114 protein-coding genes and 2 tRNA genes (1 of these 116 running past the window's edge) are annotated in these 108157 nt (G+C 54.5%); 84 read left to right on the top strand and 32 right to left on the bottom strand.

From position 1 onward, the window contains the following. A partial coding sequence (locus tag OEZ10_04025) for a transposase (GenBank protein ID MDH5632142.1) occupies positions 1-179 on the bottom strand: 179 nt, incomplete at its 3' end. Positions 180-266: 87 nt separating this feature from the next. Here OEZ10_04025 and OEZ10_04020 point away from each other — a divergent pair. Further along, positions 267-761: a hypothetical protein gene (locus OEZ10_04020; GenBank protein MDH5632141.1), complete on the top strand. Its 495-nt coding sequence runs from the start codon at positions 267-269 to the stop codon at positions 759-761. 502 nt (positions 762-1263) lie between these two features. After that, positions 1264-1920 carry a M23 family metallopeptidase gene (locus tag OEZ10_04015; protein ID MDH5632140.1) on the top strand — a complete coding sequence of 219 codons (657 nt, stop codon included), beginning with the start codon at positions 1264-1266 and terminating at the stop codon, positions 1918-1920. A 987-nt stretch (positions 1921-2907) separates the two neighbouring features. Here the strand turns inward: OEZ10_04015 and OEZ10_04010 are convergent. Next, positions 2908-3705 carry a sulfite exporter TauE/SafE family protein gene (locus tag OEZ10_04010; protein ID MDH5632139.1) on the bottom strand — a complete coding sequence of 266 codons (798 nt, stop codon included), beginning with the start codon at positions 3703-3705 and terminating at the stop codon, positions 2908-2910. Positions 3706-3793: 88 nt separating this feature from the next. Between OEZ10_04010 and OEZ10_04005 the strand changes: the two genes are divergently transcribed. Continuing rightward, complete coding sequence (locus OEZ10_04005; protein MDH5632138.1) at positions 3794-4081, top strand: GIY-YIG nuclease family protein; 288 nt, start codon at positions 3794-3796, stop codon at positions 4079-4081. Continuing rightward, positions 4078-4818 (top strand): DUF2285 domain-containing protein, encoded by a 741-nt coding sequence (locus OEZ10_04000; GenBank protein ID MDH5632137.1) that lies wholly within the window; start codon positions 4078-4080, stop codon positions 4816-4818. Before OEZ10_04005 ends, OEZ10_04000 begins: the two co-directional genes overlap by 4 nt. Positions 4819-4935: 117 nt before the next feature. Here the strand turns inward: OEZ10_04000 and OEZ10_03995 are convergent, their stop codons facing one another. Next, the gene (locus OEZ10_03995; GenBank protein ID MDH5632136.1) at positions 4936-5088 is read right to left on the bottom strand and encodes a hypothetical protein; all 153 of its coding nucleotides are present in this window, start codon (positions 5086-5088) and stop codon (positions 4936-4938) included. Between the two features lie 195 nt (positions 5089-5283). Between OEZ10_03995 and OEZ10_03990 the strand changes: the two genes are divergently transcribed. The 3 genes from OEZ10_03990 to OEZ10_03980 are packed head-to-tail and all read left to right on the top strand — an operon-like array spanning position 5284 to position 7182. Further along, the gene (locus OEZ10_03990; protein MDH5632135.1) at positions 5284-5766 is read left to right on the top strand and encodes a YajQ family cyclic di-GMP-binding protein; all 483 of its coding nucleotides are present in this window, start codon (positions 5284-5286) and stop codon (positions 5764-5766) included. Positions 5767-5794: 28 nt separating this feature from the next. After that, the gene (locus OEZ10_03985; protein MDH5632134.1) at positions 5795-6685 is read left to right on the top strand and encodes a DMT family transporter; all 891 of its coding nucleotides are present in this window, start codon (positions 5795-5797) and stop codon (positions 6683-6685) included. Positions 6686-6705: 20 nt separating this feature from the next. Beyond that, positions 6706-7182 carry a GNAT family N-acetyltransferase gene (locus OEZ10_03980; GenBank protein ID MDH5632133.1) on the top strand — a complete coding sequence of 159 codons (477 nt, stop codon included), beginning with the start codon at positions 6706-6708 and terminating at the stop codon, positions 7180-7182. 106 nt (positions 7183-7288) lie between these two features. Here the strand turns inward: OEZ10_03980 and OEZ10_03975 are convergent, their stop codons facing one another. Beyond that, the gene (locus OEZ10_03975; protein ID MDH5632132.1) at positions 7289-7939 is read right to left on the bottom strand and encodes an arylesterase; all 651 of its coding nucleotides are present in this window, start codon (positions 7937-7939) and stop codon (positions 7289-7291) included. Positions 7940-7942: 3 nt separating this feature from the next. Between OEZ10_03975 and OEZ10_03970 the strand changes: the two genes are divergently transcribed. Both OEZ10_03970 and OEZ10_03965 read left to right on the top strand, forming a co-directional pair. Then, positions 7943-8644 (top strand): ABC transporter ATP-binding protein, encoded by a 702-nt coding sequence (locus OEZ10_03970; protein ID MDH5632131.1) that lies wholly within the window; start codon positions 7943-7945, stop codon positions 8642-8644. Beyond that, on the top strand, positions 8641-11121 hold the full coding sequence (locus tag OEZ10_03965; GenBank protein ID MDH5632130.1) for an FtsX-like permease family protein: 2481 nt from the start codon (positions 8641-8643) through the stop codon (positions 11119-11121). The genes OEZ10_03970 and OEZ10_03965 overlap by 4 nt, the downstream gene beginning before the upstream one ends. Before the next feature lie 45 nt (positions 11122-11166). On the opposite strand, the gene OEZ10_03960 is transcribed toward OEZ10_03965, so the two are convergent. Continuing rightward, the gene (locus OEZ10_03960) at positions 11167-11466 is read right to left on the bottom strand and encodes a hypothetical protein (protein ID MDH5632129.1); all 300 of its coding nucleotides are present in this window, start codon (positions 11464-11466) and stop codon (positions 11167-11169) included. A 507-nt stretch (positions 11467-11973) separates the two neighbouring features. On the opposite strand from OEZ10_03960, the gene OEZ10_03955 reads away from it, so the two are divergent. The 3 genes from OEZ10_03955 to OEZ10_03945 all read left to right on the top strand — a co-directional run bounded on the left by OEZ10_03955 (position 11974) and on the right by OEZ10_03945 (position 14653). After that, the gene (locus OEZ10_03955) at positions 11974-12765 is read left to right on the top strand and encodes a DUF2797 domain-containing protein (protein MDH5632128.1); all 792 of its coding nucleotides are present in this window, start codon (positions 11974-11976) and stop codon (positions 12763-12765) included. Positions 12766-12971: 206 nt separating this feature from the next. Beyond that, positions 12972-14279, top strand: coding sequence for a GGDEF domain-containing protein (locus tag OEZ10_03950; GenBank protein ID MDH5632127.1), 1308 nt, complete (start codon positions 12972-12974; stop codon positions 14277-14279). 38 nt (positions 14280-14317) lie between these two features. After that, on the top strand, positions 14318-14653 hold the full coding sequence (locus OEZ10_03945) for a PilZ domain-containing protein (GenBank protein MDH5632126.1): 336 nt from the start codon (positions 14318-14320) through the stop codon (positions 14651-14653). A 66-nt stretch (positions 14654-14719) separates the two neighbouring features. On the opposite strand, the gene aroG is transcribed toward OEZ10_03945, so the two are convergent. After that, complete coding sequence (gene aroG, locus OEZ10_03940) at positions 14720-15784, bottom strand: 3-deoxy-7-phosphoheptulonate synthase AroG (GenBank protein MDH5632125.1); 1065 nt, start codon at positions 15782-15784, stop codon at positions 14720-14722. 129 nt (positions 15785-15913) lie between these two features. On the opposite strand from aroG, the gene OEZ10_03935 reads away from it, so the two are divergent. After that, positions 15914-16654: a M48 family metallopeptidase gene (locus OEZ10_03935; protein ID MDH5632124.1), complete on the top strand. Its 741-nt coding sequence runs from the start codon at positions 15914-15916 to the stop codon at positions 16652-16654. A 49-nt stretch (positions 16655-16703) separates the two neighbouring features. On the opposite strand, the gene OEZ10_03930 is transcribed toward OEZ10_03935, so the two are convergent. Both OEZ10_03930 and OEZ10_03925 read right to left on the bottom strand, forming a co-directional pair. Next, a complete protein-coding gene (locus OEZ10_03930; GenBank protein MDH5632123.1) occupies positions 16704-17186 on the bottom strand; it encodes an Hsp20/alpha crystallin family protein in 483 nt (160 codons plus the stop codon). A 175-nt stretch (positions 17187-17361) separates the two neighbouring features. Then, positions 17362-17766, bottom strand: coding sequence for a hypothetical protein (locus OEZ10_03925; protein MDH5632122.1), 405 nt, complete (start codon positions 17764-17766; stop codon positions 17362-17364). Positions 17767-17905: 139 nt separating this feature from the next. Between OEZ10_03925 and OEZ10_03920 the strand changes: the two genes are divergently transcribed. The 3 genes from OEZ10_03920 to OEZ10_03910 all read left to right on the top strand — a co-directional run bounded on the left by OEZ10_03920 (position 17906) and on the right by OEZ10_03910 (position 20883). Continuing rightward, entirely contained in the window at positions 17906-18655 is a 750-nt protein-coding gene (locus OEZ10_03920) for a sulfite exporter TauE/SafE family protein (protein ID MDH5632121.1), read from the top strand. A gap of 272 nt (positions 18656-18927) precedes the next feature. Further along, positions 18928-19143, top strand: coding sequence for a cold-shock protein (locus OEZ10_03915; protein ID MDH5632120.1), 216 nt, complete (start codon positions 18928-18930; stop codon positions 19141-19143). 150 nt (positions 19144-19293) lie between these two features. Further along, the gene (locus OEZ10_03910) at positions 19294-20883 is read left to right on the top strand and encodes a peptide chain release factor 3 (GenBank protein MDH5632119.1); all 1590 of its coding nucleotides are present in this window, start codon (positions 19294-19296) and stop codon (positions 20881-20883) included. Between the two features lie 59 nt (positions 20884-20942). Here OEZ10_03910 and OEZ10_03905 read toward each other — a convergent pair whose 3' ends face one another. From OEZ10_03905 to OEZ10_03890, 4 genes are all read right to left on the bottom strand, one after another. Continuing rightward, positions 20943-21626, bottom strand: a complete 684-nt coding sequence (locus OEZ10_03905) for an FKBP-type peptidyl-prolyl cis-trans isomerase (protein MDH5632118.1) — start codon at positions 21624-21626, stop codon at positions 20943-20945. Between the two features lie 98 nt (positions 21627-21724). After that, positions 21725-23860, bottom strand: a complete 2136-nt coding sequence (locus OEZ10_03900) for an EAL domain-containing protein (GenBank protein ID MDH5632117.1) — start codon at positions 23858-23860, stop codon at positions 21725-21727. An 11-nt stretch (positions 23861-23871) separates the two neighbouring features. Further along, complete coding sequence (locus OEZ10_03895) at positions 23872-24219, bottom strand: Hpt domain-containing protein (protein ID MDH5632116.1); 348 nt, start codon at positions 24217-24219, stop codon at positions 23872-23874. 16 nt (positions 24220-24235) lie between these two features. Beyond that, on the bottom strand, positions 24236-27385 hold the full coding sequence (locus tag OEZ10_03890) for a response regulator (protein ID MDH5632115.1): 3150 nt from the start codon (positions 27383-27385) through the stop codon (positions 24236-24238). A 217-nt stretch (positions 27386-27602) separates the two neighbouring features. On the opposite strand from OEZ10_03890, the gene OEZ10_03885 reads away from it, so the two are divergent. From OEZ10_03885 to OEZ10_03865, 5 genes are read left to right on the top strand one after another with little or no spacing between them, the layout of a single operon-like run. Continuing rightward, a complete protein-coding gene (locus tag OEZ10_03885; GenBank protein MDH5632114.1) occupies positions 27603-28052 on the top strand; it encodes a DUF5658 family protein in 450 nt (149 codons plus the stop codon). 35 nt (positions 28053-28087) lie between these two features. Then, complete coding sequence (locus tag OEZ10_03880; protein MDH5632113.1) at positions 28088-28666, top strand: thioredoxin family protein; 579 nt, start codon at positions 28088-28090, stop codon at positions 28664-28666. Next, entirely contained in the window at positions 28666-29235 is a 570-nt protein-coding gene (locus OEZ10_03875) for an NUDIX hydrolase (GenBank protein MDH5632112.1), read from the top strand. Before OEZ10_03880 ends, OEZ10_03875 begins: the two co-directional genes overlap by 1 nt. 49 nt (positions 29236-29284) lie before the next feature. Next, positions 29285-29509, top strand: a complete 225-nt coding sequence (locus OEZ10_03870) for a hypothetical protein (GenBank protein MDH5632111.1) — start codon at positions 29285-29287, stop codon at positions 29507-29509. A 41-nt stretch (positions 29510-29550) separates the two neighbouring features. Further along, positions 29551-29961, top strand: coding sequence for an SCP-2 sterol transfer family protein (locus tag OEZ10_03865; protein MDH5632110.1), 411 nt, complete (start codon positions 29551-29553; stop codon positions 29959-29961). A 35-nt stretch (positions 29962-29996) separates the two neighbouring features. Here OEZ10_03865 and OEZ10_03860 read toward each other — a convergent pair whose 3' ends face one another. After that, on the bottom strand, positions 29997-30188 hold the full coding sequence (locus OEZ10_03860; protein MDH5632109.1) for a hypothetical protein: 192 nt from the start codon (positions 30186-30188) through the stop codon (positions 29997-29999). A gap of 122 nt (positions 30189-30310) precedes the next feature. Then, positions 30311-30721 carry a PilZ domain-containing protein gene (locus OEZ10_03855; protein ID MDH5632108.1) on the bottom strand — a complete coding sequence of 137 codons (411 nt, stop codon included), beginning with the start codon at positions 30719-30721 and terminating at the stop codon, positions 30311-30313. Between the two features lie 282 nt (positions 30722-31003). Here OEZ10_03855 and OEZ10_03850 point away from each other — a divergent pair, with 282 nt between their 5' ends. Next, entirely contained in the window at positions 31004-32056 is a 1053-nt protein-coding gene (locus tag OEZ10_03850) for a DUF2333 family protein (GenBank protein MDH5632107.1), read from the top strand. Here OEZ10_03850 and OEZ10_03845 read toward each other — a convergent pair. Then, a complete protein-coding gene (locus tag OEZ10_03845; protein ID MDH5632106.1) occupies positions 32053-32337 on the bottom strand; it encodes a hypothetical protein in 285 nt (94 codons plus the stop codon). The genes OEZ10_03850 and OEZ10_03845 overlap by 4 nt on opposite strands. A 128-nt stretch (positions 32338-32465) precedes the next feature. Between OEZ10_03845 and OEZ10_03840 the strand changes: the two genes are divergently transcribed. From OEZ10_03840 to OEZ10_03825, 4 genes are all read left to right on the top strand, one after another. Continuing rightward, the gene (locus OEZ10_03840) at positions 32466-34004 is read left to right on the top strand and encodes an AMP-binding protein (protein MDH5632105.1); all 1539 of its coding nucleotides are present in this window, start codon (positions 32466-32468) and stop codon (positions 34002-34004) included. 624 nt (positions 34005-34628) lie between these two features. Beyond that, complete coding sequence (locus OEZ10_03835; GenBank protein ID MDH5632104.1) at positions 34629-35108, top strand: hypothetical protein; 480 nt, start codon at positions 34629-34631, stop codon at positions 35106-35108. Positions 35109-35255: 147 nt separating this feature from the next. Continuing rightward, positions 35256-35948 (top strand): DCL family protein, encoded by a 693-nt coding sequence (locus tag OEZ10_03830; GenBank protein ID MDH5632103.1) that lies wholly within the window; start codon positions 35256-35258, stop codon positions 35946-35948. Between the two features lie 120 nt (positions 35949-36068). After that, on the top strand, positions 36069-36335 hold the full coding sequence (locus OEZ10_03825; GenBank protein MDH5632102.1) for a hypothetical protein: 267 nt from the start codon (positions 36069-36071) through the stop codon (positions 36333-36335). Between the two features lie 54 nt (positions 36336-36389). Here the strand turns inward: OEZ10_03825 and djlA are convergent, their stop codons facing one another. Beyond that, positions 36390-37178 carry a co-chaperone DjlA gene (djlA, locus tag OEZ10_03820; GenBank protein ID MDH5632101.1) on the bottom strand — a complete coding sequence of 263 codons (789 nt, stop codon included), beginning with the start codon at positions 37176-37178 and terminating at the stop codon, positions 36390-36392. Between the two features lie 142 nt (positions 37179-37320). On the opposite strand from djlA, the gene OEZ10_03815 reads away from it, so the two are divergent. Beyond that, positions 37321-37704 carry a DUF4389 domain-containing protein gene (locus OEZ10_03815; protein MDH5632100.1) on the top strand — a complete coding sequence of 128 codons (384 nt, stop codon included), beginning with the start codon at positions 37321-37323 and terminating at the stop codon, positions 37702-37704. Positions 37705-37729: 25 nt separating this feature from the next. Here the strand turns inward: OEZ10_03815 and OEZ10_03810 are convergent, their stop codons facing one another. Together OEZ10_03810 and OEZ10_03805 are read right to left on the bottom strand one after the other, a co-directional pair. Beyond that, positions 37730-38104 carry a VOC family protein gene (locus OEZ10_03810; GenBank protein MDH5632099.1) on the bottom strand — a complete coding sequence of 125 codons (375 nt, stop codon included), beginning with the start codon at positions 38102-38104 and terminating at the stop codon, positions 37730-37732. Between the two features lie 13 nt (positions 38105-38117). After that, the gene (locus tag OEZ10_03805; GenBank protein ID MDH5632098.1) at positions 38118-38453 is read right to left on the bottom strand and encodes a thioredoxin domain-containing protein; all 336 of its coding nucleotides are present in this window, start codon (positions 38451-38453) and stop codon (positions 38118-38120) included. Between the two features lie 180 nt (positions 38454-38633). Between OEZ10_03805 and OEZ10_03800 the strand changes: the two genes are divergently transcribed. The 9 genes from OEZ10_03800 to OEZ10_03760 all read left to right on the top strand — a co-directional run bounded on the left by OEZ10_03800 (position 38634) and on the right by OEZ10_03760 (position 48588). Continuing rightward, positions 38634-39932, top strand: a complete 1299-nt coding sequence (locus OEZ10_03800; protein MDH5632097.1) for a GGDEF domain-containing protein — start codon at positions 38634-38636, stop codon at positions 39930-39932. 162 nt (positions 39933-40094) lie between these two features. After that, positions 40095-41543, top strand: a complete 1449-nt coding sequence (locus OEZ10_03795; protein MDH5632096.1) for an FAD-binding protein — start codon at positions 40095-40097, stop codon at positions 41541-41543. Next, positions 41544-42641 (top strand): glycolate oxidase subunit GlcE, encoded by a 1098-nt coding sequence (gene glcE / locus OEZ10_03790; protein ID MDH5632095.1) that lies wholly within the window; start codon positions 41544-41546, stop codon positions 42639-42641. Then, positions 42622-43845: a glycolate oxidase subunit GlcF gene (gene glcF / locus OEZ10_03785; GenBank protein ID MDH5632094.1), complete on the top strand. Its 1224-nt coding sequence runs from the start codon at positions 42622-42624 to the stop codon at positions 43843-43845. The genes glcE and glcF overlap by 20 nt, the downstream gene beginning before the upstream one ends. A 114-nt stretch (positions 43846-43959) precedes the next feature. After that, positions 43960-45135, top strand: coding sequence for an alanine--glyoxylate aminotransferase family protein (locus OEZ10_03780; protein ID MDH5632093.1), 1176 nt, complete (start codon positions 43960-43962; stop codon positions 45133-45135). Positions 45136-45145: 10 nt separating this feature from the next. After that, entirely contained in the window at positions 45146-45499 is a 354-nt protein-coding gene (locus tag OEZ10_03775; GenBank protein MDH5632092.1) for a hypothetical protein, read from the top strand. A gap of 164 nt (positions 45500-45663) precedes the next feature. Beyond that, complete coding sequence (locus tag OEZ10_03770; GenBank protein ID MDH5632091.1) at positions 45664-46071, top strand: secondary thiamine-phosphate synthase enzyme YjbQ; 408 nt, start codon at positions 45664-45666, stop codon at positions 46069-46071. Positions 46072-46073: 2 nt separating this feature from the next. Next, positions 46074-46619 (top strand): HD domain-containing protein, encoded by a 546-nt coding sequence (locus OEZ10_03765; protein ID MDH5632090.1) that lies wholly within the window; start codon positions 46074-46076, stop codon positions 46617-46619. 13 nt (positions 46620-46632) lie between these two features. Then, a complete protein-coding gene (locus tag OEZ10_03760; protein ID MDH5632089.1) occupies positions 46633-48588 on the top strand; it encodes a S9 family peptidase in 1956 nt (651 codons plus the stop codon). An 18-nt stretch (positions 48589-48606) separates the two neighbouring features. On the opposite strand, the gene OEZ10_03755 is transcribed toward OEZ10_03760, so the two are convergent. From OEZ10_03755 to OEZ10_03740, 4 genes are all read right to left on the bottom strand, one after another. Next, positions 48607-48972, bottom strand: coding sequence for an HPF/RaiA family ribosome-associated protein (locus OEZ10_03755; protein MDH5632088.1), 366 nt, complete (start codon positions 48970-48972; stop codon positions 48607-48609). A 303-nt stretch (positions 48973-49275) separates the two neighbouring features. Further along, entirely contained in the window at positions 49276-49806 is a 531-nt protein-coding gene (locus tag OEZ10_03750; GenBank protein ID MDH5632087.1) for a hypothetical protein, read from the bottom strand. A 558-nt stretch (positions 49807-50364) separates the two neighbouring features. Next, positions 50365-50793 carry a sel1 repeat family protein gene (locus tag OEZ10_03745; GenBank protein MDH5632086.1) on the bottom strand — a complete coding sequence of 143 codons (429 nt, stop codon included), beginning with the start codon at positions 50791-50793 and terminating at the stop codon, positions 50365-50367. 109 nt (positions 50794-50902) lie between these two features. Beyond that, on the bottom strand, positions 50903-52234 hold the full coding sequence (locus OEZ10_03740) for an HD-GYP domain-containing protein (GenBank protein ID MDH5632085.1): 1332 nt from the start codon (positions 52232-52234) through the stop codon (positions 50903-50905). A 291-nt stretch (positions 52235-52525) separates the two neighbouring features. Between OEZ10_03740 and amrS the strand changes: the two genes are divergently transcribed. After that, positions 52526-53599 carry an AmmeMemoRadiSam system radical SAM enzyme gene (amrS, locus tag OEZ10_03735; protein MDH5632084.1) on the top strand — a complete coding sequence of 358 codons (1074 nt, stop codon included), beginning with the start codon at positions 52526-52528 and terminating at the stop codon, positions 53597-53599. A 142-nt stretch (positions 53600-53741) separates the two neighbouring features. On the opposite strand, the gene OEZ10_03730 is transcribed toward amrS, so the two are convergent. Then, entirely contained in the window at positions 53742-54473 is a 732-nt protein-coding gene (locus OEZ10_03730) for a CPBP family intramembrane metalloprotease (GenBank protein MDH5632083.1), read from the bottom strand. 67 nt (positions 54474-54540) lie between these two features. Next, a complete protein-coding gene (gene sthA, locus OEZ10_03725; GenBank protein MDH5632082.1) occupies positions 54541-55932 on the bottom strand; it encodes a Si-specific NAD(P)(+) transhydrogenase in 1392 nt (463 codons plus the stop codon). A 186-nt stretch (positions 55933-56118) separates the two neighbouring features. Between sthA and htpX the strand changes: the two genes are divergently transcribed. The 11 genes from htpX to OEZ10_03670 all read left to right on the top strand — a co-directional run bounded on the left by htpX (position 56119) and on the right by OEZ10_03670 (position 65748). Next, the gene (gene htpX / locus OEZ10_03720; GenBank protein ID MDH5632081.1) at positions 56119-57009 is read left to right on the top strand and encodes a protease HtpX; all 891 of its coding nucleotides are present in this window, start codon (positions 56119-56121) and stop codon (positions 57007-57009) included. A gap of 197 nt (positions 57010-57206) precedes the next feature. Next, positions 57207-57608, top strand: a complete 402-nt coding sequence (locus tag OEZ10_03715) for a hypothetical protein (GenBank protein MDH5632080.1) — start codon at positions 57207-57209, stop codon at positions 57606-57608. A gap of 76 nt (positions 57609-57684) precedes the next feature. Next, positions 57685-57894: a hypothetical protein gene (locus tag OEZ10_03710; GenBank protein ID MDH5632079.1), complete on the top strand. Its 210-nt coding sequence runs from the start codon at positions 57685-57687 to the stop codon at positions 57892-57894. Positions 57895-58029: 135 nt separating this feature from the next. Beyond that, on the top strand, positions 58030-58995 hold the full coding sequence (msrP, locus tag OEZ10_03705; protein MDH5632078.1) for a protein-methionine-sulfoxide reductase catalytic subunit MsrP: 966 nt from the start codon (positions 58030-58032) through the stop codon (positions 58993-58995). 11 nt (positions 58996-59006) lie between these two features. Beyond that, positions 59007-59597, top strand: a complete 591-nt coding sequence (locus tag OEZ10_03700) for a sulfoxide reductase heme-binding subunit YedZ (protein MDH5632077.1) — start codon at positions 59007-59009, stop codon at positions 59595-59597. Between the two features lie 47 nt (positions 59598-59644). Next, on the top strand, positions 59645-60913 hold the full coding sequence (locus OEZ10_03695; protein MDH5632076.1) for a dicarboxylate/amino acid:cation symporter: 1269 nt from the start codon (positions 59645-59647) through the stop codon (positions 60911-60913). Between the two features lie 131 nt (positions 60914-61044). Further along, complete coding sequence (gene hslV / locus OEZ10_03690) at positions 61045-61584, top strand: ATP-dependent protease subunit HslV (protein MDH5632075.1); 540 nt, start codon at positions 61045-61047, stop codon at positions 61582-61584. 5 nt (positions 61585-61589) lie between these two features. Continuing rightward, positions 61590-62933: an ATP-dependent protease ATPase subunit HslU gene (gene hslU / locus OEZ10_03685; protein MDH5632074.1), complete on the top strand. Its 1344-nt coding sequence runs from the start codon at positions 61590-61592 to the stop codon at positions 62931-62933. A 16-nt stretch (positions 62934-62949) separates the two neighbouring features. Then, entirely contained in the window at positions 62950-63297 is a 348-nt protein-coding gene (locus OEZ10_03680; GenBank protein ID MDH5632073.1) for a nuclear transport factor 2 family protein, read from the top strand. 62 nt (positions 63298-63359) lie between these two features. Continuing rightward, entirely contained in the window at positions 63360-63953 is a 594-nt protein-coding gene (locus tag OEZ10_03675) for a MarC family protein (GenBank protein ID MDH5632072.1), read from the top strand. A gap of 76 nt (positions 63954-64029) precedes the next feature. Further along, positions 64030-65748 (top strand): cation:proton antiporter, encoded by a 1719-nt coding sequence (locus OEZ10_03670; protein ID MDH5632071.1) that lies wholly within the window; start codon positions 64030-64032, stop codon positions 65746-65748. A 26-nt stretch (positions 65749-65774) separates the two neighbouring features. Here OEZ10_03670 and OEZ10_03665 read toward each other — a convergent pair whose 3' ends face one another. After that, complete coding sequence (locus OEZ10_03665; protein MDH5632070.1) at positions 65775-66890, bottom strand: DNA alkylation repair protein; 1116 nt, start codon at positions 66888-66890, stop codon at positions 65775-65777. Positions 66891-67158: 268 nt separating this feature from the next. On the opposite strand from OEZ10_03665, the gene OEZ10_03660 reads away from it, so the two are divergent. The 4 genes from OEZ10_03660 (at position 67159) to OEZ10_03645 (ending at position 70756) form a co-directional block, all read left to right on the top strand. After that, positions 67159-67623 carry an Hsp20/alpha crystallin family protein gene (locus OEZ10_03660; protein ID MDH5632069.1) on the top strand — a complete coding sequence of 155 codons (465 nt, stop codon included), beginning with the start codon at positions 67159-67161 and terminating at the stop codon, positions 67621-67623. A gap of 134 nt (positions 67624-67757) precedes the next feature. Next, positions 67758-68654, top strand: coding sequence for an acetylglutamate kinase (gene argB, locus OEZ10_03655; protein ID MDH5632068.1), 897 nt, complete (start codon positions 67758-67760; stop codon positions 68652-68654). 39 nt (positions 68655-68693) lie between these two features. Further along, positions 68694-69284 (top strand): nucleoid occlusion factor SlmA, encoded by a 591-nt coding sequence (gene slmA, locus OEZ10_03650; protein ID MDH5632067.1) that lies wholly within the window; start codon positions 68694-68696, stop codon positions 69282-69284. A 95-nt stretch (positions 69285-69379) separates the two neighbouring features. Next, on the top strand, positions 69380-70756 hold the full coding sequence (locus tag OEZ10_03645; protein ID MDH5632066.1) for an L-serine ammonia-lyase: 1377 nt from the start codon (positions 69380-69382) through the stop codon (positions 70754-70756). 29 nt (positions 70757-70785) lie between these two features. Here the strand turns inward: OEZ10_03645 and OEZ10_03640 are convergent, their stop codons facing one another. The 5 genes from OEZ10_03640 to OEZ10_03620 form a co-directional block, all read right to left on the bottom strand. Next, positions 70786-71532 carry a molybdopterin-synthase adenylyltransferase MoeB gene (locus tag OEZ10_03640; protein MDH5632065.1) on the bottom strand — a complete coding sequence of 249 codons (747 nt, stop codon included), beginning with the start codon at positions 71530-71532 and terminating at the stop codon, positions 70786-70788. Positions 71533-71625: 93 nt separating this feature from the next. Then, positions 71626-72474, bottom strand: a complete 849-nt coding sequence (prmC, locus tag OEZ10_03635) for a peptide chain release factor N(5)-glutamine methyltransferase (protein ID MDH5632064.1) — start codon at positions 72472-72474, stop codon at positions 71626-71628. Between the two features lie 10 nt (positions 72475-72484). Further along, entirely contained in the window at positions 72485-73576 is a 1092-nt protein-coding gene (prfA, locus tag OEZ10_03630; GenBank protein MDH5632063.1) for a peptide chain release factor 1, read from the bottom strand. Position 73577: 1 nt separating this feature from the next. Beyond that, entirely contained in the window at positions 73578-74834 is a 1257-nt protein-coding gene (hemA, locus tag OEZ10_03625; protein MDH5632062.1) for a glutamyl-tRNA reductase, read from the bottom strand. A 177-nt stretch (positions 74835-75011) separates the two neighbouring features. Continuing rightward, the gene (locus OEZ10_03620; GenBank protein MDH5632061.1) at positions 75012-76730 is read right to left on the bottom strand and encodes a hypothetical protein; all 1719 of its coding nucleotides are present in this window, start codon (positions 76728-76730) and stop codon (positions 75012-75014) included. Positions 76731-76908: 178 nt separating this feature from the next. Here OEZ10_03620 and OEZ10_03615 point away from each other — a divergent pair, with 178 nt between their 5' ends. The 10 genes from OEZ10_03615 (at position 76909) to OEZ10_03570 (ending at position 84892) form a co-directional block, all read left to right on the top strand. Next, positions 76909-78669 (top strand): tetratricopeptide repeat protein, encoded by a 1761-nt coding sequence (locus tag OEZ10_03615; protein ID MDH5632060.1) that lies wholly within the window; start codon positions 76909-76911, stop codon positions 78667-78669. A gap of 53 nt (positions 78670-78722) precedes the next feature. Beyond that, complete coding sequence (gene lolB / locus OEZ10_03610) at positions 78723-79334, top strand: lipoprotein insertase outer membrane protein LolB (protein MDH5632059.1); 612 nt, start codon at positions 78723-78725, stop codon at positions 79332-79334. A gap of 1 nt (position 79335) precedes the next feature. Beyond that, positions 79336-80184 (top strand): 4-(cytidine 5'-diphospho)-2-C-methyl-D-erythritol kinase, encoded by an 849-nt coding sequence (gene ispE, locus OEZ10_03605; protein MDH5632058.1) that lies wholly within the window; start codon positions 79336-79338, stop codon positions 80182-80184. A gap of 83 nt (positions 80185-80267) precedes the next feature. Beyond that, a tRNA-Gln gene (locus OEZ10_03600) sits at positions 80268-80343 on the top strand. A 611-nt stretch (positions 80344-80954) separates the two neighbouring features. After that, positions 80955-81887 carry a ribose-phosphate diphosphokinase gene (locus tag OEZ10_03595; GenBank protein ID MDH5632057.1) on the top strand — a complete coding sequence of 311 codons (933 nt, stop codon included), beginning with the start codon at positions 80955-80957 and terminating at the stop codon, positions 81885-81887. Between the two features lie 147 nt (positions 81888-82034). Beyond that, positions 82035-82670 (top strand): 50S ribosomal protein L25/general stress protein Ctc, encoded by a 636-nt coding sequence (locus OEZ10_03590; protein ID MDH5632056.1) that lies wholly within the window; start codon positions 82035-82037, stop codon positions 82668-82670. Positions 82671-82673: 3 nt separating this feature from the next. Beyond that, positions 82674-83264, top strand: coding sequence for an aminoacyl-tRNA hydrolase (pth, locus tag OEZ10_03585; GenBank protein ID MDH5632055.1), 591 nt, complete (start codon positions 82674-82676; stop codon positions 83262-83264). A 98-nt stretch (positions 83265-83362) separates the two neighbouring features. After that, a complete protein-coding gene (gene ychF / locus OEZ10_03580; GenBank protein ID MDH5632054.1) occupies positions 83363-84457 on the top strand; it encodes a redox-regulated ATPase YchF in 1095 nt (364 codons plus the stop codon). Positions 84458-84549: 92 nt separating this feature from the next. Further along, positions 84550-84626 (top strand) — tRNA-Met (locus tag OEZ10_03575). Between the two features lie 56 nt (positions 84627-84682). Then, positions 84683-84892, top strand: coding sequence for an RNA-binding S4 domain-containing protein (locus OEZ10_03570; GenBank protein MDH5632053.1), 210 nt, complete (start codon positions 84683-84685; stop codon positions 84890-84892). Positions 84893-84931: 39 nt separating this feature from the next. Here OEZ10_03570 and OEZ10_03565 read toward each other — a convergent pair whose 3' ends face one another. Both OEZ10_03565 and OEZ10_03560 read right to left on the bottom strand, forming a co-directional pair. After that, positions 84932-85102 carry a hypothetical protein gene (locus OEZ10_03565; protein MDH5632052.1) on the bottom strand — a complete coding sequence of 57 codons (171 nt, stop codon included), beginning with the start codon at positions 85100-85102 and terminating at the stop codon, positions 84932-84934. Between the two features lie 144 nt (positions 85103-85246). Continuing rightward, positions 85247-85633 carry a hypothetical protein gene (locus tag OEZ10_03560; GenBank protein MDH5632051.1) on the bottom strand — a complete coding sequence of 129 codons (387 nt, stop codon included), beginning with the start codon at positions 85631-85633 and terminating at the stop codon, positions 85247-85249. 176 nt (positions 85634-85809) lie between these two features. On the opposite strand from OEZ10_03560, the gene OEZ10_03555 reads away from it, so the two are divergent. From OEZ10_03555 to OEZ10_03450, 22 genes are all read left to right on the top strand, one after another. After that, positions 85810-86532 carry a DUF1538 domain-containing protein gene (locus OEZ10_03555; protein MDH5632050.1) on the top strand — a complete coding sequence of 241 codons (723 nt, stop codon included), beginning with the start codon at positions 85810-85812 and terminating at the stop codon, positions 86530-86532. Continuing rightward, on the top strand, positions 86532-87332 hold the full coding sequence (locus tag OEZ10_03550; protein MDH5632049.1) for a DUF1538 domain-containing protein: 801 nt from the start codon (positions 86532-86534) through the stop codon (positions 87330-87332). The genes OEZ10_03555 and OEZ10_03550 overlap by 1 nt, the downstream gene beginning before the upstream one ends. Before the next feature lie 22 nt (positions 87333-87354). After that, positions 87355-87705 carry a P-II family nitrogen regulator gene (locus OEZ10_03545; protein ID MDH5632048.1) on the top strand — a complete coding sequence of 117 codons (351 nt, stop codon included), beginning with the start codon at positions 87355-87357 and terminating at the stop codon, positions 87703-87705. Next, a complete protein-coding gene (locus OEZ10_03540; protein ID MDH5632047.1) occupies positions 87702-88121 on the top strand; it encodes a CBS domain-containing protein in 420 nt (139 codons plus the stop codon). Before OEZ10_03545 ends, OEZ10_03540 begins: the two co-directional genes overlap by 4 nt. Next, a complete protein-coding gene (locus OEZ10_03535) occupies positions 88118-88357 on the top strand; it encodes a hypothetical protein (GenBank protein MDH5632046.1) in 240 nt (79 codons plus the stop codon). Before OEZ10_03540 ends, OEZ10_03535 begins: the two co-directional genes overlap by 4 nt. Before the next feature lie 24 nt (positions 88358-88381). Beyond that, entirely contained in the window at positions 88382-89347 is a 966-nt protein-coding gene (locus OEZ10_03530) for an aldo/keto reductase (protein MDH5632045.1), read from the top strand. Between the two features lie 166 nt (positions 89348-89513). Continuing rightward, entirely contained in the window at positions 89514-90857 is a 1344-nt protein-coding gene (miaB, locus tag OEZ10_03525) for a tRNA (N6-isopentenyl adenosine(37)-C2)-methylthiotransferase MiaB (GenBank protein ID MDH5632044.1), read from the top strand. Positions 90858-90931: 74 nt separating this feature from the next. Continuing rightward, positions 90932-91897 (top strand): PhoH family protein, encoded by a 966-nt coding sequence (locus OEZ10_03520; GenBank protein ID MDH5632043.1) that lies wholly within the window; start codon positions 90932-90934, stop codon positions 91895-91897. Continuing rightward, entirely contained in the window at positions 91894-92385 is a 492-nt protein-coding gene (ybeY, locus tag OEZ10_03515; GenBank protein MDH5632042.1) for an rRNA maturation RNase YbeY, read from the top strand. Before OEZ10_03520 ends, ybeY begins: the two co-directional genes overlap by 4 nt. 47 nt (positions 92386-92432) lie before the next feature. Beyond that, positions 92433-93314: a CBS domain-containing protein gene (locus OEZ10_03510; GenBank protein ID MDH5632041.1), complete on the top strand. Its 882-nt coding sequence runs from the start codon at positions 92433-92435 to the stop codon at positions 93312-93314. Continuing rightward, positions 93298-94839 carry an apolipoprotein N-acyltransferase gene (gene lnt / locus OEZ10_03505; protein ID MDH5632040.1) on the top strand — a complete coding sequence of 514 codons (1542 nt, stop codon included), beginning with the start codon at positions 93298-93300 and terminating at the stop codon, positions 94837-94839. The genes OEZ10_03510 and lnt overlap by 17 nt, the downstream gene beginning before the upstream one ends. 44 nt (positions 94840-94883) lie before the next feature. Then, positions 94884-95300: an alternative ribosome rescue aminoacyl-tRNA hydrolase ArfB gene (gene arfB, locus OEZ10_03500; protein ID MDH5632039.1), complete on the top strand. Its 417-nt coding sequence runs from the start codon at positions 94884-94886 to the stop codon at positions 95298-95300. A gap of 271 nt (positions 95301-95571) precedes the next feature. Further along, positions 95572-98130, top strand: a complete 2559-nt coding sequence (gene leuS / locus OEZ10_03495; GenBank protein MDH5632038.1) for a leucine--tRNA ligase — start codon at positions 95572-95574, stop codon at positions 98128-98130. A gap of 5 nt (positions 98131-98135) precedes the next feature. Beyond that, a complete protein-coding gene (lptE, locus tag OEZ10_03490; GenBank protein MDH5632037.1) occupies positions 98136-98642 on the top strand; it encodes an LPS assembly lipoprotein LptE in 507 nt (168 codons plus the stop codon). Positions 98643-98652: 10 nt separating this feature from the next. Continuing rightward, on the top strand, positions 98653-99693 hold the full coding sequence (holA, locus tag OEZ10_03485; GenBank protein ID MDH5632036.1) for a DNA polymerase III subunit delta: 1041 nt from the start codon (positions 98653-98655) through the stop codon (positions 99691-99693). A gap of 107 nt (positions 99694-99800) precedes the next feature. After that, complete coding sequence (locus OEZ10_03480; protein ID MDH5632035.1) at positions 99801-101057, top strand: glutamate-5-semialdehyde dehydrogenase; 1257 nt, start codon at positions 99801-99803, stop codon at positions 101055-101057. 12 nt (positions 101058-101069) lie between these two features. Next, positions 101070-101702, top strand: coding sequence for a nicotinate-nucleotide adenylyltransferase (gene nadD, locus OEZ10_03475; protein ID MDH5632034.1), 633 nt, complete (start codon positions 101070-101072; stop codon positions 101700-101702). Positions 101703-101724: 22 nt separating this feature from the next. Beyond that, entirely contained in the window at positions 101725-102075 is a 351-nt protein-coding gene (rsfS, locus tag OEZ10_03470; protein MDH5632033.1) for a ribosome silencing factor, read from the top strand. A gap of 23 nt (positions 102076-102098) precedes the next feature. Then, positions 102099-102566: a 23S rRNA (pseudouridine(1915)-N(3))-methyltransferase RlmH gene (gene rlmH, locus OEZ10_03465; GenBank protein ID MDH5632032.1), complete on the top strand. Its 468-nt coding sequence runs from the start codon at positions 102099-102101 to the stop codon at positions 102564-102566. 46 nt (positions 102567-102612) lie between these two features. Beyond that, positions 102613-103212: a Maf family protein gene (locus OEZ10_03460; GenBank protein MDH5632031.1), complete on the top strand. Its 600-nt coding sequence runs from the start codon at positions 102613-102615 to the stop codon at positions 103210-103212. Between the two features lie 18 nt (positions 103213-103230). Next, on the top strand, positions 103231-104715 hold the full coding sequence (rng, locus tag OEZ10_03455; GenBank protein ID MDH5632030.1) for a ribonuclease G: 1485 nt from the start codon (positions 103231-103233) through the stop codon (positions 104713-104715). Positions 104716-104728: 13 nt separating this feature from the next. Next, on the top strand, positions 104729-108157 hold the 5' portion of the coding sequence (locus OEZ10_03450) for a YhdP family protein (protein MDH5632029.1). Its footprint extends 441 nt past the window's final position; only the first 3429 of its 3870 coding nucleotides appear in the window; its start codon is at positions 104729-104731; its stop codon lies off the right edge, out of view.

The following is a 108157-nucleotide window of genomic DNA, read 5'->3' as shown; positions in this document are numbered from 1 at the left end:
TCGAGCTCCTTCAGGCGCTTGGCTTCATTCACTTCCAGTCCACCGTATTTGGACTTCCAGTTGTAGAAAGTGGCTTCACAAATACCTGCCTGGCGGCAGATATCGGCCACTTTGGCACCGGCTTCGTTCTCCTTCAGTGCCCGGATAATCTGTTCTTCTGTAAATCGCTTCTTCTTCATTTTGAGATCTCCCGCAGGGTAATATTACTGGAAATCTCTACCTTGTCATGGTGCTAAATACGGGGGAAAGGTCATTCGGAGTCTAATATGCAAAGACAAATTAACTCAGTGGAATTAAATGAATTTTACAATGCAATAGGCGGAGCCGTTTGGCATTTACAATATTTAGAACATGCTTTAGTTAATTTTGTAGTTATGAAAAGACATAAAAGAAATCCTTCTGATATAGACGCAGCATATGAAAGACTTGAAAAAGAAAGAAAAGGAACTCTCGGTTCTCTTTATGGCAGGGCCAAAGACGAAGGAATTATCCCAAAAGAATTAGAACAGAGATTTGACAAACTTATTGATGAAAGAAATTGGTTGATCCATCACTCCAGAACAAAAAATAGTGAAGACTTATATAATGATGAACTAAGAATCAATGTAATATCTAGAATAGATTCAATAATAGTAGAATCTATGGAGCTAACAAATAATTTACTAAAGTTATTATATCAGTTCATGCAATCCGAGGGCGTTGATATAGCTGAGGCAGAACGAAATGCAGAGAAAAAATTGAGCGAGTTAAAAGGTGTCTAACAATTGCGTAAACTCAGGCCATCAAAAGCGCCGCTTAGTTGGGTCAGTCGCTATCGCTCCATTATGGCACAACCAACCGCCACTTTTTCTGTCTAGTTACGCAAGACGTTAGAATGCATATGCAGTAAAAGGGGGCGGAGGGATTAAACATTAAGCAGTCGGAATGCTGCCTATTTTTTAATCCCTCCGTCCCCATTAGTTGAGTTGTAAGGCTGGCAACCAATTGAATATAGGTATTGTAATGATATCCATTGCTATAGTACTGCCCACAATATCCGTTGCATATGCCGCGCTCAATCGTGGGTCAGGAATTGTCTTCGCGTTGGCCATGGCGGCATCGGTTTGTTTGGCGTACGTTGTTTACTACTCAGTAAGATGGGATGCAGTTGGCGTGCATTATCGATGGCTCTATTCAGCGCTGTTTGTCCTGGCATGGGTTGGAAATTTCATCACAAAAAGGGAACAGCTGATAACGCTATCTAGTGATCACAGCGTGTATAGTATGGCGATACACATTGTTCTGCTGTGCATTTTCGGGTATCTGTCAATTGTCATTGCCTCTGGGTATAAATGGCGAGGTGAGTCGATAAGCCTGACCGCCCCGGTAGAGTCAAACGGATGGGTGGTCCATGGCGGTGGGACTGTTGCCGTAAATTATCACAACGGGGTAAAGGCGCAACGGTATGCGCTTGATATTATTGTGCTTGATGAAAATGGAAGGCGAGGCCGGACGTGGCTGCCCGCAGAGCTCAATGACTTCAGCAGTTTTGGCAAGTCAGTGTTGTCGCCCTGCGACGGCAAGGTGCTGGCGACTGAGAACAACCAGGAAGATCGTGCTATTGGCGAGTTGCGCGATGACAGCCCGGCGGGAAATTTCGTTCTGCTGCATTGCCACGGCAATACCGTGTTATTGGCGCACCTGAAAAAGGGTTCAGTATTGGTAAAGACGGGCGACTCGGTGGAGCCGGGCAGGCCACTGGCGAAAATAGGCAATTCCGGGCGTTCTTCGGAACCCCATCTTCACATTCATGCCGTCAAGGGAAAGGTAATGGACATGAAAATGGTTATAGCGACCGGTGAACCGGTCGCGTTGTTGATAAATGGGGAGTTTTCGCGCCGTGGCGATATCTTGCATTTGAATGAGAAGACGTCTGAATGATGAGAGTGGCCGGGCAAGATAATTTGCGGAACTTTGGGGACAGCATACTTAATTGAGGTAACGGTTAGATCGTAGTCAGGTATATTGTCCCCGGAATTCTAAGAATAGCCTGTGCCGCCGTAACAGGATAGTGCCATTGAAGGCGTCGGAGTGATTATTTACTAATCACTCCGACGGTCTGACTAGTTTGTTAGGTTAGTAACAAATACTGCACTCAGCAGCGCAATAACCGGTTGGGCTGCGCGGACAGGCAAATGGATCGCTTCCGCCACCGCCGGGAGGGCTGGGAGGATTGCATATCTGCTCCGGGGTCTCCAGATCAACCGCTACCCAACTACCATCTTTGCATATCCATGTTTTGCATGGTTTGCAAATTGTGGTGCAGCCGATGTCGTTAGGCTTGGGCTCTTGGCATGACTTTGGATCTCCCCATTCGGGTATCTTGACCTTGAGGTCAGAAATAGCGGCTAAACCGGTTTTTGCGGGACCATGGCTTTTGATGCCATCCTTGTCGCAACCTATAAGTAAAACCAGAAATAATGATGCCAGTGCTAATGATATAAATCTGCCTACGCTGCTCACGTTAGTCCTCCTGTAAAGTGGTTGTTATCGTGTTAAACGCTAACACAAATACTACACAACAAAATATCAAAATCAACGAAAATGAGCGCATGTGATTAGAAGAAAAGGTAGATTCTGTGCAGAAGGCAGAGATAATGAATAACTAACAAGTAATCAGATATTTACATATCGGGAAGGCCAGATACCATCGTAACGGCACCCGTATAAAGAAAATATCTTGGAGCGTAATGAGTAAATAGCCAGCTTTGTCGACCCTATGAGGGTCGGGTTTTGGAAGTACCCGTACAACCAAAGGGCTCGGAGTGATTAAAGTATAGGCGGTCCGGTTTCTTTTATGCCTTCCCATCAAGGTAGTGGCGCCCCAACCCGCATTGGACCAAATAAATCGCCGTCTTGCGCCACAATTTAATGTTGCATATGCCGATGCTCGCTGTGATCTTTCGGTGCGATGCTGTGACTTGAGTGCTCGTGTTGGCTGTGATCCTGCATATCATGTTGACTATGATCATGCACTCCACTGAACTCATTGGACCAGGTCAACCACACCGCCATGACAATAATGGTTACTCCAGCAACTACTCGTAGGATACGTTTGCGTGCCAACACGGTGAACCAGCCGGCGAAGATGCCTGCTGTCAGGGTGGCGGGCAGGGTGCCGACGCCGAAGGCGAGCATGAGTTGCAGGCCATCCACGGCGCTGCCGGAGGCGGTGGCCCAGGCCAGTGCCGCGTAGACCATGCCGCAGGGCAGCCAGCCCCAGATCATGCCAAATAACATGGCGTGTGCCGGTGTTTTCACCGGCAACAGTTTCTTGCCTGCGGGTTCCAGCCACGTCCACAGCGGTGCGCCGAGTTTTTCAATCATGACGAACCACGGGAACGCGCCGGCGAGATAAAGGCCAATGCCCAGCATAATAATGGCGGCGAGCCAGCTGAGCAGGCGGTGGCCGTAATCCGGGCTGATGCTGGCGAACAGTTCAGCACCGAAGAATCCCATGAGTGCGCCGATAACGCCGTAACTTGTGACGCGGCCGATGTTGTAGGCGCTGACATAGGACATGACCCGCCAGCGATGGCTGCGGATGTGTTCCGGCAGGCCAAAGCTTAGCGCGCCGATAATGCCGCCACACATGCCAACGCAATGCAGCGTGCTGGCAAGTCCCAGGAGAAAGGCGCTAATAATGGAAAATTCTGATAGATTCACCGGGAGCTCTTGAATATAGGGTCTGGTTTAACCTGGCTTGCCATGCACGATTCCCCTGAAACACCGGTTTCCGCCCCGAGGCAACACCGTGACTGACGCTGATAACGCTGGCCTCGCCCGCTGGCAGGTCTACATGGTGCGCTGTGCTGACGATACGCTGTATACCGGCGTGGCCTGTGACGTGGACAAGCGCGTGCAGGAGCACAACGAAAGTCCGCGCGGCGCCAAATATACCAAGGCGCGGCGGCCGGTGATACTGGTGTATGCCGAGGCCTGTGACGACCGGTCGCAGGCGCTGCGTCGCGAACACCAGATCAAGCAACTCACGCGTCGCGACAAGCTCAACCTGGTCGCGCGCTACAAGGTCAGCCAATGACACAACACTGGCAAGATCCGCAAGCCTATCGATATACCGGGACGTTGTCCGCGGACCAGTGGGCGTGGGAATTTCTGCGCCGCAATACGGAGTATCGGCAGGATTGGCAATGGTTTGAACCGCTGTGGCTGCAACTGGAGGCGGACTATGGCAAGCCACCGCATCGTGACATGGCGCGTTGGAAACAGGATGCCCGGGCGTGGCGATCCGAGGCGGAGCTGCACGGTTGCCAGGCCATTTGCGAGAAGCGTGGCGATGACTTGTTAATCGAATGCTGGATGGGCACCAAGTGGGGCTTCTTCAAGTTTCCGCTGGACCCGGGCCGCGATGCGCTTGATGTGGCGGACAGCCTGACCTGGCGCGCGATCACCGGCTCGGTCGATGTGCTCACCGCCGAAGACCGGCCGGACCTGGACAGCGAGTTGTCGGCGACGCTGACATTTGATTTATCGTTGCCACTCAAGGATCAGCTGGAAGACGCCAAGCGTTTCCTGGTGGCAAGCCAGCGCAAGCTGAGAAAGGCTGGCAAGCTCGATGCAACAACCATCTCGGGTAGCCGCGATCGATGGCAACAGGCGTTGCGGGTGCTGGATGCGCGTGATCAGGGCGCGACTGATGCGGATATTGTTGACTGCGTATTTGCCGGTGACAGCAACGCCTTTGCCCGTATCGCCGCCGAGGCCGATGCCCTGGCGGGCGGGGATTACCGACGCATTTTGTTGATGCCGCCTGCCTGAGCGTCGAACCGGATAGTCGCTCTCAGTAGCTGGCCTCGTCAAACGGCGGCTGGCGATTCACCAGCCCTTCCAGCATGGACAATTCATCATCAGTGTGGTTAATCATCGGTGCCTTGGTCACCAGGCCGTCAGGGTTATTCTTATATATATAGCGAGGCGCTTCATGGTGCCCGGCCGCGCCGGTTGTTCATTGATCCAGGCTGCGCCGGAAACGCGAACAACGCCCTGGGGAATCGGGCGGTTGCCCATGGCCAAAACCTGCTGAATCATGCCGCTGATGCCAAGGCCGCCCAGCGTGCCCGCGGTCAGCAGCTTGAGGGCGGTGCGCGATCAATCCTGGTGACGGGCTTGCGTGTCTTCGTGACAAGGATTCTTTTTATGGCGGGCGGCGTCTTTTGATAGTATAGGCAGCAATTCGGGGTGTGCGAACCCCTATCAAAGGTATTCAGGCAGGAGGATGCAACTATGCCATCGTTTGACGTGGTATCCGAAATTGATATGCACGAGCTGGATAACGCCATTGACCAGGCCAACCGGGAAGTGGGTAATCGCTTCGACTTCAAGGGATCGGACTCAAAGTTTGAATACGCCGATAACGTGATCTCCATGGAGTCCGGCAGTGAATTCCAGTTGCAGCAGATGCTGGACGTGTTTTTCAACAAGGCCTCCAAGCGCGGTATTGATTTGCTGTGTTTCGAGGCCGGCGAGGCCGAGGAGCGCGGCAAGCGCGCCTACCAGAAGATTACCGTCAAGCAGGGTATCGACAAGGAAATCGGCAGGAAAATCGTCAAGAAAATCAAGGACGAGAAAATGAAAGTGCAGGCGGCAATCCAGGGTGACCAGGTGCGCGTAACCGGAAAGAAGCGCGACGACTTGCAAACTGCCATTGCCATGCTAAAAGAAGCAGGACTGGGCATTCCATTACAGTTCCAGAATTTCCGTGATTAGGGCCGTTCCGGCCGGGTAGTAGTAACTTATGCGCAATGTTGTTGATTTCCTCCTGCTTGCAGCGCTGTGGGGGGCGTCGTTCCTGTTTATTCGTATCGCCGCACCGGAGTTTGGCCCCATCGCCATGCTGGAATTGCGCGTCATTATCGCCAGCCTGTTTCTTTACGGATTATTGATGGTAAAGGGCAAGCAGGCAGCCATGTGGAACAACATCCGACCGTTGTTTGTTGTTGGCATGCTTAACTCGGCCATCCCGTTCGCCTTGTTCGGTTATGCCATGCTGGTATTGAGCGCCGGCTTTGGCTCCATTATCAATGCCACCACGCCCATGTTCGCGGCACTGGTCGCGTTCTTCTGGCTCAAGGATCGACTCACCTATGCCGGTGTACTGGGCCTGGTCATTGGTTTTATTGGTGTCATTGTCCTGGTCTGGGGCAAGGGTGGTCTGACACTGGGCGGAACCGGTATCGCTATTGCCGCCGCGCTTGTTGCATCGTTCTCTTATGGCGTATCGGCCAATTACGCCAAGCGCTATGTATCGCACGTTGATCCCTTGCCTATCTCGGCCGGTACGCAGATCACTGCAGCTACCGTCATGCTGCCCTTTGCTCTATGGATGTGGCCGACGCACGAAGCCAGTCACGCGGCATGGATCAGCGTTACCTTGCTTGGCATTGCCTGCACCGGCATTGCATTTATTTTGTACTACCGTCTTGTGTCTGTCTGGGGCGTGCCCAAGACCGCGACGGTGACATTCCTGATCCCGGTGTTCGGCATGATCTGGGGCAACCTGTTCCTTGGCGAGCAGGTCACCATGAGCATGCTGACAGGCTGCGCCATTATTATTCTCGGCACCGCCATGGCTACTGGCAGAATCTTCTCGCATAACTGGTTGGCGAAGAAAACGGTCCAGCCTTAGGTTAGTGTCATGGGGATGGCATGATCACAGTGCGCACGGCGACCATCGACGATCTCGATGGCATTTGTCGTATAGCCGACGAAATCAACACACTGCATCATGAGCATGCACCGCAGGATTTTCTTCCGGCAAATGATGTGACGCGTGATCGTGACATGTGGCAACAGGCCATTGAAGCGGAAGATGGTGTGTTGTTTGTGGCATTGCGTGACAATGCCGTTATCGGTTTTGTATCCGCGATATTGATTACCAACCATCACATCAGTTTCCTGGTGCCCAAGCGTATTTGTCGTATCAACTCCGTTGTTGTCAGTGCGACCGAGCGCCGTTCCGGCGTGGCTACGCAGTTATTTGCCTGGGTGGAAAGCTGGGCGAAATCCGAATCCGCCGATCAACTGGCCTTGAATGTTGCCAACTGGAACGCCGGTGCGATTACGTTTTATGAACAAAACGGCTTTGTCGATATTTCCCGCACCATGGTCAGGCGCCTCAAGTAGTTTTATCCCCCACGCTTGCCGGGAGGGCCGGATTGATAACACGGGTTCCGAAATTGAGGTCATGCAGTAAAGCGGTCTTGGCCGACAGCGTGGCCTGATGTTCGATTTACAACAGCTGTTCCAGCTGCACCCAGACATTCTCAAGAATGACAACTTGAGCCTGCTCATTGGGATGGTAGTTGTCGTCCTGCATAAGCCGGGGATTTTCCGCCACGTCTTTGAGCAGGAAAGGTATAAAAACGGTTTTGTGTTGCTTGGCCAGTGATTCGAAATTCTGGCGAAAGCCTTGTGTATATTGCGGTCCGTAGTTGGGCGGAATCCGCACCCCGGCCAGCACAACCTTTACACCCGATTGTTGCGCCATGCGTATCATTTTCGCGATATTCTGTTTCATTTGATCGAGCGGCAGGCCGCGAAGTCCGTCATTAGCCCCCAGTTCAATGATCACTATCGACGGTTTGTATGTCTTCAGCAAATTCGGCATGCGGTTGCGACCGCCCGCCGTGGTATCGCCAGTGATACTGGCGTTGATTACCGTATATCTCGTATCGAGGGATGCCAGGCGTTTCTGCAGCAGCGATACCCAGCCTGACCTGGCGTCAATTCCGTATGCCGCGCTAAGGCTGTCACCGACCACCAATACCGTGCGCGCCTTGGCAATGCGCTTATCGTCGGTTGCGGCATTGCCATTGGCGCCTGAAAAGGCAATTATTGCAACCAGGAACAACGAGAGCAGTATTTTCCGGAGTAAATGCATACCATGACTGTACAACAGAATCGTGAGTCAATCATAACGGCCTCGGGTTTGGGCAAACAAGTGGAAACGGCGTCCGGTGCACTGACAATACTCAAGGGCATTGACCTCGAGATTGCCGGTGGCGAGAGTGTTGCCATTGTCGGCGCCTCCGGCTCGGGCAAGTCCACGTTGATTGGCTTGCTGGCCGGGCTGGATCTGGCGACGGAGGGTGATATCAGCCTGGATGGCCAGTCATTGGCAGCGCTTGATGAAGACGGGCGTGCGGCGCTGCGCAGTAACCGCGTTGGTTTTGTGTTTCAGTCGTTCCAGTTGATCGATTCCCTGACAGCCATGGAAAATGTGATGTTGCCACTGGAACTGGCCGGTAACCCGGATCCGGCTGCCGAGGCGGCGCAATGGTTGCAGCGAGTCGGGCTGACATCGCGCGTGAATCACTACCCGAACCAGTTGTCCGGCGGTGAACAACAGCGCGTGGCCATCGCCCGGGCGTTTGCCTCGCATCCGCAGATACTGTTTGCCGATGAGCCTACCGGCAATCTTGATACCGCAACCGGTCACCATATTATTGAATTGCTGTTTGAGTTGAACCGGCAGGTCGGCACGACGCTGGTACTGGTAACGCACGATCCGGCGCTGGCCGGGCAATGCGATCGCTTCATTGAGCTTGAAGGCGGCCAGTTGCTTCGCCAGGGAACAAACAAATGAATGTGCCCGGGTTTGCCTGGCGCTTCTTTCGTCGCGAGTGGCGCTCGGGAGAGATGCGTGTATTGATGGCGGCATTGCTGGTGGCAACCGGTATCAGTACCTCGTTGCACCTGTTCTCAGACCGGCTGTACCGCGCCATGATCATGCAGTCCAACGAAGTACTGGGCGCCGACCTGGTGTTGACCGGTGCGCAGCCTTCTGATGTTACCGCGTATACCAGGCCGGGTATTCGTGCCGCCGATGCCATGACATTTCCTACCGTGATCTTCCATGGTAATGAATCACAATTGGTCAGCATCAAGGCGGTATCCGGTACCTATCCACTGTACGGCGCACTAAAGGGAAGCGATCAGCTCTACGGCACTGAAACGAGTCTTGATGGCGTGCCATCAACCGGCGAGACATGGGTGCACCCGCGACTGCTGGTCGCTCTGCAGTTGTCGGTGGGTGACAGCATTGATGTGGGATACAGGAAATTCCGTATTACCAGGACGATTACCTTTGAGCCGGGCCAGGGCGGAAACTTTTTTGGCATTGCACCAAGAGTATTGATTAACAGTGCTGACGTGGCATCAACCGGTATAGTGCAGCCCGGCAGCCGGGTTACCTACCAGTACCTGTTTGCCGGCAATGAAAAATCCGTACGCGCGCTGGCTGAACAAATGCGGCGTTCGATGGAGCCCGGGCAGCAATTGGTTGATGTGCAGGAAGGGCAACCGGCCCTGGGCAATGCGCTGGTGCGCGCGCAACGGTTTCTGTCATTGATGGGCTTGATGGCGATTGTGCTGTCCGGTGTTGCCATTGCCATGTCCGCCAGTCGTTATGCGCGGCGTCATTATGATGTCGCCGCGCTGCTGCGTTGTTTTGGTGCCCGGCGCAAGCAGGTGCTGATGGTGTTTGCCGGCCTGGCGCTGTTCGCCGGACTGATCGGTTCTTCTGCGGGTGTGCTGGCCGGTGTATTCATCCAGGCAGGCCTGTTCGCGGTGTTGAGTGAAATCATTCCGGGACAAATCCCGGCAATTTCAGCAGTGCCATTATTCTCCGGCATGTTGACCGGTCTTGCCGTGCTCATCGGTTTTGCGCTGCCGCCGTTTATTGTGCTTGGCCGGGTCACGCCCTTGCGCGTACTGCGCCGTGATCTGTTGCCGGCACCGGTATCGGCCTGGGCCGGTTATGGCCTGGCACTGGCCTGTGTATTGATATTGATGTGGATCATGGCCGGTACCCTGAAGCTGGCGTTAATCATCCTGCTTGGTGCGCTGTTAATGGTGGCATTGCTGGGTATTGTTGCCTGGTTGTTATTGCGCATCAGTGGACGTGCACGCTATCTCGCCGGTGCATCGTGGCGGTTCGGTATTAACCGGTTGCTCAGGCAGATGCGCCTGAGCATCGGCCAGGTGCTGGCGTTTGCCATTGTGTTTCTTGCCCTGGTCAACACCGCCATGGTGCGCACCGATCTGATTGATACCTGGAAGTCGCAATTGCCCGATGATGCGCCCAATTATTTCCTGGTGAACATCGTGCCCGATCGGGTCGAGGCGATAACGCGGTTTTTTGAAACGCACGGGATCGCCACCACGCAACTGTATCCCATGATCCGGGGTCGAATGACACACATCAACAACAAGTCGGTGACCACGGCGGTATCCAAGGAAGCGCAGACAGACAATTCACTGCACCGGGAACTGAACCTGACGTATTCCGAAACGCTGCGTGAGGATAACAAGCTGGCGGCAGGGCGCTGGTGGCGCAGTGATGAAACCGGCAAGCCGTGGGTATCGGTGGAATCAAAACTGGCCAAGCGCCTGGGCATTAACATCGGTGATCAATTGCGCTTTTCCATCGCCGGCCAGCAATTTGACGTCGAAGTGCTCAGCCTGCGCAAGGTGCAATGGGAATCTTTCAAACCGAATTTCTACATGATGTTTCCGCCCGGCATTATTGATGATCAACCGGCAACCTGGATGACCAGTTTTTACATGCCCGTGGAGAGGCGCAGCCTGTTGCGACAACTGGCGCGTGAGTACCCGGCAGTATCGGTGCTGGAACTGGAGTCCATCATGGTCAAGGTGCGCGAGATTCTTGTGCAGGTAACCCGCGCTATCGAATACATGCTGGTATTTATTCTTGTTGCCAGCATTATTGTGCTGATTGCATCGCTTCAGGCAACCATGGATTCGCGTATGCGTGAAAATGCGCTGATGCGGGTAATGGGGGCCAGTCGTCGGCAATTACGCTCCGGCTTGCTGGCAGAACTGGCATTGCTGGGCCTGGCTGCAGGTACGCTCGCGGCCCTGTCCAACGAGGCAATTTTATACATGCTGTACAGCCAGGTGTTCGATATTGATCATGTCTTCAAGTGGCAGGTATGGTTGATTGCCCCGGTGGCCGGTGCCTTGACAATGATGATCTCTGGTTATGTTGCCGGCAGGAAGGTGTTGTCCAGGTCGCCGTTGTCCATACTCGGTAATGTATAAGCCTGTTGCCCGGAGGCGGGCCTGCTGACCTCCGGGTATATCGGGTTATTCCTTGTCGCCGGGTTCCCCGATCCAGCCCTGCAGCGCCTCGATTATTTGCCTGGCCTGGTCGGCACTGGAAATATTGAACTTGGATTTCTGCATGTACTGGCCATTGCGCTTCTGGTAACGGCGGATCGAGTATTTGTCCGGCCCGTATTCCTGTTTCTGGCGATTCCAGTCCTGGTAGCGATACATGATGGTTGACCACGCACCCTTGGTAAGCACTTTTTTGTCCAGCTCCTTGGTTACCACCTGACCATCCTCGGTATACTCTATGGTCAGTTCGTCTACGGTTTCAGCCATTCTTCTACTCCGTCTGTGTGATCGGTAAGATTATAGTCTACGCAATAACAGAGTGTGACTGCAATTACCAGTCGTATTTCAACGTCATCCCGGCAATATGGGCAGGTATCGTAAACAATATCCGGCGCATCGCTCTGATCGTGCCCGGCAGCGTTGATGACGATATGACCGGTTATGCGGCACGCGGATATGGTGAGCAGGATCAATCAATGTTTCACTGTGATGGCCCTGCCTGACTGATACGATCACCGCGGGCATCCGGCCTTGTGCGCTGTTGCATCAATCGTGAGGCGTTCCTCAATTCAGCGAGAATCTGTATATGGACCAGGCAAGCAGCTGCCCGGCAGCCCGATCGAGACAGCTTTGATAGTCATGCTCCAGCCTCTATCGGCAATAGCGCCCGGGCGGGGATTTGGCTGACAGGATTTTTGGCCTCGAGCTGGTACACTTGCACCTGAACAAACCGGAGGATTGGAAGTGCCTGAAGTTGTAGGTGATTTGAGAAAGATGCGCTCGGAACTGTCCGAGCCAGTCAATTATGTTCTGCCGGTCGGCGATCAGCTTGTCGACATGAATGCCTTGATTGGCAGGGAAATCAGTTTCCAATTTACCGGCGACATTCATTGTGTCTCCTGTGGTCGCAAAACCGGCAAGAGCTTCAACCAGGGTCATTGTTTCCCGTGCTTCCGCAGCCTGGCCAGTTGCGACAGTTGCATCATCAAGCCGGAACAATGCCATCATGCCGAGGGTACCTGCCGTGAACCGGCATGGGCGGAAGATAATTGTATGCAGCCGCACGTGGTCTACTTGGCTAACTCTTCCGGTCTAAAGGTGGGTATTACCCGGCAGTCACAAATTCCCACTCGCTGGATCGACCAGGGCGCGGTCCAGGCTATCCCGCTTTTCCAGGTATCACAGCGGTATTATTCGGGTTTATTGGAAGATGGGCTGAAACAGTACCTGAATGACAAGACTGACTGGCGTCGCATGCTCAAGAGTCAGCCGGAACAGGTCGATATGGTTTCTGAACGTGAACGCGTCCTGGCCCTGGCCAATGGACTGGTATCAGGTATTCGCAGCCGTTTTGGTGATGAAGCGGTCAGCGCGTTGTTGCCGGAGCCAGTTGTACTCAATTACCCGGTAACAACCTATCCGGACAAGGTCAAGGCGCATAACTTTGACAAGACCGCCGAGGTTTCGGGTGTACTTCAGGGTATCAAAGGACAGTATTTGATTCTCAATTCCGGGGTTTTGAATATCCGCAAGTTTGGCGGATATCGTGTCAGGGTGCAGTATTAATCAGAAACGGGTATTCACCTTGTTTCTAGAATAATAATGTAAGCGATTGATTGTTTGGGTATGCAGTTTTTCTGGCCCGCGAACCTGGTCGCGACGCGTAAAATGGGTTTGTTATTTGTTAGCAGCCTCGGGTAAAGTTGATGCTGGACCGAGGCATGGATCAGGGTTCGAGGTGGGGTCTCATTATCTTGATCAGGGAAAATGCATTGACAGATAACACCACCACATCGACTGACTCACACTGGCAGCAACTGGCTGAGATGCTTGAATCGTTAAAGCATACGGCCGCGGGCGCCAGTGTCTACGATCAGCTGCATCGCGTATTGCAGGACTGGCAGCAGGCCAGGGTTCTGACAGACCGCGCGCACGGCATGTTGTTTTCGTTTCTTCTTGAATCCTGCCAGGATCAATCAAACGCGGATGCCTTGCTGGAGATGAATGCCCGGCTGATCCGCGCCCGCGATCTCTATACAAAATCCCCGACAGGTTTACAGCAACTCATGACTGGGTGCGCCGACCCGGAACAGCTGGTGGCACAGCTGGCGTCATTGAAAAAAGGCATGGATGTGCCGACCAAGCCGGTTGATTCCGGTGCCGAAGTCGGGTTACCACCGCAGCCGGGTGTGAAAGTCTATGAGTCGACGCCGAACGTGGAGCGTCGCGTGAACACGGCCTACCGGCATCATCTTGATCAGAAGCGAAGCGAGATCGAGCGTATACAGGATGCGCTGGAAAATGAGGCGCGCGAAGCCATGGCCCAGAACAAGGAGTTCGGCGCATTGCTGCAGACCGAGCTGGCAGCGCTGGAATCGCTCGACAGTGTTGATGAGCTTGAGCAGCTGAAACAGATACTGATTGGCGGTACCCGGGAATTGCTTGATGGTCAACGTGTGCTTCAGTCGAGACTGGCCGGATCCTGGGAATACATGAGCCTGATCAGGTCGAGCAGCGAGAACCTGCGCGATGAGCTGAACAAGGTCAGGTTATTGAGCCTGACCGATGATTTTACCAGCCTGCCCAATCGCCGGGCATTTATGCGTCGGTTGGAAGACGAGATTGGCAGGGCGCAACGCTACGGTACGCCGCTGGCGCTGGCATTGATTGATCTCGATAACTTCAAGGATGTAAACGATGAGTATGGGCACTCCGCCGGTGATGATGTGCTCAAGTGGTACGCTGCCAGGCCGTTGTCTATCTTTCGTCATTACGACATGGTTGCGCGCTACGGCGGCGAGGAGTTTTCCATTCTGTTGCCAAGTACCGACGAGACCGGCGCAGTGCGTGCCCTGGAAAAGGCTGCTGAAGTTATCGTCGACGAAATCCTGGAGCACAAGGGTGGACGGATTGCGGTACCGACGTTTTCAGCAGGCTTGACTCTTTATCGTCCGGGCGAATCCATTGCCGATTTGATTGATCGTGCAGATCGGGCCATGTATCGTGCCAAGCATAATGGTCGAAACCGGGTAGAAATTGATACCGCTGTTGACCCGGGTTCGAGTAAAGCCATGCATTAACGGTTTGTTCACAACCAGTTTCAACGCGAGGGGTGTTTATGGCGTCGCCTGATAATGAAAAAAATCGATGGAGCAAACGCCGCGAGATCGAGGTCGATGTCGTAATTCATGACGGCAAGCATCAGCCCATGCGTGGCGTCATGGTAAATATCAGTGTGGGTGGCGCCTATATTGAGATCGAGGCGCCGAGGCCGGCAATGAACGCGGCGGTTGCCGTGGATTTCAAGGCCGAGATAAATGGCGAGACCAGCTATTACCATATGCCGGCCAAGGTTGTGCACGTGGACGAGGCGGGAATCGGGCTGGTTTTCGAGGACTACGACAGCGATACCGTGGATGCGCTCAAGCAGTTGATGCGCGCGACCATCGAATAGTCCTGGTTCACCGGGGAGTTTTTGAAACAGGGATGACGTTCCCGGGTGTTGTGGGCCAGGTGCGGTTCAGCCGGAAACCGCCGCTCGCCGCTTGTTGACGGCTTCCGCCAGTTCACGCAGCAGTTGTTCTGAATCATCCCAGCCGATACAGGCGTCGGTGATGCTTTGGCCGTAGGCCAGTGGCTGTCCCGGGATCACCTCCTGACGTCCGGCCACCAGGTGGCTTTCAATCATGGCGCCGATAATGCGTCGGTCGCCGGCAGCAATCTGTGCCGCTACATTACGACCCACATCAACCTGGCGCTGGTGCTGCTTCTGGCTGTTGGCGTGAGAGAAGTCAATCATGATCCTGGGGGCAAGGTTGGCGGCCTCCAGTTCGACCGCCGCCTCGTTGACACTGACGGCGTCGTAGTTGGGCTTTTTCCCGCCCCGAAGAATGATGTGACAGTCTTCGTTGCCGCCGGTAGCGAAAATGGCCGACCGACCTGCCTTGGTCAGGGACAGGAAAGTGTGCGGACGACTGGCGGCGGAAATGGCGTCGATGGCGATTTTCAGCACGCCATCGGTGCCGTTTTTGAAACCTACCGGAGACGATACTCCGGATGCCAGCTCACGATGCACCTGGCTTTCGGTCGTGCGTGCGCCAATGGCGCCCCAGCTGATCAGGTCGGCCAGGTATTGGGGTGTAATCAAGTCCAGGTACTCGGTTGCCGCCGGAACGCCCATGTCGTTGAGGTCGGCCAGCAGACCGCGTGCCAATTTCAGACCCTTGTTGATCTCGTAGCTGTCGTCCAGGTTCGGGTCATTAATGAGACCCTTCCAGCCAACCGTTGTGCGCGGCTTTTCAAAGTACACGCGCATGATAATCAGCAGGTCGCGGGATAGTTCCTCGCGAATGCTTTTCAGTTTCGCGGCGTATTCGCGCGCGGCGGTCACATCATGAATGGAGCAGGGACCGATAATAACCACCAGCCGGTCATCACTTCCGTAAAGGATATCGTGAACCTGGCGACGGGTTTCATGAATGGTCTTGCTCGCGGCTTCGGTTGCCGGGAACTCGGCGTTCAGCACTTCCGGGGGCTCGACTTCGGTAATGCCCTGGATGCGGAGATCATCGGTTTTGAACTTCATGGTCTGGATATCGTACGGCAAGATATTATTTCGAGGCGGCAGTTATACCTTAATTGCACCGTCAATTCGAGCATCGAATACCATGCCGGGGTCTGTGCGTAGCTGCCTGGCTCAGGCACAATGCCGATCATGTCCGTAATTGCAGCCGAAATACCCCCTTACCGTATCCGCGAAAGCAAGCGCGCCCGCCGTGCCCGTATCCAGGTATCGCCTATGGGCGAGGTGGAAGTGGTGGTGCCCCGCGGGTTTAACCAGTCACTGATACCGGGATTCATGAATGGTCATCGCCAATGGCTTGCCCGGACCCTGGCCCGAAACCAAGCCAGCCGGCCAGCCGAGCTGGATGCCGCGGTACCTGCTGGCATGCACCTGGCAGCCTCCGGGCAGAGCTATGAGCTGAGCTATCGGCAGGGCGGTCGTAGTGCTGTCCGGGTTGTGGATGGCGGCCTGGTTGTAACCCTGTCGAGCCGTACCAACCTGCATGAGTTGTTGCAGCGCTGGTTGTCCGGGCAGGCGCGCAGCTGGCTTGGGAGCAAGCTGGACGAGTTGGCCGCCTGGAGCGGGCTCGAGTTTGGACGGCTCAGCATACGCGGACAGCGCAGTCGCTGGGGCAGTTGTTCATCATCCGGTGATATCAGCCTGAATCGCGCGTTGATGTTTTTACCCGCGGATATGGCGGAATACGTGTTGATTCACGAGTTATGTCATACACGTCACATGAATCATTCCCGTAAGTTCTGGGCGCTGGTGGCGGAATTGCAGCCGGATTATCGCCAGCTGGATCGTCGCTTGCGCCAAGGCTGGCAGCATGTGCCACGCTGGGCAGTAGCCCGCAGCGGGGAGTCGGGGACGGGGTTCCTGGTCGAATAAAAACTCCGGCGACCACCCGTCAGGGCGATACACCGGAGCGGGAGTGAAACTAGCCTTCTTCAATGGATAGCTTGTGACGTTCTACCACTTCTTTCTTTGGCAGTACGACTTCCAGCATGCCATCCTTGATCGTTGCCTTGGCCTTGGCATCATCCACCAGTGCCGGTAATCTTATTGAGCGCATAAAGTTTTCAGCGCGAATTTCACGACGGAAGTAGTCGCCCTTGTCTTCCTTGCTTTCGGATTTCCTGGTTCCACGAATGGTGAGCACGGCATCCGTTGCAGAAATCTCCAGATCAGATTTGTTAAAGCCTGCAACAGCGGCGTGTACTTCAATTTCATCATCACGCTCGATGATGTCTACCTGGGGCATGGCGGACCGCCAGAACTCGGTCTCGACGGGAAGCGGCCGGCCCCATCTCCTGGGGAACAGCTCTTCGGCCCAGCGCTCCATCTCTTCCAGCATGTTTGCCGGGTTCAGCAGCCGTTCGCTTTTGCCTTCCTGTTTTTTGACAGGGACTTGAGTTGCCATGGTATTACCCTCCTGCCGGATGCGGTGTCCGGCGTATGGTTCAAGCAACACCTACCGCAACAAGCAGGCTAGCGCGAACCGACGGATTTGTCTTTGATGCCGGTCAATCGACGCTTAAACGGAGAGATGGATGGCGCCAGTTTCGCGAGTTTACCTGGTGAAATCGGGCAATGTATCAGTAGCCGAATTCGCCCACCCACTTGTTGGACTTGCGATCGATTCGAAGCCACCTCGGAATAAAATTTTCTACTCGCGGAATATCCATATCAGTCCTGGAAAATTCCTTGCCCGAACCGATTTCACAAGCCGCCCGCATCATTGGTCGGAAGCTGATGGATAATTGCTCCGAGACTCTGGCCAGATTTTTTGCGGTTTGCTCATCCCTGAAGGCCACGTTTTTTACCACCAGGCAACTGAAATACAGCTGCATTTCCACGAGCAGTGGCGTGCTGCGCTGAGCCAACGCTTTTTCCGCCTTGGGCGTAATTTCCACTGAAATGGATTTGCCTTTCATGGTGATCTGCTCCTGCATCCCGGCCTCCTCGGCAGTCTTGGGGTGTTGCTCTTGAATAATACTCATGGCTTGACTGCCCGGGCAATCGACTGTCGCCAGGGATTCGTGCGTACTTTGAACCAGTCCCGTCGAAATTTGTGCAAATGGTATCCGCTGATCGTGTTATTCCAGTACACTCGCGCCTCGGCAGGTGGTGGTGGAGTGTATGGACCCGGTTACAGTTGTTTTTTATGTCTTGCTGCTTGCGATTGGCGCCTATGTGCAGACGGTAACCGGTTTCGCGCTGGGCCTGTTTGTTATGGGGATCGCGGCCCTGGTCGAACTGGATTCGGTAGCGGCCAGTGCCGCAATCGTTACTATCAGTTCGCTGGTGAATACGCTGATGGCGTTGGCCCGGGAGCATCATCATGTCAACTGGCCACTGGTGCGACGAATGAGCCTTGGCCTGATTCCGGCCATGCTGCTCGGTGTATCGTTACTGCATTACCTGAGCCAGGAGTTACAGGCGTTGCTGCGCCTGTTGCTGGGTGGTTTTATTGTCACCGGGGCGGTGATACTGACGTTAAAACCGCACCCGCGTATGCAGCCGGCGTCCGGGATCAAGTCCGTGTTATTTGGCATGGCCTCGGGTCTGTTTGGCGGGTTGTTCAGTACCGGGGGGCCACCCGCGGTCTACCATCTTTACCGGGAACCCATAGCTGTCAGCACGGTTCGCATGACCTTGTTGGCGGTGTTTACGATTTCCACATTGGCCAGGCTGCTGGTCATTGTTCCGGCCGGGCACGTCAGCACTTCGGTTGTGTGGGTCTGCGTTGTCGGCGCGCCGGTGATTATCGGGTTTACCTGGCTGGGTCAGCGATTCGTTCCTCCCATTTCCGATACCGGAATGCGCAGGCTGGCATTTTTTATCTTGTTAGTCATTGGTTTGACCCTGCTTGCCTCGGTATTCAAATAGCCCCTGGTTTGTAAAACTTTCCGGTTTTTGTCCTCCTCGTTTTCTGTCGCACTGGCCTGGTGCGTTGTCGCTGACAACAAGGGTGCCTATATGAACGTTAATATATTAGGAAAAGCTAATAGATATTCAGGTTGCCATAAATAACCATATAGATGACGATGTCGTAATAATGTGGTTAGATATGGTACCCGGTGTTTATGGTGACCCGCATGCGGACACTATAAAGACTTGGTAGAACAGCAACCCCGGAAGTCAGTTTTGAGAGTAAATGTATGTCCAGAGGTACCGTGAAGTGGTTTAACAACTCAAAAGGTTACGGCTTTATCGTGCCTGAAGAGGGTGGTGATGATGTATTTGTGCATTATTCCGTCATCAAGGGAGACGGTTACCGCACCCTGAACGAGGGTCAGCCGGTAACATTTTCTGCCCAGCCCGGGCCCAAGGGTCTTCAGGCGACTGATGTTGAATTAAGCGACTCCTCAGATTAGCTGTCCGTATCCCCCGCAGTAGCCAGCCGCCCCCCCGGGCGGCATACGCGGTGCTGTTCCGTTTCCGTAGCTTTCTCCGGTGAGCGAATACGGTATACTCCGCGCCCTAAATTTCGACCCGGCTCGGGTTTTTCAAGCGTGCAGATCATTATGTCCAGTGTAAATCAGGAAATTGCCAGGCGGCGTACGTTTGCCATTATTTCGCATCCGGATGCGGGTAAAACGACGCTGACAGAAAAATTGTTGCTGTACGGGGGCGCCATCCAGATGGCGGGCACCGTCAAGGGTCGCAAGGCCGAGCGTCATGCCACATCCGACTGGATGGAGCTGGAAAAGCAGCGTGGAATATCGGTGACCTCGTCGGTGATGCAGTTCCCTTACAAGGGGCTCGTCATCAACCTGCTGGATACGCCCGGCCACGCGGATTTTTCCGAGGATACCTATCGCACCCTGACGGCCGTGGATTCGGCGCTGATGGTGATTGATTCGGCAAAAGGCGTCGAGGAGCGCACCATCAAGCTGATGGAAGTGTGTCGCATGCGCACCACGCCAATCATGACCTTCATCAACAAGCTGGATCGCGAGAGCCGTGACCCGGTGGACCTTCTGGATGAAATCGAGGACATCCTGAAAATAGAATGTGCGCCGGTAACCTGGCCTATCGGTAGCGGCAAGCGTTTTCGTGGCGTCTATCACCTGGTCAACGATTCGGTGCATTTCTTCAGCGCCACGCATGGCGGCAAGATCCAGCACGGTGATGTGGTCAAGGGTCTGGATAATCCCGACCTGGACAGGATACTCGGCCCGCAGGCCCGGGAGTTGCGTGATGAGATCGAGTTGGTGCGAGGCGCCAGCCATGAATTTGATCCGGCCGCGTACCTGGCAGGCGACCAGACCCCGGTATTTTTTGGATCGGCCATCAATAATTTCGGTATCGAGGAATTGCTCGACAGTTTTGTCGTGCATGCGCCGCCGCCGCAGCCACGCATGACCCAGGAACGCGAGGTGCAACCGCAGGAAGCGGCCATGTCCGGGTTCGTTTTCAAGATCCAGGCAAACATGGATCCCAAGCACCGTGACCGTATTGCGTTTATGCGTATTACCTCCGGGCGCTATGAAAAAGGCATGAAGCTGTACCAGGTGCGCGAACGCAAAAAGGTCCAGATTGCCAATGCCATCACCTTCATGGCCCAGGATCGCGACCATGTCGAGGACGCCTATGCCGGTGATATCATCGGCCTGCATAATCACGGCACGATTCGTATCGGTGACACCTTTACCGAAGGTGAAGACATGAATTTCACCGGCATCCCCAACTTCGCCCCGGAGTTGTTTCGCCGTGTCGTTATTCGTGATCCGTTGCGCGCCAAGGCCTTGCAGAAAGGGCTGGACCAGTTGTCCGAAGAGGGGGCAACCCAGGTGTTCCGGCCTTTATCCAGTAATGACCTGATTCTCGGTGCGGTGGGCGTGTTGCAGTTTGATGTTGTTGCGCATCGCCTGAAGCATGAATACGGCGTGGAATGCAGCTATGACAACGTTGGCATCTATACTGCGCACTGGGTGCAGTGTGATGACAGGAAGAAGATGGATGAATTCCGGCGCAAGAATGAGCTGCAGCTGGCAACCGACAGCGCCGGCGCGCTGGTGTACCTTGCGCCGACCCGGGTCAACCTCAATCTGGCAACGGAGCGTTGGCCGGAAGTGAAATTTTCGGCATCACGCGAACATCACGCAGGCTGATCGCCAAAAAACAAAAGCCCCGCTGCCTGGATAAAGGCAGCGGGGCTTTTTGTTATCGCTTATTTCTTCACTTCAATCAGGTTGATTTCAAACAGCAGTGTAGAGTTGGGGCCGATCTTGCCACCGGCACCGCGTTCGCCGTATGCCAGGTCAGACGGGATGGCCACGTGCATCTTGCCACCCGGCTTCATCAGCTTTAATGCTTCCTGCCAGCCCTTGATAACCTGGCCCAGCTTGAACGTGGCAGGCTGTTTGCGGGAGTAGGAGCTGTCGAATTCGGTGCCGTCAATCAGGGTGCCGCGGTAATGAACGACAACGGTATCGGATTCCTTGGGATTATTGCCCTTGCCGGCTTCAACAACCTTGTACTGCAGGCCGCTCTCGGTAACCTTCACGCCTTCCTTCTTCTTGTTTTCGGCCAGGAATGCTTCGCCGGCTTTTTTGTTTTCATCGCCCTTGGCCTGTTGTGCTTCCATTTTCTTCTTCTGCAGGTTCATCATGGCGGCCTGCATCTGTTCATGGGTCAGTTTGGACTTGGTGTCGGCCAGGACATCGGCAATTGCTTCGGCAATGGCGTCTGGGTTGACGTCCATCTCCTGTGCCTTGAGGTTGCTGCCAACCTGGAAGCCGATGGCGTAGCTCAGCTTGTTCTTGTCATCGGAAAGATCAACGTCAGCCTTCTTGTTGCAGGCGCCCAGCGCCAGCGCTGACGCCAGAGTAATAACCAGATAGTTGTATTTCATGTTTCCTGACCCTTTGTTCTTTGCTTGGTAAATGAAAAAACACATCATCCCACAGTTTTGCGGAGAGCGCCACGCGATTGCGGTGGTTTGCCGTGGAGTCAGGACTGAGCGTTGCCGGCGGCAGAAGAGGGTTGCTGGTGCGCGAGAAAAAAGGATTCAAATTCGTTTGCCGGCAGGGGGCGGGAGTAGAAATAGCCTTGCCCGATCTGTGCGCCCCACTGGGTGAGAAACCGGTCATGATGGGCTTCTTCAATACCTTCGGCTATGACTTTCATGTTCATACCATGGGCAATGTTGATAATCGCCCGGGCGACGGTGCCATGTTGCCCTGATTGATCGATTTTTTTGACAAACGACTGATCGATTTTGAGAATATCCAGCGGTAATTGCTCGAGATAGCTCAGCGAGGAATGGCCGGTACCAAAATCATCCATGGAAGTATGCAGGCCGAGTTCTTTCAGCGAGTTCAGGATATGCACACTCGCCGTAATGTCTGTCATGGCCATGCTTTCCGTGATCTCCAGATCCAGGCAATATGCCGGGAGCCCGGTGGCGTCCAGGGATTGGCGAATGACCCGGGGCAGATTTGATTTCGAAAATTGTAACGGCGACAGGTTCACGCCGACCACCAGCGGTGTTCGAAACTGTTCAATCCATGCCCTGGTCTGCTGGCAGGCATCAAGAATTACCTGCTCGCCGATAGGAACTATCAGCCCGGTTTCTTCTGCAAGGGGAATGAATTCGGCCGGTGATACCAGGCCATTTTCCGGGTGCAACCAGCGCACCAGCGCTTCCATTCCCATAATGGATCCGTCAGCGAGATCAATCTGCGGCTGGTAATAGACCTGGAACTGGTGTTCTTCAATTGCTTTTCTCATTTGGGCCTCCAGCGTCAGTCGTTTTCGGCTGCGCAGGTTCAGCTCCGGTGAGAAATACTCAATCAGGTTATGTTCGTTCTTTTGGGCAGCGGACAGGGCTGTTTCAGCGGAAAGCAGCAACTGTTCGGCATTGCAATCGCTGACAGGATAAAGCATGACGCCAATATTGGCGCTCATGGACAGGCTCTGTTCACCCATCTCCAGCGGAATGGCAATGTAATTGGCCAATGCCGTGAGCATCACGGTCAGATGGTCGACATCGCGAACATCACGAATGCCAATGGCGAACTGTTGTTCTTCGAGTCGACCAATGATACCGCGATGCTGCATCCACTGATCAAGCTTGTATGCCTGGACCATCAGTGCGGTATCCCCAAACGCAGGCCCCATTGCCTCGCGATAGGTTTTGATCTTCTGAATACATATCACGGCTACCGCGAGCAGGTTGCGGGAGTGGTTTGCCTGTTCCATTTCCTGTTCAAGCAGGCTGGTAAACATCGCTCGATTCGGAAGACCCGTGAGCGGGTCGCGACTCTTTTTATGCTGGCTGAGCAACTCGTTTTGCCGGGCGGAGGAAATGTCCTGCACGGCATTAAGCATCATCGTAGCGGAGTTTCCGTCATCAGATACAAATTCCGTGTGTTGCTGAACATGGAGTACCTGGCCATGGGTATTGACCAGCCGGTATTCCATAAATCCCTGTCTTCCGGTCTTTATCAGTTCCTGCAAATAGGAGTCCACCCTGTCGTAATCTTCCTGGTGTACAAATTTAAGGTAGTCAACAAGGGTGCTTGCGACACCGGCAAACTCGAGACCCAGCAGCTTCTGTATCTCCGGGGACAGCTTGATCCCGGAGTTTTTCACGTTCATTTCCCAGTAGCCGAGCCTGGCAATTTTTTGCGTGCGCGCAAGCTTGAGCTGTTTGTCGGTCAGCTCCAGGAAGTCATCTCTTGCCCTCAATGCGTAGCGAATACGTTCGGACAGCAGCGACCAGTTGATGGGCTTGGTTATGAAATCGGTTGCGCCGCTGTGAAATGCGCGATCAACCGCATCGACATCTTCATCGCCTGTTAGCATGATTATGGGAAGACTTTGCTGGCTGGCGCGTTCGCGAATGGCGCGACATGCATCATAGCCGCTCATATTGGGCATCTTGCCATCCATCAGTACCAGGGAAGGAAGAATGGCGTTGCTCTTGCTTACCGCGATTTCACCATCTTCCGCTTCTTCGGTTCTGTAGCCTTTCTTGTGAAGGATGGAGCAGATCATCTTGCGGGTAAGCGGGTCATCATCCGCCACCAGGATCAGGTGACGGTTTTCTTCCTCGGCAAATATTGTTGTCTCGCCGTAAATCATCGGGTTTCACCCTAGGCTTTGAGCATTTCGTTGATAAGATTGATTGTGTCGGTCAGCGTTTGCCTGCCGTCCGAAATAACAATGTCAATTCCGTCGATATCCCCGTTTTTTCCGCGCAGTTCCACGCTGCGAAAGAGTGCTGCAAGACCCGTAATATGAAGATTCGCGCTCATCCCTTTTAATTGATGTGCGACAGAGACCATGTTTTCAGCGTTACCGCTGGCTGATGCGTTGACCAGTTCCTCAAACAGGCCAGGTGTGATCCTGCAATACTCTTCAAGCAGATCGTTTACGTCGTCACCCAGTATTTGGCGAAGTGTATCCAGCGCTGATATATCGATAAGCATGGAATCGGTCATAAGGTAGCCGCTTGCCTCATGCTGTATTTTGCCGGGACGTATCATCTGCATCGTCTCTGGCCAGCCACTTTTTCAGCATCGCGTCCAGCTGACCAATGTCAATAGGTTTTGACAGGTAATCATCCATGCCGCTGTCAAAACAGCGTTGGCGATCTGATGCCATGGCGTTGGCCGTCATGGCGATAATGACGGTTCGGGCTTTTTCGCCCGGCAGTTTCCTGATGTTCTCAGTGGCCTCGTATCCGCCCATGATCGGCATCTGGCAATCCATGAATACAATATCATAATCCTTGTTCATCACGGCCTTGATAGCTTCTTCACCGTTTTCAGCAATATCGGCTACATGACCAAGATGCTTGAGGATTCCCAGGGCAACCTTGCGATTTATAATGTTGTCTTCGGTCAACAGGATTGATGCTTTTGTATTCATGGCTGGCACTTCTATATCATTTAGAGGTTGGGTATCTGCCATAGCAGGCGGTTTTCCAGGTATCAGGTATTCAGGATGAGCGGAGGTTTTTGCCGTTTTCTTTCTGTTATAAACCGAATTCACGATGGTGTCATGAAGAATGGATTGTTTGACCGGCTTGGTGAGTGTTGCCTGGATACCAAGCTGCCTCTGTTCATCGATTGACCTGTCCAGTGTCATTGATGTCAGCATAATGATATCCGGTCGGTAGTCAGGATAGGTGTTGCGCATGGCCTCGGCGAGCTGGATACCGTTGGTTTCCGGCATCATCATGTCGAGCAGCAACAGGTCGAACAATTTCCCCTGTTTCATTCTTGAGTCAATCAGGGCCAGTGCATTCCTGGCGCAATCCGCTGATTCATGAGGGATGCCCCAGTTCTCCAGCTGGCGCTCCAGGATAGCGCGATTGGTTGAATTGTCATCAATAATAAGCGTCGACACATTATCCAGGTTGAGACTCTGGCCGGGCTCGAAAGCGCCGGAAGATATGCCCATTGGCAGCACAAACCAGAACGTGCTCCCTTCACCTTCGCGGGAGCGAACACCCATGCTGCCACCCATTATCTGCGACAGCTGGCGCGAAATCGTCAGGCCCAGTCCCGTGCCACCGAAGCGCCGTGTGGTTGAGCCGTCGGCCTGGGAGAATGACTCGAATATATTTTTCTGGGCTTCCTCCGGTATGCCGATGCCGGTATCCGAAACCTCGAACCTGACCAGCCTGTTATCATCATGTTCGCCGTCATCGGTAACACGAAGAACCACTTCTCCGCACTCGGTAAACTTGATCGCGTTGCTAAGCAGGTTGGTGACAATCTGCTGCACTCGTACAGGGTCGCCGATTACTCTCTCGAAAACTGATGGTTCGATTTCGCAAGCCAGCTCCAGGCCTTTTTTGTGAGCATTTTCGGCCAGCAAGGCACAACAATCTTCCATGGTCTCGCGGAGATCGAAGTCAATTTTTTCCGTTACCAGCTTGCCTGATTCAATCTTTGAGAAATCGAGTATGTCGTTAAGGATGGTCAGCAGTGTCTTGCCGGACTTGTAGGCAGTGTCAATAAAATCGCGCTGCTCCCTGTCAAGATTGGTATTGCGCGCCAGGCTCAACATGCCGAGCAAGCCATTCATTGGCGTTCTGATTTCATGGCTCATGTTGGCAAGGAACTCGGATTTGGCCTGGGCCATCCTTTCGGTTAATTGCAATGCCTCGGTAAGCTCCCGGGTACGGTCGGTCACCCGGATTTCAAGTATGTCTTTGTGTAATTGAAGCCGGCGCTCCGCAACGATTTTAAGATTAATTTCGTCTTGTATCTTGGTGATCATCGGGTTTACCAGGGCGCGAATAATGCTGGTGCCGAGCGCGGTCAGTAATGCCAGCGTCAGCAGCCCGGGCCATAATGCAACGCTAAACGGAGCGCGTACCTCATCGAGATTGATCTGGGCGACCAGCCCGACATCGAGGGATGGTATATATCGATATGCAGCCAGGACCTGGTTGCCGGAGTTTTCATCTGTCGCCAGTGTTGAGCCGGCACTGGTGCTGCTGAATGCCTTGTTAAACAGGCCGTAACCTGCTGAATATTGTCCGCTATGTCCGTATAGCGTGTCGTAGTGGTTTTCGTGCCGGGTTACGATAAAGAGTTTGCCGCTGTTACCAAAGCCACCAAGCGCTTTGATGGCCGATTCAATTTGCGAGAGAGTGGCGCCTCGGCCACCGTCCTTGTGATCTGCAGTGCTGTGAAGGCGGTCAAATTCGGCTACGGAATCGACAAGGGCGCTGTTGCTGACCACCATGGTCTGGAGATTTTTCACCATCTGACCATATGCTGTGAAGTAGAGCAGGTTTCCTGCAATCAGCAAGGTGATCAGCGCCGTGCCCGCGGTTGCCGCAATGACATTGAACGAGATGGTCCTGGTAAGACTGTCTTCCGTTGCCCGGGTTATAATTCGTGTCATCAGGCTAATGACGAGCACAATAACAAAAATGCTCGCGGGAACTATGGCCTGGTCAAACTGCGCGGTATGGTAGGCAACCGAAGAAGTGTTAACGGTTATCGTTGCCGCCGACATGCCCGCGTAATGCGTACCGCTGACAGCAAATGCAAGAACCAGGGAAATGCCCAGCCTGCTCGCCAGCGCGGTATGTTGTTGCGGGCGATTTAACAGTAACATTGCAGCAGCTGAGCCGCCTATGGCGATCAGTATGGAAAGGGCGATCATCCACGAATCATGCTGCGCCATGCCGTTGTGTGACAAATGACCGCCAGCCTGGAATTTCATGGCGGCCATGCCCGTATAGTGCATCGTTGCCATGCCGATACCGAGCAAGAAAGCGCTCGCCGCAGTATATTTAACGCTCCCGGGGTTGAGCGAGTTGAGATAAAATGCAGCCGCACTGGCGCCGATAGCAACCAGGAGTGACAGCATGGTCAGGGTCAAGTCAAAGTTGTATTGGGCCGGTACCTGCAACGCGAATATGCCGATGATATGCATTGACCAGATTCCGATGCCCAGGCAAAACCCCCCGCCGATTATTGCGGAGCAGTTGCTATTGCTGCGGGATTGGGAAAAATGACTGATCAAGGTCAGCGCCTGGTGCGCTGCCAGAACCGATGTGACAATAGACAACGACACCAGCCAGAGGTCGTAGTGCCCGCTTAACAGGCTACCGTTAATCGAAATTAAATCGTCTGTTCTCATCAGCTCATACAAAGTACGTGTTGTTACGCCCCTCGCCTGTTTCAAGGTCCGACGGGTCATATGTGGATCAGTTTACCTCTATTTATGCGATTATTTCGTTTAATTTTGTTAAAACTTTAAAGCCGAAATATTCCTTCACGTGATTGCTTGAATTCGTTTCACAAGAAATATATTTATATAAACAGGGATAAACAAACAGGTATTGAGGGACTTCAAGTTGAGACAGCCTTCTGTTGGCGATCGCCGCCAAGAGGATCGCCGTCGTTACCCGTTATGGCGCAGTACACATTTCTGGGTCGGGGGCAGGCGCGGCAGTTTTCGTCGAAGTAATGACCCGGGGCTGGTTGACCGGTACCCGGTACCGGTTGCGGCGACCTACCTGGCGATCGTGGCGCTATCTATTATTGATGGCATACTGAGTATGGTGTTATTTGGCATGGGCGCGTCCGAGGTCAATATTCTGATGCGAACCTGGCTTGGCCAGGGGTCAACCGTCTTTATTGTCGGCAAGACCCTGTTGGCCGGCAGCGGGGCATTGATTCTGGCCGTGTTTCACCGGTTTCGCTATTTTCGCCGCTGGCCTGTTTTCGGGCTGATGTTGCTGTTGCTGGCCGGTTACGTGGCAATAGTTGTCTATGAACTCGTGCTGATGTATATGTTCGCCTGACTTCGCTTTGACGTGAACAGACTGAGGAGGGCGGAATGGTCAGAACGACTTCAACCATGCTTGAATTGGGAACGGTAGCCCCGGATTTCTCGCTTCCCGATGTGGATGGCAGCATGGTTTCGAGGACAGATTTTACCGGCACCAGGGGTTTGCTGGTGATGTTCATTTGCAATCACTGTCCCTACGTCAAGCATATCCGGGAAGAGCTCACCGAGTTTGCCAACGAATATATGACCAAGGGCCTGGCGGTAGTGGCTATCAGCAGTAACGATGCCGGTAATTATCCGGACGATGATCCGCAGAAAATGGCCGAAATCGCTGAAGATTACGGCTTCAGCTTTCCCTATCTCTACGATGAAAACCAGGCAGTGGCCAAGGCCTACCGTGCCGCCTGCACACCCGATTTTTTCCTGTTCGATTCCGCTCACAAGTTGGTCTACCGGGGACAGTTTGATGACAGCCGCCCACGCAATGATGAGCCGGTAACGGGCGCTGATTTGTCCCAGGCCGTGGATGCGCTGCTGGCAGGCCAGGCGATCAACGAGGACCAGGTGCCAAGTATGGGCTGCAATATCAAGTGGAAGCCCGGTAACGAGCCGGATTATTTCGGCTGATGCGATATTGTTCGGCATGCTCAGCCGAAACCAGGATCGAGGTGCCGAGCGGTGACAACCGCCCGCGATTTGTCTGCAGCCAGTGCCAGACCATATTTTATGAAAACCCCAAGATAGTCGCCGGCTGCATCCCCCATCACGGGGACCAGGTGTTGATGTGTCGTCGCGCCATTGAACCGCGCCACGGGTTCTGGACCCTGCCCGCCGGGTTTATGGAAAACGATGAAACCGTGCAGGAAGCGGCAATCCGCGAAACGATTGAAGAGGCCGGTGCCCGGGTCAAGGCGCCGCAACTGTATAGTGTTTTCAGCCTGCCCCATATCAACCAGGTGTACATGATGTACCGGGCCGAGCTGGCAGACCTGGATTTTCAGCCTGGCGAGGAATCCCTGGATGCCGGCCTGTATACAAGCGAATCCATGCCTTGGGCAGAGTTGGCTTTCCCGGTCGTTGAGCAGACGCTGAAACTGTTTTTTGCGGATCTTCCTGCAAACCGGTTTCCTGTGCATCACGGTGACATTCGAAAGCTGCAGGCAGACCCGCCGCAGTATCAAACCACCTTGTTCTGAGGCGGTAATTCGGATAAAAATAAATCATTGGATAACCGGAGTTGTCGCCTTGAAACGCAAGGAAGGTATTGATATCCAGGAAGTGGATCAGCGCCTGCAGGGTTTGCGTGAGCGACTGGACGGTGTTCAGGGCGAGGTGCTGCGTTGTGTTGATGAGCAGGCGCATACCGGCGTACGGGAGCAACAAAAGGCCGCGACCCGGGATTATTTCAAATTTTTCTTCGGTGAAAATGTTGACGGCAGTAATGGCCGGAAGCATCGCCGAAAATATTAATCACAATATATTAAAGACTTGGTACTGCTGGAGCCGGAGTGATGGCGAAACTGTTTTCAGAAGAATGGGGAGAGGCGTTTTCCGCAGGCTGGAATGCCGACAAGGACATGGTCAGGGGGCTGGCTGCCGAAGGGTTTTGCGCCAATATAGCCTATGGCATTGATGGCGAGCCGTCACCACGCATAGTGATAACTGTTGATAATGGCCGGGTCGTGAATGCATCTCCCTTTGTCGGGCAGCCGGTAAACTGGGATTTGCGCGCCTCCCTGGATAACTGGCGTCGCTGGATGATTGAGGGCTTCGGCCTGGCCAACCTGGGTACCGCGGTGGCCATGAAAAAGCTGCGATTCGAACAGGGCGACTACCGCCAGATGATCCGCAACCCCGGCCTTGCCAAACCGTTTCTGCGGCATTTTGAAGTGATGTCCAGGGTGAAAACCGACTATTCCTGAGCCATGTTACTGGAGCCTGGCGCCATCAGTGGTGATCAGGGCTCCAGCTTTTCATTCCAGAACTGCCGATCCAGGTAAAACCCCATGGTGTTGACGAACTGCCTGACAATGTGGCGGGTCAATACCAATGAACCCCAGGCCGCCAGCACCTGCAGCAGGGTCGAGATCAGGGTTTGCGGCCTGGATCCGAGCGTCCATAACAATACTGCGTATTCTTCACCCGACATCGCATCTTCCCTGGTTGGCCGTCCTGAGCCTGATTGCCACACGCCCGTTGCCCCGCCCGATAGTCGACCAGGCGACACAGGATGCCGATTTTAACCGGCAACCCTGTGTGGCAAGACCTTTTCTAGCGCCAGCCTACGGTTTGGGCTGACGGAAGGTTGCCGCCCGCCACTTGCACGGGTACGGCTGGCCGTGCGCGGTCATCGGCGCGAGCCTGGCCAAACATCAGATCCAGGATCACGGCATTGGAGCGGAGGTCAACCTTGTGAAAGCTGACGCCGGCACCGTTGCTGCCGTGGCGTGTGACCCGGCCTCGAAGAATCAGGGCGTTGCGTCCGGCCACATCAATAATAAGTTTTACCGGGTCGCCGATGCGCGCCATGCTCACTGATGGCGGAATTTCGATATAGGCACCGGAGAAACTGAGATCGCGGGTGCAGCAATTCAGAATCGGTACCTGGTTATGGACCAGGGTGGTGCGGATTTTCAGGCGGCGGCGCGGGTTAAGGCGCATATCCTGGGTTCGTTTCTTCATTACGTCACCTTTCGCGTAAAGTTCAGTAAGTAGTTGATTATCAATATATTATTGTCGATTTCTGTTCTATTATCTGGAAATCGATTCATCTACCCTGAAATAAATATGTCATATCATTTAATAACTTACAAGACTTTCTTAAAGTAATCGGTAAAATTATTACCGAAATACCCACAAATTTTCAAGTTTATATAACGAGGCTGGTATGGCAGGTGGCGCCTGCCCGGGGCAGGCGGCATAATTGCCCCCGGCAAATGGAATCGGCAGAAAATTATGAAGCGGATGTTTAGTGCAATTTGGCAGCGTTGTCGTGACCTGGCGCGGCTTTATCACCCCAAGACTCTCAAGCAGCAGGGCCCAATCTGGGCCGGCGTCCTTGCCGTTGCCACGCTAATGGTGGTGATGCTGGTGCTGTCGTGGATCTGGGGCTCTGAACCTGATCAGTTCAATGTCCATAAAACAGCGGCACAGCGGGCGGCCGAGCTTCAGCTGGAGCCGGTCACCGGCATGGTGACGGTTGCCACCACCATGGAAATAGTCGATATCCTGCTGGAAAAGCCCGGCGGTTATCTCAGTAATGATGTGATGCCGCCGGGGGTGTGGATGGACAACATGCCCTCCTGGGAGTTCGGCGTCATTATCCAGCTTCGGGATATGGCCCGGGCGTTGCGTAACGACATGAGCCGGTCCCAGTCCCAGTCACTGGAAGACAAGGACCTCGCGGAAGCCGAACCGCTGTTCAACTTTGATAATGATTCGTGGCTGTTTCCGCCCACCGAGCGCGAGTATGCCAAGGGCCGCAAGGCTCTGGGCCGCTATTTTGTGCGCCTGGCCAAGACCGACAAGGGTGGCGCCCAGTTCTTTTCCCGCGCCGACAACCTGCGCGACTGGCTGGCGGTCGTGGAAAAGCGTCTTGGCGGTATGTCGCAACGACTCAGTGCCAGCATTGGCCAGATTCGTATCAACACCAACCTGGCCGGCGATGCCGAGGCCAGGGAAGCCACGCCCTCGCCACGAGTCATGGTCGTGAAAACACCGTGGCTGGAAATCGACGATGTGTTTTACGAAGCGCGCGGTGCTACCTGGGCCCTGAGTCATCTGTTGCAGGCGATGGAATACGACTTTCGCGACATCCTGCAGAAAAAGAACGCGCTGGTAAGCGTGCGCCAGATTATCCGTGAGCTGGAAGGTGCGCAGCAACCGGTGTGGAGCCCGGTGGTGCTGAACGGCAGCGGCTTTGGCGTGGTCACCAATTATTCATTAATAATGGCGTCGTATATCTCGCGCGCCAACGCGGCGGTTATTGATTTGCGCAACCTGTTGTCACAGGGCTAATCATCCGGCGATGCGGTGCGTGCGCCGTATTGCCGATTCAGTCGCGCCAGCTTGCTGCGCAGGTAGGTGATGCGCAAGCCGAACGCGTGTTCGAGCTGTCGGCGATTGGCCGGGTTGCAGTCAGCCAGGGTTTGTTCAAACAGTTTCAGGGTGTACTCGGAAAGCCGCTGTGCTTCGGCTATGTCATCGATGGATGCATCTTCCTCGGCCGCGTCGTCCAGGGCTTCGAGGGATTCGTTGAGATGGATTTCGATCTGTTTGGCCGGTTCTGACGTAAGCATGAACCGGAAAATAGGATTTATGGTTCGGGCTGTAAAGGGAGCATGTCCACACCTGTTTTGAGGTTGGCCTGGCAGACAATGCCGGGCTGAAAAAAATAAATCAAAAACAAGAGTTCAGGGGATTAGTCATGGCAAAGGTAGCAGGGGATACGTTACACGAATGTTTTGTCAATGCAGCGCATATCTACAGGAAGAAACTGGCCTTTATTGACCGAACCCGAAACCGGCGACTGACCTACACCGAATCCCTGATCGGCGCCATCATGATGGCGCGTGAACTGCAAAAACATGACGAGACCTATATCGGCATCATGTTGCCGACATCGGCAGGATGCGGAATCGCCATGATTGCGACATTGCTGGCCGGCAAGATCCCGGTGATGATCAATTATTCAACCGGCGCAAAAGAGAACTGCCTGTTCGCGCAACACAAGTGCGGCCTGCGCACGATCGTGACGTCAAAAGCACTGCTGGAAAAAATCGGCTGTGATTCGGTAGACGGCATGATCTATGCCGAGGACATGATGGCCGGCTTTGGCCTGACCACCAAGATCAGTGCCGCGCTGTTGTCGAAAATGCCGTTATCCACGTTCTGGAAAAAATTCGACAAGGCCGATCCGGATGCAACCGCCGTTATCCTGTTTACCAGCGGCAGTGAAAAAGCACCCAAGGCGGTTGAATTAAGTCACAAGAACATACTCAGCAATCTGGATGTCTGCGGTATTGAATTCAACAAGACCGACAAGGACGTGATGATGGCGATCCTGCCCATGTTCCATGTCTTTGGCCTGACCGTCACCTTCTGGTTGCCGATCTGTTATGGCATGACCATTGTCACCTATGCCAACCCGCTGGAGTTCAAGACGGTTGCCAAAATCATTGAAGAAGAAAAACCCAGCATCCTCGTGGGCACGCCGTACTTTCTTGCCGGCTATTTGAAACATGCCAAGCCCGGTGACCTGAGTTCGCTGCGCCTGGCCGTCGCCGGCGCCGACAAAATGCCGGCAGCATTGCAGGAAGCCTACGAGCGCGATCATGGCGTGTTATTGCGTGAAGGTTACGGCGCCACCGAAACCAGCCCGGTCATATCGGCCAACCGTATCGACAACAACAAGACCGGCAGCATTGGCCTGCCAATGCCCGGTGTCGACGTGCGTATTATCGATGTCAAAACCGGCGACATCCTCGGTGTTGGCAAAGAGGGCAAGCTGCAGGTGCGCGGTGACCTGGTCATGAAAGGCTACCTCGGTGATGTTGAAGAAACCGTGCGTCGTATCGAGGCCGGCTGGTACGAAACCGGTGACATGGCGATGATGGACGAAGACGGATTCCTCTGGCACAAGGGCAGGCTCAAGCGCTTCATCAAGATCGGTGGCGAGATGGTATCGCTGGTTGCCGTAGAAGCGGCGCTGGAAAAGTTCCTGCCGGACGATGCCAGTTGCTGCGCGGTTGAAGTGCCCGACGCCAAGCGTGGCGCTACCGTTGGTGTTGCGATCGATGTAGACCTGGATCAAAGCGCCTTGATGTCACAACTGGCTGATGTCTTGCCGGCGTTGTCGCTGCCGCGACATATCGTGATCCTGGATGAGTTGCCGAAGATGGGGAGTGGCAAGGTGGATTTCCGAACGACGACGGAGACGGTGATCGGGATTCTGGAGAAAAGGTAGTTTGCACAGCAAACTGCATTCGGGTGTCATTTCGCCCGTTCCTTGTCATTTCGACCAGCGGGAGAAATCTTTCTTGATGTGGTCGGCTGCGCCGACGGCTTCAAGATTTATTTCGCGGGCTTCCGCGCCCGCACGGCGGGTTACTCTCTTGTAGCGACAAGAGAGTAACCAGAGAAACGCCCCCGCTGTCCGCAACCATCCTGGTCATCGACCCATTAGCCGGGCAAAGCGTGGTCAGAACTCGCCGGTGAGCCTTCAGCTCACTCGGGCTCGAACAGGCTGACCCGCTTTCCGGCTAATACGGGTCTCGCCCAGGATGCGGACAGAAGGGGAGGAAACCATCGTGCCTCGGTTTAGAATGAGTTCAACAGGAAAAAGAGTGGATTGATCGGGGTCTGACCAAGGGAACCCGAAGGGTGAGTCTGCTCTGACCCCTGATCATCAGATCTTGCCAGGTTGGTTGTCAGTCTATCCCGTAATCGCCAAATCCCAAAAACCGGTGTTCCGGCCTGTAAATCCAGTGTTATACTAATTATTACTATACAAAAACTATCGCTAAATAGTATGCGGCATACTATATTGAAATAGGAAGCCGCTTCCTAATATACTGTTATGTTTATTAATATGAAAATTCTAATTGCCAGTAGCATTATCGTTTATTCAACAGTGGTGTTAGCTGAAGAACCAGAATTTACTTATCTGGAGCCGAAGAATGTACCAGGGTTAACTTCTGATATAGCTGCTAAATTAGAAGAAAAAAATTGTCTTGTGCCTAAATGGCGCTTTGAGTTCGGTGGCGTAACAAAAGGTGAATTTGCCATTTCTGGCCAAACTGATATAGCTGTTATATGCACAAAAAATGGCATGTCAGAAATTATTATTTTTTGGGGTGGTCCTGCCAAATGCCCATCAAATATAAAATCAACGGGTCAATTTATAAGCACAGTAGGCAAAAAATACATTCTTGATCATTATGGGTATTATGGTGGCAATAAACCACCTAAAATAACTCATCAAGCTATTAATGACCACTATGTAGAAAAATCATCAGTAGTCAAATACTGTAACAACGGAAATTGGGTCAACTTAGTTGGTGCAGACTAAACAGAAAACCAAAAGGGTTAGAGTCGATTGTGAAAAAACCGGATCAGAGAGCAATCATTGCTAATATTAGAAAATATTGGTCTCTGGCCCTGAATGCAGAATTTAACTCAAACGTTATGTGTCAGAGTTACCCGTGAGAAGTAAATCATGCCATATAAAATTGGAGAAATAGATTTTCGTACTAAGGATGATATCGGCGCCCGATGTAGGGCAATTTTAAAGGAAACGCCTGATAATTACATTGTTGACGAAAATCATTTAAGGTTTTTATTTGAATTATTTAAATTTCATGATGAATGGGACCAAAAATCAATTGATGGTGTAAAAGAAATTACTACACAAACAACAGAGCATGGGACGAGATGTTTTGCTCTTGTGAAAAGAGATGGTAAAAAAATTGATATTAGCTTTCCTCATTCAATTAAGTTGATACCAACTAAAAGAACAAAAGTGCTAATTCCACAAGGGTTACTTGATTATAAATCAGCAGCAAGGACAGCTATAAAAACGCAAATATTTAATTTTCGAGATCAGGTTTTATCACATCAAATCAAATGCCCATATACAGGCGTTGAGCTCAATAGAGACAATTGTGCAATAGATCATACTCCTCCATTAACATTTGATAGGTTATTGTTTGATTTTACTAATGAGGAATTAATAAGTCCTCTAGAAATAGAGGTAGGCTCAAGGAATGGTGTAGTTGCAGAGTTTGTTAATAAAAGTGTTGAAGCTGCTTGGCAAAAATACCATCAAGAAAATGCAGAACTTAGAGCTGTTTCAAAAATTGGAAATTTGCAACTTTCTAAGGTACCAGTGCCATGGGAAGAAGTCTTGTAAAATTAGGGTAGTTAAGGCCGAAGGAACTGCCAAAGAACCGGATCAGAGAGCAATTATTGCTAATATTAGAAAACATTGATTCTTATCATGATTCGGTTTTGTCAGAGTTAGGCTTTGCTCATGAATGTGGAAATATTTAGATACGTAGCAGTTGTGGTCGCATCTATTGGCGCCCTGGTTTTCACGGTAAAAGCCATTTATCACATGTACAATGCTGTTGCCAATGTAACCGGAAAGTATTCAGGTTTCTTTGGAGCTTTTCTGTTATTTATGCCAAGCCAGTTTAATAAAGAAGGGAACAATCATCGTACTGCTCTTGGTCCGTCGCTCTTGATCGTTATGGCTTGTTGGCTAATACTTTTTCTTACAGGGGCGATAGAGAACTAGTGCACCATATCAATCCAGGATGACTCGCAATAAACACCGCGCCCTGGGCTGATGCTACCAACCCTTCGCTCGCTTGATGGCTTCGTACGCCATTTTTATTTCATGCGTTTTTTCTGATGCCAGTTTGACCATTTCTTCGGGCAGTCCCTTGGCGACGAGTTTGTCGGGGTGGTGCTGGTTCATCAGGCGGCGGTAGGCTTTTTTCACTGTGGCCTGGTCGTCGTTGGCGGATACGCCGAGGACGCGGCGGGCGTCTTCAAGTGAGGTGCGGTTTGATGCCTGGGTGCCGCCCTGGTGCTGATGCTGGTACTGGGTCTGCACCAGTGCTTCGAGCTGGCGCATGATGAATCCGGGTATGCCGAGGGTGTAGGCGATCTTTTCTATTACGGCGCGTTCTGCGGCGTCGGCGCGGCCATCGGCATACATGGCGTGCAGCTGGATTTCAATGAACATCTGGATCAGCGTGTTACGCCGGTGACATTCTTTCCGGAACTGGGTGAGTACGTCGTCCAGCGGAAAGTCCCGGGACTTGCCTTCATTAAACAGGTTGATGGCGGTCTTGCGCTGGTCGGTATCCAGTTTCATTTCGGCGATGATGCGTTCGGCCATGGCGATTTCGGACGCACTGACCTGTCCGTCGGCCTTGGCGATATGGCCCATCACCGAAAACGTCGCGGTAAAAAATGCCGTCTGTACACGCTCCTGGTTGCCAATGCCAGGTGCGCTATCGGCATTCAGGCCCTTGTCAAAGCTGTGACCAATCGCGGCGCCGAGCAGCGCGCCCAGCGGTCCACCCATCATGAAGCCAAAGGTGCCGCCTACGAGTTTTCCCCACCATCCCATCGTTGCTGTTACCGTATTCACCGTGGAGCCGTAGTATATCCCGGCCGGCAACATTGGCCCAGTATGATCCCGGTCATGGTAATGTCAGGCCGGAAGTTTTATAGTCACTAGATCGTTGATCAGAAAGCTAAAGGAAACAGTTATGTCCGAGGACTACAAGCAGAATATCAAGGAGCAAGGCACCTGGATGCGCGGCCTCAATATTCTCCTGTTCACGATTATCTACAGCGTGACCGAGATGGTGATTGCCCTGGTGGTGCTGTTCCAGTTCCTGTCGGTGTTGTTTACCCGGCAAACCAATGAGCAGTTGCTAGACCTGGGCCAGCGCCTGAGCACCTACGTTTTCCAGATCCTGCGCTATGTCACCTTTAACAGTGACGATCGGCCGTTCCCGTTTTCTGATTTCCCCGCGACAGAAGGTAACGCGGCTGCCGGCGGAAAAAAGAAGGCTGCGAAAAAGAAAGTAGCGAAGAAAAAGGAAGCGGAGCCGGATGCTGACAAGCCGGCAGACAAGCCAGCGGAATAGCCACTGGAATACCAGCACCGTAGTTTCAGGCCTGCTCGATAAACTCTAGCGCATTGCCATCCGGGTCGCGGCAGAACAACGCCGCTCGCCCGGAACGACTCAGCGTGTAAGCGATACCGGCGTTGTCCAGTGCGTTGATCAATGACTGCAAGTTGCTGATCGTCAACGCGATATGCCGGTCGCGACCACCGTGTTGCGGTGCTTCGCGATTGGCGTCCGGGTTATCCGTTTCAAGCAAATGAATTTGTTGCGTGCCTATCTGTAACCAGGCGCCCGGGTAGCCGAGATCGGGTCGCTGGTCATCAACTTTGAGACCCAGTAATCCACGATAAAAAGCCAGCGCCCGGCCGGTGTCGGCGACAATAATACTGGCGTGATGCAGCCTGGTAATTTCTATCATGGTGATTCCGGGTTCAGGGGGCTTCTTCGGCTGCCAGTTGCCGGGCCAGTTCCAGGCCTTCGTCTATGGCATCGATACGCAACCGGTTATCGAGGCGACAATGGTAGTGCCCCTTTATATAGAAATACATCGCTGGCAGGTGAAACACTTCGAATTCACGGGTCAATGCCAGGTCGGCCTGGGCATCCACTTCAAACAGTTGTGTATCCGGATGCGTGGCCTGGTAGTGAACCAGCGCTTCACGCCAGCTTCGACAACTGCTGCAGCCGGAGTGGCTGAATAACACAACAGCTTCGCCGCGTGTTTCGGCAAGACGATGATGAAAATCAAACTGGCTAAGGGTTTCCATGGGTATATGTCGGCCTGTCAAGGTTGGGGTTAATCACAACTGATCGTTTGTACAAAATCAACCACTTATCGGAGGGTGCGGTCAAATGTATGGCTTTGTGCTGGCGCAATCCCTGTTCCTTGCCTACGCTGTAGGAAAACAAGAAACAGGCTCTGGCGCAAACCCGTTCGGAGAGACTTAATGAGCACCCTTGCATCCGATACTATACTGGCCAGATTAACCCGGGGCGTGACAAAAGCGCAATCGAGCGAAATGGTTATACGATCCGCAAAAAAGGCGATTCTCGCACTTATTACGCCAGCTGCAGTATTGCTGTTTGTGGCATTGACAGTGCAATTCATACCGTTTGTGCATAACGCGGTACTGTCGTTGTACAAGTATGTGCCCTATGTCATTTGTGGCGCGGTGTTGCTGTTGGCCTGGCGATTTAATCGTGCGCGGGCGTATTTCCCGGCATTGTTGCTGGCGGTGGCTTATGGCGTGATGCAGGAGCTGGTTCTCGTCAGTACCGGCGCGACCGCGGATGCCATGTTTGCGTTGCTTTGCTTGCTGGTGCCGGCCAACTTCCTGGTTTACGGGTTGCTTGTTGAGCGCGGCATTTTCAGCAGGCCGGGATTCATACGATTCCTGGCTATAGTTGTTCAGGTGGCGGTATCGGCGCTACTTGTGGTTTATGCGGCAACGCCGTTGGGCGAGTTGCTCTACACAGTTGTTTCAACAACAACAGTTTTGCCGTGGCAGCAGTTGCCGCAACTGGCGCAACTGGTCTTTGTTGCTGCAGCTGCCGTGCTTGTTGTGCGTGTCCTGGTCAGTCATAACGCCGTGGAAGGCGGGCTGGTATCCAGCCTGGTCGCGTTCATGCTGGCCATGGAACATTCGAGACAGTCGTTTGTATTCATCACGTTCTTTTCTGTTGCCGGGTTGCTGTTGATTATCACGGTTATCCAGGATTCCTGGCGCATGGCCTACGTGGATGAATTGACCGGCCTGCCGGGGCGACGCGCGCTGAATGAACAACTGCTGAAGCTCGGCCAGGTGTATACGGTTGTCATGGTGGACGTGGATCATTTCAAGAAATTCAATGATACCCATGGCCACGATGTCGGCGACCAGGTGTTGCGCTATGTTGCCGCCAGGCTGGAGCGCGTCGGCAGTGGCGGAAAAGCCTATCGCTACGGCGGCGAGGAATTTACGCTGCTGTTTCCCAACCGCGTGTACGCCGAGTGCGAGGAAGCGATTGCCCGGGTACACCGGTCTATTGGCGAGTCGCGGTTTTCGCTGCGCTCCAGTGGCCGCCCGCTGACCCGGCCGGAGAAGCCAAAACGTGGCCGCAAGCCCGCCAAGGACGTGAAAATTACCGTGAGCGCCGGTGTCGCTACCTGCGTCAACGGCGATTTGACTCCGCGGGATGCGCTGAAGAAGGCCGATAAGGCCTTGTACAAGGCCAAGGACGCCGGGCGAAACTGCATCCAGAACTAAAATGCCGGAATTTCAGGACAATCCCCGGTTAATCCCCGGGCATTGACGGTGTTTCTTTGGGCCCAAGTCTGGTATTCATACGGTCTTCGGGAATTTTGACGGGTCGGTCCCTTGTCTGACGATTACAATCCGCATCAACATCAACAGCGCGATCCTGACCGTGTGTCACGGCTTGCTAATGCCTTGCGCGAGTTTTTGCCTGCCAAGCAGGTTCTGACCGACGAGGAATCCTTGCATCCTTATGAATGCGATGGCTTGTCGGTGTATCGACAAATGCCACTGCTCGCGGTATTGCCCGAAACCGTGGACCAGGTGCGTGATGTCATGCGCGTGTGCCGCGACCAGGGCGTGGCCGTGGTCAGCCGAGGCGCCGGTACCGGGCTGTCGGCCGGCGCCTTGCCGCGCGGTGACGCGGTGCTGCTGAGCCTGGCGCGACTGAACCAGATTCTGGAGCTTGATGCCGACGCCTGTATCGCGCGTGTGCAGCCGGGCGTGCGTAATCTCGCCATCAGCGAAGCTGCCGGGCGTTACGGTTTGTATTATGCGCCCGATCCCTCATCACAAATTGCCTGCTCCATTGGCGGTAATGTTGCCGAGAATGCCGGTGGCGTGCACTGCCTCAAGTATGGTCTGACGGTACACAATGTGATTGCGCTCAAGGTGATTACGGCGGACGGCGAGCTGTTGCAGCTCGGCGACGGTGCGCTGGATCAGCCTGGGTATGATTTCCTGGCCTTGATGACCGGTTCGGAGGGTATGCTCGGTGTGGTTGTCGAAGTCACCGTGCGCCTGTTACCGAGGCCGCCGGCAGTGAGGGTATTGCTGGCCGCGTTTCGGGAAATTCATGGCGCCGCCAGGGCGGTGGGCGACATTATCGGCACCGGCATCATTCCTGCCGGCCTCGAGATGATGGACACCCTGGCGATCAGGGCGGCCGAGGATTTTATTCATGCCGGTTACCCGGTGGACGCGGAAGCCATGCTGCTGTGTGAGCTGGACGGCTATGAAGCCGAAGTTGCCCACGCCAGTGAAAAGGTACAGGCAGTGATGCATGCCTGCGGCGCATTTGATATCACCATTGCCGATGATGCTGCCGAGCGCGCGCGCCTTTGGGCCGGTCGCAAGTCGGCGTTTCCGGCAGTGGGGCGGCTGGCGGCAGATTACTACTGCATGGATGGCACCATACCGCGTGCGCGCCTGCCGGAAGTGTTGCAGGGCATTGCCGACTTGTCGCAAAAATATGATTTGAAAGTAGCCAACGTGTTTCATGCCGGTGATGGCAACCTGCACCCGTTGATTCTTTACGATGCCAATCAGCCCGGTGAGCTGGAACGTACCGAGGCGTTTGGCGGCGATATTCTCAAGCTATGTGTTGACGTGGGTGGTGTCATTACCGGTGAGCATGGTGTCGGTGCCGAAAAGCTGGACCAGATGTGTATCCAGTTTGGCCGGCTTGAGCTGAAACAGTTTCATGCCATCAAGGCGGCGCTGGATCCTGAAGGACGCATGAATCCTGGCAAGGCGGTGCCGACCTTGCATCGCTGTGCCGAGCTGGGCGCCATGCATGTACACGGCGGCAACTTGCCGCACCCGGAACTGGAGCGGTTTTAGATGACCGAAGCCGATCACAGCAAGCAGTTGCGCGAACAGGTTGCCGAGGCCGTGGAGAGCGGGCGGCCTCTTGCCATTCGTGGCAGTGGCAGCAAGGACTTCCTGGGTCATCGCGTTGACGGCGATGTGCTGGAAGTTGGCAAGCATCGTGGTGTTGTCAGCTACGCGCCTACCGAGCTGGTGGTGACAGTCCGCGCTGGTACACCGGTATCCGAGCTTGAAAAGGTGTTGGCAGAACGCGGCCAGATGCTGCCGTTTGATCCGCCATCTCATGGTGACACGGCAACAATCGGCGGCGTTGTCGCCTGCGGCCTGTCCGGCCCACGCCGACCGTTTGCCGGTTCGGCGCGTGATTATGTGTTAGGCATGAACGTGATTAACGGTCGTGCGGAAATGATGACATTTGGCGGCCAAGTCATGAAAAACGTTGCCGGTTACGATGTCTCTCGTTTGCTGACGGGTTCCATGGGAACGTTGGCAGTATTACTGGATATATCGTTCAAGGTGTTGCCATTGCCTGAAGCGGAAGCGACGCGCAGCTTTGCCATGCCAATGACTGATGCCCACGCCATGATGAAATCGCTGGCGGCGCGCGCCATCCCGGTCAGTGCTACCGCGTGGCAGGATGGAGTTTTGCGGGTGCGACTGTCCGGCAGCGAGGCAGCGGTAGCTGCCGCCGGGCATGAACTCGGTGGCGATGAAGCGGCAAATGATTACTGGCATTACTTGCGTCATCAGCGCAGCGATTATTTTGATCAGCAGGACAAGCCCGGTTTATGGCGGCTGTCGGTACCGGCTGCAGCACCGCTTCGTGATCTGCAGGGCGAGGCATTACTCGACTGGAACGGTGCCCAGCGCTGGTTGCGTACCGATTTGTCGGCGCAAGCCGTGCGTGATCATGCCGCCGGCCTGGGCGGTCATGCCACCTTGTACCAGGGTAATGCCAATGATGTGGACGTGTTTCAGCCATTGCCAAAATCGCTGGTGACCTGGCATCGACGTATCAAGGGTGCGTTTGATCCGCACAATATTCTGAACCCGGGTCGCATGTATCGCGACCTCGAGCCGGAGCCAATCGATGCAGACGCAATTACCTGAATCGGTGATTCGCACCCGGCTGGGTGAAAAGGCGCAGTCCATTCTGCGTCGATGCGTGCATTGCGGTTTCTGCAACGCCACCTGCCCGACCTACCAGTTGCTCGGCGATGAGCGCGATGGTCCACGGGGACGAATCTACCTGGTCAAGCAGTGGCTGGAAGGTGAAGTGGCCGGCGAGGTGACGCGCGACCACCTGCATCGCTGCCTGGCGTGTCAAAGCTGTGAGACTACCTGTCCGTCCGGGGTGGATTACCTTGAACTGGTAACCGAGGCCAAGCAGGCGCTGCCGGCGTCGGCGCGGTATCACGGCCCGATGAGACTTTTTCGTCGAATGATTACGGTGCTGGTGCCGCGCATCGCCGTGTTGGCGCCAGTTCTACGAGTGTTGGCACCACTGCGAGTCATATTGCCACGACGGCTGGCGCGCTACCTGCCGCGACCGGTGCCGCCGGCAACCCCGGCGATCGCTGCGGATAAACAGGTCATCCTGTTCAAGGGCTGCGCCCAGGAATGTTTTACCCCGGCCGTGAATGCCAGTGTCCGGGATGTGCTGGCACGCATTAACGTGGCGTCTGTTTCAGTAAAACAGGAACAGTGCTGCGGCGCCTTGAGTGCGCACATGGGTGACCTGGACGCTGCGCGGAACATGGCGCGCGCCAATATCGACGCCTGGTGGCCGCGGCTGCAGGCGGGCGCTGAAGCCGTGGTGGTCTCGGCCAGCGGCTGCGCCAAGTTCATGAAGTCCTACGATAAGCTGCTGGCTGACGACGAGACCTATCGTGACAAGGCCGGGCGTGTAGCCGGCGCGGTCAGAGAGCTGGTTGAGCAACTGGCCAATGCCGAGCTTCCGGCGGTGTCAGCGTCGGCGCCGCGGCTGGCATTTCACGCGCCGTGCACCCTGAAGCACGGACTGAAGCTTGATATCCAGGCAGAAACGATTCTGAGCCGTGCCGGTTTTCGCCTGAGCAATGTACCGGACAGCCATTTGTGTTGCGGCGCCGGCGGCGCCTATGTGCTGTTGCACCCCCGAATTTCAGCCCAGCTCGGTAAAAACAAGGCGCAGGCGCTGGAGAGCGATACGCCCGATGCCATCGCCACCGCCAATATTGGCTGCCAGTTGCAGCTGGAGCGCCATAGCCCGCTGCCGGTGCGGCACTGGGTCGAATGGCTGGCGGAATACCTGCCCCGGGGTGACAAGGTTTGACTACAATGACCTTTTGAGTGGCGCTTTGTAGGGTTATTGTGGTTGCCCGCGGGAAAACTCAAAACGTATACTGCGCCATTCCTGAACCAACCCAAGAATTGAAGGAAGAGTCCCATGCCTGCACAGTCTTTTAACCCGGCCGTTCGCACCCTGATGGGTCCCGGGCCGTCTGATGTTCATCCACGCGTCCTGGCGGCCATGGCCCGTCCCACGATCGGTCATCTTGACCCGCAGTTTGTCGCGCTGATGGATGAAGTGAAAGAACTGCTGCAGTACGCATTCAAGACCAAGAATACGCTCACCATCCCGGTATCCGCGCCAGGCTCCGCAGGCATGGAGTCCTGTTTTGTGAACCTGGTTGAGCCGGGAGACAAGGTCATTGTCTGCCAGAACGGTGTGTTCGGTGGTCGCATGAAAGAAAACGTTGTTCGTGCCGGTGGTGAAGCCATCATGGTAATGGATGACTGGGGCAAACCGGTGGATCCCGGCAAGCTCGAAGACGCATTGAAAGCCAACCCGGATGCCAAGATTGTTGCCTTTGTTCATGCTGAAACCTCGACCGGCGTGCAGTCAGATGCCAAGACACTTTCAGAAATCGCGCACAAGCATGGCTGCCTGGTCATTGCTGATACCGTGACCTCGCTGGGCGGTTCCGAGTTGCGCGTGGATGACTGGCAACTGGATGCCGTTTATTCCGGAAGCCAGAAATGCCTGTCCTGCGCGCCGGGCCTGTCGCCGGTAACGTTCAGCGATCGCGCCGTCGAAAAAATCAAGGCACGCAAGACACCGGTACAGAGCTGGTTCCTGGATACGACGCTGGTCATGGGTTACTGGGGCCCGGGTGCCAAGCGTGCCTACCACCACACCGCGCCGGTCAATGCTGTCTATGGTTTGCACGAAGCGCTGGTCATGCTGGAAAACGAAGGTCTTGAGGCGTCGTGGGATCGCCACATGAAAAATCACCTGGCACTGCGTGCTGGTCTTGAAGCCATGGGTATCAGTTTCCTCGTGGATGAGGCATCACGACTGCCACAGTTGAACGCGGTGAACATTCCGGAAGGTGTCGATGATGCCGCCGTTCGCAGTCGCCTGCTCAATGATTACAATCTTGAAATTGGCGCGGGCCTGGGTGCCCTGGCCGGCAAGGTATGGCGCATCGGCTTGATGGGGCATGCCAGCAATATCAAGAACATCATTTTCTGTCTCGGTGCACTGGATGCCATCCTGACCGAAATGAAGGCACCCATCAAGAGTGGTGTTGCTGTATCCGCTGCCCAGGCAGTTGCCTGAAACAAGGATTATGGATAACAAACCCGGATTCACCACCGCGGTACCGCAAAAGCGGTACCAGGTCGGTGAATACCAGGCCACCATACTTGGTGATATCGAAAGCTCTGATGGTCGCGAGTATCGCTACATCCTGGCGATGATTGTCGACGGCTCGCATGAGCCCAAGCTTTATGTCACTGTTGAGCGAAACCGCGACCGGAATGAACCGGGAAAGTGGTTAATGCGCGTTATGGGGCACAAGCTGAATGAAACGGTTGGCGCCTCTGACCAATGGCAGGATATTAACCAGTTCACCGCGTCATCGTTGAACGTGGCCATGCAGTTGTTGGCCCTGACAGATGAAATTCCGGCTCTGCTAAGCTGACTTCTGCCTGCCCTCTTTGCTAACCCGGTTTGAGTTCGCCTGCATCCAGCCAGGTTGCCGGATACCCCTCACCTGTTCGCAGTTTGACTGATGCACGGCATCGGTGCGCCTGACATTGTTGCTGTTTGTCGCTAGAATGAATTCCTCATCGTGGGGAGAGTTGCGTGGTTACCGAGCTCAGCGTTAATACTGCCGGACAGGGTTTGTATGATTTTACTTCTGCCCTGGGTGCAGTAGTCAGGGATTCGGGTATTACTGAGGGCTTGTGTTCGATACTGGTGCGGCACACCTCCGCCAGCCTGACCATACAGGAAAATGCTGATCCTTCCGCCAGGCGCGACCTGGAAAACTGGCTGAACCGGCTGGTGCCGGAATACGACTCGCTATATACCCATACCATGGAAGGCTCGGACGATATGCCGGCGCATATCAAGGCCGCATTAACAGCTACCACTTTATCGATCCCGGTCATCGGCGGACAGCTTGCGCTTGGAACCTGGCAAGGCGTATACCTGTGGGAACATCGTCATGGCAACAACCGGCGTCATGTTGTTGTACATATTGGTGAATAATCATGTCTGACAGCTGGCAGTTTGACGATACCGGTCTCGTGCTCAAGGCACTCGATTTTGCCGCGGACAAGCATCGACATCAGCGCCGCAAGGGTGCCGAGGCTTCTCCCTACATCAACCATCCCATTGACCTGGCCAACGTGCTTTGGCATGAGGGCGGTGTTACCGATGCCGTGGTCATTGCTGCCGCTATACTGCATGACACCATTGAAGATACTGAAACCACGATTGATGAATTGCGCAACCTGTTTGGTGAGCGAATCTGTGAAATTGTTCTTGAGGTGACTGACGACAAGGACCTGCCGCCGGATCAGCGTAAACGTATCCAGGTAGAGAAAGCGCCACACGCCAGTCACATGGCCAAGCAGGTCAAGCTGGCTGACAAGATATGCAACCTGCGTGACATACTTGCCTATCCGCCACATGGCTGGGATGCCGGACGCAAGCGCCGTTATTTCGACTGGGCGCTGGATGTTGTGAACGGCTTGCGCGGCGCCAATGAATCGCTGGAACAGGCATTCGACGAAGTCTATAAAAACAAACCCTGAGCAGGACTTGTTTATGAATACGAAGCAGCAGCTGCCTTGTGGCAGTTGGCCATCTCCATTATCAGCAGCGGATATCGCCTCATCATCACTGCGCCTGGACAGGCAGACCGCGGTTGATGGTGATACGGTCTACTGGGTCGAAGGCCGTCCGGCCGAAGCCGGCCGCAACGTGTTGATGGCCTGGTCCGCGCAGCGGGGGTTGCATGAACCGTTGTCAAAAGAATGGAATGTCAACAGTCGTGCCCATGAGTACGGCGGTGGCGCGTTTGCGGTTGACAAGGGGGTAATCTGTTTTGTTCACGACGGTGATCGTTGCCTGTATTTGTCTCGCGACAACGACATTATTCGGTTAACCGAACCTGCGAAGACCAATTATGCGGACATGTGTTTTGACTTTGTCCGTAACCGCATTGTTTGTGTGCGCGAGCGGTTTGTAGACGGGCAGCAGGAACCGGTCACCGAGCTGGTTGCCGTGGACATGTCCGGCAGCGGAAATGTTTCGGTATTGCAGTCCGGCCATGATTTTTACAGTACGCCGCGACTGTCACAGGACGGCAAGCGCATGAGCTGGCTGGCCTGGGATCATCCCTGTATGCCCTGGAACAGTACGCGTCTGTATGTGGCCGGGTTAAATGATTCGGGAGCGCCGGTACAATCAATGGTTGTTGCCGGCGGCGATGATGAATCCGTGTTCCAGCCGCATTGGCATGATAACGCCCTGTACCTTGTGTCCGATCGCAGTGGTTGGTGGAACCTGTATTGCCTGGGAGACGACAAGCTTCGTGCGCTGGTACCCATGCAGGCGGAATTCGGTTTGCCGCAGTGGGTGTTTGGCATGTCCACGTGCGGGTTTGTCGGGGACGCTATCTATTGTGCGTATTGCGTGAATGCCGAATGGAAGCTGGGTCGCTACAGCATTGCATCATCTAAATGGCAGCCATTGGATGTTCCGTATACTTATATTAATGCCGTATCTGCCGGTCCGGCCGGGCTGGTATTTATTGGTGCCGGTTCCGCCACTGCCGCCGAAATCGTTGTGCTGAATATTGGTGGGCAGGCGCAGGAGCTGCAGGTATTGCGCCGTTCAGCCGGGTTTAATCTGCAGCAGGAGGATATATCCATTCCGGAGGCTGTCAGTTTTTCGACGACTGATAATGATACCGCTTACGGATTTTATTACCCGCCGACCAACAGTGCTTGTGAGCCAGTCAGTGGTGAGCTGCCACCACTGATTGTAAAGAGTCATGGTGGGCCGACAGCGGCAGTGGCTGCGCGCTTCGAACCGAAATTCCAGTTCTGGACCAGTCGCGGGTTTGGTGTTCTGGATGTGAACTATCGCGGCAGTACCGGTTATGGTCGCGCCTATCATCAGAAGCTGGATGGCAAGTGGGGCATATATGATGTGGATGACTGTATCGCCGGCGCACGATACCTTGCAGAAAAGGGGCTTGTTGATGGCAAGCGTTTGATTATTACCGGCGGCAGTGCCGGTGGCTACACGACACTTTGTGCGTTGACATTTCATGATGTCTTCGCTGCAGGAGCGAGTTCTTACGGGATCGGTGACCTTGAAGCGTTGTTGCGTGATACGCACAAGTTTGAGGCACGCTACCTCGATGGCCTGGTTGCGCCTTTTAATGGCAACGAGGGTTTATATCGCCAGCGCTCACCTCTTTATCATGCGGACAAGCTGTCTTGTCCGGTAATATTTTTCCAGGGCGATGAAGACCGCGCTGTCCCGCCGAACCAGGCCGAGTCCATGGTGTCAGCGCTGGAACATAAGGGCGTACCGGTGGCCTATATTTTGTTTGAAGGCGAGGGTCACGGGTTTCGGCGTGCCGATACGATAATGCGCGCGCTGGAGAGTGAACTGTCTTTTTACGGCCAGTTGTTTGGCTTTGTTCCGGCAGGGAACGTCAGATCGGTCATCATAAAGAATTCCGGCGCGATCGGGGCCGCGCCGGAGTGACACAGTATTCGGGTTTGATCAGACCGCGGGTACGGCCGGCAAGCTGTGTTGCTTGATTTGTCCGTGGACCCGTTCGGCATAACTCTTGAGTTGACGGGCCGCCGCATCAAAGGCGTCGCGAATGGCCACGTAGATATCTTCGTGTGCTGAACGCTGTTCCGGGGCGCGCTTGACGATAATGTCCTTGCCCGGAACTGACAGGCTGACCTTGATATGGTAGTGCCTGCCTTTGTGTTGATGCTTGTGCGGGGATTCAATTACTGCGTGACAGCTGATGATGTCGCCGTAGTATGCCACTAGTTTGGATACTTTTTCACGTATTGCGTTTTCGATTGCGTCTGAATGGTCTAGGTTGCGGAAGGTAATCTGGAGTGCTTGCGCCATTATAATAGTCTCCCTGTATTATGCCTGGTTGCGTGGAAGCCGGTATATTGAAACAGGTTTCAGATGATGCCGACGTTTTCTGTCTTGGTCGTTGAATGCGCACCTCCTTTCAATTGCATTACACCATTCCCCGGAATTTCCGGTCTTGATCTGCCTCAAGGTTTCCGTTTTGTGAGGCGGCAGGACCCGGAAAGACGAGGTTTTGTCATTGCTTGAAAAAGACGGGTTGCGTAAGCGGCGCGGCGGAGTGATTGTCGGCTTGAGTGACAGGCCGTGACCTTGTTGGTCACAGGCGGCATGTAATCAGGATAATGAAGCTTCGCAGATGATTTCCCAGTCTGATACGGACAGCGCAATACGAACCAGTGCCAGCCGATTCAGGTTGTAGTCACTGGGCAGGCTGAGGTGCACCGGGTCCAGGGCGGACAGTTTCTTGTAACGCGGCATGGCGCTGTAAAGCAGGCTGATGTGCGGTTGATAACTCTTGTCCAGGCGCAGCTTGAAGGTTTCGGCGCCCAGCTGCCGACAACGCAGCATATCCGCAGATGGTTTGAGTCTGACATACACTGCACGGAAATAGGATTGTGAATGCACAAGCTTCTCCGGTTCAGCGGTAAAGGAAGACATTTGCCCGGCAAGCGAAACAACTCTTTGTTTCAGCTCATCCTCGTCCCCGTGAATGCGTTCAATCAGTGTCAGGTGCGGCTGGAATTGCGGGCCTGGTACGGCCTCATTGATTCGATCCATGGCCAGCTGCAATACCGTAGTCTCACCGGCATCGGGTAACAGCCAGAGTGCATACGTTGAGGACTGGTCCATATTCCCTTTATCCATTCCCGGGTTCCGGTTTGACCGGCAATAGTTGATACATGTTAGTTATTAGGTTTGTTGATTCAAGTATACACCAATCTCTTGTTTATTATAGCGGGTGACAGCGGTGATGCATTGATAAGGATGCCCGGGTTGTCCGCGCGCGTCGTGTATTCCGGGCCGGGTTGGCCCGGTCTCGTAGCATTAACAAAATATAAAACTAGCACCCGGTATTTGGAAAATCATGTATCCGGAAGGGCGCAGGGTGGCGGGACTGTTCGACCGGCTTGACCGCCAGGAGGGCTAGATCAAGCCGATGATGTCACGGCTATCGGCCTGCAGCATGGATGATGCGAAGTGCCTGCTGGCCGGGTATCGGCTGCTGATTCAATAGCCGAACAGGAATGCCCGCCGGGAAATGTCCGGATCGCCGGTGAAAGGAATCTGCCAGCGGTTCGGACATGCAGCAACTGGCCGACATGGCCATGGATCGGGCAAATCAGTGCAGTTGAAATAACGGGCGATGATTCGGCAGCAGTATGCCAGGCGTTTTCTGCCGGTTATATGCCGCGCTGGCCGGAATTATTGCGATTGCTCAGCCAGTGCGTACCAGCGCCTGGCCTCTTCCGCATCTGCGGCAACGCCGAGTCCCTGCTCATACATCATGCCGATAGTCATTTGTGATCCGGTCAGGCCTTGGTCCGCTGCTTTCCTGAACCACTCCATGGCCGTGGCTTCATTCTTGTCCACGCATTCGCCGTGCAGGTACATGAAACCGATACCGTGCTGCGCGTAGGGGTGGCCTTGGTCCGCGGCGTGCTGCATCCATTCCAGCGCCTTGTTCTGGTTGGGTGCGCAGCCGAGCCCGTTCTGGTACATGATGCCCAGTCGGTACTGTGCTTCGGGATGGCCTTCATTGGCCAGTGGCGACAACAGTTTGAATGCCTTGTCAAAATGCTTGGCTTCGAATGCAGCGAGACCGCTGGATAACTCCATATTCAATTCAGACATGATTACCTCGTGAAACCTTGAACTGGCGGTTGGTATCAGGGCGCGCATTGTCCCACAAACACGTGGGCAACCCTATACGCAAAAGCGTAACAAGGCTGGGTGAATAGGTTCAGGCGGCGCGATGAATGGGCAGGTAGTAGGCGGGATTGATGCCGAAAGTTTCCGGGTCGTGGACGCGAACTACCTCGATGGTCCTGCCATGCAAGGAAGCGGCATCGACAAGATCAATGGTGACCCTTTTGGTGTACGGGCTGTGGTCGGCGTGCAGTGCCATGGCGATGCTGGGCTTCAGTCGGCGCAGGCGGTTAATGGTCTGGACCACACCGATTTCGCCGTTGCTCAGCTCGACAACACTGCCGATGGGGTAGATGCCGATACACTGGATGAAGCGTTCCACCAGGTCGGGCTCAAACAGGCTGCCACGGAACTTGTACATGTCACGTAAAACCTTGTGGGAAGCAGCACTGTTTTTGTATGGCCGATCACTGGTCAGCGCGTCGTAAAAATCCGACATGGCGCCAATCATGCCAAACTGGCTGATTTGATCGCCCTTGAGACCGCGGGCGTAGCCGAGGCCGTCATAACGTTCATGGTGTTGCGCGACGACATCAATAGCCGCCGCCGGAATGTCTGTAGATTCCAGGATCTGTACGCCGTAGGCAACATGTTGCCGCATCAGCCGGGTTTCGTTTTCAGTCAGACCGTCTGGCTTGATCAGGACTTCGGTAGGCACCCGGGTTTTGCCAATATCGTGAAGCAGGGCGCCCAGGCCCAGGGCTTCCAGTTCTTCGCGTGCCAGTCCCAGGTGTCGACCGAACGCCAGCGCCAGAACGGAAACCCGCACTGAGTGTTCGGCAGTGTAGGCATCCTTGTGCTTCAATTGGGTAAAACACATCAGCGCATCGGGGTTGCGGATAATGCTGGAGGTCATGGCGCCGATAGCCTTGCGCGCGGCATCGGTCTTGATGGCGCGACCCATGCGCGCGTCTTCCATAAGCGCCGGGATCAGTGCCTGGACAAATTCGTGGGCGTCCCGGATGCGCTCAATTTCTTCAAGCAGGTCAGTGCGATCGGCATAGGCTTGATCGACTTCCGGCTGTACCTGTTTTTTGAGAACCTCAAATTCCAGTCGGGCGTTATCGGATTCTTCCTCGGTATCAATGAGATCCGGGCGCAGGTGATCCTTGGTATCAAACCGGGGCACCCAACCGGTTTCGATCCGGGTAGCGGGTTTCGCGGCGGGCTCAATGGCGATGTTGGACTGCAGGGGATCAACATAAACAAACTGGCAAAAGCGCTTGAGTTCTTCAATTTCCTCACGGGTTTTGATTTCAAAACCCTGGAACAGGAACGGGGTTTCCAGCCACGGCCGATCCAGCTCGGCCACGTACATGCCCAGTTCCAGTTCCTGACAGCTAACCTGTTGTTTGGCGCTATTCATTGAGTAATTAAGTAATTATCCGTATTCCGTTCGATTAGGTCGTGCAAGAACCAAGCCAGCCTTGCTGACCAGTTTTTTAACAATTCCCGGTAAAGCGTTGAAGAAAATTTCTTTGAAAAACAAATATTTACGATTTTTCTCATAAATACAGTCAGTTAGGCGTCTTACAATTAGGGTCAATATGTAAAAAATAGTGACCGAGAGGGTCAGGTATTCAACCCGCTGAAGTGCCCTTTAACGTCAGGGTATCTGTATCTTGCCGCCGTTGCCGGCGGTGTGTAGGGTGGCCTGATGATTGATATGTCGCCCAAGAATGCCCCGCAATCGTACCGCTTGATCGAGACCCGGCTGCAGGAAAAACTGCCCGATGGCACCGTTCGCTGTGGCCTGTGCCGCTGGCGTTGTCGAATTGGCCACGGTCAGCGCGGGTTTTGCCAGGCCCATGTTAATCGTCATGGCGTTCTGTATAACCTTTCCTACGGAATCATTTCCGCGATCGAGCTTGGTCCGATTGAAGCCAAGCCTGTTCGCCATTATCGGCCCGGCAGCAAGGTGCTGTCCGTGGGATCGTATGGCTGTAATTTTCGTTGTGGCGGTTGCCACAATCTTGATATCTCCTGGGGTGTGCAGGCGCTGGATACGCTGGCGAAGGGCGAATCCAGTGCAGCATTTGCAACGCCCGAAGAACTGGTCGCCGCGGCAAAGGCGAATGGTGCCGATGGCGTGGCATTTACTTATTCCGAGCCTGCCGTCTGGCTGGAATACGTGCTGGATGCATCCAGGGTGGCGCGTGATGCCGGTTTGTACACGGTCTATGTATCCAACAGTTATGTTACTGACGAGGCACTGGAGCTGATGGCGCCGTGGGTGGATGTGCTGTGTTCAGACATCAAGAGTCTTGACGAGGATTTCTACAAGGCCATATGCCCGACAGCCAGGGTGAGCGATGTGCTTGGCTGTATTGAAAAGGCCGCGCAACTGGGTATTCATGTTGAAACCCGAACCAATGTTATTCCGGGCTATAACGATGACCCGGCTATGCTGGCCGGCATCGCCGGCTGGATCCGGGATCACCTGGGCGCGGACAGCCCGTGGCATGTGACGCGCTTCTTCCCGGCTTACCAGTTAAGCCATGTGCCTGCTACGCCTGTTGATCTGCTGGAGCATGCGGGGAATATTGGTCGTGCTGAAGGGTTGCAGAACGTCTACGTCTATACGGATCAGGGTTGTGATTGCGCCAAGGACAACCTGCCGCCGGAAGTATTGCTGGGTCGTGAACCGGCCGAGCTGTACCAGGCCAGGAAATGCGGCGCCAGCTGTTGCGGCGACGATGGCGTGGTACTGAAAAAATACGAGCGTCAATAATCGCGGGTCACCGCATTGACGACGGGAGTGGTTTCCGGCACGACTGGAATTCCGGCACGTATTCCGGAGCTGTCATCTGGCTGAGGAAGGACAAGCTCGCGCCGGTATTTATGATGTGCCTCCGGGGGTTCCAGCACACGGGTTAGCGCAAGATCAGGAACTCCATGAATCCGGCTACACCTACGTGCACCATGACGCCGCCCCACAGCGTTCGGGTGCGCAGGGCTACCTCGCCCAGTATCAGGCCGGCAACAATGGCTGCAAAGGCCTCAAGCGGAGGCTTGTGAAAATGCAGCATGCAATAGGGCAGCATGGCCACCCAGATGGCGTAGCGACCCATCACCCTTTCAAGTCCAAACAACAGGAAGCCACGAAAAAAGAATTCCACGGCAATGAACTGGCTGAGATAAAAGAACTCCCAGGCGGTGACCTGGGCAGTGGTAGCCGAGTAGGCTCCGCGATAGAACGGATAGATGCCCTGAAAATCCGGCCGCCCGGCTGTATAGGCGACAATCGGCAGCATGGCGACAAGCAGGCCGAGATACAGCAGCAGGTGGCGTTTTTTGATGATGGTTCTGAAGCCGTAGTCATCGAGGCGGTGATCGAACAGCAGCCTTACCATCAACACCGGAACCAGCAACAGCAGGATTAATGTAGATGCCGCCCACCATAAATGTGGGTATAGCCCAAATGCATGCGTTGCCAGCTCCGGGAATTGCCGGGTGAAAAATTCCGGGCGACCAAAATACTCCAGGACGGTCAGGCAGAAGGCGGTATAGGCCAGCAATGAATAAATCATCCATGGCGATATCGGCGTATCAGTGCGCGCCTGGTACGGGAACAGCTGGTCCAGGCGAAGGAGCAGTGATTTCATGGCGAACAAGGCGGCTCGTAATCAGAAAGTCCGAATCATTGTGCAAGTTCCGGGGTCGGGTCGCAAGTCAGCCCTTTTTTGACAAGCGGTTCCACGCGTCCAGTGCAGCCACCTTGTAGGCTTCAGCGAGTGTCGGGTAGTTGAATACGGTATTGACAAAATAATCCAGCTTGCCACCCATCATCATCACCGCTTGCCCTATATGAACCAGTTCGGTAGCACCCTCGCCAACGACATGTACACCGAGGATGCGCTGGTCATCCACGGCCACCAGCAGTTTGAGGATGCCTTCGTGCAGACCCAGTATCTGGCCGCGAGCGGTTTCTCTCAGACGGGCGACGCCGGCTTCGAACGCAATATTCTGTTCTCGCAACTGTTGCTCGGTCATGCCGATCATGCTGATTTCGGGAACCGCATAGATGCCATAGGGAATGTGTTGCAGGCTGTTCTCGCCGCCATGGCCCAGGGCATGCAGTGCGGCCTGTCTGCCCTGTTCCATGGATGTGGAGGCGAGGCTTGGAAAACCAATGAGATCGCCGGCGGCATATATGTGTTCGACTACCGTTCGATAGTGCTTGTCTACCTTGAGATTGTGTCGGTCATCGGCTTGCAGGCCGGCATTTTCCAGTCGAAGCGCAGATGTACAGCCAATCCGCCCGGCGGCAAAGATCAGCGCTTCCGTGGTGATTTGCCTGCCGCTGACCAGTTCTGTCGTCACGCTGTCGCCGTTGTGTTTGACGGCAGTGATTTTTTCGCCCATTTCCAGCCGCATATTGTTTTCGCGCTGGTAATGTATGAACTCTTCCATAATTTCCCGGTCGATAAACGGCAGCATGGTTTCATGTTCATTTACCAGCGTGACGTCTACTCCAAGGGCATTGAACATGGCCGCGTATTCGACACCAATGACACCGGCACCGATAATGGTCAGGCTCCGGGGAATCGTCCTGGCCTTGAGAACGCTGTCAGCATCGAGTATGCGCATATCATCAAAAGGGATGTCATCGGGCCGCCTTGGCCGTGTGCCGGTGGCAATGAGAATCTTGTCGGCGGTAACCCTGTGAATTTCACCGTCGTCAGCTTCGGTCAGGATGCAGTGCGGGTCGTCGAATGAAGCCGTGCCATAAATGAGCTCGACGTTATTGCGTGCGAACTGGTCGTAAAGAATTTCCATTTCATGATTGATTGTAATGTCGAGTCGCTGATGCAGGTCGTCAGCCGTTATTTCATCCTTGATGCGGTAACTGCGGCCATAAAAACTGCGTTGGCGCCAGCCTGTAAGATAGAGGATTGCTTCGCGAAGCGTTTTGCTGGGAATGGTGCCGGTATGCAAGGCAACACCACCGATGCGGTGACGTCTTTCGATCAGGGCGACGCGTGCCCCGAGCTTTGCGGCCTGGATGGCGGCGCGTTGTCCTGCGGGTCCACTGCCGATGGCAACAAAGTCATAGTGCTCCATCTATCCACCTCGCGGTTGTCTGGCAGTCCTTACTATAGTCGCGTTTTGACCGGAATTTGAAAATAATTGTCCCGTAATTCCGTCACCATTTGTTGGGTCAAATTGTTGGCTTGCTCTTGAAAGCGGTTATGGCAAGTCGCATATAGAGGGCGCGTTAATTTCACTAAAAACGGGAGAATTATACCTATGAAGCGCGTGTTTCTGTTCCTGGCTACCAACCTGGCCATTGTCATTGTGTTGAGCATCACCCTCCGGATTCTGGGTGTTGAGCGCATACTCGACGAACAGGGTATTGGTCTGAATTTAAACGCTTTGCTGGTATTTGCCGCAGTGTTCGGTTTCGGTGGCAGCCTGCTGTCCCTGGCCATATCCAAATGGACGGCCAAGCGAATGACCGGTGCCCGCATCATAAGTCAACCGTCTAATGCCACCGAACAGTGGCTGGTTGCAACGGTTCAGCGGCAGGCGCAAATGGCCGGCATCGGTATGCCAGAGGTGGCTATTTACGATGCCCCTGACGTCAACGCCTTTGCCACTGGCGCCAGCCGTAACAAAGCGCTGGTAGCGGTCAGTACCGGATTGTTACAGCAGATGACCCGGGAAGAGGCCGAGGCCGTTCTGGGTCATGAGGTCAGTCACGTGGCTAATGGCGACATGATCACCCTGGCGCTGATCCAGGGCGTGGTCAACACTTTCGTGATTTTCCTGTCCCGCGTGATTGGTCATGTTGTTGATCGCGCTGTTTTCAAGGTGGAGCGTGGTCACGGCCCGGCATTTTGGGTGACCGCCATTGTTGCCGAGCTGATTCTAGGCGTACTGGCCAGCATGATAGTTATGTGGTTCTCAAGGCAGCGGGAATTCCGCGCTGATCGCGGTGGCGCTGACCTGGCCGGCAACAGCAAGATGGTGGCCGCGTTAAGGCGCCTGCAGTCTGCCTATAACCAGCCTCATTTGCCTGACCAGATGGCAGCTTTTGGCATCAGCGGCCTGAAAGCCCAGGGAATCAAACGTTTGTTCATGTCACACCCGCCACTGGAGGAGCGTATCGCGGCACTGGAGTCGTTCTCCCGTCGATAATCTTCACGAGCCTGTAGAGGTTTTCGGACCCCGCCTGGTTTTGTCGCCGGGCGGGAGTGCTTTGCCCGACATTTTTTGCCCCAATCACCCAAACGGGTGATGCTCGGCTCTTGCCGGCCTCCTAGACTTCCATTGCGCGATTCTGACGTGATGACCGCGCGACATGGTATCGGTAAAAAACTAATTGGAGTGGGATTATGCAAATCAACCATACAGAATCGATTTACAAGAAGGCCCTGGCCTTTGTTTTGATTTCATTGATGACGGCATGTATGCCGGACTTTGGTGATGACGATGATCCGGCACCAGTGGCGCCACCGCCGCCACCACCGCCGGCTACGTCGGATTTAATTGTCAACAATCAAAACAGCACCCATTACGTGTACCAGTTGTTCGTGAGACCCAGCACCCAGACCAGCTGGGGTTCAGACCAGCTTTCCACTTACATTGCGCCTGGCGGCACGTTTACGTTGACCAATATTCCTTGTGACCAGGAAGTTGATTTGTATGCCCTGAACAGTACTGGCAGTGTCTGGTGGGGTCCGGTTTATAACCGCTACGTGACTTGTGGTAATGACTTTACCTGGAATCTTCTGTAACCGGTAATTGTGAATTGAGCAGGGAAATCGATCCGTTTTCGGGATTTCCTTCGACATTATTGAAGAGGTAAACAAGATGAAATTACGTTTAATTATGCTGGCGGTAATGACCGCGTTTATGGCTTCCGCTTATGCCAATAATGGCGCCAATGAAGTATCTACGGCTCCGCAGTATGACAGCTCTGCTGGTGGAGTTGGCGCCGACATTGCTGCAGCCGATGCTGTGGTAACAGAAGCCAAAGAATCCGGTGAGTACATCCCACTCGACCGTAGCGAGCAAAACTAGGACTTGCTCAACAGTCGCTGTGCATTAGTGCAGCAACGAACCCGTCCTGTGCAAGCAGGGCGGGTTTTTTATTTTCCGGAGGAACTTCTGGTTCCGAAGGCGGTCTGCTAGATTAACCTCAGGCCGGAGCAGCTCATGATGATCAAAAAATTCCCGGATTTACGCGACTGCGATGTCACGGATGAAACCGTTTACCTTCAGCGTCGACAGTTTATGGCCAGGGCCGCTGCCGCATCGTTAATACCCGTTGCTGCCTCGGTGCCGACCTTGTTGATGGCTGATGGAAGGCCATGGCCAAAACCGGCAAAGAGTGCGTTTTCGACCACCGAGACGCTCACGCCCGAGAAGCTGGTAACCACTTACACCAATTTTTACGAGTTTGGTACTGGCAAGGGTGATGCTGTTGAGCACTCACAGCATTTCAAAACCAGGCCGTGGACGATCAAGGTGGATGGCGAGGTCAAGCGTACAGCCATCTACGACATCGACGACCTGATCCCGTGGAACAAACTGGAAGATCGTATTTATCGTTTACGCTGTGTCGAGGCCTGGTCCATGGTTGTGCCCTGGGTGGGGGTGCCGTTGTCAGCCATTATCAGCAAATTGCAGCCAACATCCCGAGCCAGGTACGTGCGTTTTGAAACCTTGCATGACCCGAAGCAGATGCCCGGTCAGCGAGAATTTTTCGGTGGCGGCCTGGATTGGCCCTACGTAGAGGGTTTGCGCATGGATGAGGCCATGCACCCGCTGACTATCCTGGCGGTGGGACTGTATGGAAAGGAATTGCCAAAACAGAACGGCGCGCCCGTGAGGCTGGTGGTTCCGTGGAAATACGGCTTCAAGAGCATCAAGTCCATAGTCCGTATCTCCTTTACCGAAACCCCGCCGCGTACGACCTGGGCCGTGACCACGCCCAGCGAGTACGGATTTTATGCCAACGTTAACCCCAATGTGGATCACCGCCGTTGGAGTCAGAAGCGCGAACGACGGCTGGGTGAAGGTGGCTTGTTTTCTCCCAAGCGCGAAACGCTGATGTTCAACGGCTACGCCGAACAGGTGGCAGACCTGTACCGGGGTATGGACTTGAACAAGCATTTCTAGGCTGGCCCGGCATGTTGTTTCGCAGCAGTACCTGGTTTTTCTTTACGCGTAAGAACCTGTTGTTTGGGCTGGCCTTGTTGCCAGCTGTTTTTTTGCTTGTTGATATTGCTAACGATGCTCTCGGCGCCAACCCGGTCGAAACATTAACACGCGCTACCGGGGACTGGGCGCTCCGGTTCCTTCTCATTACCCTCGCCATGACGCCGTTGCGTCATTTGACCGGCAGCCACCAGTGGCTGCAATTGCGGCGCATGTTTGGCCTGTACACATTTTTTTATGCCTGCCTGCATTTTTCAATCTACGTCGCCGACCAGCTGTTCAGCGTTGAAACCGTCTGGCAGGATGTTGTTGAGCGGCCGTATATCACCGTTGGGTTCACCGCATTCCTGATGTTGTGGCCGCTGGCGCTGACATCGACCAGGGCGATGATGCGCAGACTGGGCAAACGCTGGTCACAGCTGCATCAATTGGTCTACGTCATTGCCGTTCTCGGGTTGTTGCACTATTTCTGGCTGATCAAGTCAGGGTATCTCCAGGCTGTTATCTACCTGCTGTTGCTGGCCATTCTGCTGGGTTTCCGGATTCGGCGTCGTTTTTCATAATCCCTCCAAGCGGCTACAATGGTCGCAATAATCACCGGAGGAGCGTCATGCCAAAGTTGAAATTGCATTGGCAGATATTCATTGCCCTGTTGCTGGCACTGATCATCGGCAGCCTGGTCAGTACCGATACCAGCATTGTTGGTATTAATGTAATCGGTATATTCAGCTTTATTGGCCAGCTATTCCTGAATGCGCTGAAAATGCTGATCGTCCCGCTGATTGCGGCATCCATTATTACCGGCATGGCTGGTGCCAGCCGTTCCAGCGGGTTTGCACGGCTAGGTGGCAAAACGCTGCTGTATTATGCCGTGACCAGCCTGTTGGCCATTCTGACAGGCCTGGTGCTGGTGGACATGATTTCCCCCGGAATCGTCAATGGTCAGCCCGCCAGGGATCTGATTGGTCTGAGTGCTGACACCAGTGCCGCGCTTTCTCGAACCGAGGGCCGGGGCATGTCGGATATTGCCGACATATTCCTGCGCATGGTCCCCACTAATGTTGTTTCGGCCGCGGCCAACGGCCAGTTGCTGGGCTTGATCTTCTTTTGCCTGTTGTTTGGGTTTTTTGTTACCCGCATCCAGGATCATTACACCCGGATTATGACCGACTTCTGGCAGGGCGTATTCGAAGTGATGATGCGTATTACCGACTGGGTGATGAAGTTTGCCCCGATTGGTGTGTTTGCATTGGTGGCCAAGGTTGTTGCTACTACCGGTTTCGCTGCTTTTGGCCCGCTAGTCAGTTTTATGATGACGGTATTGCTGGCGCTGGCGGTACACATATTCATTACCTTGCCATTGATCCTGTATTTTGTTGCCGGCGTCAGCCCGTTGAAACACTTTCGCGCCATGATGCCCGCCTTGCTTACCGCGTTCTCTACCGCATCGTCCTCGGCGACGCTGCCAATGACCATGGACTGCGTGGAAAAGAACGCCGGGGTATCCAACCGTACAACCAGTTTTGTGCTGCCGCTGGGTGCGACTGTTAACATGGATGGAACCGCGCTTTATGAGTGCGTGGCAGCCATGTTTATTGCCCAGGCCTATGGCCTTGAAATGGGATTTGCCGCCCAGTTTACTGTGGTGTTGGTGGCGTTGCTGACATCCATTGGCGTGGCCGGTATACCGGCGGCGAGCCTGGTCGCTATTGTCGTGATTCTGGCCGCGGTGGGATTACCGGCTGAAGGCATCGGCCTTATCCTGGCAGTCGACCGGGTTCTTGATATGTGCCGAACCAGTGTCAATGTGTTTTCTGATTCCTGCGGGGCCGTGGTAATAGGTCGCAGTGAAGGCGAGAAGGAGATTCTCAAGGGCTGAGCTGGTCATTTGGTTGCGCCCGATCAAGGTCGAATCCCGGATGCCTGCCGGGCTATAATGCAGTCTTCCCGTCCGTAAATCGGGCGGGAAGACTTTCCTGCTACCCCATATTTTTTCCGGAGCAAAAAATCGTGGAGCAATATCGCGGCACAACCATACTCTCGGTCAGGCGTGACAATAAAGTCGTTATTGGCGGTGATGGCCAGGTTACCCTGGGTGATACGGTCATGAAAGGTAATGCCCGCAAAGTGCGTCGACTCTACAAGGACAGGGTGCTGGCGGGATTTGCCGGTGGTACAGCCGACGCTTTTACCTTGTTTGAGCGCTTTGAAGCGAAGCTGGAAAAACATTCCGGTCACCTCGTACGGGCTGCGGTAGAGCTGGCCAAGGACTGGCGTACGGATAAAATGCTGCGTCGGCTGGAAGCCTTGTTGATTGTCGCTGATCACTCGGCATCGCTGACTATCTCCGGGAATGGCGATGTAATTGAACCGGAGGGTGGTGTTATCGCTATTGGATCAGGTGGTTCCTACGCCAAGGCCGCAGCAGCAGCGCTCCTGGAAAATACGGAACTGGATGCCCGCACTATTGTTGAGAAGGGCTTGAAGATTGCTGCCGAGATCTGCATCTATACCAATCAGAATCTCACCATTGAAGAACTGGAGCTGTAAGCATCATGTCAGAAATGACACCCCGTGAAATTGTCCAGGAGCTGGACAAGCATATTGTTGGTCAATCCGAAGCCAAGCGCGCCGTCGCTATTGCCTTGCGCAATCGCTGGCGCCGGGCGCAGGTGGCTGATGACGATATGCGCAACGAAATCACGCCCAAGAACATATTAATGATAGGCCCTACCGGTGTGGGCAAGACAGAAATTGCCCGTCGACTGGCACGGCTGGCCAAGGCGCCGTTTATCAAGGTTGAAGCCACCAAGTTTACCGAGGTCGGTTACGTGGGCCGGGAAGTGGATTCCATTATCCGTGACCTGGCGGACATGGCCGTGAAAATGCTGCGCGTTGAGGAAATGGAGCGTGTCAAAACCCGTGCCGAAGATGCAGCCGAAGATCGTGTCCTGGATATCCTGTTGCCACCGGCACGCGATATCGGTTTTGGCACCGGCAATAGCGCGAGCCAGCCACAGGATGGTACGGCCCGGCAGCGTTTTCGCAAAAAGCTGCGGGAAGGTGAGCTGGATGACAAGGAGATAGAAGTTGAGTTAAGCACCAGCAATGTGGGTGTCGAGATCATTGCGCCGCCGGGCATGGAAGAAATGACCAGCCAGTTGCAGGGCATGTTCCAGAACATGGGGCACCACCAGACGCGAAAGCGCAAGCTGAAAATCCGCGAAGCCATGAAGCTGCTGACCGAAGAAGAAGCGGCGCGCCTGGTTAACGAGGATGACATCAAGGCCAATGCTATTGAGCGCGTGGAGCAGCATGGCATTGTTTTTCTTGACGAGATTGACAAGATTGTCGGTCGCAGTGATGCGCATGGCGCTGATGTTTCGCGCGAAGGCGTGCAGCGTGACCTGTTGCCGCTGGTGGAGGGCAGCACGGTAACCACCAAGTACGGCATGATCAAGACAGACCATATCCTGTTTATCGGTTCAGGCGCGTTTCATCTGGCCAAGCCGTCCGACCTGATTCCGGAACTGCAGGGACGACTGCCTATACGCGTGGAGTTGAGCTCCCTTACGGTTGAGGATTTTGTCCGTATACTGACCGAGCCCGATGCGTCGCTGACGGAGCAGTACTCGGTGCTGATGAAGACCGAGGGCGTTAATCTCGCGTTCAGCGAAGACGGTGTTCGTCGTATCGCCGAGTTTGCCTGGGAGGTAAACGAGAAAACCGAAAACATCGGCGCACGCCGGCTGCATACGGTAATGGAGCGCCTGCTCGAAACCCTGTCATATGAAGCCGCTGACCGAGACGGTGATTCAGTCATGGTTGACGCGGCGTATGTTAACGATCACCTCGCCGAACTGGTCGGTGACGAAGATTTGCAACGCTACATCCTGTAGCGTCAACGGAAACCTTATGCGTCCACTCGAGCTAGCCAGGCGGTACATGACCATCCTGTTCGGTGATGGCGACCTGGAACAACTGATGACGCTTTTTGCTGACGAGTTTCATTTCAGCGGTCCATTTTACGAGTTTGGCTCAGCGCGGGCGTATGTAGACGCGTTGAAGGCCGGGCCGCTTCGTGATTACAGCTATGAGACTATCGGTGAATTTGAAAACAATGACTCCGCTTGTATCCTGTTTCGTTTTTCCAGGCCCGGAGTCTCAGTCGTCATGAGTGGGTATTTTGGCATTAGTCATGACAAGATCGACAAGGTGCTGCTGATTTTTGACACTGCGCCCTTTGCTCAACCGGTTTCATGATTTTTACTTTTGCATTTCGGTCGGGACTTGAAGTTTTAACTGCGTCGGTCTAGGCTGCTCGCATGTGGCTCGTTTATATAAATTCACTGGTGGCGCTGATCGTAATTATCGACCCGGTTGGTGCCGCGTTGATATTTCATTCGCTGGTGCCGGAAAAGGAAAAGCGCCATCGTCGCATCATGGCCATCAAAACGGTGTTGATTTCCTGTGGGCTGATCATGCTTTTTGGCTTCTATGGTGAGGCCATGCTGTCCAGCCTGGGAATCAGTATGGGTGCATTCAGGATTTCCGGGGGCATCCTGCTCTTTTATACTGCGTTCGAGCTGGTTTCCAAGCAGGCTCAATACGCACAATCCACCGAAATCATGGATATATCGGTTTTCCCCATGTCTATTCCGTTGGTGGCCGGGCCGGGAAGCCTGACGCTGTCGATCCTGCTGTTTTCCGGCGCCAATGGTGAACAGGAACACTTGCCGGTTATTGCTGCCATTGTTACCGTGTTTGCAATAACCTACGTCTGTTTCCTGCTTTCGCGTTATATCAAGAACGTTGTCGGCCGTACCGGCGACGATATATTGCGTCGTTTTCTTGGTATTGTGCTGGCAGCCCTGTCTATCCAGTTTATTGTCGACGGTTTCAAGCAGGTTTCTGCCTGATTGTTTGTGCGAGATCGTGATTTAGACCGGGCAAACTAGCCGGGCCCGGCCCGGTTATCCTTGATGGTGGAGAGCTATGCATCTTGACTCGTTTATCGTATCGGCCCTGATCGTGTTGCTGGCAACATCAATTGCCGTAACGCTGTTCAGGAAGCTGGGTCTGGGATCGGTTCTGGGGTTGCTGGTTGCCGGCATCGCTGTCGGTCCGCATTCGCCCGGATTCCAGGCAACAACTCATGTTGAAGATGTGCGCCACTTTACCGAACTGGGTGTGGTGCTGTTGCTGTTTGTTATTGGCCTGGAGATGCGTCCAAGCAGGCTTTGGGCAATGCGCCGCGAAGTGCTTGGTCTGGGCTCACTGCAAATTATTGTCTCGGGCCTGATCATTGGCTGGTATTTTTCCATGTACCTTTCCGGCTGGCAGGTGGCGCTGCTTGTTGGTTTTACCTTTGCCCTGTCATCGACGGCATTTGTATTGCAGATGCTGCAGGAGCGCGGCGAAATTGCGTCAAGTTGTGGCCGGACGGCCTTTTCAATCCTGCTTATGCAGGATATGGCCATTGTGCCATTGTTGGCCATCGTGCCCATTCTGTCGCAGTCCGATATGGCTGCTGTCGATGTGTCAATCTGGAGGCAGGCGGGACTGATCGTGGGCATGCTGGCTCTGCTCGTTGGCCTTGGCCGCTATGTGATTCCCGGGGCGTTGAATTTCCTGGCCAGGGCAAGTAACAAGGAAGGTTTTCTGCTGACAGTAATGCTGTCGGTATTGCTCGCAGCATGGTTATCGCATCTGGCCGGTGCGTCAATGGCACTGGGCGCATTTGTTATGGGCATGTTGCTGTCAGACAGCCGGTACCGGTTACAGATACAGGCCTCCATCGAACCGTTCAAGGGGTTGTTGCTGGCCCTGTTTTTTGTTGCCGTTGGCATGTCTATAGACGTTCAGTCACTGGCGCGGTCGCCATCCACATTTATTCAGCATACTGTCGCCATACTGGCAATCAAGATCGCGGTCCTGTTTGCGCTGGCATTGTTGTTTGGATACGCAAGAACCATCGCTATACGAATCGCCATGTTGTTGCCCCAGGGCGGAGAGTTTGGTTTTGTTATATTTGCATCGGCCCGTGCGCTGAACATTATTGATGATTCTGTTTTTGTTTATGCCATCGGCGTGATTTCCATCACCATGTTGTTTACACCACTGCTGGACAACCTGGGCAAACACATCGCCGACAAGATGGGTGAAGGAGAGTCAACCGGGCATCAGCCGGGTTTGCCGGAAGATTTGACTGCCCCCAGGGTGCTTATCGGCGGTTATGGGCGTGTTGGTCATTCGGTGGCCATGCTGCTGAAAACCAGTGGTGTACCTTTTGTTGCAGTGGATTCCGATGCTGCGCGCGTAACCCAGGGGGCGCAGGACGGTCTGCCTGTCTTCTATGGCGATATCGGCGATCCGCATGTACTGAGCAGCGCGCGGATCGATCGGGTTGAGCTGGTTGTGCTGACTATTGATGATCCGGATATTGCTGTTCACGCGGTATCTCATATTCGTGCTGTCTACACGTCGGTCCCCATTATCGCGCGTGCACGAGATCTCCAGGCTTGTGGCCAGTTGATGGAGGCCGGCGCCACTCACGCCTATCCTGAAGCAATGGAGGCCAGCCTCAGGCTTGGAGGCCTGGCCATGGAGCTGCTCAATATTCCGCAGGACAACGTCGATCTTCTTATGCGCGGTGTGCGTTCTGATAATTACCAGCTGGTGAGCTCGGACGAAGATCAATCCAGGCCTAAATAGCAATACCGTCCGGGGCTTCAAACTGATTACAGAAGTTCAAACCAGTCGCTGCAGATTTCCCGGCCATTCAGCGTTACTGCAATGCCGTGTCGGCCGGGATAGTACCTGCGCGTCGTGATAAATTTGAATGAATGAAGTTTTTTCAGATTCACGGTCTCACCTTTGGACAGATGAACATTGCGCAGTTTGAATACTTTCGGTCTTGACGAGCCATTAGCTTTGACAAAATCAATTCGATAATCGATTACAGCGTCTAGCGGTCTTGTTCCCGGTGCCTTCAGTGCCACCGAAAATTCAAGGGTTTCCCCCATGTATATTTTTTTCCGTTCCAGTACGAGTTGACATTTGTTGGCGCGGGTTTCCACGGAATAACCCAGCAATGCAAATGCGTGTGGATGTCCAGCCTTGATCAGGCTGCGTGCAGCGTGGCGTACAATCCATTGCCTTTCCTTGCCCGCGTTACGCAACCACTTCTTGCCCATCCGGATCATGATATCCGGATGATCCTTTGAAATATCATTCAGGTTATTGGCGACCGATCGTCGCACATAATCGCTGGGGTCATCCTTAAGCTGTTCCAGTAACGGCAGTACGGGTCGGGGATTGCGGACAAAGTCGGCCAGTTGCGTACCCCAGGGCAGCCTCGGTCGTGTACCTTCTGATACCAGTCGACGCACATGATGATCGTCGTGCTGGCACCAGTGTTCCAGCGTTGTCAGGGTCAGATCGCGGTGATGGGCAATAAAAGGTCGAATCGCAAATTCGGCGGTGAACAGTGAAGTCAGTTGCTGCAGTGCATCCAGCGCCAGTGACGGCCGATCGAGCCCATGCGTTCCAATGTAGTCAAGTATTGGCCACGCAGCAAAGCTGCGCCAGACATCGTCCTGGCGGCCATCATTCCAGTGGTCTTTAAGCGATACAAGTATCGGCACGGCCTTGCGAAAGTCTTGTGGCAGATGCCTGTGCATTACGGCAACCAGGTGCCTGACCCGCTGTTTCAGTTCGAGCGATTTCAGGCCGTTGATCGCATCGTGCTCGAATTGCCTGGTCGGGAATGCTGGCCAGGTGTTGGCCAGGCTTTTTGCCAGTTGTTTCACGGCCCGGTTGTCGAGACCGTCTTTCATCAGATGTCGAGATGCCATAAACCGTTCCCGGGTTTCCCTGTAAGCGTGTTCGCGATCGCAACACTATGCACGGAAACAGCTGACAACTGAAGCCCGGGACTTGAAAGCGCCGGAACCAGCCCCATTGTTTTACCTGCAAAGCCACGCTGTTTACAGGCCCGGTTGCCGGGCGGGCTCGGGGGTTGAATCCGCAGTGTTCGACCCCATTTGAAAAACAACATGGATTGATCCGGTTATTGATTTGTCCAACTTTCAGGTCGGGCATTGGCCCGCAGGAGATACGAACATGAGTACCATTACACCTCGCGCTATTCGTCGTCGCAGCGCACCCCAGACCAGTGTGTGGGGTAATGACTTTAATAATGTATTTGAGAGTTTCTTCCGCCCGGATCGCTGGCTGGAAGAAGCAACCAGTGAAGACCTGGTTCCGGCCATGGATATCCGTGAGCGTGAACACGATTTCCTGGTTCAGGCTGATATGCCGGGTATCCGGAAAGAAGATATCGATATCAATCTTGAAAGCGGTGTTTTAACCATTACTGCCGAGACCCGGCAGCAGACCGAAGAAGAGAAAGCCGGACGCCTGTTGCGGCAGGAGCGTCGTTACGGTCGCTACGTGCGCAGTCTTCGCCTGGGCCGTGATATTGATGGCAGCAAGGTCAAGGCCGTTTATGAAGACGGGGTTCTGGAGATTGTGCTGCCAAAGGCTGAAGCGGCCAAGCCGAAAAAGATATCCGTTGATGTCAAATAATTGCCTGGCGCAGTCCGGTTGATGAAAGGGTCGCAGTAGCGGCCCTTTTGTTTTGGCCGGACGTTGCCCGCTACCGGGACATTATCATACACTTGGGACTGTCAGCTTTTACCCGGTCATAACAGGTTGGACACATGAGTCTTTCAGAAAAATCAGCATCCGAACGCGCCAGTGTGTTGCTGGAAGCGCTGCCGTATATTCAACGGTTCCAGGGCAAGACTATTGTCATCAAGTACGGTGGCAATGCCATGGTCGACGACAAGCTCAAGGAAGGTTTCGCCAGGGATGTTGTCTTGATGAAACTGGTAGGCATGAACCCGGTGGTGGTTCATGGCGGTGGCCCGCAGATCGGCCAGCTGCTTCAGCGTATTGGCAAGGAAAGCCGGTTTGTTGAAGGCATGCGCGTAACTGACCGTGAAACCATGGATGTGGTAGAGATGGTGCTGGGTGGCCTGGTCAACAAGGAAATCGTCAGCATGATCAATCGTCATGGTGGCCGTGCAGTTGGCCTGACAGGCAAGGATGGTGGCCTGATTCATGCGCGCAAGCTTGAGCTCAAGAAACCATCAGCGGATACCAAGTTGCCATCCGAGATTATTGATATTGGCCATGTTGGTGAAGTCGAATCCATAGATCCGTCGATAGTCAGCCTTCTGGATACCCAGAACTTTATTCCTGTCATTGCCCCCGTAGGTGTCGGCAAGGACGGGCAGACTTATAATATCAATGCCGATATTGTGGCCGGCAAGCTGGCCAGTGTACTGAAGGCGGAAAAGCTTGTCCTGCTTACCAACACCGCCGGCGTTCTTGGCGCCGATGGAAAGTTGCTGACCGGGTTGAGTGCGCCGGAAGTGGATGCACTTATCGTTGAAGGTGTTATCCATGGCGGAATGTTGCCCAAGATTAACTGCGCCCTTGATGCGGTCAAGTCCGGCGTCCGCTCCGCTCATATTATTGATGGTCGTGTAACCGATGCGGTATTGCTCGAAGTCTTTACTGATGACGGTGTGGGTACATTGATTCATGGTTAGGCGAGAGCTCGGCCGAACACGGGAGCCAGGAAAACAATAATGCCCAGACCGCAAAAAGGCGAAAGACGCGAACAGATACTGCAGACACTGGTACGCATGCTCGAAGAACAGCAGGGCAGATCCATTACCACTGCCACGCTGGCAAAAGAGGTTGGCGTATCCGAAGCAGCGCTGTACCGGCACTTCTCCGGCAAGGAGGAGATGTTTGAGTCATTGATAGTGTTTGTTGAGGAAGCGATTTTTACCCGGGTCAGCATGATCCTGGAAGAACAGAAGACTGCTGATGCGCGCATTCAGCAGATTATGCTGCTGGTACTGGGATTCGCTGACAAGAACCCGGGTATTAGCCGATTGTTGCAGGGTGATGCCCTGGTTGGCGAGACACCGCGTCTTCGTGACCGCATGGCACAGGTACATGACCGCATTGAAACCCAGTTGCGACAAATACTGCGCGAGGCCGGGATCGATGGTGTTACCCGGCGATCAGTTACGGCATCGGCAAGGTTATTGTCTGCAGTTCTCGAGGGCCATATAGCCCGCTTTGTTCGTTCCGGTTTTCGGCAGTCTCCACTGGAAGGCTGGAACGATCAGTGGGAGATGCTCCAGGAAACTATTTTCTCTGCCGGCTGATTTCAGTCGGCAGGGCAGTCGGGAGCCTGGATCGATTACCCGTTTGCTGCTGATTTCAGCAACGATCACTTAACCTGTTCAAGGTATTGTTGATTATGTTCATTAGTGTTCTGGAATTATTCAAGATTGGCATTGGTCCATCCAGTTCCCATACGCTGGGTCCCATGGTGGCGGCCAGGCAGTTCCTGGCTTCCCTGGATCACGACGGACGCATTCAGCAGCTCGCTGCACCCCGGATACGGTGTACGCTAAAGGGCTCGCTGGCGTTTACCGGCAAAGGACACTCGACGGATCGTGCCATTGCGCTTGGGTTGCATGGCTATGAGCCGACCCAGTTGCTTGAGCGTGATATTGATGCCCTGGTAACGGAGCTCTGGCAAGCCGATTCCGTATCAATCGGCGACAATGTCCGGGTTGGTTTTGATCCTTCAAAAGACATTATATTTGATACGGGCGAGCCATTGCCGGAGCATCCGAATGGCATGATATTCGATCTGGTTGACGACCATGGTGACGCCATTCTTTCAAAGATCTTTTTTTCCATTGGTGGTGGTTTTATTGTTACCGGTGATGAAATCGGAAGCCTTGAAGCCCCGCTCAAGATGGAATCCGCGACCGCGTGCACCTATCCTTTTGATTCCGCCACCACCATGTTGAGTATGGCGGAGCAGAACAACAAATCCATTGCCGCGATGAAAACGGTTAATGAACTGGATTATATATCTGTAGAGCAACTGCAGCACGGGCTGGATGCCATATGGGCTTCCATGTGTGCCTGTATCGAGAAAGGATTGATTGCTGATGGCGTCTTGCCAGGCGGGCTTAATGTTTCTCGCAGAGCCGGGAATCTATACAAACAGTTGCAGCAGGATGCTGCCGGTGTAACTGTTAATGACTGGTTGTGCGCCTATGCCATGGCGGTGAACGAGGAAAATGCGGCAGGCAACATGGTGGTTACAGCGCCGACTAATGGAGCTGCCGGTATCATACCGGCGGTGCTTTATTATATGGTCAGGCATGAAAATGCGGATCGGGAAAAAGTGCACGAGTTCCTGCTGACCGCTGCTGCTATTGGCGGCATTATCAAGCATCGCAGTTCCATTTCCGGAGCCGAGGTTGGCTGCCAGGGCGAAGTGGGCTCGGCGTCGGCCATGGCGGCGGCCGGGCTTTGCGCGATTCGCGGCGGTACGCCACAGCAGGTGGAGAATGCAGCCGAAATTGCGCTGGAGCACCATCTTGGCATGACCTGTGATCCTGTCCGCGGCCTGGTACAGGTACCGTGTATAGAGCGTAATGGTTTCGGGGCGATCAAGGCGTTTACTGCAGCATCACTGGCGATGAGAGGAAGCGGTCAACATTTTATGCCGCTCGACAGTTGTATTGCCGCGATGAAACAAACCGGCCTGGAAATGTCGCATAAGTACAAGGAAACGTCACTAGGTGGACTTGCTGTCAGTCTTACAGAGTGTTGACGCAGTATCCCTGCATCAATCGTCCGAAGTCAGGCCTGGCTGCAAACGGGGCAAGCAGTATCCTTTTTCAGCCTGATTTGTCGCAGCTCCATGGTCAGCGCGTCCAAGACCAATACCCGGCCGACCAAGGGCTCGCCAATTCCCAACAACACCTTGATGGTCTCAGCGGCCTGGATGCTGCCAATGATACCGGCTGCCGGAGCAAGAACGCCGGTTTCGCTGCAGGTTTCGCGGTGTTCACCCTGCTCAGGATACAGGCAGTGATAACACGGGCTTGCTGCATTGCGCGAATCAAAAACACTGACCTGCCCCTCAAAACGGATAACTGCACCAGATACCAGCGGTTTGTGATGCCTGACGCAGGCACGGTTCACGGCAAAGCGAGTGTTGAAATTGTCACAACCGTCGACTACAACATCGACCTTGCTGATAGCTTCATCAAGCGCGCCGTCTTCAAGTTTTAGTGTTATCGGCTGCAGCGTGATTTCAGGATTAATGCCGGTCAATGTGTTGACTGCCGAGTCAGTCTTGTATTTGCCGAGATCGGCGGTGCCGTGTAACAGCTGTCTTTGCAGGTTTGAGAGTTCGACCTTGTCGTGGTCAGCCAGTACAAGATGCCCGATACCGGCAGCAGCAAGGTAGAGTGCAACCGGCGAGCCCAGTCCACCAAGACCAATAACCAGAACCGTGGATGACAACAGCCTTTCCTGGCCGGTAATATCGATCTGTGGCAACATGATCTGGCGACCATAACGAAGCAGTTGCGTATCTTCCATATCAAGAACCCTGTGCCAACCTGGTACAAAATCGGATTATTGTTGAGAACCGCATCAACCGCAAGGAAGCTGGCGCCCCGGATCATTGGTGGGCTAACGATTGTGAACAAGCTGTCCCTGGGTAACGCGCTCGTGCCCGGCCAGGTCTCGTCGCGTTGAGATATTGCTGAAGCCATGTTCAGTCAGCAGTGTGCGGACGCTTTCACCCTGATCATAACCATGTTCCAGAATCAGCCAGCCGTTATCCAGCAGGTGATCCGGAGCGTTGCTAACGATTTCCCGAATATCGTCGAGGCCATCGATACCTGAAGACAATGCCGTTGCCGGCTCAAAGCGAAGATCGCCTTGCCGTAAATGTGGGTCACCCTGGGCAACATAGGGCGGGTTAGTTGCGATAATATGAAAACGCTGTTGCGCAAGTTGATCGAACCAGTGACTTTGCACGAAGGATATGTCGGTGTTGTTGTGTTTGGCGTTGGTGCTGGCTACTTCAAGCGCATCCTTAGAACTGTCACAGGCAACGATAGCGCATTTCGGTCGCTCGACTTTGACGGCAATGGCAATGGCGCCGCTGCCGGTACCCAGGTCGGCTATCCTGGCAACGCTGTCGGTGTCAACGCGTTCCAGCACACTTTCGACGACAAGTTCGGTTTCCGGCCGAGGCACCAGCGTATGCCGGTTGACCAGCAGGTTGATGGTCCAGAATTCACGTGCACCGGTGATATAGGCGACAGGTTCCCCGGCGGCTCGACGGGCAACAACATCCTGGTATGAGGCCAGTTGCGTTTCATTCAGCCCGGTATCGGCTTGCGTGATTAATGTCGTGGCATTCAGACCAGTGACATGGCGCAGCAATACTTCCGCGTCCAGTTTGGGGCTTTCGCTTTCGGCCAGTTGTGCGGCTGCCCGGAGCAGGGCCTGTTGAACAGTGGTTACTGGCATCAAGAATGACTTAGTGTGAAGCCATACCCAGCTCGGCCAGTTGCTCGGCCTGGTCAGTTGCGACTAGCGGGTCGATGATCTCATCAAGATCGCCCATCATTATGTTGTCCAGCTTGTACAGTGTCAGGTTAATGCGATGATCGGTGACGCGGCCCTGGGGAAAATTATAGGTGCGAATACGCTGGGAGCGGTCGCCACTGCCCACCAGGCTTTTGCGCGTAGCTGCCTGTTCGGCATGCTGTTTTTCCTGCTCCATGCTCAGCAGCTTGCTCGACAACAACGACATGGCGCGCGCCTTGTTCTTGTGCTGGGATCGCTCGTCCTGGCATTCCACCACGATACCACTGGGTAAATGTGTAATACGAATGGCTGAATCGGTTTTGTTGACGTGTTGACCGCCGGCGCCGGAAGCGCGAAACGTGTCAATGCGCAGATCCTTGGCATCAAGATCAATGGCATCCACTTCGTCTACTTCCGGCATGATGGCAATGGTGCATGCTGAAGTATGAATGCGTCCCTGCGCTTCGGTTGCCGGCACCCGCTGAACCCGGTGACCGCCGGATTCAAACTTGAGCCGCGAGTAGGCTCCGTGACCGATGATCCTGGCAATGATTTCCTTGTAGCCACCGACTTCACTGGCACTGCTGCTGACCACTTCCACCTTCCAGCCCTGTTTTTCCGCGAAATGGCTGTACATGCGGAAAAGGTCACCGGCAAAAAGCGCGGCTTCGTCGCCACCAGTACCGGCTCGCACTTCGAGAAAGATATTCTTGTTGTCGTTGGGATCTTTTGGCAGCAGCAGCAGTTGCAGTTCGGTTTCCAGTGTTTCGATACGTTGCGAGGCATCGGCAATTTCTTCCTGTGCCATGTCGCGCATGCCGGCATCACTGTCCTTGAGCATGGATTCGGCGGCATCCAGATCGTCACTGGCCTTGCGCCACTGGGTGTACTTCTGGGTTACCGGTGTAATTTCGGCATATTCCTGTGACAGCTTGCGGAACCGCTCCTGGTTATTGGTAACTCCCGGGTCGGAAAGTTCGGCGTTCAATTCTTCCGCTCGCTGGACAAGATTGTCCAGCTGCGCCTGGATGTTGGCGTGCATGTTAGTTGTCGTCGAGTCTGAACAGGCGGCGTGCTGCGACCAGCATGGATTCGTCACCGTCATGGCTGGCTTCGCTGAGCACGCTGCTTGGGGCATGGGTAAACTTGTTGGTAATGGCGCGTGCCATTTCCTCGATAACCTGGTCCGCTTCCATGCCGCGCGCCAGTTTTGCCCGTGCTTTTTCCAGTTCGGATTCGGTTATGGCGTTGCTGGCCTCGCGCAATTGCCGGATCGTGGGTACAGCATTGAGTGAATCAATCCAGCGCATGAATTCAACAACATGCACATCAATAATTTTTTCTGCTTCCCTGGCGGCCTGTTGACGTGACGCCATGTTTTCCTCTACTACGCCCTTGAGATCATCAACGGTATAAAGAAAAACATCGTCTAAATTGTTTACCTCGGGCTCGATATCGCGTGGTACGGCAATATCGACCATGAACATCGGTCGATGTTTGCGTTGTTTGAGAGCATGTTCTACGGCCCCCTTGCCGAGTATTGGCAGCGGGCTTGCCGTGGATGAAATAACGATGTCAGCATCAGCAAGACGTGTCGGCAGTTCCGACAGCGTGATCGCCTGGGCGCCGAATTCCCGGGCCAACAGTTCAGCGCGCTCCAGCGTGCGGTTGGCAACAATCATTTGCTTGACGTGCTGCTCGTTCAGATGCCGGGCGCACAGTTCTATGGTTTCACCGGCGCCAACCAGTAACACGGTCTGCTCGGAAAGATCAGTAAATATCTGCTTGGCCAGGGAGACCGCGGCAAAAGCCACGGACACGGCGCTGGCGCCGATGGAGGTATCGGTGCGTACCTGCTTGGCGACGGTAAAGGTGTGCTGGAACAGCTTGTTAAGTAATTTGCCGGTACTGCCTTCCTTGTGTGCACGGGCAAACGCGTCTTTCATTTGACCAAGTATCTGGGGTTCACCGAGAACCAGCGAATCCAGACCGGCAGCGACACGAAACGCGTGCTCTACTGCCTTGCTGTCGGGATGGCGGTACAGGTAGGGCTCGATGTCTTCGCTTTTGAAATTGTGGTAGCGGCAGAACCAGTCGATAATTTCCTTGTCCTGTCGATTATTGATCCGGCAATACAGTTCGGTCCGGTTACAGGTGGAAACAATGGTTGCCTCGGCCGCGACTCCGCTGGCAGTGATATCGCGTAGCGCTTCTGACAATTTGTCCGGTGCGAACGCCGCCTGTTCGCGTATCGCGACCGGGGCGGTTTTGTGATTGATGCCGAAGGCCAGTAATTGCATGGTTGTCCGTGCCGGGTTGATACCTGTAAGTATTTTACGCCAGCTTTTCTCCGTCTGCCTCGATAGTTGCCAATTTACAGGGTTGTTTACCCAATTTTGTGCTCGCCGGTCTGCGGCCAGTCAACAGATGGGTGGATTCTGGCGATTGCACTGGTAGTGTCAAGTCCGCCCACCGCATTATTCCGTGTTTTTCGGTACAGGGGGTTTCTGAAGATGTTGGATTATCCTGTGTAGCACCAATCCGATGAAGCTGGCTGACAACAGCGTAATAATTATAGCCGGTAGCAGCATTGCCGGTGCCAAGGTCCACCAGACCGCAATCGATTCCATCAGGCCCCAGAAGCCCGTGAGCCAGGCGGCCAGGGCCGCCATCGCCATGGCAGGCCAGATGCGCGATTTCTGACCAATCTGCAGGCTGATTAGCCCGAACACGCAACCGGCCAGCATCATTCCGGCGATACCAAACAGCAGCCAGGCCAGGCTGGCGGGAGCGCTCAGAAACAGCAACAACGCCAACATTACCAGTGAGCCGGCAAGCAAAGCGACTTTGCCGTAATTGAGCGATATCCAGCGACCCAGCCGGGGAGTGGCGAGGGCTTGAGTTTCCTTTGTTGTCATTAATATGCAGGTATCCAGGCCGGCGATGGTCATGAACAGCATGGCCAGGGCGATCAGGCTGCCACCGGCTGACTGGCTTATACCCAGGCCGCTGATCAGGTAGCCGCCCTGGCTGATCACTTGCGTCATCAGGGATTCCAGCGGTATCCAGGGTTGACCCTGATCAACCCAGGCATGCCAGGTTTCAAGGTTGGTCTGGGCCGTGGTCAGCACCGCCCAGAACAGCAGGGCGATAATGGCGATCAGGCTTACAGCGCCAAATCCCCAGCGACGCTGATCATCAATATGTCTGAGTTGCAGTGCTGCCAGCGGCTGGGCAAACAGTGCGTAGAACCCGGCGAAGGCGCCTCCCGACAATACCAGGAACAGCCAGGGGTATCGGCCCGGGGTTGTGGCATTGCTGTAGAATTCAGGCGCATTCATGACCGGGGCCTTGATCGCAAGTCCCAGTGTCAGAATCAGCATCACTGTGGCGATCAGGACGCCAGCCAGCCAGCTTCGGCCCCGAATCATGCAGTGGTATCTTTGCTGGCCCAGGGTTAGCGAGGCCGCCAACAGCAACGCTCCCCAGAGCGTCATCGCGCCAAGCGAACCCCGGGGGTGACCGCCCAGTTTGAACTCGATTGTGCCGCCAAAGCTGATGCCCGCAACCTGTCCTATCGCCAGCAACGCAATCGCGCCAAGAATCATGACGGCTATATGGGTAATCAGTCCAGAGCGGCCGTAAAGTTCACCTCGCCGGGTCCAGTGATGGCGCAACCAGAATGCCGCGAGGAATTGGCCAATAGCGACCCATGAAATGGATGGATGCCGGGTCAGCAGCCAGGCGCCCAGCCAGAGCAGCCAGGCACAAAGGCCGGCCAGGATGATATACCGTAGTGCACGCATAATAGCTGCGGCGTGATCGCCCAGCAGCAGTCGACTGCTGTCAATTAGTCCTGGTGATCCCGGGCGCTGACTGAGCCAGAGTGCGCCCATGAGGTAAATGGCGCCGAAGGTGGTCGTACCTGCGACCAGCCACAGGTAGGCAGGTACCCAGCCCCAGATCATGGCGACGCCGATGCCGGGCACCACGCCGATTCCCATTAGTGTGACTGTAAAATGACCAAACGAAATCAGCGGTGACAATCTGGCGTGTCGAATCCCGGGCTCCGCAGCTTCTTGTTGATCCGTCATATTTACCGGAGCAAAAAGAGTGATTAGCAACAACTTGGCAAAAAATCGGTACCCAAGAATAAAAACGAACAGGGCTGTCAGCAGTAGTAACCAGAGTTTCATGAAAATTTCAGTTCGACAAATATATTGTTTGTGTGTTTCTGCGGTTATTATTTGGTTGCTACGCTTGTAATGCCGGAAAAGCTGGGACAGACTGATAGCCCAAACTGGCACGAATTACGTTAATTTCTTCAAATTCTTCCGCACGTCTGATATCAGCATACTATAATTATTGGGAAATATGAGTAAAAGTACCGAATCAAAATCGTTACCCGGGAAACTGACAGCCCTAGTGCTGTCGGCGATGCTGCTTTCCGCCTGTAACACCGTGGCTACACGGGACGAGGCAGAGCCCTCGTCTGATCCCCATGCTTCTCTGGAATCAGCGGAATCCCGTATACTTCCCAATGCAGAGCTGAGCCCGGAACTGTTGTATTACATTCTGGTAGGTGAGGTGGCGGGCCAGCGCGGCGAGTTGGCGATCGCGGTGCAGGCGTTGCTTAAGGCCGCCGAACAGACGCGTGACCCACGCCTGGCGGAGCGCGCCACGCAGGCAGCAATTTACGCGCGCCAGTTTAAAGAAGGTTCCCAGGCGGGCCAGCTGTGGACCGAAATCGAACCGGATAACCAGACTGCGCACGAATCCCTGGCCACTACATTGCTCGAGCTTGATCAGCCCGCCCGCGCCCAGCTGCACCTGGAGCAGGCACTGCAACTTGCTGATCAGAAAAACCTGCTTGGTACGGTGTTTTTACGTATCGGTGGCATGCTGTCGCGCCAGAAGAATCGTGATGCTGCCATGGAGGTCATGCAGAACCTGACCGTGGTATATCCGAAAAATCCGTATGCTTGGCTGGCGCTGGCGCACTTGAGCGTGCGTGCCGACAATCTGGCCACAGCATCGCAAGCAGCCAGTAGTGCGCTGAAGCACAAACCCGGCTGGGAAGATGCGGCGCTGTACAAGGGTCGTATCCTTATTGGTCAGAATGAGCTGGACAAAGCGGAACAGTTTTACCGGTCTTTCCTTGATGATAATCCCGGTGCCAGTAACGTGCGCCTGAACTATGCCCGTTTCCTGGTGGACAGGAAGCAGTGGGAGCGTGCCAGCAAGGAATTCAAACGCGTCATCAAGTCTACCCCTAATGACGCTGACGCCATTCTTGCTGTCGGCGTGTTGTCGGTCCAGGCGGAACGGCTGGATGATGCACGCAAGTATCTTGAGCGGCACCTGGAACTGAAACCGGACAGTGACCAGGCGAGACTGTATCTGGGCCAGGTGGCTGACAAGCGCCATGATTACGAAACCGCGATTCGCTGGTACGAAGACATCTCGGACCCGCGTTTTTACCTTGATGCGCAGACCCGTGCAGCCATTTCGATAGCGCGCCATGGCAACCTGGATACCGCGCGTGACCGGCTGCACAAGCTGGTTCCCGAAAATGATACGCAGCGCTCGCAGATAGTGCTGACGGAAGAGCAGATTCTTCGCGAGGCAAGGCAGTTCGGGGAAGCATTGAAAGTATTGACCGCGGCGCTGAAAGAGTCGCCAGATGATACCGAAATACGTTATGCCCGGGCCTTGATCGCGGAAAAGCTCGATAACCTCGATATGGTTGAAGGCGATCTTCGCTATATTCTGAAAAAAGATCCCGATAATGTTCATGCTCTGAACGCGTTGGGCTACACGCTTGCAGACAGGACCGATCGTCACCAGGAAGCCCTGGTGCTGCTGAAAAAGGCGCTGTTGTTCAAGCCGGACGATGCCTTTGTTCTGGACAGCATGGGCTGGGTTCAATACCGGTTGGGCAATTATCAGGAGGCTGTCCAGTATCTCAAGCGGGCACTGGCTATTCGCAATGATGCCGAGATTTCCGCGCACCTGGGCGAGGTGCTGTGGATTATCGGAGAGCGCAAGGAAGCGGAGCATGTCTGGCATCGCGCACTGAAGCTGACGCCGGATAATGAATCGCTGCAGGGCGTGATTCGAAAGTTCAAGCAATAAATATCCTTATCAATCAGCGTACCGGCCATCGCGGTCTTTCCAGGTTGCAGCATATGACACTCAGGGCTCCGCTTGCGCTATTGTTGGTATTGCTCTCGGCCTGCCAGGCGACGCTTCCTGTTGTTGATGATCAACAGCAGGCCTGGCAACAGCATCGCCAGAAACTGCAGGCATTAACGCAATGGGACCTGCGAGGCCGGGTGGCATTGACCATGGATCGGGATGCCTGGCAGCTCAATCTTCGCTGGCAAAATCATGACCCGGGACAACAGATCGATCTTTCCGGGCCGTTTGGTGCCGGGGCGGTGAGAATCACCATTGCTGATGACGGCGCCCGGCTGGTTGATGCGGAACAGAACGTCTACGTCGCCGCGAATGCGCAGCAGCTTCTGTGGCAGACCACGGGCTGGGCCTTGCCGCTGGAAAATATGCTGTACTGGTTGCGCGGACTGCCGGTACCGGGCAAGGACAAAATAATTACACTGAACGGGCAAGGCCGGATAAAAACCCTGCAGCAGGACGGCTGGCTGTTGAACGTGCTGGAGTATGCCGAGCAGGGCGACATATGGTTACCGCATAGTATTGAGTTAAAGCGATCCGGCAGCCCTGTTGATTCGAATCTGCACGTTCGGCTGGTCATCAGTCAATGGGTCAAGCGGGGTTAGTGTGACCGGAGTCAATTCCTGGCCGGCGCCGGCAAAGCTGAACCTGTTCCTCCATGTTACCGGGCGCCGTCTTGATGGCTACCATCTCCTGCAAACTGTATTTCAGTTTATCGATATCGCCGACGAGCTTCGGTTTGAAATCAACGACTCTGGTCGAATTGCCCGGGTAAGCGACCTGGAAGGCGTGACCCCGGAACAGGATCTTGTGGTGCGGGCCGCGCGCCTGTTGCAACAGGAGACCGGTTGTGGCGCAGGGGTTGATATATCTTTGATCAAGCGCTTGCCCATGGGCGGCGGATTGGGTGGCGGCAGTTCTGATGCCGCCACCACGTTGCTGGCCTTGAATGCACTTTGGCAAACCGGTGTGCCGCGTTCCCGGCTGATGCAGCTGGGGCTGCAACTGGGAGCCGATGTACCGGTATTTATTGGCGGGTCATCTGCCTGGGCTGAGGGGGTGGGCGACCGACTGGAGCCATTGTCGCTGGAACGGCCCTGGTTCGTGATTTTGCAGCCGGATGCGACTGTTTCCACCGGGGAAATTTTTGGTCATCCTGAATTGACACGTAACAGCCCCGCCATCACAATACGCGACTTCCGCGAAGGCCGGGTTCGGAACGATCTGGAGCCGGTGGTGCGAGCATTGTATCCACAAATTGATCAAGCGTTGAATTGGCTTAGCCAATATGGTGAAGCGCGTATGACTGGTACGGGCGCCTGCGTATTTTTGCCTTGCAGCACCCGGGAGCAGGCGGAAGCGGTTGTATCAAACCAGCCACCGGCGAAAGCCATTGTGGCGCGCGGCCTGAATCGGCACCCGATTGAACCGATTCTGGCGGCATGGCCGGAGTAGACGGCAGTTATTTATATTGATGGGCCGATCCTGAAGGATGGGTCCGCGGGGTCGATGAACGACGGCCAAAGCGAAAAGTGTATTGGGGCGTGGCCAAGTGGTTAAGGCACCGGATTTTGATTCCGGCATTCCCAGGTTCGAATCCTGGCGCCCCAGCCAGCTTAATCAATCGAAGATTGATTGCTGGGAGCGACGGGATGAGAACCTTAAGGTTCGACAAATGACTGATCTGAAAGAGCAGGCATTTGAACAGCCGAAGGCTGGCCCCGAAGGGGTGAGGCCAAAGGCCGAATAATCCTGGCGCCCCAGCCAGCTTAATCAATCGAAGATTGATTGCTGGGAGCGACGGGATGAGAACCTTAAGGTTCGACAAATGACTGATCTGAAAGAGCAGGCATTTGAACAGCCGAAGGCTGGCCCCGAAGGGGTGAGGCCAAAGGCCGAATAATCCTGGCGCCCCAGCCAGCTTAATCAATCGAAGAGTGATTGCTGGGAGCGACGGGATGAGAACCGTAGGCGACGCATCGGTGATGCTAGTGCCGCGAAGCGGCTTCGACAAATGACTGATCTGAAAGAGCAGGCATTTGAACAGCCGAAGGCTGGCCCCGAAGGGGTGAGGCCAAAGGCCGAATATGACCAGAACAAGTGAAGCGCGTTCAGGAAATCCCAGTGAGCGCGAAGCGTTCCAGGGGGTCCTGGCGCCCCAGCCAGATTTTTGAAGGTTGTATCAGGAGCAGGTAGTGGCACCCGATCCAGGTAATGACAACGTAATGGTGTTTACCGGCAATGCTAACCGGGCATTGGCGGAGAAAGTAGTGCGCTACCTGGGCTTGCCCATGGGCAAGGCTTCCATCGGCACATTCAGCGATGGCGAAGTCATGGTTGAAGTTGAAGACAACGTGCGTGGTCGCGATGTCTTCGTGATCCAGTCCACCTGTGCGCCGTCCAATGACAACCTGATGGAACTGCTGATTATGATCGATGCGCTCAAGCGCGCATCAGCAGCCAGGATTACCGCGGTCATTCCATATTATGGGTATGCCCGCCAGGATCGACGCCCGCGTACGGCCCGCGTGGCCATTACCGCGCGGCTGGTGGCAGATATGATTACCATTGCCGGCGCGCATCGTGTGCTGACCATGGATTTGCATGCGGACCAGATCCAGGGATTTTTCAGTATCCCGACCGATAATATTTATGCCGGCCCGGTGTTGCTGGGAGATATCTGGAAGCGTGAGTATCCGAATCTGCTGGTGGTGTCGCCTGATGTCGGCGGTGTTGTCCGCGCAAGAGCGCTGGCCAAGCACCTGGAAGCGGACCTGGCCATTATTGACAAGCGTCGCCCCAAGGCCAATGTCGCCAAGGTAATGAATATTATTGGCGATGTGAAAGGTCGCACGTGCGTGCTGATGGACGACCTGGTGGATACCGCTGGCACCTTGTGTGAAGCGGCGGGTGCGCTCAAGGATCATGGCGCCAGCAAGGTGTTGGCCTACTGTACACACCCGGTTTTATCCGGCCCGGCGGTGGAGCGGATCAGCAACTCGGCGCTGGACGAACTGGTGGTAACCGATACCATACCGCTGTCAGCGGCGGCTGAAAGCTGTGACCGGATTCGGCAGCTAAGTATTTCCGAGCTGCTGGCAGAAGCGATACGGAGAATCGCTCACGACGATTCGGTAAGTTCGTTGTTCCTGGACTAGTCTGTGGACGCCCGGAGCAATAGCAGGAGTTGTAAATGCCAAGCGATGAATCGGTTTATGTGATCCGGTTCATTTCTTGTTATTTATAAATCGTTAACTGTTTGCCAACCCTGGTCGCGGGGAAGGCAGTCAAACAGGAGAGAAAACATGAGTAAGCAATACGAATTGAGCGCTGAAAAGCGTGATGCCAAGGGAACGGGTGCGAGCCGCCGCCTGCGTCATGCCAGCAAGATCCCGGCCGTAATCTATGGCGGTGGCAAGGATCCTGAAATGCTGGCTTTTGATCATGACACCATCTATCACTTGTTGGAGCACGAGGACTTTCATACCTCAATCCTGACAGTGAAAGCCGGTGACAGTTCAGATCAGGCTATTCTGCGTGATGTGCAGATGCACCCGTACAAGCCACGCGTGGTTCATCTTGACCTGCAGCGTATTTCTGCAAGCGAGAAACTGCACATGTCTGTACCGTTCCACTTTATTGGCGAAGAAACCGCGCCGGGCGTCAAGCTCGAAGGTGGACTGGTTTCGCACCTGCTGACCGAAGCCGACGTAATCTGTCTGCCCAAGGATCTGCCGGAATTCCTGGAAGTGAATCTGTCGGCGTTGCACAAGAATGAGTCAGTGCACCTGTCAGATATCAAGCTGCCGGCCGGCGTTGAACTGACCGTTCTCGCCCATGGTGGTGACGACCTGGCCGTGGCAACCATTACCGCGGTTCGTGGTGGTGGCAGTTCTGAAGCTGCGGCTGAAGAGCCTGAAGAAGGCGGCGAAAGCGAGTAAGTCTTGGCCTGCGCCATCAAGCTCGTCGCCGGGCTGGGAAATCCCGGCAACCAGTACGCGGAAACCCGGCACAATGCCGGGTTCCGTTTTTTGGATGCCGTGGCACGGCGCTATGATTGTTCGCTGGCCCACGAAAACCGCTTTCATGGCGATGTTGGTAAAGCCATGATTGCCGGTTCGCCGGTCTGGTTAATCAAGCCACAAACTTTTATGAATCTCAGCGGCGATGGCGTCGCTACACTGGCCCGGTTTTACAAGATCGAGCCGGCCGAAGTGCTGGTCGCTCATGATGAGCTGGACATTCCACCCGGTGAGGTTCGGCTTAAACAGGGTGGCGGCCATGGCGGTCATAACGGGCTTCGGGATATTCACAACAAGCTCGGTTCCAGCGACTACATGCGCTTGCGTATCGGTATTGGTCATCCCGGCAACGCCCGGCAGGTGAGTAACTATGTGCTGACCAAGGCAGTTGCTGATGAGCAGTCGCTTACCGACGCGGCCATCCAGGCTGCCCTGGATGAACTGGAAGATATCATTAACGGCAATTTCCAGAAGGTGATGAATCGCCTGCATGCCGGCAATGGTAATAGCTGACGGGTCGACGGCCATGGCACGAACCGAAAGTATTTGGGTTATTATTCAAACATATCGCGCATTGGTGCGGACCAACATTTAACAGGGGTTTCCAGAATATGGGTTTCAAGTGCGGCATTGTCGGTCTGCCCAACGTCGGCAAGTCTACGCTGTTTAATGCCTTGACCAAGGCGGGCATCCAGGCCGAAAACTATCCGTTTTGCACCATCGATCCCAATGTTGGCATGGTCGAGGTGCCGGACCCGCGCCTGGACAAGCTTGCCGAGCTGGTGAACCCGCAAAAAGTGGTACCTGCGGTCATGGAGTTTGTTGATATTGCCGGGCTTGTTGCCGGCGCGTCGAAGGGCGAGGGCCTGGGTAACAAATTTCTGGCCAATATCCGCGAAACTGATGCCATTGCTCACGTTGTACGCTGTTTCGAAGATGAAAATATCCAGCACGTGGCCAACAAGGTTGATCCGACGGCCGATATTGAGGTCATCGAAACCGAGCTGGCGTTGGCGGATCTGGATTCGGTTACCAAGCAGCTGGATAAGGCGACCAAGGCGGCAAAGTCCGGGGACAAGGAGCAGGTCAGGCTGCGTGACCTGTTGCAGAAACTGCAGGCCCATCTGGATACCGGAAAGCCGGTCCGCACTTTCGAGTTTACCGACAAGGATCAGGAAAAAGCGGTTCGCCAGTTGTTCCTGCTGACTCACAAACCGGTCATGTACGTGGCCAACGTGGCGGATAACGGGTTTGAAAATAACCCTTACCTGGATGCCGTGCGCAAGATCGCCGAAGCTGAAGGTGCCCAGGTGGTGGCGATTTGTGCCGCCATCGAGGCCGAACTGATCGACATGGAAGATGAAGAGAAAATTGAATTCCTTACCGAGATGGGTCTCGAAGAGCCTGGCCTGAACCGGGTCATACGGGCCGGCTATGCTTTGCTGGGCCTGCAGACCTACTTCACTGCCGGCGTGAAAGAAGTGCGGGCCTGGACCATTCGCGCCCGTGCCACGGCACCGCAGGCCGCGGGCGTGATACACACGGATTTCGAAAAGGGATTTATCCGGGCAGAAATAACCGCCTATGAGGACTACGTGGGCTGTGGCGGCGAACAGGGTGCCAAGGAAGCCGGCAAATTACGGCTTGAGGGCAAGGAGTACGTCATGGTCGATGGCGACGTGGTTCACTTCCGGTTCAATGTCTGAAACGGGACCGGGCCGGTTTTCCTGCCGCTGGCGGTTGACAGCAGGCGGGCAAACCCCGAAAATCCCGCCTCCGTCAAATCGACGGGTTCCGTGGCTACGTAGCTCAGTTGGTTAGAGCACAGCACTCATAATGCTGGGGTCGGTAGTTCAAATCTACCCGTAGCTACCATTCATTCCGCTACCCGGCCGCTATGGCCGGGAGTAACCTTTTCCCGGATCCCGATCATGCAGATTTTTGATCTCCAGGATCATGAATTTATCGAGCTGAACAAGCTGCTCAAGATTACCGGCCTGTGTGAATCCGGCGGCGAAGCCAACCACGCCATTGTTGACGGCGAAGTGACCGTGGATGGCCGACTGGAGCGGCGCAAGCGCTGTAAAATCAGGTCGGGTCAGACGGTTGAATGTCGAGGACAGGCAGTGCGAATTGGCTGAACTGCCCAGCCGCAGGCGCGCAGAATCGGCTCAATAGTCTCAGCCTTCAAAGACCAGCAGTATCTGTTCGAGGCCGGCCATCAATACCAGTTCCTGGTTGATATCCCAAATCGACAGTGTCACCGACAGCATCATCAGCTCCAGGAAGGTCATACTCAAGAACATGTGCAGGGTTTCATTGCTCCAGATATTGCTGAAAAGTTGTTTCATTGTGCGGTTTCATCCCTGAATCAAGGAGTGACAGGAAAGAGGTAAATTGTTACCCCGGCTAATGATGTATTCGGCGGGGCAACCGGAGTCTTTAGGTAGGCAGGCCTGGATCGGAAAAGCGAATTGTCATCAATTGGAAAATTATCAATCCGGCTCGTGAGCATTTAATGATCGGGACAGTTTCTTCAGCTGGAGGTGGGCAAACAGGATGGCGCCGAATTTTGCCGTCAGGGCCGAGACCAGAAATACCAGGCCGGCTGTGATCAACGCTTCGGAACCGCTGAAAACTGCGTCAATGTCAATAAAAGTCAAATAGACAACAAACAGCGTCAGTCCTGCCACAGAAGCAATAGATCCTTCTGCGCAACCACAAGCGGCGTGCAGTTTGTTCACCCGGGTTTCCAGCTGCAGGTTTTCCTCGAACGACAAGCCATCAATTTTCAGCTCAATGTGTTCATGTTTTGGAAACAGCGGAATGCGCCGGTTTCGGATAAAGGCTTGCAGCTCGTTGATGCTGAGAAAAGTTGCCATTGGAATACACTTTTTCGCCTAACGGCGCATACTCTGATATTCGTTGCGCCAAAACTTTGATGTTGATCAAGAAATTGCGTCAAACCATCGGCTTGACGGACCATGCCGGGCAGCATTAAGGTTGTCCGCCTATCCTTCAGTCTTCGTGATTAACCAATATCTTTTCGGGCTGCTCATTGCACAGTTTATTTCGCTCCATCAGGGACAGCTTTCGGGATTTGTTGCCAATCATTCTGGTGATCCTGTTCTTTCAGCTGGTGGTGTTGGGCAAGCCTTTGCCGAACTGGGAGAAGCTGCTGGTCGGTACCATGCTGGTGGTGCTCGGCCTTACCTTTTTTATTCGCGGTCTGGAAATGGGTCTGTTCCCGATTGGTGAAACCATGGCCTATGGTTTTGCGCGCAAGGGCAGTCTTGCCTGGCTGCTGGTGTTTGCCTTTTGTCTCGGGTTTGGTACCACGGTAGCCGAGCCGGCGCTGATTGCAGTGGCTGCTGAGGCAGCCAATGTTGCCGCGCAAGCGGGGGCCATTACCGATTCTGATACGGCCCGTAGCAGTTATGCCATGGGCCTGAGGCTGACAGTGGCGTTGTCCGTCGGTGTGGCCATTGTAATTGGTGTATTCCGGATTCTGAAAGGCTGGCCAATACATTATCTTATTGTCGGTGGGTATATTGTTATTGTTATTCTTACGGCTTTCGCGCCGAAGGAGATTATCGGTATTGCCTATGATTCCGGTGGAGTGACCACGTCCACTGTTACGGTTCCGCTGGTGACTGCTCTCGGGGTGGGATTGGCGTCTGTCATAAAGGGTCGCAACCCGATGATTGACGGCTTTGGCCTGATCGCCTTTGCTTCCCTGACACCGATGATGTTTGTCATGGTTTACGGCATGGTGATCTGATGGATATGCTGGTCCACCTGTTTTATGTCACGCTTGCAACCATTCGCGATGTTGTACCCATCGCGGCAATTCTGTTCGGCTTCCAGATCATCGTTCTGCGCGAAACCATTCCACACCTGAAGCGGACAGTCATCGGTTTTGTCTATGTGCTTATCGGCCTGGCATTGTTTCTTGTCGGCCTGGAGGAAGCGTTGTTTCCGCTGGGCAAGCTGATGGCACAACAGCTTACTGATCCGGTATTTATACACGGGACAGCAGAAACAGTGGCGCAACTGGTTCGCTGGCAGGATTACATGTGGGTATACCTGTTCGCCGCCGCCATTGGCTTTTCCACTACCATTGCCGAGCCATCACTGATTGCAGTGGCGATCAAGGCGGAGAGTGTATCGGCCGGTTCAGTGGGCGTATGGGGATTGCGTATTGCCGTGGCCATTGGTGTTGCCATCGGTATCGCGTTGGGTACCTACCGTATTGTTACCGGTACACCTCTGCATTATTATATTATCGCCGGCTACATCGTGGTGATCGTACAGACTGTCTACGCGCCACGTTCAATTATTGCCCTGGCTTATGATTCCGGCGGTGTCACCACATCAACCGTCACTGTGCCGCTGGTGGCGGCACTGGGCCTGGGTCTCGCCAGTACCGTGCCCGGTCGCAGCGCCTTGCTGGATGGCTTCGGACTGATTGCCTTTGCCAGCCTGTTTCCTATTATTACCGTCATGGGCTATGCCCAGGTCGGCCAGTGGCTGCTGTCTCGGCATCGCAAACAAAGACAACAGGACGCGGAACACCAATGATCGACATCCGGAGGCCAGGCATATGCACTTCAAACTGATTATCACGCTTGTTGATGACGACAAGACTGACAGCTTGCTGGATGCGGCCCGGGAAGCCGGCGCTACCGGCGCCACAGTGCTGAACCAGGCGCGCGGGGAGGGCATTGAAAAAACCAAGACCTTTCTCGGCCTGAGCCTTGAAAGCCAGCGGGACATGCTGCTGTTTCTTGTGGAAGAGCACCTCAGTCGCCACATACTCGAGAAAATTGCCGAGGTCGGAGAGTTTGAAAGTAAACCCGGAACCGGCATTGCTTTTCAGATTGATGTGGAAGATGCTGTCGGTGTTTCTCATCAAATCCAGCGCCTGACCGGAGTTTTGGAGGATAAGCTATGAACGACAAAACAATTGTACGCGTACGCGATGTGATGAAGCAGGAATTTGATATAGTCGATGGCGTTGCTACTGTTGCCGAAGCATTGCGCACCATGGAGCATCATGAAACCAAGTCACTGATTGTCAACAAGCGCAATGATGACGATGAGTATGGAATTGTGCTGTTGTCTGACATTGCTCGACAGGTGTTGGCTCATAACCGTTCTCCGGAGCGTGTCAACATCTACGAGATCATGTCCAAGCCGGTAGTGACTGTAGACCCGGATATGGATATACGTTATTGCGCGCGCCTGTTTGACAAGTTTGGCCTGTCCCGGGCGCCGGTGGTGGAAAGCAAGAAGTTGCTCGGCGTAATCAGTTATGCTGACATGGTGCTCAAGGGCTTGTGCAGGAATACAACCCGGACCAGTTCATGAAAGGCTTTGTTCCGCCTGATCCGTATACATCTGTATCGACTGAACGATACGGCGTGGTGTATACGCAACGAACAACTCGCAACCGGTTTCCGGCAGCCAATGTCAGGATCGTTGAGACCGAAGACCTGGCGCGTGCCGGTGCCGAAGAATCCGGGCAGCATTACGCGGCGCGGGTGCTGGGCCCTTCAAAATCATCAGAAGGTGTGATGATCTACTATCTTGTAGAGTGGCTTTAGCTCCCCTGTAGAGGGACGTGTTCCATGTCAAAGACTCACACCAGGTTTTCCCGTCGCCGGTTTCTGAACCGGCTGATCGCCGCCGCGATGATGATTCCTGTTGAAGCCGGCTGGTCCGCCGGAAAGATGCAAAAGCCAAAGAACAGGAACCGGGCAGTGCCACAAATCATTCGCAAAACCATTCCCTCGACCGGCGAGTCTATCCCGGTCATTGGCATGGGTTCATGGCTGACGTTTGATGTTGGCGATGATATTCGTGCCCGCAACCAGAGAATCGAAGTATTGCAGGCATTCTTTGACAAGGCTGGCGCAATGATTGATTCATCGCCCATGTATGGCAGTTCACAGGAGGTGCTCGGCTACTGTCTTGCGCGCATTGATAATGCCCAGGAGTTGTTTGCCGCTACCAAGGTCTGGGTGATGGGTAAGGCGCTCGGGCAGATGCAAATGGCGGCGGCCGAAAAGCTGTGGGGCGTGGCCCGTTTTGACCTGATGCAGATTCACAATATGTTGTCCTGGGAAACGCATCTTGAAACCCTTAAGCAGATGAAAGCCGAGGGCGGGATTCGCTATATCGGTATCACGACCTCTCATGGCAGGCGTCACCGGGAGATGGAAAAGGTGCTGTCCAGTGAATCATTCGACTTTGTTCAGCTCACTTACAATGTCGCTGATCGTGAAGCGGAAAAACGCTTGTTGCCATTGGCAAGGGAAAAAGGCATTGCCGTCATTGCCAACCGGCCGTTTCAGCGTGGCGATCTGTTTGATGCCTATGGTCACAAACCCTTGCCGGAATGGGCGGCGGAAATCGATTGTCAAAACTGGGCGCAATTCTTTCTCAAGTTCATCGTTTCGCACCCGGCCGTGACCTGCGCCATCCCGGCAACCACGCGGGTCGATCATATGCACGAAAACATGGGCGCCGCCTACGGCCGCCTGCCCGATGCGGCGATGCGTCAACGCATGGCGCAGTACCTGGAGAAGATATAATCCGGCTCTCGCTGCAATACGAATTTCTGTCGTCACCGGCTCACTCGCCATGAAGGATTGGCGTCCGGGTAGCTGGGTTCCGCACCCGCAGCGGTGCTGGTATTTTTGTCTCATGACAGGTAGAGTACGCCCCCTTTCTCTCGTGAAAACAGTAGCTTATCCGGAAATGGCCAAAAAGCTGTACATCAAAACCTTCGGTTGCCAGATGAACGATTATGATTCGTCGCGCATGGCCGATTTGCTGGCACGCACACATCAGCTGGAATTGGCAGATTCGCCGGAGCAGGCTGACGTGCTGCTGGTGAATACCTGCTCGGTGCGCGAGAAGGCGGCGGAGAAGCTGTTTTCGCAACTGGGTCGCTGGAACGAGTTCAAGCAAAAAAACCCGGATTTGATTATTGGTGTCGGCGGTTGTGTCGCCAGCCAGGAGGGTGACGCTATTATGCAGCGCGCGCCCTACGTCGACCTGGTGTTTGGCCCGCAGACGTTGCACCGCCTGCCGGAAATGCTGGACCGGGCGGCAAGCAGTCACCACGAGGTGGATATCTCGTTCCCCGAGATTGAAAAATTTGATCGCCTGCCCGAGCCCCGGGTGGATGGCGCCCGCGCCTACGTGTCCATCATGGAAGGTTGCAGCAAGTACTGCACGTATTGTGTTGTTCCCTATACGCGTGGCGAAGAGTTTTCCCGGCCGTTTGATGATGTCATTGCCGAGATTGTGCACCTGGCGGAACACGGTGTTCGTGAGGTCAACCTGCTGGGACAGAACGTGAACAGCTACCAGGGCCGGATGCACGATGGCAGCATCGCCGATCTCGGCTTGTTGATCCGCTATATCAACGAAATCGAAGGCATGGACCGGATTCGCTATACCACGTCACATCCGCAATCATTCAGCGACAGCCTGATCCAGGCGTATGCCGACGTACCGGCGCTGGTGGATCATCTGCACCTGCCGGTACAGAGCGGTTCAGACCGGGTGCTGTCGATGATGAAACGAAACTATACGGCGCTTGAATACAAGGCACGTATCCGCAAGCTGCGCCAGGTGCGCCCCAGTATCAGCCTGTCGTCAGATTTTATCGTCGGCTTTCCCGGCGAGACTGACGCTGACTTTGAAGACACCATGAAGCTGATCGAGGATGTCGGTTTCGATCATTCGTTCAGCTTTATTTACAGCCCGCGGCCGGGAACGCCGGCGGCAGACCTGGCCGATGATGTGCCGCACACGGTCAAGCAGGCGCGACTGGCCCGGTTGCAGGCCCGCATCAATGAAATGGCGGCACAAATCAGTCAAAACATGGTCGGCAGTGTGCAGCGTATCCTGGTTGATCGACCATCGAAAAAGGATCCCGAGCAATTGTCAGGCCGCACGGAAAACAATCGCGTGGTCAATTTTTCCTGTGATAACAAGGACTTGATCGGTAAGTTTATTGATGTCGAAATTACCGAGGCGCTGCCCAATTCGTTGCGCGGTCGCCTGGTCAGTAGCGCGGCGCGCTGCGCCTGAGCGGCTTGAGACCCTTGATTTCACCCCCATATTGTGGACTACACTTGAAGACAGGTATTGTCGGTTCCCGCTAATTGAACGCAAAAGTCGAACACATCAAGTTTACGCTTGCCCCTGCTGACAACGATCGGCTGGCCGCGCTGTGTGGCCCGCATGACGAGCATTTGCGCCAGATCGAGGAATACACCGGTGTCGAGGTCTCCAACCGCGGCAATGATTTCCGCCTGGTTGGCGAGCAACAGGTCGCCGGCCGGGTCGAGCGCCTGATCAAGCACCTGTACACCAATACCGCGCGCAAGGAACCACTTACTTCGGCGGGCGTGCACCTGGCGTTGCAACAGTTTCAGCGCGGCGATGACGAAAAGGTGGAAGATACCGAGACCCAGTTGCGCACACCGAAGCTGCTGGTAAAGGGGCGGACACCGCGCCAGCGCGACTATGTGCGCGCCATCGTCAGCCACGATATCAATTTTGGTGTTGGTCCGGCCGGCACCGGCAAGACCTACCTGGCCGTGGCCTGCGCCGTGGAAGCATTACAGAATCACCGGGTGCGTCGAATTGTACTGGTGCGTCCGGCAGTGGAAGCTGGTGAGCGACTCGGATTTTTGCCTGGCGATCTGGAGCAGAAAGTGGACCCTTACCTGCGACCGCTGTATGACGCGCTGCACGACATGCTCGGGTTTGAGAAGGTGGCGCGGTTAATGGAAAAGAACATTATCGAACTGGCACCACTGGCCTATATGCGCGGCCGCACGCTTAACGAGGCCTTCATTATTCTTGACGAGGCGCAGAATACGACTGCCGAGCAAATGAAAATGTTCCTGACCCGGATCGGATTTGGAACAACAGCAGTCATTACCGGGGATATCACCCAGATTGACCTGCAGCAGCCGAGCCGGTCAGGTCTGAAGCAGGTCATCGAGATTCTGAAAGATGTGAAGGGGGTGTCGTTTACCCACTTCCAGGCCCGCGACGTCGTCAGGCATCCGCTGGTTCAGAATATTATCGAGGCCTACGACCGGCACCAGAACAAAGACTGAGTCATAGTATGGAACTGGATGTTCAATACGTGAGTGTGCTGGGCGGTTTGCCGACCCGGGAACAGTTTGAGCGCTGGGTGCAGGCGGTGCTGGGGCACCGTTATGAAAAGGGCGAATTGGCCCTGCGAATTGTTGATACGGATGAAATCAAGGACATGAATCTGCGCTATCGCGGAAAATGCCGGCCGACAAACGTGTTATCGTTCCCGTTCGAGGCGCCGCCCGGGATTCAAACCAAGATACTGGGCGACGTGGTGATCTGCGCACCAGTGGTTCGCCATGAAGCACGAGAACAGGGCAAAACCGAAACAGAGCACTGGGCGCACATGGTGGTTCATGGTGTTTTGCACCTGCAAGGCTATGATCATATTGAAGATGATGAGGCAGAAGTCATGGAGCGGCGCGAAATTGCCATTATGCGCCAGCTGGGATTTGACAGTCCTTATGACGACAGCGCCGATGAGGCCGAGAATCCTGTCGAGGAATAAAGTCGGTAACCGGCTTTGAACGTTTTTAATAACTGGATAGAGAGATAGTGAACAGAGAATCCGATAACCCTCCGAGTAGTCACGGTGATGCAGGCGCATCACCGAAATCCCTGCTTGACCGCCTGAGCCAGGCATTGCTTGGTGAGCCTTCCAATCGCGAAGAACTGGTCGAAGTGCTGCGTGACTCGGCTTCACGCAATCTCATGAGTCATGATGCCCTGGAGATGATCGAGGGCGTGTTGCAGGTGGCTGACATGCAGGTGCGCGACATCATGGTGCCACGCGCGCAAATGGATGTGGTTGACAAGAACCAGACACCTGAGGAGTACCTGCCACTGGTGGTGGATACCGCGCACTCCCGTTTTCCCATGATCGATGGCGACAAGGACCGGGTAGTCGGGATTCTTCTGGCCAAGGATGTATTGCGTTATTTTTACCTGCAATCCCAGGGCAATACCGGAAAATTCGATATTGATGATTACCTGCGTCCCGCAATTTTTGTCCCGGAAAGCAAGCGCCTGAATGTGTTATTGCGTGAGTTCCGGTCCAGTCGCAATCACATGGCCATTGTTGTTGATGAATACGGAGGCGTTGCCGGGCTCGTAACAATTGAAGATGTCCTGGAACAGATAGTCGGCGAAATCGAAGACGAGCATGACGAGGAAGAAGATGAGATCGGGATCGTCAAGCGCAATGACGGCGCCTATGTCGTCAAGGCGTTGACCGCGGTCGAAGATTTTAATGAGCATTTCCAGGCCGGGTTCAATGACGAGATGGACACTATCGGCGGTATCGTAATGACCGCGTTTGGCCATGTTCCGCGTCGTGGTGAGCGTATCTCAATCAATCAGTTTGAGTTCGAGGTGCTGCGCGCCGACAGTCGCCGTATTCATTTGCTGAAAGTTGAGCCGATTGTCGAGTCCTCCTGAGCAGCCGGCCCGTTGGCTTGAACGGCTCGGGCAAGGAGTGCCCGGGTTGTTGCTGGCATTTGTTGCCGGCGCGGTGCTCACCACGGCCTTTGCCCCGTTTTACCTTTCGCCGCTGGCGGTAATATCGCCGGCACTGCTGTTGTTGCTGATGCATGGACGTTCGCCTGCCCGGGCAGCGTTGCTCGGGTTTGGGTTCGGGCTTGGGCTGTTTGGCAGCGGCGTGTCCTGGGTCTACGTCAGTATTCATAACTTTGGCAACATGGCCGCGCCGTTGGCGGTGGTTGCTGTGCTCATTTTTGTTTCCATCTTGGCGGCTTACATTGCCGGGTTCGGCTGGCTGATTGCCCTTGTCGGTTCACGAATCAGCACGCCGTTTCTGTATGGCATGATTGCGCCGGCGTTGTGGGTGTTGCTGGAGTGGGTGCGCAGCTGGCTGTTCAGTGGCTTTCCGTGGCTCAACCTGGGCTATAGCCAGGCTGGCTGGCCACTGGCTGGTCTTGCGCCATGGCTTGGTGTGTATGGTATCAGTCTCGCCGTGGCAGTCAGTGCCGGATTGCTTGCCTGGGTCGTGCGTGAGTCGACCAATTGGAAACCGGTCGTTCTCGCATCATTTGTATTGTGGTCGGGAGCCTGGGGTCTTGGCCAGGCGTCATTCACCGAGCCTGATGGCAATGCCATAGACGTGGCGGTTATCCAGAATAATGTCCCGTTGCGCCAGAAGTGGGGCACCAATCGTCAGCGCGTTATCCAGGGTTATGTTGAGGCCACCAGAACACAGCAAGACGCGGACCTGGTCGTGTGGCCGGAGGCCGCGGTGCCGGTCTATTGGTATGGACAGGAGCAAGGCCTTCGTGCCGAGCTGGCAAGTGTGCTTGAAGCCGGGACGACGGTGGTTATTGGTGCGCCTGAGCGTGAACAATCAAACGGCAAGATGCGGGCGTTCAACAGCGCGTTTATTGTGTCCGGTTCTGCCGACAATGATGCGCTGCAGTCATATCGCAAGCGCCACCTGGTTCCATTTGGCGAGTACATTCCTGTCAAACCGTTATTTGACTGGCTGCTGAACGTGTTACACATACCGATGTCGGATTTTTCGCCGGGCGAAAACGGCGATATGCGTTACCGGGTCAACGGTCACCTGGCGGCGATGTCTATATGTTATGAAGACTCCTTTGGCGAGGAATTGATTGAGCAGTTGCCGGAAGCTGGCCTGATTATCAATTTGTCCGAGGATGCCTGGTTCGGAAATTCACTGGCGCCGCATCAGCGTGTACAAATTGCACGCATGCGCGTACTGGAAACCGGCAGGCCGCTGGTGCGCGCCGCCAACACCGGGCCGTCACTGGTTGTGAATGCTGATGGCACGATTGCCGCCAGGACGCCGCAATTTGAAACTGCGGTATTGCGGGCAACGCTCCAGCCCACGCGTGGCGCCACGCCGTACGTGGTTATCGGGAATTCTGGAGTGCTTGTTTTGATCGGTGCCATGCTGATTCCGCTGGCATGGGCGAAACGTAAGTACTGATCCGGTTCGTGGCATTGTGGGCCATAGCAGAATAAGATTGGCCCATGCTGAGCATCAATCAATCCCTGTCAATACCTCTGACTGACATCCAGTTCAGCGCCATTCGCGCCCAGGGCGCCGGTGGCCAGAACGTCAACAAGGTCTCCAGTGCCATTCATCTTCGCTTTGATATCAAGGCGTCATCGTTGCCGGAATCCATCAAGCAGCGCCTGCTGGAGCTGAAAGATCGTCGCATTTCGGCTGATGGCGTTGTCGTGATCAAGGCCCAACGTTTTCGCACACAGGAAAAAAATCGTGATGATGCGCTGGAACGACTCAAGACCCTGGTCGTGAAATCCATGGAAATGCAAAAACCGCGCAAGGCCACGCGCCCGACCCGCGCGTCCCGGGTGCGGCGAATGGACAGCAAGACCAGGCATGGGCAACAGAAGCAGCTTAGGAAAAAGATTGCGATGGATTGACTCGACACGGATTGCAGGCCGGAGCCGGTTCGGACTCAGGGTTCAGCGGAAGTGTTCATCCCCCGGGTGTAGTGAATTCAGTTGGCCGGGTTGCGGAATTTACCGGCCTGGATTTTTATCGACCCTTGGCCGGTGCTCGGTATTTTCCGGTCCCCGGGGATTCGGAATTCGCAAAACTGTACGAATTCCGATAGTTGCCACCACCTGTCTGGATTGCACAAATACGGTATGCTTCGCCTTTTCAGCAACTGAGCAAACAGGTGAGCACGCCGTGGAAACTTCGGACCAGCAATATCGTCCAGACGACATCGAAAAAGACGCCCAGCAGTACTGGCAGGAAAACCGCAGCTTCGAGGTAAGCGAAGACCCGTCCAGGGAGAAATATTACTGCCTGTGCATGTTCCCGTACCCGTCGGGTCGGCTGCACATGGGCCATGTGCGCAATTACACTATCGGCGATGTCATTAGTCGCTACCAGCGCATGCTTGGCAAGAACGTGTTGCAGCCCATGGGCTGGGATGCATTTGGCCTGCCGGCGGAAAACGCCGCCATCAAGAACAACGTACCCCCGGCCAAGTGGACCTACGAAAATATTGACTACATGCGCGGCCAGTTGAAGCGCCTGGGCTTTGGCTATGACTGGAGTCGTGAGCTGGCCACCTGTCGCCCGGAGTACTATCGTTGGGAACAGTGGCTGTTTACGCGCCTGTTTGAAAAAGGCCTGGTTTACAAGAAAACCGCGCCGGTGAACTGGTGCCCCCACGATATGACCGTGCTGGCCAACGAGCAGGTTATTGATGGCCGTTGCTGGCGCTGCGATACCTCGGTAGAGCGCAAGGAGATACCGCAGTGGTTCATGAAAATCACGGATTATGCCGACGAGTTACTGGCCGAGCTGGACAAGCTCGATGAATGGCCGGAGCAGGTGCGCACCATGCAGCGCAACTGGATCGGCAAGAGTCACGGCGTGCGCATCGGTTTTCCCCATGGCGTCAACGGTGGCGGTGACTTGTGGGTATTCACCACCCGTGCCGATACCTTGATGGGCGCCACCTACGTGGCAGTGGCCGCCGAACACCCGCTGGCACTGTATGCCGCCAAGGACAACCCAAAGCTGGCGGCGTTTATCGAAGAGTGCAAAAAAACGGGTACTGCCGAAGCCGATATCGAAACCCTGGAAAAACGGGGTATGGATACCGGGCTGACGGTTATGCATCCCCTGACCGGCGAGTCGCTGCCGTTGTGGGTAGGTAACTACGTGCTGATGGGTTATGGCGAGGGTGCGGTAATGGCCGTACCGGCCCATGACGAGCGCGATTTTGCCTTTGCCAGGAAATACAATTTGCCTGTCAAGCCGGTAGTGAAGCCGGAAGCCGATGCCGACTGGCAGTTTGATGAAGCTGCCTGGCGCGAGGACTATGCCGCCTACGGCCATGTCTACGGGCTGCTGCCGCCATTTGAATCGTTAAACGGTCTGTCATCAGCCGATGCCGTCAATGCTATTGCCGGCAATCTGGCAGCAATCCAGCTGGGCGAAAAGCAGACGACCTATCGCCTGCGCGACTGGGGTGTATCACGCCAGCGTTACTGGGGTGCGCCTATACCTATTATTAATTGCCCTGATTGTGGCGCCGTTCCGGTGCCGGAAAATCAGCTGCCCGTGGTTTTGCCCGAGAACGTGGAGTTCAGTGGCGTCGGCTCGCCCATCAAGAAAGATCCCGGGTTTTATGAAACCACTTGCCCCGGGTGTGGCAGCAAGGCGGAACGGGAAACCGATACGTTTGATACCTTTATGGAGTCGTCCTGGTATTTTGCCCGCTATGCCTGTAGTAACAACAACGAGGCCATGCTGGATGAAGCAGCCAACTACTGGCTGCCTGTCGATCAGTATATCGGCGGTATTGAGCATGCCATCCTGCATTTGCTGTACGCGCGTTTCTACAACAAGTTGATGCGCGATGCCGGCCTGGTGAAAAACGATGAACCGTTCGCGCGACTGTTGACCCAGGGCATGGTGCTGAAAGATGGCAGCAAGATGTCCAAGTCCAAGGGCAATACTGTTGACCCGCAAGAGCTGATTGAAAGATACGGTGCCGACACGGTTCGCCTGTTCACCATGTTTGCGTCGCCGCCCGAGCAAAGTCTCGAGTGGTCGGATAGTGGTGTTGAGGGTGCCTATCGATTCATCAAGCGACTCTGGATGCTGGTGCAGGACGATTACCACAAATCTTCCATAGTGCATTGGCACGAGCGTAAGCAGACCGGAAGTATCGACTGGAGTGGTCTGCATAGTGATCAAGCGAAGATTAGGACTGAAATTCATCAATTACTTGATCAGGCAAATCGAGATATCGCTCGGCAGCAGTTTAACACTGTAGTTGCAGCCGGAATGAAGATGGTGAATGCAATGATGGATGCGCTGAACAAACTCCCGGGCGCGGTTCGCAGCGGCGAAGAATATTCAGTCCCTTCACAAATTGGCTTTGAGGCGGTTCTTGCAGAAGGGGTTAGCATCCTGCTGCGGTTGCTGGCGCCGATTATTCCGCATGTTACCCATCACCTGTGGCAGCAATGTGGTTATGGCGACGATATTCTGGATGCCGGCTGGCCGGTTGCCGATGAATCGGCATTGAAGCAGGATACTATTGAACTGGTTGTCCAGGTAAACGGCAAGAAGCGTGGCCAGATCATGGTGGCGGCTGAAGCGGGCAAGGATGCTATCGAAAAACAGGCATTGGCTGATGAGAATGTCATGCGCCACACCGAAGGCAAGACCGTGCGCAAGGTCATCGTGGTTCCGGGCCGGTTGATCAACATCGTCGTGGGATGATGCCAGTGAACTTGCGTTTGTCCGGAATTATTTTGCTGACCGTTGCCTTGACAGCGTGCGGGTTCCAGTTGCGTGGCACCCGCTCCGGTGCTATTGCACCGGCGTATCAGGCCATGCGCGTGGATGAAGGCGGGCTCAAGGGCAGCCTGGTCAGTTCCATGCTGCAAAATGCACTGGTCGAACGTGCCGGCGTCAGCCTGTCTGATAAAAAGAACGCAGCTTCGTTGAAACTGAAATCGGAATTGATGGAAAGGCGCGTATTGTCGGTGAACCCGCTGACCGGTACGGCAACGGATTATGTTCTGGTGTACAGGCTGACATACCAGCTCGATGGTGCGGATGGCAAAGCGGTTATTCCGCCACAGGCAGTTTATGCGCAGCAGGATTTTCGTTATGACTCGCGGGACGCCCTGGGCATGTCGCGCCAGGAAGAAGCCTTGCAAGAGCAGTTGCGTGCAACTGTTGTTGACCAGGTTATCGCACGCCTGATCCATTTGCGTACCGAACCCTGAGGCGCAAGTCATGCGACTTTACCTGAACCAGTTGGACGCACATTTCAAATCGCCGTTATTACCGGTATACCTGATGAGCGGTGACGAACCCCTGTTGCTGGAAGAGGCCTGCCAGGCATTGAGGCAGGCGGCTCATGAGCAGGGCTATGCTGAGCGCGAGGTGTATACGGTTGAAACCGGCTTCGACTGGAGTCGGCTGCAGCAGGCAGGACAGTCCATGTCATTGTTTGCCGAGCGTCGCCTGCTTGAGTTGCGCATGCCTGGCGGTCGACCCGGCGATACCGGTGGCAAGACCCTGGTAGAACTGGCTGAAAATCCACCCGAAGATACGGTGCTGGTGGTAATCACCGGCAAACTGGAGCCGGAAGTTCAGCGTACCAAGTGGGTCAAGAGCCTGGATGCCGCGGGCGCCTGGTTGACCGTGTACCCGGTATCGTCACAGGAAATGCCCGGTTGGTTGCGCCAACGCATGAGAATGCATGGCCTTGAGCCGGGTGAGGGTCTGCTGGATCAGCTGGCATGGAATTTTGAAGGCAACCTGTTGGCGGCGTCACAGGAGATCGAAAAGCTGGCGCTGGAATACCAGGGCCGTATCGAGCTGGCGACCATCGAGTCAAGCCTGAGCGACAACGCGCGCTTTGATATTTTCCGGCTCGTCGACGTGTGCCTGGGCGGGGATGCCAATGCAGTTCGGCGCATGATTGTCGGCTTGCAATCGGAAAACGCGGCACCGGTGCTGGTGAACTGGGCGCTGACCCGGGAGATTCGCCAACTGGTTGCGATCGCCAATGGCCGTGCCGGCGGCCAGTCGGAAGCCGAATTGTTTCAACAGTATCGCGTCTGGGACAAGCGCCAGGCGCTGGTCAGGCAGGGCTTGAAGCGTCACTCACTGGACAGTTGCCAGCAACTTCTTTGCCTGGCAGGCGTGGTGGACAGGGTGATTAAGGGTCGACCGGGTCGTGCGCCATGGCAAAACGGCTGGCAGGCACTGGAAGCATTGGCGCTGGCGCTTGCCGGATTGCCATTGAGCCTGGTGGCGCCCAAGCCATAAATGCCCGGCGCCGTGCGTACAGATGAGCTATGATAGCGTGGCTGGATTCCCCTTGATATAAACGGGTCGTGGACAAGACCATGACAACCCATACTGCAGAAAAGACAATGAACATAGCTGACTACATGACAAAACTTGGTCGACAGGCGCGTGACGCCAGTCGAGTATTGGCGCGCACCGAGACCAATCCCAAGAACGCCGCGCTATTGGCCATGGCCGCTGCGATTGAAGCCCGCGCTGATCAGCTGATTGCAGAAAATGCACGCGATATGGAAGCGGGTCGAAACAGTGGTCTGGATGCAGCCTTGCTCGATCGTCTTGAATTGAATGCTGATCGTGTTGTCGCCATGGCGGAAGGTATACGCCAGATTGTTGCCTTGCCGGACCCGGTTGGTGAAATCACCGATATGAGTTACCGGCCTTCCGGGATCCAGGTGGGCAAGATGCGCGTCCCGCTGGGCGTCATTGGCATCATCTATGAGTCGCGCCCCAACGTGACAGCCGATGCTGCAGCACTGTGTCTCAAGTCAGGCAACGCCGCCATTTTGCGTGGTGGTTCGGAAGCAATTCATTCCAACTGCGCTATCGCCGAATGCATACGCGAAGGCCTGGCCAGTGCCGGGCTGCCGCAGGAGCTGGTGCAAGTGGTGGAAGTAACCGATCGCGAAGCGGTAGGTGCGCTTATTACCATGGAGGACTTTGTTGATGTGATTGTACCGCGCGGCGGCAAGGGCTTGATCGAGCGCATCAGTCGTGATGCCCGTGTACCGGTGATCAAGCATCTGCACGGCGTGTGCCATGTTTATATTGATGACAAAGCTGATGTGGACAAGGCGATCAAGGTTGCGTTTAACGCCAAGACCCAGCGTTACGGTACCTGCAATACCACAGAGACATTGCTGGTGGCGGAAAGTGTTTCCGCCAGGGTATTGCCGCAACTCGCTGACATGTATACGGAAAAGGGTGTTGAGCTTCGTGGTTGTGACAAAACCCGGGCATTGGTCAGTAATGCTGTTGCTGCAACAGATGCAGACTGGGATGAAGAGTACCTGGCGCCAATCCTGTCGATCAGGATTGTATCCGGTCTTGATGAAGCGCTGGATCACCTGCAGCGACACAGTTCCGGTCATACGGAATCCATTATTACCGAGGACTATGCAACTGCCCGACGATTCCTGCGTGAAGTGGACTCCAGTTCAGTCATGGTTAATGCCTCAACCCGGTTTGCCGATGGTTTTGAATACGGGCTCGGCGCCGAGATCGGCATCAGTACTGACAAGCTGCATGTTCGCGGGCCGGTGGGTCTTGAGGGACTGACGTCGCAGAAATTTATCGTGCTGGGTGATGGCCACATTCGCCAGTAAAGTGACCGCACGGTGGAACTGGTAGGCATCTTCGGCGGTACCTTTGATCCTGTTCACTTCGGGCATTTGCGCACCGCGCTGGAAAGTTATGCTGCGCTGCAACTGAGTGAAGTGCGCTTTGTTCCGGCAGCGCAACCGCCGCATCGCCAGGCGCCTGTTGCCCCGGCCAGGGCGCGGCTGGAGATGGTGCAGCTGGCAGTCCGCGACCAGCAAGGATTTGTTGTTGATGATTGCGAGTATCATCGTGACGGGCCCTCCTACATGGTCGATACGTTGCGTTACCTGCGTCAATCACTGGCTGATGACCAGGTGTTGTGCCTGCTGGTGGGCGCTGACAGCCTGATGACACTGGATAAATGGCACGAGTGGCAACAGATGTTCGAATTGTGCCACGTTGTTGCCATGTCACGTCCAGGCTATGTAATCAGCAAGGAGGATATGCCGGTGTGGATGACATCACGTTTTTGTGATGACGTGTCGATGCTGGCAAGCAGGCGCTGCGGTTGCATCTGCCTGCAAACGGTAACGGAACAGGCGATTGCGGCCAGTGATGTGCGCGCAGCCATTGCCCGCGGTGACAATGTTTCCGCGCAGGTGCCCGCTGCAGTGATTCAATATATCCGCGAACACAAGCTTTATTTATGACGATGACTATACAGGACAGTTAATGGATCCGGAAAAACTGCAACAACTCATCAGCAAGGCTATTGATGACGCCAAGGGCGTTGATATCAAGGTGCTGGACGTGCGCAACATATCAGACGTGGCCGATTACCTGGTTATTGCCAGCGGTACATCCAGTCGTCACGTCAGTTCAGTGGCGGACCGCGTGGTCGAAACGCTGCGCGACGAGCATAACATCAAGCCTATTGGCACTGAAGGTCGTCGCAACGGCGAATGGGTACTGCTTGATTATGGCGATGTCATCGCCCACGTCATGCATCCTGATACCCGGTTGTTCTACCAGCTGGAAAAGCTGTGGGGTGAGGCAGGCGAGATTTCGTCGCGTAACGACTGACGTGATTTCGTTCGAAGGCTGATATGCGCATCCTGGTGTTGTCAATTGGCACACAAATGCCAGCCTGGGTCCAGCAGGCCTGGGAAGAATACAGCAAGCGTATGCCGCCACATTGCCGGTTGGAGCTGAAGGAGATCCCGGCCGGAAAGCGTGGCAAGAATGCCGATATCAGGCGAATTCTCGAAGATGAGGCGACGCGGCTGCAGGCAGCTATACCCCGGGGTGCCTGGGTGGCGGCCCTGGACCGGGTTGGCAAATCCCTGGATTCGAAAATGCTCGCAGGCCGGGTCCGGTCCTGTATGGACGACGGGCGCGACCTAGCTCTGCTTGTTGGTGGCCCGGAAGGCCTGACCGAAGATTGCCTGAACCGCGCGGAGGCGCGCTGGTCGCTGTCGGCATTGACCCTGGCTCACCCGGTTGTCCGCGTGGTGGTGGCCGAGCAGGCCTATCGTGCCTGGAGTATTCTCGCCGGCTTGCCATATCACCGCTAGTGAAACAGACTCGGCCTCACGTTAACCATCGAATTGCTCTAGCAAAATGACCGACTTTCCACCGAAAATCTGCCTGGCTTCGGCTTCGCCGCGGCGACAGGAATTGCTGCAGCAGATTGGTGTCGACTTCGACATTATGGTGTCGGGTACCGATGAAGCCCTTTTGCCGGGCGAGGTCGCTGCCGATTATGCCAGTCGGCTGGCGCGACAGAAGGCTGAAGATGTATACCGGCAGCGGGAGGAGAGGGGGCTGGAGCGCCTGCCGACCCTGGGCGCCGATACTGTCGTGGTTGTCGATAACCGCATACTGGGAAAGCCGGCCAACCGGGAAGACGGCCTGGCCATGTTGCATCTTCTGGCCGGAAGGACCCACGAGGTTTTAACCGCCGTTACTATAATATATGCTGATCATAGCTGGTCTGCATTGCAGGTCAGCCGGGTGCAGTTTGCAGCCATGACCGAATCCCGGATCGATGAATATTGGGCCAGCGGGGAGCCGGCAGACAAGGCCGGCGCCTACGGTATCCAGGGAAAGGCCGCTGCCTATATTTCCCGGCTTGAAGGCAGCTACTCCGGCGTTATGGGGTTGCCCTTGTACGAGACCGCATGCCTGTTGCAGCAGGTGATGACGTTTATGAAGTTGTGAAACAGGTAGCAAGGTATCGTGAGCGAAGAAATTCTGATCAATGTCACACCGCAGGAAGTGCGTGTCGCCGTAGTTGAAAACGGCGTACTCCAGGAAGTCTACATTGAGCGCAGCGACAATCGCGGAATTGTCGGCAACATTTATAAAGGCAAGGTAGTCCGGATACTTCCGGGTATGCAGGCTGCGTTTGTTGATATCGGGCTGGAGCGAGCCGCGTTCCTGCATGCGTCTGATGTCAAGCCTTCCCTGAAACTGGGTGACAGCGAAGAGGCAGGTACTTCTTTTGATGTTCCTCCTATTGCCACACTGTTGCGCGAAGGCCAGGAAGTCGTGGTGCAGGTCGTCAAGGACCCGCTTGGCAGCAAGGGCGCGCGCCTGACAATGAGCCTTACCTTGCCGGCACGCTATCTTGTATACCTGCCGGGTACTGATCATATTGGAATCTCCCAGCGTATCGAGGACGAGGAAGAGCGTGTTCGCCTGAAAGATACCATTGTTGCGGTCCTGGATGAGTCTGGTGAAAGTGGTGGTGGCTATATCCTGCGCACTGCATCCGAGACAGCAACAGAGAAAGATATCAAAAATGATATACGATATTTGCAGCGTGTCTGGAGCGTTGCCGGTGAAAGGATAAAGTCCACCGGCGGTGCCACGTTGATCCACGAGGACCTGTCACTGTCGTTGCGAGCCATGCGCGATATTGTTCTGGATAATGTCGAGAAGATTCGTATTGATTCACGCGAGACATACAACAAGGCACTGGAGTTTGCCCGCGAATTCATACCCGAGGTCAAGGGTCGTATTGAGTATTACCCCGGTGAACGGCCTGTTTTTGATCTGTACTCGGTTGAGGATGAGATTCAGAAGGCGCTGGAGCGAAAAGTCATGCTCAAGTCAGGAGGCTATCTTATCCTCGATCAAACCGAGGCCATGACTACCATAGATGTCAATACCGGCGCCTACGTTGGCAGAAAAAACCTGGAAGAAACCATCTTCAAGACCAACCTGGAGGCGGCGCAGGCAATTGCAAGACAACTGCGACTGAGGAATCTTGGTGGCATGATCATCATTGATTTCATCGATATGGCCGACAAGGATCACAAGCGACAGGTATTACGAGCACTCGAAAAGGCATTGTCCCGGGATCGCACCAAGGTTTACATGTCAGAGATTTCGCCACTTGGCCTGGTGGAGCTGACACGAAAGCGTACGCGCGAAAGCCTGGAACATATTCTGTGTGAGCCATGCCCCGTTTGTTCCGGGCGCGGTGTGTTGAAGACGCCGCAAACAGTGTGTTATGAGATTTTTCGCGAAATTCTTCGTGAAGTGCGCCAGTTTGATACGGACAAGTTTATGGTCATGGCATCGCAACTGGTGGTGGACCTGTTGCTGGATGAGGAGGCAGCCAGTCTCGCCAACCTGCAGGAATTTATCGGGAAGCCGGTTCACTTGCAGGTGGAACCACTGTACAGCCAGGAACAATATGATGTTGTGCTGATGTAGGGCCCGATGAATCATGCACAAGGGTGACGCACAATTCAGATTTCATCTTGGCCGATGGTCAGTTGTTGTCGGTCGTTTTGCAGGTTACAGCCTGGTCGGCCTGGTTATCGTTGCCGTTGTCGCGTTTTTTGGTCTGCGTGCCGGCTTGCCCCACCTGTTGCAGAACAAGGGTGATATCGAGCAGCTGATCTCGGAGCGCGCCGGCCTGGATATCTCCACGGAGCGAATCAATATTGTCTGGGACGGATTTATTCCCGGGGTTGATCTTTATGATCTCCGGGTGGCCACCACGTCGGGAGACACCATAGTCGGCGCAAAGCGGGTTCGCGCCATTCTGTCGCTGACGTCGTTGCTGTCGGCGCGACTCGGCCTGGCCAGCCTGACAATTTATGAGACCAATCTGGATTTCCGTCGCGACAAGGGTGGACGCTGGTGGGTTGGTGGTCTCGAGTTTCGAACCGGTAATACGGGCGAGGCCAGGGAAACGACCATTGAAGAAGTCGCCGCCAAACCGGATATTAATGATATTGTTTCTCGCCTGGGTGTGCTCGAGTTCAAACGCAGCCGTATAAGCTGGCTTGACCAATACCGGGATCAGAAACCATTTGTCGTAAGCCGCGCCAAGTTGCGCCTGGAAAGTAACGGCACACGCCATCAGCTTTCCTTCGGTGGCATCTTTCCGGATAATTTTTGCGGCACCTGCAGTTTTTCTGCGGATGTAGCCGGCAAGCTCGACGAACCGATAACCTGGCACGGCAGGTTATATACGGAAGCTTCCGGATTTCAGCCCGCCAACCTGCCGCTGGTGTTTCGATCATTGCTGCCCGGAGAAATCGCCGGCAGGTTTGACCTGGTGTTTCGCGCCGAAGTATCGGCTGGCAAGCCCCGCGTATTTCAGGGCCGATTGTTTGGCCAGAACATCAAGGCCGATGTCGGCCGGTCCGCCCGTCTCGATATCAATGCCATTGATACCGATATCGTCTGGCGCCGTGCTGGCGAGGCCTGGGTGCTTGAAGCCAGGCGCCTGACCCTTGGAATTGCCGGAAAGCCCTGGAATGCCGATCATCTTTGGGTGGCCAGGCGACAGAATGAAACCATCGCTCGTGTCGGCTTTGTCAACATTGCAGACCTGGCGGTACTGGCCCAGTCCCTGGGTCTTGCAAACCTCGAAACCATTTCACTGGACCAGCTGAAACCGGTCGGCAATATTCATGACCTTGAATTTCATTTGCCTGATTCTCTTGATAACCGTTCTGTCTTTTCAGTGTCGGCAGGCTTTCATAATCTCGGCTGGCTCAGCAGCGGAAGTTTGCCCGGCATTTCCGGTATCGATGGCGCGGTGCGTGCAGATGCAACAAGTGTGCAGCTGAACCTCAAGACAATCGATGGAAGTATCAATTTACCGGATGTATTCCGGCAACCCATTGAACTGGACAATCTTGAAGGACGAGTCAAGTGGACAAAGCTTGAGAACAACTGGCAGATTGAGTTCAACGGGATAGATGTTGCCAATCGCGACATGAACGTGCATGGCGGCGGTCTGTTTCGTACGCCCACCGAGAAAGAAAATTCGCCTTACCTCGAGACTCGCTGGAAATTTGATTCCGGAAACGGAAAGCGCGCCGGACGATACTTTCCGGTAAACCTGTTGAAGCCGGCCTTGTTGTCGTGGCTTGATGGCGCGATAAAGGATGGCCGGGTTGTCGGCGGACATGCGGTGTATCAGGGTTACCTGAATGATTTCCCGTTCAGGGACAATAATGGTCGTTTTGAAGTTTTCGTGGATATCAGGGATGGCGTGCTGAAGTATCTTGACGGCTGGCCTGCCGTTGAGAAACTTGATACGCGACTGTTTTTCAGCGGCTCATCCATGACCGTTACGGCGAATGATGGCCTGATCAATGATATGAATATCAGCCAGGTTTCCGTGACTGCGAGAGATTTCAAGGATGACCAGGGCAGGCGCCTGTTTATCGATGGGCGCGTTAATGCAGGTGGCCGTGAACTGGCAGCCCTGATCAGGCAGGTGAGTAACGCGCCGATAGCAGGTGGCTGGGCGAAGGCGTTTCCGGATGTATCGCTTGCAGGTAACAGCGTGATACGACTTTCCCTGGATTTCGATCCATCCGAGGGATCGGATTTTCACTTGTATGGCGAGTATCGCCCGGACTTTGTGTTTGCGCGACTCAATGCTATTGGTCTCGAAGCATCAGCCATCAATGGCATTGCACATTTTGACCAGGGTGGTGTAGTCGACGGCAGATTCTCATTGAGCGCGCTGGGCGGTGAGTCCCGCCTGACCTTGTCTAACAACAGTAGCGCATCAGGTGATCGGCTCGTGTTATTGCAAGGGTCCGGCACGCTGACAGCAAACGGGGTCGCCGACAGTTACGCCAGTGTTATTAGACCTTATCTGCAGGGAACAGGCTCGTGGCAGGGTGATATCACCATTGATAAAGCCGGTCCCAGGCTGGATCTGCAGGCGGAACTGGACGCGATGTCGTCGTCAATGCCTGTACCATTAGCCAAGCCTGCCGGAACAAAAACCGGGTTAACGATAAAGTCAGACGTGCTGAATGAATCAGAGCACCTGATCAGGTCATCGTTGTCCGGAACGGCATCAACGGTGACGCGGTTGACCAGGCGTGGAGACCGCTGGCGTCACGATCGAACACAGGTATTTGTTGGTGGAGATGCACAGCTGCCTGCTGCTCCCGGGATTCACGTAAAGCTGCGCAGCGAAGAACTGGATCTGGATGCCTGGCGCAAACAGGTATCTGATATGACGGCCGGCCGCGCTCCTGCTCCTGCCTTGTTTGATTCGATGAGCCTGGTTACTGATGATGTCGGCCTGTTTGACCGGAAACTGGGACAAATGACAATCAATATCAAACCGCATCTGACCGGTTGGAGGGCATTGATTGCAGGCACCGCCGCGCAGGGCAGGCTGGACTATTTCGGCTCCCGTGAACCGGCCGAACTGAACGCCAGTTTTGATTTCCTGTCTATTCCGGATAAAACATACCGTGATCCGGATGGCCCTGTTGATCCACGAAACCTGCCGCGTACTCGCATCAGCAGCCGCGTGTTTCGATACGGCGACCGGAATTTCGGCGAGGCCGAGCTGAAAGCGGTCCCGATCAGCAATGGCTGGCGTGTGGATCATGTACGCTTTTGGGACGAGTTTCTTGATGCGACCGCATGGGCAGAACTCAAGAGAATGGGGGCGCAGGGTTTTGGTGAGTTATCCCTGGTGGCGAGCAGCAAGGATTTTGGCGAGACGCTGGGCAGGCTGGGTATGCCTGGCCAGGTTAAATCTGGCAAGGCGCATCTGAACGCGGAATTGGCGTGGATGGATGCAGATGAGTACAGTTTTAATAACGCAACCGGTAAATTTGATATCAAGGTCGAATCAGGCAGCCTGATCAAGCTGGAACAAGGT

It is taken from the genome of Gammaproteobacteria bacterium (genome assembly GCA_029880545.1).
GTDB lineage: Bacteria > Pseudomonadota > Gammaproteobacteria > Acidiferrobacterales > SZUA-150 > JAOUOD01.
This window is presented reverse-complemented; position numbering and strand designations above follow the sequence as displayed.

What these genes read in the sequence shown, in the direction of transcription:
- OEZ10_04020 (MDH5632141.1), top strand. Translation starts at nt 267, where the DNA reads ATGCAAAGACAAATTAACTCAGTGGAATTAAATGAATTTTACAATGCA.
- OEZ10_04015 (MDH5632140.1), top strand. Translation starts at nt 1,264, where the DNA reads ATGGCGATACACATTGTTCTGCTGTGCATTTTCGGGTATCTGTCAATT.
- OEZ10_04000 (MDH5632137.1), top strand. Translation starts at nt 4,078, where the DNA reads ATGACACAACACTGGCAAGATCCGCAAGCCTATCGATATACCGGGACG.
- OEZ10_03995 (MDH5632136.1), bottom strand. Translation starts at nt 5,088, where the DNA reads ATGATTCAGCAGGTTTTGGCCATGGGCAACCGCCCGATTCCCCAGGGC.
- OEZ10_03990 (MDH5632135.1), top strand. Translation starts at nt 5,284, where the DNA reads ATGCCATCGTTTGACGTGGTATCCGAAATTGATATGCACGAGCTGGAT.
- OEZ10_03985 (MDH5632134.1), top strand. Translation starts at nt 5,795, where the DNA reads ATGCGCAATGTTGTTGATTTCCTCCTGCTTGCAGCGCTGTGGGGGGCG.
- OEZ10_03980 (MDH5632133.1), top strand. Translation starts at nt 6,706, where the DNA reads ATGATCACAGTGCGCACGGCGACCATCGACGATCTCGATGGCATTTGT.
- OEZ10_03975 (MDH5632132.1), bottom strand. Translation starts at nt 7,939, where the DNA reads ATGCATTTACTCCGGAAAATACTGCTCTCGTTGTTCCTGGTTGCAATA.
- OEZ10_03970 (MDH5632131.1), top strand. Translation starts at nt 7,943, where the DNA reads ATGACTGTACAACAGAATCGTGAGTCAATCATAACGGCCTCGGGTTTG.
- OEZ10_03965 (MDH5632130.1), top strand. Translation starts at nt 8,641, where the DNA reads ATGAATGTGCCCGGGTTTGCCTGGCGCTTCTTTCGTCGCGAGTGGCGC.
- OEZ10_03960 (MDH5632129.1), bottom strand. Translation starts at nt 11,466, where the DNA reads ATGGCTGAAACCGTAGACGAACTGACCATAGAGTATACCGAGGATGGT.
- OEZ10_03955 (MDH5632128.1), top strand. Translation starts at nt 11,974, where the DNA reads ATGCGCTCGGAACTGTCCGAGCCAGTCAATTATGTTCTGCCGGTCGGC.
- OEZ10_03945 (MDH5632126.1), top strand. Translation starts at nt 14,318, where the DNA reads ATGGCGTCGCCTGATAATGAAAAAAATCGATGGAGCAAACGCCGCGAG.
- aroG (MDH5632125.1), bottom strand. Translation starts at nt 15,784, where the DNA reads ATGAAGTTCAAAACCGATGATCTCCGCATCCAGGGCATTACCGAAGTC.
- OEZ10_03935 (MDH5632124.1), top strand. Translation starts at nt 15,914, where the DNA reads ATGTCCGTAATTGCAGCCGAAATACCCCCTTACCGTATCCGCGAAAGC.
- OEZ10_03930 (MDH5632123.1), bottom strand. Translation starts at nt 17,186, where the DNA reads ATGGCAACTCAAGTCCCTGTCAAAAAACAGGAAGGCAAAAGCGAACGG.
- OEZ10_03925 (MDH5632122.1), bottom strand. Translation starts at nt 17,766, where the DNA reads ATGAGTATTATTCAAGAGCAACACCCCAAGACTGCCGAGGAGGCCGGG.
- OEZ10_03920 (MDH5632121.1), top strand. Translation starts at nt 17,906, where the DNA reads ATGGACCCGGTTACAGTTGTTTTTTATGTCTTGCTGCTTGCGATTGGC.
- OEZ10_03915 (MDH5632120.1), top strand. Translation starts at nt 18,928, where the DNA reads ATGTCCAGAGGTACCGTGAAGTGGTTTAACAACTCAAAAGGTTACGGC.
- OEZ10_03910 (MDH5632119.1), top strand. Translation starts at nt 19,294, where the DNA reads ATGTCCAGTGTAAATCAGGAAATTGCCAGGCGGCGTACGTTTGCCATT.
- OEZ10_03905 (MDH5632118.1), bottom strand. Translation starts at nt 21,626, where the DNA reads ATGAAATACAACTATCTGGTTATTACTCTGGCGTCAGCGCTGGCGCTG.
- OEZ10_03900 (MDH5632117.1), bottom strand. Translation starts at nt 23,860, where the DNA reads ATGATTTACGGCGAGACAACAATATTTGCCGAGGAAGAAAACCGTCAC.
- OEZ10_03895 (MDH5632116.1), bottom strand. Translation starts at nt 24,219, where the DNA reads ATGACCGATTCCATGCTTATCGATATATCAGCGCTGGATACACTTCGC.
- OEZ10_03890 (MDH5632115.1), bottom strand. Translation starts at nt 27,385, where the DNA reads ATGAGAACAGACGATTTAATTTCGATTAACGGTAGCCTGTTAAGCGGG.
- OEZ10_03880 (MDH5632113.1), top strand. Translation starts at nt 28,088, where the DNA reads ATGGTCAGAACGACTTCAACCATGCTTGAATTGGGAACGGTAGCCCCG.
- OEZ10_03875 (MDH5632112.1), top strand. Translation starts at nt 28,666, where the DNA reads ATGCGATATTGTTCGGCATGCTCAGCCGAAACCAGGATCGAGGTGCCG.
- OEZ10_03865 (MDH5632110.1), top strand. Translation starts at nt 29,551, where the DNA reads ATGGCGAAACTGTTTTCAGAAGAATGGGGAGAGGCGTTTTCCGCAGGC.
- OEZ10_03860 (MDH5632109.1), bottom strand. Translation starts at nt 30,188, where the DNA reads ATGTCGGGTGAAGAATACGCAGTATTGTTATGGACGCTCGGATCCAGG.
- OEZ10_03855 (MDH5632108.1), bottom strand. Translation starts at nt 30,721, where the DNA reads ATGAAGAAACGAACCCAGGATATGCGCCTTAACCCGCGCCGCCGCCTG.
- OEZ10_03850 (MDH5632107.1), top strand. Translation starts at nt 31,004, where the DNA reads ATGTTTAGTGCAATTTGGCAGCGTTGTCGTGACCTGGCGCGGCTTTAT.
- OEZ10_03845 (MDH5632106.1), bottom strand. Translation starts at nt 32,337, where the DNA reads ATGCTTACGTCAGAACCGGCCAAACAGATCGAAATCCATCTCAACGAA.
- OEZ10_03840 (MDH5632105.1), top strand. Translation starts at nt 32,466, where the DNA reads ATGGCAAAGGTAGCAGGGGATACGTTACACGAATGTTTTGTCAATGCA.
- OEZ10_03835 (MDH5632104.1), top strand. Translation starts at nt 34,629, where the DNA reads ATGAAAATTCTAATTGCCAGTAGCATTATCGTTTATTCAACAGTGGTG.
- OEZ10_03830 (MDH5632103.1), top strand. Translation starts at nt 35,256, where the DNA reads ATGCCATATAAAATTGGAGAAATAGATTTTCGTACTAAGGATGATATC.
- OEZ10_03825 (MDH5632102.1), top strand. Translation starts at nt 36,069, where the DNA reads ATGAATGTGGAAATATTTAGATACGTAGCAGTTGTGGTCGCATCTATT.
- djlA (MDH5632101.1), bottom strand. Translation starts at nt 37,178, where the DNA reads ATGGGATGGTGGGGAAAACTCGTAGGCGGCACCTTTGGCTTCATGATG.
- OEZ10_03815 (MDH5632100.1), top strand. Translation starts at nt 37,321, where the DNA reads ATGTCCGAGGACTACAAGCAGAATATCAAGGAGCAAGGCACCTGGATG.
- OEZ10_03810 (MDH5632099.1), bottom strand. Translation starts at nt 38,104, where the DNA reads ATGATAGAAATTACCAGGCTGCATCACGCCAGTATTATTGTCGCCGAC.
- OEZ10_03805 (MDH5632098.1), bottom strand. Translation starts at nt 38,453, where the DNA reads ATGGAAACCCTTAGCCAGTTTGATTTTCATCATCGTCTTGCCGAAACA.
- OEZ10_03800 (MDH5632097.1), top strand. Translation starts at nt 38,634, where the DNA reads ATGAGCACCCTTGCATCCGATACTATACTGGCCAGATTAACCCGGGGC.
- glcE (MDH5632095.1), top strand. Translation starts at nt 41,544, where the DNA reads ATGACCGAAGCCGATCACAGCAAGCAGTTGCGCGAACAGGTTGCCGAG.
- glcF (MDH5632094.1), top strand. Translation starts at nt 42,622, where the DNA reads ATGCAGACGCAATTACCTGAATCGGTGATTCGCACCCGGCTGGGTGAA.
- OEZ10_03780 (MDH5632093.1), top strand. Translation starts at nt 43,960, where the DNA reads ATGCCTGCACAGTCTTTTAACCCGGCCGTTCGCACCCTGATGGGTCCC.
- OEZ10_03775 (MDH5632092.1), top strand. Translation starts at nt 45,146, where the DNA reads ATGGATAACAAACCCGGATTCACCACCGCGGTACCGCAAAAGCGGTAC.
- OEZ10_03765 (MDH5632090.1), top strand. Translation starts at nt 46,074, where the DNA reads ATGTCTGACAGCTGGCAGTTTGACGATACCGGTCTCGTGCTCAAGGCA.
- OEZ10_03760 (MDH5632089.1), top strand. Translation starts at nt 46,633, where the DNA reads ATGAATACGAAGCAGCAGCTGCCTTGTGGCAGTTGGCCATCTCCATTA.
- OEZ10_03755 (MDH5632088.1), bottom strand. Translation starts at nt 48,972, where the DNA reads ATGGCGCAAGCACTCCAGATTACCTTCCGCAACCTAGACCATTCAGAC.
- OEZ10_03750 (MDH5632087.1), bottom strand. Translation starts at nt 49,806, where the DNA reads ATGGATAAAGGGAATATGGACCAGTCCTCAACGTATGCACTCTGGCTG.
- OEZ10_03745 (MDH5632086.1), bottom strand. Translation starts at nt 50,793, where the DNA reads ATGTCTGAATTGAATATGGAGTTATCCAGCGGTCTCGCTGCATTCGAA.
- OEZ10_03740 (MDH5632085.1), bottom strand. Translation starts at nt 52,234, where the DNA reads ATGAATAGCGCCAAACAACAGGTTAGCTGTCAGGAACTGGAACTGGGC.
- amrS (MDH5632084.1), top strand. Translation starts at nt 52,526, where the DNA reads ATGATTGATATGTCGCCCAAGAATGCCCCGCAATCGTACCGCTTGATC.
- OEZ10_03730 (MDH5632083.1), bottom strand. Translation starts at nt 54,473, where the DNA reads ATGAAATCACTGCTCCTTCGCCTGGACCAGCTGTTCCCGTACCAGGCG.
- sthA (MDH5632082.1), bottom strand. Translation starts at nt 55,932, where the DNA reads ATGGAGCACTATGACTTTGTTGCCATCGGCAGTGGACCCGCAGGACAA.
- htpX (MDH5632081.1), top strand. Translation starts at nt 56,119, where the DNA reads ATGAAGCGCGTGTTTCTGTTCCTGGCTACCAACCTGGCCATTGTCATT.
- OEZ10_03715 (MDH5632080.1), top strand. Translation starts at nt 57,207, where the DNA reads ATGCAAATCAACCATACAGAATCGATTTACAAGAAGGCCCTGGCCTTT.
- OEZ10_03710 (MDH5632079.1), top strand. Translation starts at nt 57,685, where the DNA reads ATGAAATTACGTTTAATTATGCTGGCGGTAATGACCGCGTTTATGGCT.
- msrP (MDH5632078.1), top strand. Translation starts at nt 58,030, where the DNA reads ATGATGATCAAAAAATTCCCGGATTTACGCGACTGCGATGTCACGGAT.
- OEZ10_03700 (MDH5632077.1), top strand. Translation starts at nt 59,007, where the DNA reads ATGTTGTTTCGCAGCAGTACCTGGTTTTTCTTTACGCGTAAGAACCTG.
- OEZ10_03695 (MDH5632076.1), top strand. Translation starts at nt 59,645, where the DNA reads ATGCCAAAGTTGAAATTGCATTGGCAGATATTCATTGCCCTGTTGCTG.
- hslU (MDH5632074.1), top strand. Translation starts at nt 61,590, where the DNA reads ATGTCAGAAATGACACCCCGTGAAATTGTCCAGGAGCTGGACAAGCAT.
- OEZ10_03680 (MDH5632073.1), top strand. Translation starts at nt 62,950, where the DNA reads ATGCGTCCACTCGAGCTAGCCAGGCGGTACATGACCATCCTGTTCGGT.
- OEZ10_03675 (MDH5632072.1), top strand. Translation starts at nt 63,360, where the DNA reads ATGTGGCTCGTTTATATAAATTCACTGGTGGCGCTGATCGTAATTATC.
- OEZ10_03670 (MDH5632071.1), top strand. Translation starts at nt 64,030, where the DNA reads ATGCATCTTGACTCGTTTATCGTATCGGCCCTGATCGTGTTGCTGGCA.
- OEZ10_03665 (MDH5632070.1), bottom strand. Translation starts at nt 66,890, where the DNA reads ATGGCATCTCGACATCTGATGAAAGACGGTCTCGACAACCGGGCCGTG.
- OEZ10_03660 (MDH5632069.1), top strand. Translation starts at nt 67,159, where the DNA reads ATGAGTACCATTACACCTCGCGCTATTCGTCGTCGCAGCGCACCCCAG.
- argB (MDH5632068.1), top strand. Translation starts at nt 67,758, where the DNA reads ATGAGTCTTTCAGAAAAATCAGCATCCGAACGCGCCAGTGTGTTGCTG.
- slmA (MDH5632067.1), top strand. Translation starts at nt 68,694, where the DNA reads ATGCCCAGACCGCAAAAAGGCGAAAGACGCGAACAGATACTGCAGACA.
- OEZ10_03645 (MDH5632066.1), top strand. Translation starts at nt 69,380, where the DNA reads ATGTTCATTAGTGTTCTGGAATTATTCAAGATTGGCATTGGTCCATCC.
- OEZ10_03640 (MDH5632065.1), bottom strand. Translation starts at nt 71,532, where the DNA reads ATGGAAGATACGCAACTGCTTCGTTATGGTCGCCAGATCATGTTGCCA.
- prmC (MDH5632064.1), bottom strand. Translation starts at nt 72,474, where the DNA reads ATGCCAGTAACCACTGTTCAACAGGCCCTGCTCCGGGCAGCCGCACAA.
- prfA (MDH5632063.1), bottom strand. Translation starts at nt 73,576, where the DNA reads ATGCACGCCAACATCCAGGCGCAGCTGGACAATCTTGTCCAGCGAGCG.
- hemA (MDH5632062.1), bottom strand. Translation starts at nt 74,834, where the DNA reads ATGCAATTACTGGCCTTCGGCATCAATCACAAAACCGCCCCGGTCGCG.
- OEZ10_03620 (MDH5632061.1), bottom strand. Translation starts at nt 76,730, where the DNA reads ATGAAACTCTGGTTACTACTGCTGACAGCCCTGTTCGTTTTTATTCTT.
- OEZ10_03615 (MDH5632060.1), top strand. Translation starts at nt 76,909, where the DNA reads ATGAGTAAAAGTACCGAATCAAAATCGTTACCCGGGAAACTGACAGCC.
- lolB (MDH5632059.1), top strand. Translation starts at nt 78,723, where the DNA reads ATGACACTCAGGGCTCCGCTTGCGCTATTGTTGGTATTGCTCTCGGCC.
- OEZ10_03595 (MDH5632057.1), top strand. Translation starts at nt 80,955, where the DNA reads ATGGTGTTTACCGGCAATGCTAACCGGGCATTGGCGGAGAAAGTAGTG.
- OEZ10_03590 (MDH5632056.1), top strand. Translation starts at nt 82,035, where the DNA reads ATGAGTAAGCAATACGAATTGAGCGCTGAAAAGCGTGATGCCAAGGGA.
- ychF (MDH5632054.1), top strand. Translation starts at nt 83,363, where the DNA reads ATGGGTTTCAAGTGCGGCATTGTCGGTCTGCCCAACGTCGGCAAGTCT.
- OEZ10_03570 (MDH5632053.1), top strand. Translation starts at nt 84,683, where the DNA reads ATGCAGATTTTTGATCTCCAGGATCATGAATTTATCGAGCTGAACAAG.
- OEZ10_03565 (MDH5632052.1), bottom strand. Translation starts at nt 85,102, where the DNA reads ATGAAACAACTTTTCAGCAATATCTGGAGCAATGAAACCCTGCACATG.
- OEZ10_03560 (MDH5632051.1), bottom strand. Translation starts at nt 85,633, where the DNA reads ATGGCAACTTTTCTCAGCATCAACGAGCTGCAAGCCTTTATCCGAAAC.
- OEZ10_03550 (MDH5632049.1), top strand. Translation starts at nt 86,532, where the DNA reads ATGGATATGCTGGTCCACCTGTTTTATGTCACGCTTGCAACCATTCGC.
- OEZ10_03545 (MDH5632048.1), top strand. Translation starts at nt 87,355, where the DNA reads ATGCACTTCAAACTGATTATCACGCTTGTTGATGACGACAAGACTGAC.
- OEZ10_03540 (MDH5632047.1), top strand. Translation starts at nt 87,702, where the DNA reads ATGAACGACAAAACAATTGTACGCGTACGCGATGTGATGAAGCAGGAA.
- OEZ10_03535 (MDH5632046.1), top strand. Translation starts at nt 88,118, where the DNA reads ATGAAAGGCTTTGTTCCGCCTGATCCGTATACATCTGTATCGACTGAA.
- OEZ10_03530 (MDH5632045.1), top strand. Translation starts at nt 88,382, where the DNA reads ATGTCAAAGACTCACACCAGGTTTTCCCGTCGCCGGTTTCTGAACCGG.
- miaB (MDH5632044.1), top strand. Translation starts at nt 89,514, where the DNA reads ATGGCCAAAAAGCTGTACATCAAAACCTTCGGTTGCCAGATGAACGAT.
- arfB (MDH5632039.1), top strand. Translation starts at nt 94,884, where the DNA reads ATGCTGAGCATCAATCAATCCCTGTCAATACCTCTGACTGACATCCAG.
- holA (MDH5632036.1), top strand. Translation starts at nt 98,653, where the DNA reads ATGCGACTTTACCTGAACCAGTTGGACGCACATTTCAAATCGCCGTTA.
- OEZ10_03480 (MDH5632035.1), top strand. Translation starts at nt 99,801, where the DNA reads ATGAACATAGCTGACTACATGACAAAACTTGGTCGACAGGCGCGTGAC.
- rsfS (MDH5632033.1), top strand. Translation starts at nt 101,725, where the DNA reads ATGGATCCGGAAAAACTGCAACAACTCATCAGCAAGGCTATTGATGAC.
- rlmH (MDH5632032.1), top strand. Translation starts at nt 102,099, where the DNA reads ATGCGCATCCTGGTGTTGTCAATTGGCACACAAATGCCAGCCTGGGTC.
- OEZ10_03460 (MDH5632031.1), top strand. Translation starts at nt 102,613, where the DNA reads ATGACCGACTTTCCACCGAAAATCTGCCTGGCTTCGGCTTCGCCGCGG.